At 62.4% G+C, this 109,171-nt stretch carries 116 protein-coding genes, 2 tRNA genes, 1 pseudogene and 1 riboswitch (2 of these 120 only partly in view); of the genes and pseudogenes, 66 read left to right on the forward strand and 53 right to left on the reverse strand.

Features of this window, described 5'->3' with window-relative positions; genetic code table 11:
* The 5 genes from ccmA to ILFOPFJJ_RS00945 all read left to right on the forward strand — a co-directional run.
* A protein-coding gene (gene ccmA, locus ILFOPFJJ_RS00925; RefSeq protein ID WP_173508715.1) for a heme ABC exporter ATP-binding protein CcmA crosses the window boundary here: on the forward strand, window positions 1-587 show its 3' portion. 37 nt of this gene lie to the left of the window's left edge; only the last 587 of its 624 coding nucleotides appear in the window; its start codon lies beyond the left edge, outside the window; its stop codon occupies window positions 585-587.
* On the forward strand, window positions 584-1,243 hold the full coding sequence (ccmB, locus tag ILFOPFJJ_RS00930; protein ID WP_173508716.1) for a heme exporter protein CcmB: 660 nt from the start codon (window positions 584-586) through the stop codon (window positions 1,241-1,243). The genes ccmA and ccmB overlap by 4 nt, the downstream gene beginning before the upstream one ends.
* Before the next feature lie 159 nt (window positions 1,244-1,402).
* Window positions 1,403-2,173 (forward strand): heme ABC transporter permease, encoded by a 771-nt coding sequence (locus tag ILFOPFJJ_RS00935; protein ID WP_173508717.1) that lies wholly within the window; start codon window positions 1,403-1,405, stop codon window positions 2,171-2,173.
* Window positions 2,170-2,346, forward strand: a complete 177-nt coding sequence (gene ccmD / locus ILFOPFJJ_RS00940; RefSeq protein WP_173508718.1) for a heme exporter protein CcmD — start codon at window positions 2,170-2,172, stop codon at window positions 2,344-2,346. The genes ILFOPFJJ_RS00935 and ccmD overlap by 4 nt, the downstream gene beginning before the upstream one ends.
* On the forward strand, window positions 2,343-2,951 hold the full coding sequence (locus ILFOPFJJ_RS00945) for a DsbE family thiol:disulfide interchange protein (RefSeq protein ID WP_173508719.1): 609 nt from the start codon (window positions 2,343-2,345) through the stop codon (window positions 2,949-2,951). Before ccmD ends, ILFOPFJJ_RS00945 begins: the two co-directional genes overlap by 4 nt.
* Window positions 2,952-2,969: 18 nt before the next feature.
* Here ILFOPFJJ_RS00945 and ILFOPFJJ_RS00950 read toward each other — a convergent pair whose 3' ends face one another.
* The 6 genes from ILFOPFJJ_RS00950 to ILFOPFJJ_RS00975 all read right to left on the reverse strand — a co-directional run bounded on the left by ILFOPFJJ_RS00950 (window position 2,970) and on the right by ILFOPFJJ_RS00975 (window position 9,551).
* The gene (locus ILFOPFJJ_RS00950; protein WP_173508720.1) at window positions 2,970-3,560 is read right to left on the reverse strand and encodes a DUF2585 domain-containing protein; all 591 of its coding nucleotides are present in this window, start codon (window positions 3,558-3,560) and stop codon (window positions 2,970-2,972) included.
* Window positions 3,557-4,189 (reverse strand): septation protein A, encoded by a 633-nt coding sequence (locus ILFOPFJJ_RS00955; protein WP_173508721.1) that lies wholly within the window; start codon window positions 4,187-4,189, stop codon window positions 3,557-3,559. Before ILFOPFJJ_RS00955 ends, ILFOPFJJ_RS00950 begins: the two co-directional genes overlap by 4 nt.
* A gap of 272 nt (window positions 4,190-4,461) precedes the next feature.
* Window positions 4,462-6,249, reverse strand: coding sequence for a signal recognition particle-docking protein FtsY (ftsY, locus tag ILFOPFJJ_RS00960; RefSeq protein WP_173508722.1), 1,788 nt, complete (start codon window positions 6,247-6,249; stop codon window positions 4,462-4,464).
* A 15-nt stretch (window positions 6,250-6,264) separates the two neighbouring features.
* Entirely contained in the window at window positions 6,265-7,539 is a 1,275-nt protein-coding gene (gene mtaB / locus ILFOPFJJ_RS00965) for a tRNA (N(6)-L-threonylcarbamoyladenosine(37)-C(2))-methylthiotransferase MtaB (protein ID WP_173508723.1), read from the reverse strand.
* Entirely contained in the window at window positions 7,536-8,441 is a 906-nt protein-coding gene (dapF, locus tag ILFOPFJJ_RS00970; protein ID WP_173510115.1) for a diaminopimelate epimerase, read from the reverse strand. Before dapF ends, mtaB begins: the two co-directional genes overlap by 4 nt.
* A gap of 93 nt (window positions 8,442-8,534) precedes the next feature.
* Window positions 8,535-9,551 (reverse strand): MBL fold metallo-hydrolase, encoded by a 1,017-nt coding sequence (locus tag ILFOPFJJ_RS00975; protein ID WP_173508724.1) that lies wholly within the window; start codon window positions 9,549-9,551, stop codon window positions 8,535-8,537.
* Window positions 9,552-9,766: 215 nt separating this feature from the next.
* On the opposite strand from ILFOPFJJ_RS00975, the gene ILFOPFJJ_RS00980 reads away from it, so the two are divergent.
* From ILFOPFJJ_RS00980 to trmD, 7 genes are all read left to right on the forward strand, one after another.
* Window positions 9,767-10,147: a MarR family winged helix-turn-helix transcriptional regulator gene (locus ILFOPFJJ_RS00980; RefSeq protein ID WP_246299435.1), complete on the forward strand. Its 381-nt coding sequence runs from the start codon at window positions 9,767-9,769 to the stop codon at window positions 10,145-10,147.
* Window positions 10,144-10,791, forward strand: a complete 648-nt coding sequence (locus ILFOPFJJ_RS00985) for a cysteine hydrolase family protein (RefSeq protein WP_173508726.1) — start codon at window positions 10,144-10,146, stop codon at window positions 10,789-10,791. The genes ILFOPFJJ_RS00980 and ILFOPFJJ_RS00985 overlap by 4 nt, the downstream gene beginning before the upstream one ends.
* 258 nt (window positions 10,792-11,049) lie before the next feature.
* On the forward strand, window positions 11,050-12,627 hold the full coding sequence (gene ffh / locus ILFOPFJJ_RS00990) for a signal recognition particle protein (RefSeq protein WP_173508727.1): 1,578 nt from the start codon (window positions 11,050-11,052) through the stop codon (window positions 12,625-12,627).
* A 14-nt stretch (window positions 12,628-12,641) separates the two neighbouring features.
* A complete protein-coding gene (locus tag ILFOPFJJ_RS00995) occupies window positions 12,642-12,977 on the forward strand; it encodes a chorismate mutase (RefSeq protein WP_173508728.1) in 336 nt (111 codons plus the stop codon).
* Window positions 12,978-13,015: 38 nt separating this feature from the next.
* Window positions 13,016-13,390: a 30S ribosomal protein S16 gene (rpsP, locus tag ILFOPFJJ_RS01000; RefSeq protein WP_173508729.1), complete on the forward strand. Its 375-nt coding sequence runs from the start codon at window positions 13,016-13,018 to the stop codon at window positions 13,388-13,390.
* Window positions 13,391-13,499: 109 nt separating this feature from the next.
* A complete protein-coding gene (rimM, locus tag ILFOPFJJ_RS01005) occupies window positions 13,500-14,063 on the forward strand; it encodes a ribosome maturation factor RimM (protein ID WP_173508730.1) in 564 nt (187 codons plus the stop codon).
* Window positions 14,064-14,074: 11 nt separating this feature from the next.
* Window positions 14,075-14,776 carry a tRNA (guanosine(37)-N1)-methyltransferase TrmD gene (gene trmD / locus ILFOPFJJ_RS01010; protein WP_173508731.1) on the forward strand — a complete coding sequence of 234 codons (702 nt, stop codon included), beginning with the start codon at window positions 14,075-14,077 and terminating at the stop codon, window positions 14,774-14,776.
* A gap of 26 nt (window positions 14,777-14,802) precedes the next feature.
* Here the strand turns inward: trmD and ILFOPFJJ_RS01015 are convergent, their stop codons facing one another.
* Entirely contained in the window at window positions 14,803-15,549 is a 747-nt protein-coding gene (locus ILFOPFJJ_RS01015) for a sulfite exporter TauE/SafE family protein (RefSeq protein WP_173508732.1), read from the reverse strand.
* A gap of 331 nt (window positions 15,550-15,880) precedes the next feature.
* Between ILFOPFJJ_RS01015 and rplS the strand changes: the two genes are divergently transcribed.
* From rplS to ILFOPFJJ_RS01040, 5 genes are all read left to right on the forward strand, one after another.
* The gene (gene rplS / locus ILFOPFJJ_RS01020; RefSeq protein ID WP_173508733.1) at window positions 15,881-16,423 is read left to right on the forward strand and encodes a 50S ribosomal protein L19; all 543 of its coding nucleotides are present in this window, start codon (window positions 15,881-15,883) and stop codon (window positions 16,421-16,423) included.
* A gap of 262 nt (window positions 16,424-16,685) precedes the next feature.
* Entirely contained in the window at window positions 16,686-17,495 is an 810-nt protein-coding gene (locus tag ILFOPFJJ_RS01025) for a basic amino acid ABC transporter substrate-binding protein (RefSeq protein ID WP_173508734.1), read from the forward strand.
* Between the two features lie 74 nt (window positions 17,496-17,569).
* Entirely contained in the window at window positions 17,570-18,394 is an 825-nt protein-coding gene (locus ILFOPFJJ_RS01030) for an amino acid ABC transporter permease (protein WP_173508735.1), read from the forward strand.
* A gap of 282 nt (window positions 18,395-18,676) precedes the next feature.
* Entirely contained in the window at window positions 18,677-20,086 is a 1,410-nt protein-coding gene (gene leuC / locus ILFOPFJJ_RS01035; RefSeq protein WP_173508736.1) for a 3-isopropylmalate dehydratase large subunit, read from the forward strand.
* A 107-nt stretch (window positions 20,087-20,193) separates the two neighbouring features.
* Window positions 20,194-20,739, forward strand: coding sequence for a SixA phosphatase family protein (locus tag ILFOPFJJ_RS01040; protein ID WP_173508737.1), 546 nt, complete (start codon window positions 20,194-20,196; stop codon window positions 20,737-20,739).
* A 57-nt stretch (window positions 20,740-20,796) separates the two neighbouring features.
* Here ILFOPFJJ_RS01040 and ILFOPFJJ_RS01045 read toward each other — a convergent pair whose 3' ends face one another.
* Window positions 20,797-21,345: a L,D-transpeptidase family protein gene (locus ILFOPFJJ_RS01045; protein ID WP_173508738.1), complete on the reverse strand. Its 549-nt coding sequence runs from the start codon at window positions 21,343-21,345 to the stop codon at window positions 20,797-20,799.
* A 145-nt stretch (window positions 21,346-21,490) separates the two neighbouring features.
* Here ILFOPFJJ_RS01045 and ILFOPFJJ_RS01050 point away from each other — a divergent pair, with 145 nt between their 5' ends.
* On the forward strand, window positions 21,491-22,174 hold the full coding sequence (locus ILFOPFJJ_RS01050; RefSeq protein ID WP_173508739.1) for a response regulator transcription factor: 684 nt from the start codon (window positions 21,491-21,493) through the stop codon (window positions 22,172-22,174).
* 174 nt (window positions 22,175-22,348) lie between these two features.
* The gene (locus tag ILFOPFJJ_RS01055) at window positions 22,349-22,804 is read left to right on the forward strand and encodes a cyclic nucleotide-binding domain-containing protein (RefSeq protein ID WP_173508740.1); all 456 of its coding nucleotides are present in this window, start codon (window positions 22,349-22,351) and stop codon (window positions 22,802-22,804) included.
* A 12-nt stretch (window positions 22,805-22,816) separates the two neighbouring features.
* Here the strand turns inward: ILFOPFJJ_RS01055 and ILFOPFJJ_RS01060 are convergent, their stop codons facing one another.
* From ILFOPFJJ_RS01060 to tesB, 6 genes are all read right to left on the reverse strand, one after another.
* Entirely contained in the window at window positions 22,817-23,623 is an 807-nt protein-coding gene (locus tag ILFOPFJJ_RS01060; RefSeq protein WP_173508741.1) for an exodeoxyribonuclease III, read from the reverse strand.
* 146 nt (window positions 23,624-23,769) lie between these two features.
* Window positions 23,770-24,435, reverse strand: coding sequence for an outer membrane lipoprotein carrier protein LolA (locus ILFOPFJJ_RS01065; RefSeq protein ID WP_173508742.1), 666 nt, complete (start codon window positions 24,433-24,435; stop codon window positions 23,770-23,772).
* A 136-nt stretch (window positions 24,436-24,571) separates the two neighbouring features.
* Window positions 24,572-27,238 carry an FtsK/SpoIIIE family DNA translocase gene (locus ILFOPFJJ_RS01070; protein WP_173508743.1) on the reverse strand — a complete coding sequence of 889 codons (2,667 nt, stop codon included), beginning with the start codon at window positions 27,236-27,238 and terminating at the stop codon, window positions 24,572-24,574.
* A gap of 363 nt (window positions 27,239-27,601) precedes the next feature.
* Entirely contained in the window at window positions 27,602-29,029 is a 1,428-nt protein-coding gene (locus ILFOPFJJ_RS01075; protein WP_173508744.1) for an ammonium transporter, read from the reverse strand.
* Window positions 29,030-29,057: 28 nt separating this feature from the next.
* Window positions 29,058-29,408 (reverse strand): P-II family nitrogen regulator, encoded by a 351-nt coding sequence (locus ILFOPFJJ_RS01080; protein WP_167528132.1) that lies wholly within the window; start codon window positions 29,406-29,408, stop codon window positions 29,058-29,060.
* 225 nt (window positions 29,409-29,633) lie between these two features.
* A complete protein-coding gene (gene tesB, locus ILFOPFJJ_RS01085; RefSeq protein ID WP_173508745.1) occupies window positions 29,634-30,518 on the reverse strand; it encodes an acyl-CoA thioesterase II in 885 nt (294 codons plus the stop codon).
* Window positions 30,519-30,603: 85 nt separating this feature from the next.
* Between tesB and ILFOPFJJ_RS01090 the strand changes: the two genes are divergently transcribed.
* Window positions 30,604-31,818 (forward strand): ubiquinone biosynthesis hydroxylase, encoded by a 1,215-nt coding sequence (locus ILFOPFJJ_RS01090; protein ID WP_246299436.1) that lies wholly within the window; start codon window positions 30,604-30,606, stop codon window positions 31,816-31,818.
* 30 nt (window positions 31,819-31,848) lie between these two features.
* Here ILFOPFJJ_RS01090 and ILFOPFJJ_RS01095 read toward each other — a convergent pair whose 3' ends face one another.
* Entirely contained in the window at window positions 31,849-32,055 is a 207-nt protein-coding gene (locus ILFOPFJJ_RS01095) for a DUF1737 domain-containing protein (RefSeq protein ID WP_173508747.1), read from the reverse strand.
* A complete protein-coding gene (locus tag ILFOPFJJ_RS01100) occupies window positions 32,052-32,954 on the reverse strand; it encodes an HpcH/HpaI aldolase/citrate lyase family protein (protein ID WP_173508748.1) in 903 nt (300 codons plus the stop codon). The genes ILFOPFJJ_RS01095 and ILFOPFJJ_RS01100 overlap by 4 nt, the downstream gene beginning before the upstream one ends.
* A gap of 160 nt (window positions 32,955-33,114) precedes the next feature.
* Between ILFOPFJJ_RS01100 and ILFOPFJJ_RS01105 the strand changes: the two genes are divergently transcribed.
* The 7 genes from ILFOPFJJ_RS01105 to ILFOPFJJ_RS01135 all read left to right on the forward strand — a co-directional run bounded on the left by ILFOPFJJ_RS01105 (window position 33,115) and on the right by ILFOPFJJ_RS01135 (window position 39,059).
* A complete protein-coding gene (locus tag ILFOPFJJ_RS01105) occupies window positions 33,115-33,360 on the forward strand; it encodes a hypothetical protein (protein ID WP_173508749.1) in 246 nt (81 codons plus the stop codon).
* A gap of 136 nt (window positions 33,361-33,496) precedes the next feature.
* Window positions 33,497-34,102 carry a 3-isopropylmalate dehydratase small subunit gene (leuD, locus tag ILFOPFJJ_RS01110; protein ID WP_173508750.1) on the forward strand — a complete coding sequence of 202 codons (606 nt, stop codon included), beginning with the start codon at window positions 33,497-33,499 and terminating at the stop codon, window positions 34,100-34,102.
* 12 nt (window positions 34,103-34,114) lie between these two features.
* On the forward strand, window positions 34,115-34,495 hold the full coding sequence (locus tag ILFOPFJJ_RS01115) for a RidA family protein (protein WP_173508751.1): 381 nt from the start codon (window positions 34,115-34,117) through the stop codon (window positions 34,493-34,495).
* A gap of 47 nt (window positions 34,496-34,542) precedes the next feature.
* Window positions 34,543-35,382, forward strand: a complete 840-nt coding sequence (locus ILFOPFJJ_RS01120) for an AAA family ATPase (RefSeq protein ID WP_173508752.1) — start codon at window positions 34,543-34,545, stop codon at window positions 35,380-35,382.
* Between the two features lie 77 nt (window positions 35,383-35,459).
* Window positions 35,460-35,537, forward strand: a riboswitch (SAM riboswitch).
* 59 nt (window positions 35,538-35,596) lie between these two features.
* Window positions 35,597-36,520: a homoserine O-acetyltransferase MetA gene (metA, locus tag ILFOPFJJ_RS01125; protein ID WP_173508753.1), complete on the forward strand. Its 924-nt coding sequence runs from the start codon at window positions 35,597-35,599 to the stop codon at window positions 36,518-36,520.
* A gap of 6 nt (window positions 36,521-36,526) precedes the next feature.
* A complete protein-coding gene (locus ILFOPFJJ_RS01130) occupies window positions 36,527-37,711 on the forward strand; it encodes a vWA domain-containing protein (protein WP_173508754.1) in 1,185 nt (394 codons plus the stop codon).
* 331 nt (window positions 37,712-38,042) lie between these two features.
* Window positions 38,043-39,059 carry an aldose epimerase family protein gene (locus tag ILFOPFJJ_RS01135; protein WP_173510116.1) on the forward strand — a complete coding sequence of 339 codons (1,017 nt, stop codon included), beginning with the start codon at window positions 38,043-38,045 and terminating at the stop codon, window positions 39,057-39,059.
* Between the two features lie 113 nt (window positions 39,060-39,172).
* Here the strand turns inward: ILFOPFJJ_RS01135 and ILFOPFJJ_RS01140 are convergent.
* Window positions 39,173-39,247: transfer RNA gene (locus tag ILFOPFJJ_RS01140), tRNA-Gly, on the reverse strand.
* 254 nt (window positions 39,248-39,501) lie between these two features.
* On the opposite strand from ILFOPFJJ_RS01140, the gene ILFOPFJJ_RS01145 reads away from it, so the two are divergent.
* From ILFOPFJJ_RS01145 to ILFOPFJJ_RS01160, 4 genes are all read left to right on the forward strand, one after another.
* On the forward strand, window positions 39,502-40,011 hold the full coding sequence (locus ILFOPFJJ_RS01145; protein ID WP_173508755.1) for a prolyl-tRNA synthetase associated domain-containing protein: 510 nt from the start codon (window positions 39,502-39,504) through the stop codon (window positions 40,009-40,011).
* Between the two features lie 58 nt (window positions 40,012-40,069).
* Window positions 40,070-41,047, forward strand: a complete 978-nt coding sequence (gene trxA, locus ILFOPFJJ_RS01150) for a thioredoxin (RefSeq protein WP_173508756.1) — start codon at window positions 40,070-40,072, stop codon at window positions 41,045-41,047.
* Window positions 41,048-41,166: 119 nt separating this feature from the next.
* The gene (locus tag ILFOPFJJ_RS01155) at window positions 41,167-41,847 is read left to right on the forward strand and encodes an LON peptidase substrate-binding domain-containing protein (protein ID WP_173508757.1); all 681 of its coding nucleotides are present in this window, start codon (window positions 41,167-41,169) and stop codon (window positions 41,845-41,847) included.
* A gap of 10 nt (window positions 41,848-41,857) precedes the next feature.
* Complete coding sequence (locus tag ILFOPFJJ_RS01160) at window positions 41,858-42,046, forward strand: Trm112 family protein (protein ID WP_136505413.1); 189 nt, start codon at window positions 41,858-41,860, stop codon at window positions 42,044-42,046.
* Window positions 42,047-42,158: 112 nt separating this feature from the next.
* On the opposite strand, the gene ILFOPFJJ_RS01165 is transcribed toward ILFOPFJJ_RS01160, so the two are convergent.
* Window positions 42,159-42,593: a metallopeptidase family protein gene (locus ILFOPFJJ_RS01165; RefSeq protein ID WP_173508758.1), complete on the reverse strand. Its 435-nt coding sequence runs from the start codon at window positions 42,591-42,593 to the stop codon at window positions 42,159-42,161.
* A 167-nt stretch (window positions 42,594-42,760) separates the two neighbouring features.
* Between ILFOPFJJ_RS01165 and ILFOPFJJ_RS34895 the strand changes: the two genes are divergently transcribed.
* From ILFOPFJJ_RS34895 to bfr, 5 genes are all read left to right on the forward strand, one after another.
* Window positions 42,761-43,714 (forward strand): ImuA family protein, encoded by a 954-nt coding sequence (locus ILFOPFJJ_RS34895; protein ID WP_246299437.1) that lies wholly within the window; start codon window positions 42,761-42,763, stop codon window positions 43,712-43,714.
* Window positions 43,665-45,170, forward strand: coding sequence for a DUF6504 family protein (locus ILFOPFJJ_RS01170; protein ID WP_312032676.1), 1,506 nt, complete (start codon window positions 43,665-43,667; stop codon window positions 45,168-45,170). The genes ILFOPFJJ_RS34895 and ILFOPFJJ_RS01170 overlap by 50 nt, the downstream gene beginning before the upstream one ends.
* Window positions 45,167-48,520 (forward strand): error-prone DNA polymerase, encoded by a 3,354-nt coding sequence (locus ILFOPFJJ_RS01175; RefSeq protein WP_173508760.1) that lies wholly within the window; start codon window positions 45,167-45,169, stop codon window positions 48,518-48,520. Before ILFOPFJJ_RS01170 ends, ILFOPFJJ_RS01175 begins: the two co-directional genes overlap by 4 nt.
* Before the next feature lie 289 nt (window positions 48,521-48,809).
* Window positions 48,810-49,121: a (2Fe-2S)-binding protein gene (locus ILFOPFJJ_RS01180; protein ID WP_173510117.1), complete on the forward strand. Its 312-nt coding sequence runs from the start codon at window positions 48,810-48,812 to the stop codon at window positions 49,119-49,121.
* Entirely contained in the window at window positions 49,087-49,572 is a 486-nt protein-coding gene (bfr, locus tag ILFOPFJJ_RS01185) for a bacterioferritin (protein WP_173508761.1), read from the forward strand. Before ILFOPFJJ_RS01180 ends, bfr begins: the two co-directional genes overlap by 35 nt.
* Window positions 49,573-49,741: 169 nt before the next feature.
* On the opposite strand, the gene ILFOPFJJ_RS01190 is transcribed toward bfr, so the two are convergent.
* From ILFOPFJJ_RS01190 to obgE, 10 genes are all read right to left on the reverse strand, one after another.
* Window positions 49,742-50,269: an RNA pyrophosphohydrolase gene (locus tag ILFOPFJJ_RS01190; RefSeq protein ID WP_173508762.1), complete on the reverse strand. Its 528-nt coding sequence runs from the start codon at window positions 50,267-50,269 to the stop codon at window positions 49,742-49,744.
* Between the two features lie 220 nt (window positions 50,270-50,489).
* On the reverse strand, window positions 50,490-51,707 hold the full coding sequence (locus ILFOPFJJ_RS01195; protein WP_173508763.1) for a divergent polysaccharide deacetylase family protein: 1,218 nt from the start codon (window positions 51,705-51,707) through the stop codon (window positions 50,490-50,492).
* 248 nt (window positions 51,708-51,955) lie between these two features.
* The gene (locus ILFOPFJJ_RS01200; RefSeq protein WP_173508764.1) at window positions 51,956-53,278 is read right to left on the reverse strand and encodes a S41 family peptidase; all 1,323 of its coding nucleotides are present in this window, start codon (window positions 53,276-53,278) and stop codon (window positions 51,956-51,958) included.
* Window positions 53,268-54,701 (reverse strand): murein hydrolase activator EnvC family protein, encoded by a 1,434-nt coding sequence (locus tag ILFOPFJJ_RS01205; protein WP_173508765.1) that lies wholly within the window; start codon window positions 54,699-54,701, stop codon window positions 53,268-53,270. The genes ILFOPFJJ_RS01200 and ILFOPFJJ_RS01205 overlap by 11 nt, the downstream gene beginning before the upstream one ends.
* A gap of 123 nt (window positions 54,702-54,824) precedes the next feature.
* Window positions 54,825-55,307, reverse strand: a complete 483-nt coding sequence (rlmH, locus tag ILFOPFJJ_RS01210) for a 23S rRNA (pseudouridine(1915)-N(3))-methyltransferase RlmH (RefSeq protein ID WP_173508766.1) — start codon at window positions 55,305-55,307, stop codon at window positions 54,825-54,827.
* 161 nt (window positions 55,308-55,468) lie between these two features.
* Window positions 55,469-55,882 (reverse strand): ribosome silencing factor, encoded by a 414-nt coding sequence (gene rsfS / locus ILFOPFJJ_RS01215; protein ID WP_173510118.1) that lies wholly within the window; start codon window positions 55,880-55,882, stop codon window positions 55,469-55,471.
* 193 nt (window positions 55,883-56,075) lie between these two features.
* Window positions 56,076-56,690, reverse strand: a complete 615-nt coding sequence (locus tag ILFOPFJJ_RS01220) for a nicotinate-nucleotide adenylyltransferase (RefSeq protein WP_173510119.1) — start codon at window positions 56,688-56,690, stop codon at window positions 56,076-56,078.
* Between the two features lie 37 nt (window positions 56,691-56,727).
* Complete coding sequence (locus ILFOPFJJ_RS01225) at window positions 56,728-58,011, reverse strand: glutamate-5-semialdehyde dehydrogenase (protein WP_173508767.1); 1,284 nt, start codon at window positions 58,009-58,011, stop codon at window positions 56,728-56,730.
* Complete coding sequence (proB, locus tag ILFOPFJJ_RS01230) at window positions 58,004-59,185, reverse strand: glutamate 5-kinase (RefSeq protein ID WP_173508768.1); 1,182 nt, start codon at window positions 59,183-59,185, stop codon at window positions 58,004-58,006. Before proB ends, ILFOPFJJ_RS01225 begins: the two co-directional genes overlap by 8 nt.
* 1 nt (window position 59,186) lies before the next feature.
* The gene (obgE, locus tag ILFOPFJJ_RS01235) at window positions 59,187-60,197 is read right to left on the reverse strand and encodes a GTPase ObgE (protein ID WP_173508769.1); all 1,011 of its coding nucleotides are present in this window, start codon (window positions 60,195-60,197) and stop codon (window positions 59,187-59,189) included.
* 104 nt (window positions 60,198-60,301) lie between these two features.
* On the opposite strand from obgE, the pseudogene ILFOPFJJ_RS36430 reads away from it, so the two are divergent.
* A pseudogene (locus ILFOPFJJ_RS36430) lies at window positions 60,302-60,412 on the forward strand (endonuclease/exonuclease/phosphatase family protein); the annotation flags it as partial.
* Window positions 60,413-60,517: 105 nt separating this feature from the next.
* On the opposite strand, the gene ILFOPFJJ_RS01240 reads toward ILFOPFJJ_RS36430, so the two are convergent.
* From ILFOPFJJ_RS01240 to rplU, 4 genes are all read right to left on the reverse strand, one after another.
* The gene (locus ILFOPFJJ_RS01240) at window positions 60,518-61,102 is read right to left on the reverse strand and encodes a GNAT family N-acetyltransferase (protein ID WP_173508770.1); all 585 of its coding nucleotides are present in this window, start codon (window positions 61,100-61,102) and stop codon (window positions 60,518-60,520) included.
* Complete coding sequence (locus tag ILFOPFJJ_RS01245) at window positions 61,099-61,731, reverse strand: GNAT family N-acetyltransferase (RefSeq protein WP_173508771.1); 633 nt, start codon at window positions 61,729-61,731, stop codon at window positions 61,099-61,101. The genes ILFOPFJJ_RS01240 and ILFOPFJJ_RS01245 overlap by 4 nt, the downstream gene beginning before the upstream one ends.
* A gap of 131 nt (window positions 61,732-61,862) precedes the next feature.
* On the reverse strand, window positions 61,863-62,132 hold the full coding sequence (rpmA, locus tag ILFOPFJJ_RS01250; RefSeq protein ID WP_097539554.1) for a 50S ribosomal protein L27: 270 nt from the start codon (window positions 62,130-62,132) through the stop codon (window positions 61,863-61,865).
* A 32-nt stretch (window positions 62,133-62,164) separates the two neighbouring features.
* Window positions 62,165-62,539 (reverse strand): 50S ribosomal protein L21, encoded by a 375-nt coding sequence (rplU, locus tag ILFOPFJJ_RS01255; RefSeq protein ID WP_173508772.1) that lies wholly within the window; start codon window positions 62,537-62,539, stop codon window positions 62,165-62,167.
* Between the two features lie 304 nt (window positions 62,540-62,843).
* On the opposite strand from rplU, the gene ILFOPFJJ_RS01260 reads away from it, so the two are divergent.
* The 3 genes from ILFOPFJJ_RS01260 (at window position 62,844) to ILFOPFJJ_RS01275 (ending at window position 67,185) form a co-directional block, all read left to right on the forward strand.
* Window positions 62,844-62,933, forward strand: a tRNA-Ser gene (locus ILFOPFJJ_RS01260).
* Between the two features lie 1,705 nt (window positions 62,934-64,638).
* Window positions 64,639-66,336 carry a hypothetical protein gene (locus ILFOPFJJ_RS34645; RefSeq protein ID WP_210267303.1) on the forward strand — a complete coding sequence of 566 codons (1,698 nt, stop codon included), beginning with the start codon at window positions 64,639-64,641 and terminating at the stop codon, window positions 66,334-66,336.
* A gap of 54 nt (window positions 66,337-66,390) precedes the next feature.
* Complete coding sequence (locus tag ILFOPFJJ_RS01275) at window positions 66,391-67,185, forward strand: helicase (protein ID WP_173508775.1); 795 nt, start codon at window positions 66,391-66,393, stop codon at window positions 67,183-67,185.
* A gap of 641 nt (window positions 67,186-67,826) precedes the next feature.
* Here the strand turns inward: ILFOPFJJ_RS01275 and ILFOPFJJ_RS01285 are convergent.
* Complete coding sequence (locus tag ILFOPFJJ_RS01285; RefSeq protein ID WP_173508776.1) at window positions 67,827-68,126, reverse strand: P-loop nucleotide/nucleoside kinase family protein; 300 nt, start codon at window positions 68,124-68,126, stop codon at window positions 67,827-67,829.
* A 120-nt stretch (window positions 68,127-68,246) separates the two neighbouring features.
* On the opposite strand from ILFOPFJJ_RS01285, the gene ILFOPFJJ_RS35925 reads away from it, so the two are divergent.
* The gene (locus ILFOPFJJ_RS35925) at window positions 68,247-68,381 is read left to right on the forward strand and encodes a hypothetical protein (protein ID WP_282438522.1); all 135 of its coding nucleotides are present in this window, start codon (window positions 68,247-68,249) and stop codon (window positions 68,379-68,381) included.
* A 1,111-nt stretch (window positions 68,382-69,492) separates the two neighbouring features.
* Here the strand turns inward: ILFOPFJJ_RS35925 and ILFOPFJJ_RS36435 are convergent.
* The 4 genes from ILFOPFJJ_RS36435 to ILFOPFJJ_RS01310 form a co-directional block, all read right to left on the reverse strand.
* Entirely contained in the window at window positions 69,493-69,726 is a 234-nt protein-coding gene (locus ILFOPFJJ_RS36435; RefSeq protein WP_173508778.1) for a hypothetical protein, read from the reverse strand.
* On the reverse strand, window positions 69,683-70,291 hold the full coding sequence (locus tag ILFOPFJJ_RS34650) for a putative quinol monooxygenase (RefSeq protein ID WP_210267304.1): 609 nt from the start codon (window positions 70,289-70,291) through the stop codon (window positions 69,683-69,685). The genes ILFOPFJJ_RS36435 and ILFOPFJJ_RS34650 overlap by 44 nt, the downstream gene beginning before the upstream one ends.
* Window positions 70,292-70,385: 94 nt before the next feature.
* Entirely contained in the window at window positions 70,386-71,027 is a 642-nt protein-coding gene (locus ILFOPFJJ_RS01305) for a hydrolase (protein WP_173508779.1), read from the reverse strand.
* A gap of 138 nt (window positions 71,028-71,165) precedes the next feature.
* On the reverse strand, window positions 71,166-72,032 hold the full coding sequence (locus ILFOPFJJ_RS01310) for a pirin family protein (protein ID WP_173508780.1): 867 nt from the start codon (window positions 72,030-72,032) through the stop codon (window positions 71,166-71,168).
* A 113-nt stretch (window positions 72,033-72,145) separates the two neighbouring features.
* Between ILFOPFJJ_RS01310 and ILFOPFJJ_RS01315 the strand changes: the two genes are divergently transcribed.
* Window positions 72,146-73,057, forward strand: coding sequence for a LysR substrate-binding domain-containing protein (locus ILFOPFJJ_RS01315; RefSeq protein WP_173508781.1), 912 nt, complete (start codon window positions 72,146-72,148; stop codon window positions 73,055-73,057).
* 321 nt (window positions 73,058-73,378) lie between these two features.
* Here ILFOPFJJ_RS01315 and ILFOPFJJ_RS01320 read toward each other — a convergent pair whose 3' ends face one another.
* The 4 genes from ILFOPFJJ_RS01320 to ILFOPFJJ_RS01335 form a co-directional block, all read right to left on the reverse strand.
* A complete protein-coding gene (locus ILFOPFJJ_RS01320) occupies window positions 73,379-73,858 on the reverse strand; it encodes a DUF302 domain-containing protein (RefSeq protein WP_173508782.1) in 480 nt (159 codons plus the stop codon).
* A 36-nt stretch (window positions 73,859-73,894) separates the two neighbouring features.
* On the reverse strand, window positions 73,895-75,157 hold the full coding sequence (locus ILFOPFJJ_RS01325; RefSeq protein ID WP_173508783.1) for an MFS transporter: 1,263 nt from the start codon (window positions 75,155-75,157) through the stop codon (window positions 73,895-73,897).
* Between the two features lie 80 nt (window positions 75,158-75,237).
* A complete protein-coding gene (locus tag ILFOPFJJ_RS01330) occupies window positions 75,238-75,732 on the reverse strand; it encodes a cupin domain-containing protein (RefSeq protein ID WP_173508784.1) in 495 nt (164 codons plus the stop codon).
* A 112-nt stretch (window positions 75,733-75,844) separates the two neighbouring features.
* Window positions 75,845-76,777: a LysR family transcriptional regulator gene (locus ILFOPFJJ_RS01335; protein WP_173508785.1), complete on the reverse strand. Its 933-nt coding sequence runs from the start codon at window positions 76,775-76,777 to the stop codon at window positions 75,845-75,847.
* A gap of 175 nt (window positions 76,778-76,952) precedes the next feature.
* Between ILFOPFJJ_RS01335 and ILFOPFJJ_RS01340 the strand changes: the two genes are divergently transcribed.
* The 9 genes from ILFOPFJJ_RS01340 (at window position 76,953) to ILFOPFJJ_RS01380 (ending at window position 85,369) form a co-directional block, all read left to right on the forward strand.
* Complete coding sequence (locus tag ILFOPFJJ_RS01340) at window positions 76,953-77,783, forward strand: 3-hydroxybutyrate dehydrogenase (protein WP_173508786.1); 831 nt, start codon at window positions 76,953-76,955, stop codon at window positions 77,781-77,783.
* A gap of 17 nt (window positions 77,784-77,800) precedes the next feature.
* On the forward strand, window positions 77,801-78,886 hold the full coding sequence (locus tag ILFOPFJJ_RS01345) for a patatin-like phospholipase family protein (RefSeq protein ID WP_173508787.1): 1,086 nt from the start codon (window positions 77,801-77,803) through the stop codon (window positions 78,884-78,886).
* A gap of 330 nt (window positions 78,887-79,216) precedes the next feature.
* Entirely contained in the window at window positions 79,217-79,486 is a 270-nt protein-coding gene (locus tag ILFOPFJJ_RS01350; RefSeq protein WP_173508788.1) for a BufA1 family periplasmic bufferin-type metallophore, read from the forward strand.
* 36 nt (window positions 79,487-79,522) lie between these two features.
* Window positions 79,523-80,554, forward strand: a complete 1,032-nt coding sequence (gene bufB / locus ILFOPFJJ_RS01355) for an MNIO family bufferin maturase (protein ID WP_173508789.1) — start codon at window positions 79,523-79,525, stop codon at window positions 80,552-80,554.
* Complete coding sequence (locus ILFOPFJJ_RS01360) at window positions 80,541-81,341, forward strand: HvfC/BufC family peptide modification chaperone (RefSeq protein ID WP_173508790.1); 801 nt, start codon at window positions 80,541-80,543, stop codon at window positions 81,339-81,341. The genes bufB and ILFOPFJJ_RS01360 overlap by 14 nt, the downstream gene beginning before the upstream one ends.
* The gene (locus ILFOPFJJ_RS01365) at window positions 81,338-81,811 is read left to right on the forward strand and encodes a DoxX family protein (protein ID WP_173508791.1); all 474 of its coding nucleotides are present in this window, start codon (window positions 81,338-81,340) and stop codon (window positions 81,809-81,811) included. Before ILFOPFJJ_RS01360 ends, ILFOPFJJ_RS01365 begins: the two co-directional genes overlap by 4 nt.
* Window positions 81,812-81,814: 3 nt before the next feature.
* Window positions 81,815-83,131, forward strand: a complete 1,317-nt coding sequence (locus ILFOPFJJ_RS01370; protein ID WP_173508792.1) for an NAD(P)/FAD-dependent oxidoreductase — start codon at window positions 81,815-81,817, stop codon at window positions 83,129-83,131.
* A 2-nt stretch (window positions 83,132-83,133) separates the two neighbouring features.
* Window positions 83,134-85,056, forward strand: a complete 1,923-nt coding sequence (locus ILFOPFJJ_RS01375) for an adenylate/guanylate cyclase domain-containing protein (RefSeq protein ID WP_173508793.1) — start codon at window positions 83,134-83,136, stop codon at window positions 85,054-85,056.
* Window positions 84,992-85,369: a DUF3307 domain-containing protein gene (locus ILFOPFJJ_RS01380; protein ID WP_173508794.1), complete on the forward strand. Its 378-nt coding sequence runs from the start codon at window positions 84,992-84,994 to the stop codon at window positions 85,367-85,369. Before ILFOPFJJ_RS01375 ends, ILFOPFJJ_RS01380 begins: the two co-directional genes overlap by 65 nt.
* Before the next feature lie 181 nt (window positions 85,370-85,550).
* Here the strand turns inward: ILFOPFJJ_RS01380 and ILFOPFJJ_RS01385 are convergent, their stop codons facing one another.
* Window positions 85,551-86,333: a DUF429 domain-containing protein gene (locus tag ILFOPFJJ_RS01385; protein WP_173510120.1), complete on the reverse strand. Its 783-nt coding sequence runs from the start codon at window positions 86,331-86,333 to the stop codon at window positions 85,551-85,553.
* A gap of 82 nt (window positions 86,334-86,415) precedes the next feature.
* Window positions 86,416-86,925, reverse strand: a complete 510-nt coding sequence (locus ILFOPFJJ_RS01390; protein WP_173508795.1) for a hypothetical protein — start codon at window positions 86,923-86,925, stop codon at window positions 86,416-86,418.
* Window positions 86,926-87,124: 199 nt separating this feature from the next.
* On the opposite strand from ILFOPFJJ_RS01390, the gene ILFOPFJJ_RS01395 reads away from it, so the two are divergent.
* The gene (locus ILFOPFJJ_RS01395; RefSeq protein WP_173508796.1) at window positions 87,125-87,286 is read left to right on the forward strand and encodes a hypothetical protein; all 162 of its coding nucleotides are present in this window, start codon (window positions 87,125-87,127) and stop codon (window positions 87,284-87,286) included.
* 119 nt (window positions 87,287-87,405) lie between these two features.
* Here ILFOPFJJ_RS01395 and ILFOPFJJ_RS01400 read toward each other — a convergent pair whose 3' ends face one another.
* On the reverse strand, window positions 87,406-88,713 hold the full coding sequence (locus ILFOPFJJ_RS01400) for an amidase (RefSeq protein ID WP_173508797.1): 1,308 nt from the start codon (window positions 88,711-88,713) through the stop codon (window positions 87,406-87,408).
* A 208-nt stretch (window positions 88,714-88,921) separates the two neighbouring features.
* On the opposite strand from ILFOPFJJ_RS01400, the gene ILFOPFJJ_RS01405 reads away from it, so the two are divergent.
* The 5 genes from ILFOPFJJ_RS01405 (at window position 88,922) to ppa (ending at window position 94,630) form a co-directional block, all read left to right on the forward strand.
* On the forward strand, window positions 88,922-89,143 hold the full coding sequence (locus ILFOPFJJ_RS01405) for a KTSC domain-containing protein (RefSeq protein WP_173508798.1): 222 nt from the start codon (window positions 88,922-88,924) through the stop codon (window positions 89,141-89,143).
* Window positions 89,144-89,449: 306 nt separating this feature from the next.
* Window positions 89,450-91,012, forward strand: coding sequence for an alkaline phosphatase D family protein (locus ILFOPFJJ_RS01410; RefSeq protein WP_173508799.1), 1,563 nt, complete (start codon window positions 89,450-89,452; stop codon window positions 91,010-91,012).
* A gap of 136 nt (window positions 91,013-91,148) precedes the next feature.
* Window positions 91,149-92,975: a translational GTPase TypA gene (typA, locus tag ILFOPFJJ_RS01415; RefSeq protein ID WP_173508800.1), complete on the forward strand. Its 1,827-nt coding sequence runs from the start codon at window positions 91,149-91,151 to the stop codon at window positions 92,973-92,975.
* Between the two features lie 199 nt (window positions 92,976-93,174).
* A complete protein-coding gene (locus tag ILFOPFJJ_RS01420) occupies window positions 93,175-93,681 on the forward strand; it encodes a GNAT family N-acetyltransferase (protein WP_173508801.1) in 507 nt (168 codons plus the stop codon).
* A gap of 415 nt (window positions 93,682-94,096) precedes the next feature.
* Window positions 94,097-94,630, forward strand: coding sequence for an inorganic diphosphatase (ppa, locus tag ILFOPFJJ_RS01425; protein ID WP_173508802.1), 534 nt, complete (start codon window positions 94,097-94,099; stop codon window positions 94,628-94,630).
* A gap of 9 nt (window positions 94,631-94,639) precedes the next feature.
* Here ppa and ILFOPFJJ_RS01430 read toward each other — a convergent pair whose 3' ends face one another.
* Together ILFOPFJJ_RS01430 and ILFOPFJJ_RS01435 are read right to left on the reverse strand one after the other, a co-directional pair.
* A complete protein-coding gene (locus ILFOPFJJ_RS01430; RefSeq protein WP_173508803.1) occupies window positions 94,640-94,960 on the reverse strand; it encodes a DUF167 domain-containing protein in 321 nt (106 codons plus the stop codon).
* Window positions 94,961-95,257 (reverse strand): YggT family protein, encoded by a 297-nt coding sequence (locus ILFOPFJJ_RS01435; protein WP_136505441.1) that lies wholly within the window; start codon window positions 95,255-95,257, stop codon window positions 94,961-94,963.
* Between the two features lie 234 nt (window positions 95,258-95,491).
* On the opposite strand from ILFOPFJJ_RS01435, the gene ILFOPFJJ_RS01440 reads away from it, so the two are divergent.
* Entirely contained in the window at window positions 95,492-96,736 is a 1,245-nt protein-coding gene (locus ILFOPFJJ_RS01440) for an MFS transporter (RefSeq protein WP_173508804.1), read from the forward strand.
* A 36-nt stretch (window positions 96,737-96,772) separates the two neighbouring features.
* Here ILFOPFJJ_RS01440 and ILFOPFJJ_RS01445 read toward each other — a convergent pair whose 3' ends face one another.
* The 6 genes from ILFOPFJJ_RS01445 to hemC all read right to left on the reverse strand — a co-directional run bounded on the left by ILFOPFJJ_RS01445 (window position 96,773) and on the right by hemC (window position 102,776).
* Window positions 96,773-97,519: a glutamine amidotransferase gene (locus ILFOPFJJ_RS01445; RefSeq protein ID WP_173508805.1), complete on the reverse strand. Its 747-nt coding sequence runs from the start codon at window positions 97,517-97,519 to the stop codon at window positions 96,773-96,775.
* A gap of 1 nt (window position 97,520) precedes the next feature.
* Window positions 97,521-98,003: a tellurite resistance TerB family protein gene (locus tag ILFOPFJJ_RS01450; protein WP_173508806.1), complete on the reverse strand. Its 483-nt coding sequence runs from the start codon at window positions 98,001-98,003 to the stop codon at window positions 97,521-97,523.
* A gap of 24 nt (window positions 98,004-98,027) precedes the next feature.
* The gene (locus tag ILFOPFJJ_RS01455; RefSeq protein WP_173508807.1) at window positions 98,028-99,641 is read right to left on the reverse strand and encodes a heme biosynthesis protein HemY; all 1,614 of its coding nucleotides are present in this window, start codon (window positions 99,639-99,641) and stop codon (window positions 98,028-98,030) included.
* 19 nt (window positions 99,642-99,660) lie between these two features.
* Window positions 99,661-100,911, reverse strand: a complete 1,251-nt coding sequence (locus ILFOPFJJ_RS01460; RefSeq protein WP_173508808.1) for a COG4223 family protein — start codon at window positions 100,909-100,911, stop codon at window positions 99,661-99,663.
* Window positions 100,912-101,129: 218 nt separating this feature from the next.
* Window positions 101,130-101,843: a uroporphyrinogen-III synthase gene (locus ILFOPFJJ_RS01465; protein ID WP_173508809.1), complete on the reverse strand. Its 714-nt coding sequence runs from the start codon at window positions 101,841-101,843 to the stop codon at window positions 101,130-101,132.
* 3 nt (window positions 101,844-101,846) lie between these two features.
* The gene (gene hemC, locus ILFOPFJJ_RS01470; RefSeq protein WP_173508810.1) at window positions 101,847-102,776 is read right to left on the reverse strand and encodes a hydroxymethylbilane synthase; all 930 of its coding nucleotides are present in this window, start codon (window positions 102,774-102,776) and stop codon (window positions 101,847-101,849) included.
* A gap of 176 nt (window positions 102,777-102,952) precedes the next feature.
* On the opposite strand from hemC, the gene tsaD reads away from it, so the two are divergent.
* The 5 genes from tsaD to ILFOPFJJ_RS01495 all read left to right on the forward strand — a co-directional run bounded on the left by tsaD (window position 102,953) and on the right by ILFOPFJJ_RS01495 (window position 106,532).
* Window positions 102,953-104,047 (forward strand): tRNA (adenosine(37)-N6)-threonylcarbamoyltransferase complex transferase subunit TsaD, encoded by a 1,095-nt coding sequence (gene tsaD, locus ILFOPFJJ_RS01475; protein ID WP_173508811.1) that lies wholly within the window; start codon window positions 102,953-102,955, stop codon window positions 104,045-104,047.
* Window positions 104,048-104,055: 8 nt separating this feature from the next.
* Window positions 104,056-105,045 carry an NAD(P)H-dependent glycerol-3-phosphate dehydrogenase gene (locus ILFOPFJJ_RS01480; protein WP_173508812.1) on the forward strand — a complete coding sequence of 330 codons (990 nt, stop codon included), beginning with the start codon at window positions 104,056-104,058 and terminating at the stop codon, window positions 105,043-105,045.
* Window positions 105,046-105,123: 78 nt separating this feature from the next.
* Entirely contained in the window at window positions 105,124-105,417 is a 294-nt protein-coding gene (locus tag ILFOPFJJ_RS01485; protein ID WP_173508813.1) for a YciI-like protein, read from the forward strand.
* A gap of 6 nt (window positions 105,418-105,423) precedes the next feature.
* Window positions 105,424-105,855: an EVE domain-containing protein gene (locus ILFOPFJJ_RS01490; RefSeq protein ID WP_173508814.1), complete on the forward strand. Its 432-nt coding sequence runs from the start codon at window positions 105,424-105,426 to the stop codon at window positions 105,853-105,855.
* Window positions 105,856-105,866: 11 nt separating this feature from the next.
* On the forward strand, window positions 105,867-106,532 hold the full coding sequence (locus tag ILFOPFJJ_RS01495) for a class I SAM-dependent methyltransferase (RefSeq protein ID WP_173508815.1): 666 nt from the start codon (window positions 105,867-105,869) through the stop codon (window positions 106,530-106,532).
* Between the two features lie 85 nt (window positions 106,533-106,617).
* On the opposite strand, the gene ILFOPFJJ_RS01500 is transcribed toward ILFOPFJJ_RS01495, so the two are convergent.
* Window positions 106,618-107,265 carry a hypothetical protein gene (locus tag ILFOPFJJ_RS01500; RefSeq protein ID WP_173508816.1) on the reverse strand — a complete coding sequence of 216 codons (648 nt, stop codon included), beginning with the start codon at window positions 107,263-107,265 and terminating at the stop codon, window positions 106,618-106,620.
* 303 nt (window positions 107,266-107,568) lie between these two features.
* Here ILFOPFJJ_RS01500 and sdhC point away from each other — a divergent pair, with 303 nt between their 5' ends.
* The 3 genes in view from sdhC to sdhA are tightly spaced (at most 12 nt apart) and all read left to right on the forward strand, a layout consistent with a single transcriptional unit that may run on beyond the window.
* Window positions 107,569-107,964 (forward strand): succinate dehydrogenase, cytochrome b556 subunit, encoded by a 396-nt coding sequence (sdhC, locus tag ILFOPFJJ_RS01505; protein WP_173508817.1) that lies wholly within the window; start codon window positions 107,569-107,571, stop codon window positions 107,962-107,964.
* A 12-nt stretch (window positions 107,965-107,976) separates the two neighbouring features.
* Window positions 107,977-108,357 (forward strand): succinate dehydrogenase, hydrophobic membrane anchor protein, encoded by a 381-nt coding sequence (sdhD, locus tag ILFOPFJJ_RS01510; protein WP_173508818.1) that lies wholly within the window; start codon window positions 107,977-107,979, stop codon window positions 108,355-108,357.
* Between the two features lie 7 nt (window positions 108,358-108,364).
* Window positions 108,365-109,171, forward strand: partial view of a succinate dehydrogenase flavoprotein subunit gene (gene sdhA / locus ILFOPFJJ_RS01515; protein WP_173508819.1) — the start only. 1,035 nt of this gene lie beyond the right edge of the window; only the first 807 of its 1,842 coding nucleotides appear in the window; it begins with the start codon at window positions 108,365-108,367; its stop codon lies beyond the right edge, outside the window.

Below are 109,171 nucleotides of genomic sequence, written 5' to 3' on the forward strand. Positions count from 1 at the left end.
GCGAGGACCTGATTTTTAACGATATTTCCTTTTCCCTCGGAGAGGGAGAGGCTCTTGTGGTGACGGGTCCGAACGGCTCCGGCAAGTCGACCCTGCTCAGGGTTCTGGCCGGTCTCTTGCAGGCCGAATCGGGCCGGCTCGGGATCGAGGAAGGACCGGCGGAATTCGACCACCCACGCGAGCTCAGCCACTATCTCGGCCACCGCAACGCGATGAAGCGCGAGCTGACCGTCCGGGAAAATCTTTCCTTCTGGCAGCGATTCATGGGTGATTCGCCGGGAGGCTCCGGCGTCGATATCGCCGCTGCGGCCGAAGCCGTAGGCCTTGCCGACATCACGCACCTGCCCTTCGGCTACCTTTCGGCCGGCCAGCAGCGGCGCATGGCCATGGCCAAGCTTCTCGTCGCCCATAGGCCGATCTGGCTGCTCGACGAGCCGACCGCAGCGCTCGATGCGGGGGCGGACAGGCTGTTCGCCGGGCTTGTGACGGGGCATCTCGAACGCGGCGGCATCGTCATCGCCGCGACGCATCAGCCTCTGGGGCTCGGGTCGACGCAGGGCCTGCAGATGAAGGGGTTCACCCTTTGATTGCCCTCTTCTTTCGCGACCTCAAGCTCTCGGTGCGCGCAGGCGGCGGCGCCATGATCGGCGTGCTGTTCTTCATGACGGTCGTTGCCGTCGTTCCATTCGGAGTCGGACCGGATCTCAACCTGCTCGCGCGCATCGGCCCGGCGATGCTCTGGATCGGCGCGCTGCTCGCCTCGCTTCTCGGTCTCGACCGTCTTTTCCAGGCAGAACGCGAAGACGGGTCGCTCGATCTCCTGCTGATGCAGGAGACGCCGCTGCTCATGACGGTGTTCGTCAAATGCGCCGCCCACTGGGCCGCGACCGGCCTGCCGCTTGTCATCGCCTCGCCGCTGCTCGGCCTCTTCATGAACATGAACGAGCTCGCGATCGGCGCGACGATGCTCACGCTTCTTGCCGGAACGCCCGCGATCACCTTCATCGGCGCGGTCGGTGCTGCGGTTGCGGTCGCCCTGCCGCGTGGCGGGCTGCTCGTCTCGATCCTCGTTCTGCCGCTCGCCGTTCCCGTGCTGATCTTCGGCGTCAGCGCGGTTTATGCGGCGATCGAGGAGCCCGCCCCGTTTCTGCCGCCTTTCATGATATTGATGGCGATAACCTTGTTCTTCGCAGTCATCGGTCCGGTCGCCGCAGCCGCCGCGCTCAGGCATTCGGCCGATTGAGGCGCGTTACGGTCAATGAACCGATGCGGTGCGCTTTGCGTTTTGGTTGTGTATGTTTTTGTCCCAAGACCGCTGCGCGTTTTTGGCGACATGCATTAACGCAATCGTGATTGACCGGGGTCAATTGCGGAAGGGATGCTTCCGCGTTAAAGAGCCGATATGAGCGAAAACAGCTTGGCCATACGCAAATTCAGCGATCTCGCCAATCCGACCCGGTTTCTGGCGTTGGCGGACCGTGTGCTGCCCTGGTTTGCCGCCGCCACTGTCCTGTTCTTCGCCGTTGGCCTCTGGCTTTCCTTCACGACCGAGGGCGATTATCAGCAGGGCGAGACGGTGCGCATCATGTATGTGCACGTGCCGGCGGCATGGCTGTCGATGATGTGCTACACGGTGATGGCGATTTCCGCGCTCGGCACGCTCGTCTGGCGCCATCCGCTGGCCGACGTTTCCGCCAAGGCCGCCGCACCGATCGGCGCCTGCTTCACCTTTCTCGCGCTCGTCACCGGTTCGCTCTGGGGCAAGCCGATGTGGGGGGCATGGTGGGTCTGGGATGCGCGGCTGACTTCGGTCTTCGTGCTCTTCCTCATGTATCTCGGGCTGATCGCGCTCAATCGTGCCATGGACGACCCCACCCGCTCGGCGCGCGTCTCCGCCGTTCTCGTGCTGGTCGGCTTCGTCAACATCCCGATCATCAAGTTCTCCGTCGAGTGGTGGAACACGCTGCATCAGCCCGCAAGCGTGTTGCGCCTCGACGGGCCGACCATCGATCCCGAGTTCTTGTGGCCGCTTCTGATCATGGCGGTCGCCTTCACGCTTCTGTTCTTCACGCTGCACATCGCCGCAATGCGCAACGAGATATGGCGCCGCCGGGTAACGTCGCTCCGCCGTCAGGCAGTGCGCAATGCCGGCCGGGAGGCACAGGGACTATGATGAGCCATGCCGCCTATGTCCTTGCGAGCTATGCCGTCGCCGCCGTCACGGTGGCGGGGCTCGTGTTCTGGGTCGTCGGCGATGGCCGCGCCCGTCGGCGTGAATTGAGAGAGCTCGAAGCGGCAGGCATTCGACGCCGCTCGGCGGACGCCTCGGGCGGGGCCGGACGATGAGCAGCACCCACGCGCCCCAGCCGGACGAGCGCAAGCCCGGCGCCTTGCGTTTCCTGTTTGCAGCACTGCCGCTCATCATCTTCGCGGCGCTAGCGCTTATCTTCTGGAGCCAGCTGAACTCCGGCAAGAATGTCAGCGAAATCCCCTCGGCGCTGATCGGAACCAAGGCGCCGAAGCTTGATCTGCCGCCGCTTGAAGGCGCGACGCTTGCGGGCCAGCCGATGCCGGCGCTCAACGATGCGGCGATCAAGGGCAAGCTGACGCTCGTCAATATCTGGGCCTCCTGGTGCGTGCCCTGCCGGCAGGAGCACCCGATCATCCTGCAGCTCTCCAAGGACCCGCGTCTCGCCGTTGTCGGCATCAATTACAAGGACCAGAACGAAAACGCTTTGCGTTTCCTGGGCGAGCTCGGCAATCCGTTTTCGGCGATCGGTGTCGACCCGCGCGGCAAGGCCGCGATCGACTGGGGCGTCTACGGCATCCCGGAATCCTACCTCGTCAGTGCCGACGGTACGATCCTCTACAAGCGTGTCGGTCCTTTTGACGAACGCAGCCTCAAGGAAGGGCTGATGCCGGCGATCGAGAAGGCGCTCGCCGGCTCGTGAGCGGCGAAATCACTGAGGTCAAAGGCCAGCCTGCCAGCCCTTCACCGCGTCGAGCGGCCAGACGAGCATCAGCACGTTGAGGGTGAGATTGTCGCGCACCGTCCAGGCGGTGAAGAGTTCGAGGACGATCGCGATTGCAACTGTTGCAGCGACCGGCAGCCGTGAGGCGAGCAGGAAGCCTGTGGCCATGGCCAGCGTGTCCATGGTGGAATTCAGGATGCTGTCGCCGAAATAGTCGAGCGAGATCGTCGCCGAACGGTAGCGGTTGATCACCATCGGCGTGTTCTCGGCAATTTCCCAGGCGGATTCGATCACGGTCGCGAGAAGCAGGCGCGCGCTCAGCGGCTTGCCGCGCAGAGCCAAGTGTCCGAGGCCGTAGAAGAGGAAGCCGTGGATGATGTGGGACGGCGTGTACCAGTCGGTAATGTGCTGCGAGTTTCCGCTGGACTTGACCACGCCCTCCCAGAACTTGACGTAGCCGCATTCGCAGATCCACACCCGGCCCATGAGATACTGCGTCAGCATCTGGACCACCACGACGCCAAGGCAGGCGATCAGCCAGAACCGGGCCCAGCGTTGTCTGTCGTCGGTCCCGGCTGCGATCGTCACTCGGCGCTATCCTGTTCGAGCGAATGCTTCATGATCAGAGGCATCTGGGCGAGGGTGAAGAGAATGGTGATCGGCATCGTTCCCCAGACCTTGAAGGCGACCCAGAAATCGGTCGAGAAGGAGCGCCAGACGATCTCGTTCAAAACCGCGAGGAACAGGAAGAAGAGGCCCCAGCGGATCGTCAGCTTCCGCCAGCCGTCGTCGTCCAGCTTGAAGGCGGCGTGAAAGACATAGCCGAGCAGCGACTTGCCAAAGAGAAGGCCGCCGAGCAGGATCGCGCCGAAGAGCGTGTTGACGATCGTCGGCTTCATCTTGATGAACGTGTCATTCTGCAGCCAGAGCGTCAGCGCGCCGAACACGAAGACGACGATCCCGGAAACGAGCGGCATCATCGGCAGCGTTCGGGTCAGCATCCAGGAAGCGACGAGCGCTGTCGCCGTTGCCGCCATGAACAGGCCGGTGGCAATGAAGATCGGGCCGCCGAGTTGCGAAAGGGCGGGGAATTCCCGCGACAGCCAGTCGCCGCGCGAATTGGCGAAGAAGAAGACCATGAGAGGTCCGAGCTCCAGCACCAGTTTCAGGAGCGGACCTACTTCTCTCCGCGGCTTGGCGGCCTCGAATGTCGACATTTGCGGATCCTGTTCGTGCATCTCTCGTCTTGCTACTGCATGTTTCCTTAAATCGTAGCCGATTTAACGATAAAAACATGCAGCAATTCAAAGTGCTACAGCGTCCCTTGCGCGTCTGACAAGATGCGCGGGGCTGTAGAGTGGGGCGCGGGCGGAAAACCGCTTCACGCTTCCTCGCCCCGCTCTGACTGCTCATAACACCAGCATTGCGGCAAAACCATATCAGCGCGGCCGCCGGCGTCCAAACGTTCCTTATAGGGCTGCCGCCGTCCTCAGGCAGCGACGCCGGCGATTGCTTCGGCGAAATCCTTCGCCTCGAAGGGCTCGAGATCGTCGACGCCTTCGCCGACACCGATGAAATAGACCGGTAACTTGTGTTTTGCGGAAATCGCGACGAGGATGCCGCCGCGCGCGGTGCCGTCGAGCTTGGTCATGATGAGACCGCTGACGCCTGCGACGTTGCGGAAGATCTCCACCTGCTGGAGGGCATTCTGGCCGGTCGTCGCGTCGAGTGTCTGCAGGACCGTATGCGGCGCGTCGGGATCGAGCTTGCCGAGAACGCGGACGATCTTTTCGAGTTCCGCCATCAGCTCGGTCTTGTTCTGCAGTCGCCCGGCCGTGTCGATGATCAGCACATCCGACTTCTTTTCGCGCGCGAGCTGGAACGCCTCATAGGCAAGCCCGGCGGCGTCGGCGCCAAGCTTCGACGAGACGATGTCGGATTTCGTCCGTTCGGCCCAGATCTTCAATTGCTCGATGGCTGCGGCGCGGAACGTGTCGCCGGCCGCAAGCATCACCTTCAGGCCCGCGCCGGAGAGCTTTGCTGCGAGCTTGCCGATTGTCGTGGTCTTCCCGGTGCCGTTGACGCCGACGACGAGAATCACGTGCGGCTTGTGGCTGAGATCGAGCTCGAGCGGTTTGGCGACCGGCGCCAGCACCTTGGTGATCTCGCCGGCCATGATGCGCGACACGTCCTCGCCGGAGACGTCCTTGCCGTAGCGCTCGGAGGCGAGCGTGTCGGTAATGCGCATCGCCGTCTCGACGCCGAGGTCGGCCTGGATCAGCAGGTCCTCGAGATCCTGCAGCGTCGCCTCGTCGAGCTTCCTCTTGGTGAAGAGGCTGGCGATCTGGCCGGTCAGCTGCGACGAGGTGCGCGCAAGGCCGCGGCGCAGGCGCTGGTACCAGTTAAGCTTCGGCTGGAGCGCGGGTGCTCCTTCCTTCGGACGCTGGTCGAAGATTGCGAAGCCTTTCGGCAGAGCCGGTGCGGCTGAGAGCATCGGTTCGGCTGCCTCACCCCTCTCTGCCCTGCCGGGCATCTCCCCCAGAAGGGGGGAGATTGGAGGCGCGGCGCGCTCTTCGCCAACCGTGGCGTTTTCGTCGACTGTGGCGCCTTCGCGTGTGGAGTCTTCTTTGGTTAGGCCGGGCAATGCGCCGACGTCATCTGTGATGTCGGTCTCTCGTGCGGTTAATTCGGGCGAGGTGGCAAGATCGTCTGTGCCGGCCTTTGTCTCCCCGATGGCAGTTCGGTCGTCCTCGGCGGTTGCCCCGGCCACCTTCCGCTCTCCCCCCTTGTGGGGGAGATGTCCCGAAGGGACAGAGGGGGGTATCGCCGCCATGTCGGTAGCGAGGTCGGTTTCGCTATCAGACACTTCGGCGTGGCCGGAATCGGAGCCACCTCCCTCTGCCCTGCCGGGCATCTCCCCCACAGGGGGGGAGATCGGAGGAGGCGCGCTCTCGCCTTCTATCGCAACGCTCTCGTCGGCAGCGGTCTCGGTGTTTGACTCGACGTTTTCGCTACGGGCATCGACCTCATCCGCGGCGCTCTCGGCCGAGGGCGTAATCTCCGCTGCGCCGGCTTCGGCGTCCTCGATCGCGCCACGGTCGTCCGCTGCGGCAGACTCGACCGCCCGCGGCTCATCGGGAAGATCTTCTGAGGGGACAGAGGGGGGTGTCACCGCCTCAGCGATAGCCGCCTCCGGCGCCTCCTGCGGCGGGGCAGGTTTCTCCTCGACGGCGCCCTTGCCGAAGGAGAAGATCTTCTTGATGAAACCGATTGCCATGGGAATATCCGCGTGTCAGGCCGCAGCCAGCTGTTTTCGCTGCATCGTCAGGTGCTTGCCATTGTGCCCGGTGATCGTGACGTTAATGAGCGACCGCGGCTCGAGGCCGGCTGCATCGACGAGCGTGAAGTTTTCCGTGTGCGCGAGCCCGTTCATCTCGACCAGGATCGACTGCTCGCTGCCAACCATTCGGTCAAGGTGCGCAGCGTGAAGCTCGGTGCCCTTCGCGCGGAGACGGGCGGCGCGTTCCTTGACGAGCGCCCGATCGAGCTGCGGCATGCGTGCGGCCGGCGTGCCGGGACGGGCGCTGTAAGGAAAAACATGCAGGTGGGCTATGCCGCAGTCCTCCGCGAGGCGCGCGGCATTCTCGAACATCGCTTCTGTTTCGGTCGGAAAGCCGGCGATCATGTCGGCGCCGAAGCTGATCTCGGGTCTTAGGCGCCGCACCTGGTCGCAGAAGGCGCGGGCATCGGCGCTCGAATGCCGCCGCTTCATGCGCTTCAGAATGAGGTCATCGCCGTGCTGGAGCGAAAGATGCAGATGCGGCATGAAGCGCGGCTCGTCAGCGATCAGGTCGAGGAGATGCCGATCCGCCTCGATGCTGTCGATCGAGGAGAGCCGCAGGCGCAGAATTTCCGGCACCTGTTTCAACAGCGTCTTGGCGAGCAGCCCGAGCGTCGGCGTTCCCGGAAGGTCGGCGCCATAGCTCGTCGCGTCGACGCCGGTCAGCACGATTTCGCGGTAGCCGCTTTCGACGAGCCGGCGCGCCTGTTCGACGACGGCGCCCATCGGCACGGAGCGGGAATTGCCGCGGCCATAGGGGATGATGCAGAAGGTGCAGCGGTGGTCGCAGCCGTTCTGCACCTGGATGAAGGCGCGCACGTGCCCGTCGATGTGTTTGATCATCTGCGGCGCGGTGGCGCGCACGCTCATGATGTCGTTGACGCGGAGTTTTTCCTCTGCCGAAACGCCGAAATCCGGCAGCGAGCGGTACGAGGCGCTCTTCAGCTTCTCCTCGTTGCCGAGCACTGCGTCCACCTCGGCCATTTCGGCAAAGGTTTCCTTCTCCGTCTGGGCGGCGCAGCCGGTAACGATGATGCGGGCGTGCGGGTTGTCGCGCCGTGCGCGGCGGATCGCCTGGCGTGCCTGGCGCACGGCCTCGCCGGTCACCGCGCAGGTGTTGACGAGAATGGCGTTGTTCAGCCCCGCCTTCTCGGCCTCGGCCCGCATCACTTCCGATTCATAGGTGTTGAGGCGGCAGCCGAAGGTTATGACCTCGACGCCGCTCAAAGCGCCCGCGCTCCGCTGTCGCCAGCCGCTGCGCCGTCGCGCTGAAAGGCGCCCGTCACGGGATCGACGGTACCCGACCATTCCCACTGGGCCGGTCCGGTCATGATGACGTGGTCGTCGCGCTCGCGCCATTCGATGAGGAGCGGGCCGCCCGGAACGTTCACCGTCACTGTCCGCTCCGTCCGGCCCGTCCGGGCACCGCTGACGGCGGCGGCGCAAGCCGCCGAGCCGCAGGCAAGCGTCAGCCCTGCGCCGCGCTCCCAGGTCCTCAGATCCATTTCCTGAGGCGAACGGACGCGGGCGATCGAGATGTTGGCGCGTTCCGGGAACATCGGATGATTTTCGAGCAGCGGCCCGAAGCGATCGAGTTCATAGGACCAGACGTCGTTCTCGACCCAGAAGATCGCATGCGGGTTGCCCATCGAGGCAACGGAAGGCGAATGCAGCACCGGATCGTCGATCGGCCCGATCTGCAGTTCGATCCGGCGGGTGTCGTGGAATTCCTCCGAGAGCGGGATTTCGTTCCAGCCGAAACGTGGGCTTCCCATGTCGACCGAGATCGTGCCGTCGTCATGCTCCTTCGCTTCGAGCAGGCCGGCGACCGTATGGAAGAGGAAGGCCTTCTTGCCGGTTTCGGCCGCGAGCGCCTGGACGACGCAACGGGTGCCGTTGCCGCAAGCCTGCGCCATCGATCCGTCGGAATTGATGATCTCGATCCAGGCATCGGTACCGGCGGCCTTCGGATCGTGGATCGCCATGATCTGATCGAATTCCGTGGCCGGATCGGCATTGAGCGCAATGGCGGCTTCAGGCGTCACGCGATCCTTCCGGCCGCGCATGTCAACGACCAGGATCTTGTTTCCAAGCCCGTTCATCCTGGCAAATTGTACGCTGTCGGCCATGTCGCGATTGTCCAACTGGCCTCCAATTCCGGGGAGGCGTCCTTCATTTGCGCTGTATATGGCGGAAAAGCCCGGAAATTACCAGTGCCCGCTTTATTCGGCGCTCCTTGCGGAGGCGGGAACGTCGAAGACCTCGCCGGGACGCAATGCCCTGAACCGCGTTCGTTCTATGCCGCCTTTTTCGAGCGCCGCCTCAAGGGCTTTCAGCGGCTCCTCGATCCCCTCGTTGGTCAGCCGGAACGTGCCCCAGTGGTGCCCGGCGACGTGCTCGGCGCCGCAGGCGATCATGCCCATGACCGCCTCCTCCGGGTTCTGGTGCTGGGATGCCATGAACCAGCGCGGCTCGTAGGAGCCGAACGGCAGATTGGCGAGGCGGAATGGACCGTGCTTGGCGCGGGCGGCACGATAGTTGATGCCATCGTGAAAGCCGGTGTCGCCGACATGATAGATCTTGCCGGCCGTCGTCTCGATCACGAAGGCGGCCCATAGCGCCATGCGCCGGTCGCCGGAGCGGCGGGCCGACCAGTGGTGGCAGGGCTCGGCGTGGATGATGATCCCGTCTTCCACCTCGACCCGGTCGCCCCAATCGACAACGGACATTTCCGCGTTCGGGACCGAACGCCGGATGATCGTGTCGTTGCCGAGCGGTGTCACGATGCGCGGCGCGTGTTCCGCGTTCAATGCGGTGAGCGTGGCGAGGTCGAGGTGGTCGTAGTGATTGTGCGTGACGAGCACGATATCGATCGGCGGCAGGTCGTCCATGAGAATGCCGGGCGCGTTGCGCCGGTGCGGACCGGCAAAGGTGAGGGGGCTTGCGCGATGCGACCAGACCGGGTCGGTCAGGATGTTCAACCCGCCGACCTGGATCAAGAGCGTCGCGTGCCCGACCATGGTTACCCTTAGACCGTCGCCGTCGACATTGAGGTCGGGTCTCGCCTGACGGAACGGACTGACATAGTGGCTCGGCCATCTTGTCCGGCGGCCGCCGAGCTGCCAGCGCAGCAGATCGCCGAAGCCACGCGGCGCGGTGCCGCCGGGATTGAAGAAGCGAACGCCGTCGAAATGATCCGAAACGGGACCGCTGTAATAGGGATTGCCACCTTTCTTCATTGCCGTCCTCGGCTGCCGTTGCAATGGAACAAGATAGGCGCGCCGGGCGCCTCATCACAGGGTCGAGGCACGGGCCCTTAACAAATTCTTGAAGATGACAACTCGATTGCTATTATGCGCCGATGCTTGTTCGCTTCGATAAACAGGAACGCCTTTACAAGGCTATCAGACTTCTTCGCCCCATCCATCTCAACGTCAACAGGACGGTGGAGAGAATGCTTGAGGGGGCAGGAATTACGGTCGCCGAGCGTGCTGTGCTGGAATTGCTCTGCGGCGAGCCGCTGACGGTGCCGGAAGCAGCAAGGCGGCTATCGATGAAGAGGCAGTTCGTCCAGCGCATGGCCGCCAGCCTCCTGGCGAAAGCCCTGATCGAGAAAAAGCCCAATCCAGAGCATCGCAGAGCCTATTTCTGCGCTCCAACCCCCGCCGGCCGCGAGTTGTTCAACGCGATCCACCAGCGTGAACTCGAACTGCTGCATGCCGCTCTCGGCGACATCAACCAGACGGAGGTGGTGGTGGCTCTCCGGGTGATGACTCGCGTCGATGCGGCGTTCGAGGAACTGGCACGCCAATGGGGTGCGGAGGAACGCGGATGATACCGGTTCTCACGGTGGTCGGGGCGATCGTCTTTGCTGTCGCCCTCTTTGCTATCCGCTTGAGGTATGAGTTGTGGAGGGCGAATACGCCGACCACCGGCGAGCGCATCGACATTTCCATGCGGCCGAACCTGGCGCTGCTCGTCATCGACGTGCAGAAGGATTTCACCTCCGTCGGCGGGAAGTTCGGCTGGGACGAGGCCTATCTGAAGGCGCGCCTTGCCACGATCAGCACGGCCGTCGTCAAGGCGAGCGAAGCCGAAATACCGGTGATCGCCGTCCGTCATGTCTATCGCGCTCCGCTCATCCGGCTGATGATCTGGCTGTTTGGCGAGGGACGGGGAATTCCGGGGTCGCAGGGGCTCGGTCTTTCGTTGCCGCTGACGCGGGATTTCGAGGTGGTGAAATCGTTGAGCGACAGCTTCTCGTCGCCGGAGCTCGAGGGCTACCTCGCCGCCAACAGGGTCGGCACGTTGCTGCTGACAGGACTCGATGGTTGCTATTGCGTCCAGAACACGGCCAACGGTGCGCTCAACCGCGGCTACCGAGTGGAGATCCTCGAAAACGCCGTATTGAGCCGTGACGAGGGTGAATGGCGCAAGCATTCCGAGGCGCTCGAAGGGCGGGGTGCCGTCCTCACCTGAAGCGGCCTCCAGCGAATTTGCCGCCAATCCTTGACTTTTCGCCCGCTTTCCTGTTTATCGCGGCCAATTCCTTCGCAAGTGAAGACTTCGAAGCCGCCGACCGGGCCCCGCAAAGGTATAAAGAGAGCCCGGAGGTCAACATCCGACAGCGCGTTGCGCCCTCGGGTGGTTTTTGGCTTTGCGCCTTGTTTTCCGGGCGAGGGAACCCACGTTTCCGGCTGAACCATTGGTAAAACCGGAAACCAGAAGGAAGAGAGAATGTTCGAGAGCCTCCAGGACCGTCTTGGTTCCATATTGAATGGACTGACCGGCCGCGGCGCCCTGTCGGAAGCTGATGTTTCCGCGGCGCTCCGGGAGGTTCGCCGTGCGCTGCTCGAGGCCGACGTCGCGCTCGATGTCGTGCGGACCTTCACGGAAAAGATTCGTGAGAAGGCGGTCGGCGCCGAAATCCTGAAGTCGATCAAGCCCGGCCAGATGGTCGTCAAGATCGTCCATGACGAGCTTGTCGCAATGCTCGGCTCCGAGGGCGTGACGATCGACCTCAACGCGCCCGCTCCGGTCGTCATCATGATGGTCGGCCTGCAGGGCTCGGGCAAGACGACGACGACCGGCAAGATCGCCAAGCGGCTGACGGCACGGGACAAGAAGAAGGTCCTGATGGCTTCGCTCGATACGCGTCGTCCGGCCGCGCAGGAGCAGTTGCGCCAGCTTGGCGTCCAGACGGGCGTCGATACGCTGCCGATCATCGCCGGCCAGTCGCCGACCGACATCGCTGCGCGCGCCGTCCAGGCGGCCAAGCTCGGCGGCCATGACATCGTCATCCTCGATACGGCCGGCCGTACCCATATCGACGAGCCGCTGATGATCGAGATGGCGGAGATCAAGCGGAAGTCCAATCCGCACGAGATCCTGCTCGTTGCCGATGCGCTGACGGGTCAGGACGCGGTCAATCTCGCACGCAATTTTGACGACCGCGTCGGCATCACCGGTCTCGTGCTGACCCGCATGGACGGCGACGGCCGCGGCGGTGCCGCGCTGTCGATGCGCGCCGTCACCGGCAAGCCGATCAAGCTCATCGGTGTCGGCGAGAAGATGGATGAGCTCGAGGAGTTCCATCCCCGCCGCGTCGCCGACCGTATCCTCGGCATGGGCGATATCGTTTCGCTGGTCGAAAAGGCGGCGGAGAACATCGACGCCGAGAAGGCGGCCGCCATGGCCGCCAAGATGGCCAAGGGCAAGTTCGACCTGAACGACCTCGCCGATCAGCTCCGCCAGATGCAGAAGATGGGCGGCATGGGCGGTATCATGGGGTTGATGCCGGGCATGGCCGGCATGAAGGACAAGATGGCCGCCGCCGGCCTCGACGACAAGCTTTTCAAGCGCCAGCTTGCCATCATCTCGTCGATGACCAAGGCCGAGCGCGCCAATCCGGATATGCTCAAGCATTCGCGCAAGAAGCGCATCGCCAGCGGCTCCGGCACCGATGCCGCTGACATCAACAAGCTTCTGAAGATGCACCGCCAGATGGCGGACATGATGAAGATGATGGGTGGCAAGGGCAAAGGCGGCATGATGAAGCAGATGATGGGCGGCCTTGCCAGCAAGATGGGGCTTGGGGGCCTCGGCGGCGGCATGCCGGATCTCTCGAAGCTCGACCCGAAGCAGCTCGAAGCCCTGCAGAAGCAGGCGGAAGCTGCCGGCCTCGGAAAGCCTGGCGGCGGTCTGCCTGGCGTCGGTGGTGGCGGATTGCCCGGCCAAGGACTACCAGGCTTGGGCGGCGCAAAGCTTCCGGGTCTCGGTTTCCCCGGCCTTCCCGGCTTGCCTAAGAAGAAGTGAGGATCGCGAGACAAATGGTTGATCCCGAGATCAGAGAGGAATTGGCGGGCTACCGGCAGTCGATCGACAATATCGATGCCGCGCTCGTCCACATGCTGGCCGAACGTTTCCGCTGCACCAAGGCGGTCGGCGTTCTCAAGGCCAAGCATCAATTGCCGCCGGCGGATCCGGCGCGCGAGGAATACCAGATCGAACGCCTCCGCCGTCTGGCGAAGGATGCCAATCTGGACCCGGATTTCGCCGAGAAGTTCCTGAACTTCATCATCAAGGAAGTCATCCGGCATCATGAAGCCATCGCCGCCGATCGCTCGCAGCCCGCGAGCAACGCCGGCGCAACCCATTCCGCTTGAAAGAAGCGGTCAAAAGAAGCCTGCAAGGAGTAATTGAAATGGCACTGAAAATTCGTCTCGCCCGTGGTGGTTCCAAGAAGCGCCCCTACTACCAGATCGTCGTCGCCGATGCGCGCAGCCCGCGTGACGGCCGCTTCCTCGAGAAGCTCGGTTCCTGGAACCCGATGCTCGGCAAGGATGACGAAAAGCGCGTCGAGCTCGACGCTGAGCGCGTGAACCACTGGATCGCCCAGGGCGCGCAGCCGACCGACCGCGTCCTGCGCTTCCTCGACCAGGCTGGTCTTGCCAAGCGCCCGGCCCGTAACAACCCGAACAAGGCACAGCCCGGCAAGAAGGCACAGGAGCGTGCCGCCGAAGCCAAGCAGCGTGCCGAAGAAGCAGCCGCAGCCGCTGCCGAAGCAGCCGCGGAATAATATCCGTCAAAACGGTGTGGCAAACGGGTGGCATTTTCATGCCGCCCGTTTTGCTTTATGTGCACACGGAATCCGGACCGCGCCCCGAAATCGGAAATGGATGCAGACCATGAGTAAACTTGAAAATCCAGTCCTGGTGGCGACGATCGGTGCGGCCCAGGGCCTGCGCGGCGAAGTGCGTGCGAAATCCTATACCGCTGATCCGATCGCGCTCGGCGACTACGGCAACCTGCACAGCGCAGACGGGCGCGTCTTCGAGGTGCTCGAGATCCGCGAGGCCAAGAACATGGTCGTGGTGCGCTTTCGCGGCATCAACGACCGGACCGCCGCCGAAGCCCTCAACGGGCTCGAACTCTTCATCGAGCGCGACAATCTTCCCGACGACGATCTCGACGAGGACGAGTTCTTCTACGCCGATCTCGAAGGCTTGGAAGCGGTTGACGGAACCGGCCGGAGCTACGGCTCGGTAACCGGTGTCTTCGACTTCGGTGCCGGTGACCTCTTGGAACTGAAGGGGCCGGGCCGGCGGCCGGTGCTGATCCCCTTTACCGAATGGTCGGTGCTCGAAATCGATCTCGAGGCGGGCAGACTGCTGGTCGATCCAGTTGCGGCCGGCCTTCTCGACGCCAAGGACGACGGCGCCGGCAATCCGTTCCCAAAAAAGAACAAGTGAGCAGTTCGGCGATGTCCTTTCGCGCGACGGTTCTGACGCTCTATCCGGAAATGTTTCCCGGACATCTTGGCGTTTCGCTCGCCGGCAAAGCACTGGAACGCGGGCAGTGGTCGATCGAGCCCGTGCAGATTCGTGATTTCGCCGAGGACAAGCACCGGACCGTCGACGACACGCCGGCCGGCGGCGGCGCCGGCATGGTGCTGAAGCCCGACGTGCTGGCACGCGCGATCGATGGAGTTTCCGCTGACGATGGTCGTCCGCGATTACTGATGAGCCCGCGTGGTCGGCCGTTGACGCAGGATCGCGTGCGGGAACTCGCTGGCGGTCCCGGCGTCGTCATTGTCTGCGGGCGTTTCGAGGGGGTCGATCAGCGGGTCATCGACACCCGCAATCTCGAGGAAGTGTCGCTCGGCGACTACATTCTCTCCGGCGGCGAGCCTGCGGCGCTCGTGCTGCTCGATGCCGTCGTGCGCATCCTTCCCGGCGTGATGGGCAACGAACTATCGGGCCTGCACGAAAGCTTCGAAGACGGGCTTCTCGAGCATCCGCATTACACGCGGCCGCAGGTCTTTGAAGGCCACGAAATTCCAGCCGTGCTCACCTCCGGAAACCACGGCGCCATCGCCAAGTGGCGCGAGGCCGAGGCCCGGAAATTGACGGCGGAGCGCCGGCCGGATCTTCTACAGCGCCGCGCGTCTGACAAGGCGCGCTAGGACGCTGCAGCAGTGCGCGCTGTCGGTCAGCCGGTGAAGAAATAATAGGCGGCGAGCAGCAACCCGACCGCGACGACGAGCGCCCGAATGATCGCCTGGGGAACGCGGCGCGCCGCCCAGACGCCCGAATAGCCGCCAAGGGCCGCACCCGGAACCATGATCGCCGCGTGCAGCCAGGAGACGACCCCGCCTGCGGTAAAGACAGCGATTGCGATTGCGGCAATGACGATCGAGATGAAGTTCTTCAGCGCATTCAGCCGATGGTAGCCGCCGCCGGTCGCGAGCCCCAGCACCGCCAGCATCATGATGCCCATGCCGGCGCCGAAGAAACCGCCATAGACGGAGGTCACCATCTGGCTGGCGACACCGAGGGGACCGATTCGGTGTTCGTCGCTGCGCGCCTTGGGTTTCAGCAGAGGGCCGGCCGCGAAGATCACCGTCGCGGCGATCAGCAACCAGGGAACCATCGCTCGGAAGGACGGGTTGGAGAGCGAAAGCAGGAGCAGCGCGCCCGCAAGTCCGCCGATCGCCGAAATGATGCCAAGGACGATTGCGTTCCGCCGGTCCGCGCGGATTTCCTTGGCATAGGCTAGCGCCGAGGTGATGTAGCCGGGAAACTGGATGATCGACGAGGTGGCGTTGGCAACGATCGGCGGCAGGCCGCCAAGTGTCATGGCGCCGAAGGTCAGAAAGGTGCCGCCGCCTGCGATGGCGTTGACGACACCGGAAAGGAAACCCGAAACAAAAAGCAGAAGAGCTTGGACGATCGTCATGGCTATCCCCGAACCGCGTGGACACCGGGATAGCCGCTGGCGAAATCGACCGCAAGCCCGTCGCCGAAAGTGTGTCCAATGCCTGGAATTTCAGGCAATTCTGATAAAATGCCGTTTCTGAGGCGGCAAGCGCCCGGAAAATCCGCTTTCGGGGATGACAAGGCAGATCGTTTGGTGTATGTGCCGCCCCGGTTCGGGTTCTTTGCCCGTCGACCACCAACAAAGAATGGCGAATCCGCTCCTGCCATAAGTACGGCAAAGCTTGAAGGGAAATCCAACGGGCTGATCGAGAGCGCTCTGGCTGTTTCAGAAGAACGCAAAGGTTAGACCGATGAACATCATCCAGCAGCTGGAAGCCGAACAGGCCGCCAAGATCGCCGCAAAGCGCACCCTTCCCGATTTCTCCGCCGGCGACACCGTCCGCGTCAACGTCCGTGTTGTCGAAGGCAACCGTACCCGCGTCCAGGCCTATGAAGGCGTCTGCATCGCCCGTTCCGGCGGCGGCATCAACGAGAGCTTCACCGTTCGCAAGATCTCCTACGGCGAAGGCGTCGAGCGCGTATTCCCGGTTTATTCTCCGCTCGTAGAGAGCGTCGAAGTGGTCCGCCGCGGTAAGGTTCGTCGCGCCAAGCTCTACTATCTGCGTGATCGTCGCGGCAAGTCGGCCCGTATCGTCGAGAACACCGGCACGCGCGCCCGCAAGCTGAACGAAGCCGAGCGCCAGGCCGTTGCCGACGAAAAGGCACGCATCGAGGCTGAAAAGGTTGCGGCCGCCCAGGCGCTTGCCGCCGAGAAGGCAGCAGCGGAAGCCGCCGAAGCAAAGGCAGCAGCCGAAGCTGCCGAGGCAAAGGCAGCGGAAAACGCCGCAGAATAAGATTTCAAATCCTAGGATTTGCAGAAAGGCGGCCTCGGGGCCGCCTTTCTTTTTTGTCGCCAGAGCGTCCTTGGCGCGTTCATGCACGCGCGGCGCTCTGAAGCGGGATCCCGGAAAAGCGGCTTTCAACCCGCACCCCTCGATCTTCAAAATCGGATGGCAATGATTTTGCGTCGATCCCAAATCATTGTGATCTATCTGCTTGTCTTCCCGGTGAAATTTGTGACATTTTCTGTCGCCACAATTTTCGGGAGCTTCTCCAATGACATGCCGTCGCCATGTGCTTGCGGGTATCGCCGCAGCCCTCGCCGTTCCATTCGCATTCTCCGCGCCCGCCGTCGCGAGCGATCTGCCGGATCTCGGCGGCAAGACGGTTGTCGTCGTCACCGAGAATGCCTATCCGCCGCTGCAATTCGTCGATCCGAAGACCGGCCAGGCCGTCGGATGGGAGTATGATGCGATGAACGAGATCGCCAAGCGGCTGAACTTCAAGGTCGAATACCAGAACACCAGTTGGGACGCGATGATTCAGGCAGTCTCCGATGGCCAGTACCAGATCGGCATGACCGGCATCACCATCAAGGACGACCGCAAGGAAAAGGTCGACTTCTCCGACCCTTATATGCGCTCGCAGCAGTTCATGCTGGTGCGTGGCGACGAAACCCGCTTCAAGGACGCCAAGAGCTTCGCCGCAGTCGAGGATGCACTGATCGGCGCCCAGCCCGGCACTTCGCCGTTCTACACGGCGGTCTATGAGATCCTTGACGGCAACGAGCAGAACCCGCGCATCAAGCTGTTCGAGACCTTTGGCGCGACGGTGCAGGCCTTGAAGGCCGGCGACGTCGACCTTGTGCTGACCGACAGCGTGGCCGCGAAGGGCTATGTCGATTCTTCGGAAGGCAAGCTCAAGGTCGTCGGCGAGCCGCTCGGCACCGAGGATTTCGGCTTCATCTTCCCGAAGGGCTCCGATCTCGTCGCCCCGATCAATGCTGCCATCAAGGCGCTGAAGGAGGACGGCACTCTCGATGCGCTGAACAAGAAGTGGTTCCTCGACTACAAGATGGGCGGCTGATCGCCTGAGCAGGGATGAGGAAAAGTGTGTGCGGTTTTCCGCCCGCATCCCCGCTCGAACTTATGGGAATTACTATGGCGCCCTTGCAGCCGTCCGACAGGTCCCAGAAGGGCGACTATCCCTGGTGGCTGGTCGCCCTTCTCGTCATCGCCGTGGCGCTCGCCACGGTTATTGCAACCAACGACATCTTTTCCCAGGTTTTCAACGTCGTCCTCAAAGGCATCGGCGTCACCGTTTTCGTGACGCTGATGGGTTTTGCGCTGGCGACGGTGCTTGGCCTCGGAGTGGCATTGATGGTGCTTTCGGAACATGTCGCGCTGCGCCAGACCGCGCGCTTCTATACCGAGGTGATCCGTGGCGTGCCGATCCTCGTTCTGCTCTTCTACATCGCCTTCGTCGGCGCGCCGGCGCTGGTGGTCGTCGCGAACTTCGCGGCTGCGCCCTTCATCTCGGCCGGCTGGATGGAGCCGGTCGTCGTTCGCGACATCTCGCTGATGTGGCGGGCGATCATCGCCTTGATGATCGGCTATTCGGCCTTCATCGCCGAGGTCTTTCGCGCCGGCATCCAGTCGGTCGACAAGGGACAGGTGGAGGCGGCGAAGGCGCTTGGGCTTTCGCGCTACCAGCGCTTTCGCCTCGTCGTCTTCCCGCAGGCGATCCGCATCATCCTGCCGCCGCTCGGTAACGACTTCGTGGCGATGGTCAAGGATTCCTCGCTGGTCTCGGTGCTCGGCGTCGCCGATATCACCCAGATGGGCAAGATCTATGCCTCGGGCTCTTTCCGCTTCTTCGAGACCTATTCCATCGTCGCCTATGTCTATCTCATCCTGACGATTGGCCTGTCGCTGGCGCTCCGGGCGCTCGAGCGGCGGCTGCGGCGGGCGGAGGCACCGCGATAGGTTGTCGTCTTCGTTGGAATGGGTGGTTTGCGGAGTCGCTCCGCATCTCGCCAATTGCCGAACAGTCAAAAAATTGATATGAGCACGGCCATGGAATCCAAATTCGGATGTCGCGAACAGAAAATCGTCGTGCTGCAGGACCACAAGCGTCTGCCGGCACGCTTTTTCGCGCGGGTTTCCGGCGCGCTCACCAGCCGCCTATCCTGATCGTTCGATCAGTTTTTCCGGCCGCGCTGCTGCCGGCCTTTCCCATATTCTGAAAATTCAAATGGACATACTGCCATGAGCGCACCGCGTACCCTCTATGACAAGATCTGGGACGATCACCTGGTCAACAGCCAGGAGGACGGCACCTGTCTTCTCTACATCGATCGTCACCTCGTCCACGAGGTGACGAGCCCGCAGGCCTTCGAGGGCCTGCGCATGGCCGGCCGCAAGGTCCGCGCGCCGGAAAAGACGCTCGCTGTCGTCGACCATAACGTCCCGACGTCGCCCGATCGGCACCTCGGCATCAAGAACGAGGAAAGCCGCATCCAGGTCGAGGCGCTCGCCAGGAACGCCGCTGATTTCGGCGTCGAATATTATTCCGAGAACGACAAGCGCCAGGGCATCGTCCATATCGTCGGTCCTGAACAGGGCTTCACCCTGCCGGGCATGACGATCGTCTGCGGCGACAGCCATACCTCGACACACGGCGCCTTCGGCGCGCTGGCGCACGGTATCGGCACCTCTGAGGTCGAGCATGTCCTGGCGACGCAGACGCTGATCCAGAAGAAGGCCAAGAATATGCTGGTGCGCGTCGACGGCCAACTGCCGCCGGGCGTCACCGCCAAGGACATCATCCTCGCGATCATCGGCGAAATCGGCACGGCCGGCGGCACCGGCCATGTCATCGAGTTCGCCGGGGAAGCCATCCGTTCGCTCTCGATGGAAGGCCGCATGACGATCTGCAACATGACGATCGAAGGCGGCGCACGCGCCGGCCTGATCGCGCCGGACGAAACGACCTTCGCCTATATCAAGGACCGGCCGCGCGCACCGAAGGGCAGGGCCTGGGACATGGCGCTCGAATACTGGAAGACGCTGCATACGGACGAGGGCGCCCACTATGACCGCGTCGTCGTGCTCGACGCTGCCAACCTGCCGCCGATCGTTTCCTGGGGTTCCTCGCCGGAAGACGTGGTCTCGGTGCAGGGCATCGTTCCGAACCCGGATGAAATCCAGGACGAGACGAAGCGCGCTTCGAAATGGCGTGCGCTCGACTATATGGGCCTGAAGCCGGGCACGAAGATCACCGACATCGCGATCGACCGGGTCTTCATCGGCTCGTGCACCAACGGCCGCATCGAGGACCTGCGCGCTGTCGCGAAGGTCGTCGAAGGGCGGAAGGTCGCCCCGACCGTTTCCGCGATGATCGTGCCGGGCTCCGGTCTCGTCAAGGAACAGGCGGAAGCCGAGGGGCTCGACAGGATCTTCAAGGAAGCGGGCTTCGACTGGCGCGAACCCGGCTGCTCCATGTGCCTTGCGATGAACGACGACCGGTTGAAGCCGGGCGAGCGTTGCGCCTCGACATCGAACCGCAACTTCGAAGGCCGCCAAGGCTTCAAGGGGCGCACGCATCTGGTCTCCCCGGCCATGGCCGCGGCCGCGGCGGTTGCTGGGCACTTCATCGATATTCGCGAGTGGAAGTAAGCCGGTTCGAGCTTTCCGGCGTCTATGGCCGCCCCTCGGGGCGGCCTTTTTTTTTGCGCGCGACGGTGCGAGAATGAAACGATTGGCCGACAGATGAGGAACGCCCCATGCCTGACGACGCCAGACCCCCGACACGCCGTCTCATGTTGCTCCGCCACGGCAAATCCGCCTGGCCGGGGGGAGTTGCCGACCATCGCCGCCCGCTTGCCGGCCGCGGTCGGAAGGCGGCGCCGGCAATCGGCGCATTCATGGCGCTGCAGGAGTTGATCCCGGATCTCGCGCTCGTTTCGACCGCCCGACGCGCCCAGGAGACCTGGGAGCTCGTCGCCGAGGCGTTTCCGCACAAGGTTGACGCCCGCGACGCTGTCGCCATCTATGACGTCGCCGCCAAGGCCATGATCGATGTGATCCGCAAGGTAGAACCGGCGGTCGAGAAGCTTATGCTCGTCGGGCACAATCCGGGCATGGCGGAGCTTGCACTCCTCCTCGCCGGCGGCGGAGACGAGGCGGCGTTGGCGCGCCTGCACGAGAAGTTTCCGACGGCCGGGCTCGCCGTCATCGACTTCACCGTCGAGCAATGGTCGGAGATAGCGCCCGGCACGGGCCGGCTCGTTCAGTTCGTGACACCGCGCATACTGGACGACGGAACGTGATGAGCCGTCTCTGCAGCGATCTTCACGCGTCCGATTGGGCGCGCGGCGCTGTGATTTCTACACCACCTTCACGACCGTTCCCCGGCGCATGTGCCGGATCAGCCGCTTCATCGCCGGCAGGCTGACGGCGACGCAGCCCTGCGTCGGCTCGTAGCCGGGGCGGATCAGATGGAAGAAGATCGCGGAGCCGGCGTTGCGCCGCCTGGAGAAAATGTTCCAGTCCATGACCAGGCAGACATCATAGAGGCCGTCGTCGCGCAACATCGTCTCGTGGCTGGCCGTAAGCGGGGCTCTGGCCGGGCGGTTATAGGAGGCGTGCCTCGGATCGTCGCACCAGAGCATGTCGCGGCGGATCGCGCGCATCGGCAGACAAGTCGGTGGCAGCGAGATGCGGTCGCGACGCATGTAGCCGCCGATCAGTTTCATCGATGCACGCGGCGTTGCGCCGTCGCCCTCGCGCTTCACCGCCGTCACGCCGCCACGGCCGATCGCCGCCTGCTCTGTTCTGCCGTCGAAACTGACAAGCGCGCGCCGGCGGTCGCGGGGTGCCGTTCTGACGATGATCGTGGATTTCGGCGATCTTACTCCCGACGTTTTCTTGCGCATTATTCTCACAAAATTTTGCCTTGTCCGTGACTTAGTGACAACCATAGGCATGGTTGCATTTATGACGACGCTCAACGGCGGCCGGCTTGCCAAGCGCGGCATTTGAGCTAGTTTTGATTCAGGAAGCAAACAGGAATTGTCCCCCATGGCGACACGCACCATTCTCCTTGTCGATGACGACAATGACCTGCGCGAAACATTGGTAGAACAGCTTTCTCTCTACGAAGAGTTCGACCTTCTGCAAGAGGCGACCGCCGGCAAGGGGATCCAGGCGGCTCGCGCGCATCAGGTCGACCTCCTGATCATGGATGTCGGCCTGCCCGACATGGATGGCCGCGAGGCGGTCAAGCTCCTGCGCAAGGGCGGCTTCAAGGCGCCGATCATCATGCTGACGGGCCATGACACCGATTCGGACACCATCCTCGGGCTTGAAGCAGGCGCCAACGATTACGTTACGAAGCCCTTTCGTTTTGCCGTTCTGCTCGCGCGCATTCGCGCTCAGCTTCGCCAGCACGAGCAGAGCGAGGACGCCACCTTCAGCGTCGGTCCCTACACGTTCAAGCCGAGCCAGAAACTGCTGACGATGGAGAACGGCCAGAAGATCCGCCTGACGGAGAAGGAAGCGGCGATCATCCGCTATCTCTACCGCGCCGACCAGAAAGTGGTCACGCGCGACGTCCTGCTCGAAGAGGTCTGGGGCTACAATTCCGGCGTGACCACGCACACACTGGAAACGCATGTCTACCGGCTCCGTCAGAAAATCGAACGCGACCCTTCCAATGCGGAGATTTTGGTGACAGAGAACGGCGGCTACAAGATCGTTCCTTAAGCGGGATTGCGGCAAGGCGTGAAGTGGTTTTCCTTTCCGCATCCCGCTTCTTTCTGCATGTTGTCTTAAATCGCAACCGATCAAAGGAAACATGCAGTCATTCAAAGTGCTACAGCGATCCTTGCGTCTGACGAGACGCGCGGCGCTGCAATGTGAGCCAGGAGATTTGCCGCTTTGGCACTCAATGACGACATCGCGCTTTTGTCCAATGTCGCGCTATTCGCCGATATCAGCGAGGACAAGCTGAGGCTGATTGCCTTCGGTGCCGAGCGCCGCCGCTTGTCGAAAGGCCAGGAACTCTTTCGCGAAGGGGCGCCGGCCGACTGTGCCTTTGCCGTCGCCACCGGCAGCTTCACGCTTTCCAAGGCGGACGGCGAGGGTCGACCGCAGCACGTGACCACGGTCGAGCGCGGCGCGCTACTGTCCGAACTGGCGCTGATTTCGATGGTCGAACGCAAATTCACCGCGACCGCCGACGAAGACAGCGAAGTGATCCGCATCAACCGCCCGCTTTTTCGCCGAATGCTGGAAGAGTACCCGGAGGTGACGGCGCTCGTCGAAGCCCGCATCCGCGAGAACCTGCAGGCAATGATCCGGCGCGCCGAGGCGCTCGCCGGCCGTTTTGCTTAGGGCAGCACCGGTTCAAAGATCGAAATGCGCGATCACCGGCACGTGGTCGGAAGGGCGATCCCAGCCGCGTGCCTCGCGCAGGATGTCGATGCGGCTCAGTTTCGGCGCGAGGTCGGCCGAGGACCAGATGTGATCGAGGCGGCGGCCGCGATCGGCCAACGCCCAATCCTTCGCACGATAACTCCACCAGGTGTAGAGCTTTTCCGGCGGCGGAACGTGCTGGCGCATCAGGTCCACCCAGGCGCCGCCGGTCATCACCGATATCAGGCCTTCGGTCTCGATCGGGGTATGGCTGACGATCTTCAAGAGCTGCCTGTGCGACCAGACGTCGTCCTCGAGCGGCGCGATGTTGAGATCGCCGACGAGAATGGACGAGACGCCGGCTTCGGCTTCGGCGTGCAGGAGCTTCATTTCATCGACGAAGTCGAGCTTGTGACCGAACTTCGGGTTGATCGTCCGGTCGGGCTCGTCGCCACCGGCCGGCACATAGAAGTTGTGCAGCCGTATCGTCTTGCCGGCGGCGGCGAAGACCACCGAAAGATGGCGTGCGTCGCCAACGCCGCAATAGTCGCGGCGGTCGGAGAGTTCATGCAGCGGCAGGCGCGAGACGGTCGCCACGCCGTGATAGCCTTTCTGGCCGTGCATCTCGATATATTTGTAGCCGAGACTTTTGAGCGGCGACGACGGAAACTGGTCGTTCGGGCATTTGGTTTCCTGCAGGCACAGGATGTCGGGCTGCCATGTCTTCAGAAAGTGCTCGACCAGCGGCATCCGCAGACGAATTGAGTTGATGTTCCACGTGGCGATGGAAAGGGCCATTCCTCATTCCTTTGGAATTTTGCCGACGGCGGGAGAGCAAGTGTCCGGCAACACGCGGCGTTTTAAGCAGTTCTAGGGCCAATCGACAAGTCAAGAAAAAGGCCGCCCGAGGGCGGCCATTTCTCACCGTTTTCCGTGTTGCCTGATCAGCCGCCGCGTCCTTTGTTGCGCACCTCGTCATAGGGAATGCGGAAAACCTTGTCGTCCAGTTGCATTCCGGTCCGCACGTTGAAGATCATCACCGAAGTGTCCTTCTTCTGGGGATCGGTGATCGTCCACTGCCGGAGATCGTAGGTCTTGGGATCGAACATCATCGTGATGGTCGAATCACCGAAGATAGAGCGGTCTCCGAGTACGATGGTGATGAGGTCGGACTCCTCCCGGACGGCACGCACCATCCTGCCGGTCAGGTCGATCCTTTCGCTCAGCAACAGATTGAGCGGCGTCTTCGAAAGCGGGTAGATGTCCCAGGTCTTCAGCTTCATGTTGCCGATGACGACCGACTTGCCGTCGGCGATCACCCGCATCGGGGAGGGTGCCTCGTAATTGAAGCGGATGCGTCCGGGACGGCGGATGTAGAATTTGCCGCCCGTCTGCTCGCCGCGCGGCCCGAACTGCACGAACTCGCCCGCCATCGTCTTCACTGACGAAAAATGGTCGGCGATCCTCTGGGCGACACCAGAGGCCTGTGCCGAGGCGTGCTTCGCATCGAGCGTCGTTCCGGCCATGCCCGCGAGAGCCGCCAGGCCGCAAACGAAGACGCGCCGCGAGATTGCCCGATTGCGGTCCTGGCCGGTTTTTGTCTCTGTCATCGCAGTCTCCTTCATTTCAAGATCATTTGAAGAGCAAGTGGGGCGCCTTCAAGGCGCTGCCCGATGCCGCAAGAGGCGTCGTTTTCAAATGACCGTTACCGGCCGCGCCTCATGGCGGCCGGCGATGAGGGCCGGATTACCGGCCGGTGATTTCCGCCTCGGTCGGCACCAGGATCTCGCGCTTGCCGGCGTGGTTTGCCGGTCCGATGATGCCTTCCTGCTCCATCCGCTCGATCAGCGAGGCGGCACGATTATAACCGATACCGAGGCGTCGCTGCACATAGGAGGTCGAGGCCTTGCCGTCGCGCAGCACGATCGCCACCGCCTGGTCGTAGGGATCGTCGGAATCGGCGAGGTTGGAGGTGCCGGCCGGTCCGCCGCCGTCCTCGTCGTCGCCATCGTCTTCGGTGATCGCATCGAGATATTGTGGCACGCCCTGGGTTTTCAAGTAGGCGACCACCTCTTCCACTTCCGTGTCGGAGACGAAGGGACCGTGCACGCGCTGGATGCGCCCGCCACCGGCCATGTAGAGCATGTCGCCCATGCCGAGCAATTGTTCGGCGCCCTGCTCGCCGAGGATCGTGCGGCTGTCGATCTTGGAGGTGACCTGGAAGGAGATGCGCGTCGGGAAGTTCGCCTTGATCGTACCCGTGATGACGTCGACCGAAGGGCGCTGGGTCGCCATGATGACGTGAATGCCTGCCGCGCGTGCCATCTGGGCGAGCCGCTGGACGGCGCCTTCGATGTCCTTGCCCGCGACCATCATCAGGTCGGCCATCTCGTCGATGATCACGACGATATAAGGCAGCGGCGTGAGATCGAATTCCTCCGTCTCGTAGATCGCTTCGCCCGTCTGGCGGTCGAACCCTGTCTGAACCGTGCGGGTGATCGCGTCGCCCTTGGCGAGCGCCTGTTCGACGCGGGTGTTGAAGCCGTCGATGTTGCGGACACCGATCTTGGACATTTTCTTGTAGCGCTCTTCCATCTCGCGCACGGTCCATTTCAGCGCGACGACGGCCTTCTTCGGATCGGTCACAACAGGCGAGAGCAGGTGCGGGATGCCGTCATAGACGGAGAGTTCCAGCATCTTCGGGTCAATCATGATCAGGCGGCACTGATCTGGCCTGAGCCGATAGAGCAGCGACAGGATCATGGTGTTGATCGCCACCGACTTGCCCGAACCGGTGGTGCCGGCGACGAGCAGGTGCGGCATCTTGGCGAGATCGGCGATGACGGGTTCGCCCCCGATCGTCTTGCCGAGCGCCATGGCGAGCTTGGTCTTGGTCGTCTCGAAGTCGCGCGAGCCGATCAACTCGCGCAGGTAGACGGTTTCGCGGCGTTGGTTCGGCAGCTCGATGCCGATGGCATTGCGGCCCGGAACGACGGCGACACGGGCGGCGATCGCGCTCATCGAGCGGGCGATGTCGTCGGCAAGGCCGATGACGCGGGAGGATTTGATGCCCGGTGCCGGCTCGAGTTCGTAAAGCGTGACCACGGGGCCGGGGCGAACGTGGATGATCTCGCCCTTGACGCCGAAATCCTCGAGCACGCCTTCGAGCATGCGGGCGTTCTGTTCGAGCGCGTCGGACGAAAGCGAGGGATCGCGGGCAATGTTCTTCGGTTCGGCGAGGAATTGCATCGGCGGCAGCACGAAGTCACCGTCGTCGTCGACAAACGAGCGCTGCGCCTCGCGTTCGATGCGCTGGCCCGATTTGGGGCGTGGCGCGGGCGACGCGACGCGGGATCCGGCCTTGGCGAGCGCTGCTGCCTTCGGCGGAGCGGCTTTCGGCGCCCAGTCGGCGGCCACGTCGTCGTAGTCGTCGTCCGGCAGGATGCCGGCGGGGCGCTGGTCGTCGAGATCGAAGGGCGAATCGTCATCGTCGTCGGCCATGATCGGCGGCGGCGTGACGATGCGGCGTTCCGAGCGGTCGAGCGAAGGCTCGATACGGTCGGTGGAGGCCAGCGGCTTCGGCCGCACCGGTTCGTTCAACGTGCCGAATTCGTCGTTGTTGAAATCATAGGGTTCGTCATATTGGCGTTTAGCGCTTCGCGTGCCGCTCATGCCGAAGGCGCGGCGCAGGCGGGCCTCAAGCGTAAAGCGCATATGGGCAAGCGAGCCCATGAGCAGCGTGAAGGGGCCACCCGCGTCCTCATCCTCGATTTCCTCGCCGACGGTGCGGGCCTTGCTCGGCGCGGCTTCCTCCGCCTGGGCTTCCTCTTGCTCCTCGCTGACACCGATGAGGCCGGCGCTATAGATCAGGCACCAGGCAGCCGGGGCGGCGAAAAGGCAGGCGAGAACGGTAGCAAACGTGCCGGTCGGGAAGGCGCCGGTGAAAAGGGCCGGGAAGCGCAGGATCATGTCGCCGAAAACACCGCCGAGGCCGTTCGGAAGCGGCCAGGTAATCGGCGCCGGAACACAGCTCAGCGCCGCGCCCGCAAGCGCGGAGCCGATGAACCAGAAGCCGAGACGTTTGAATACCTTGTCGAACGGTTTGCCGCCGATGAGGACGAGCGCCCAGGCGACGGCGGGCAGCAGCGCGACGACGCTCGCCAGTCCGAAGAACTGCATGAAGATGTCGGCGAAGGCGGCGCCGGCATAGCCGAGCACATTGGTCGGCTCGTCCGAGGTTGCGTAGGAGAAGCTCGGATCGGACACGTTCCATGTCGAGAGCGCCGCGACGGCGAGCGCCAGTGCGCCGAACAGGGCAAAGCCTGCCAGCGAGGCGACCTGTCGCCAAACGAAGGTGGCCAGCACGAACCGGTTGGAACGGCTGTCAAGCGTTGCGGGATTGCTTCTGCTCATGTTGCCTGTTGCCCGTGTCGATCCTTCGGAGCGCCGCGCGTTCATGGGTAGACCATGGGGACGTTCCAGTACTTTGATTCCGGAGCACCACGCCCAGCTTCGAAGGTTGCTGCGTGCGAGCGGGATGCTTCGGGCACATTGCGTGCCATGGAATCAACCTACGCGGAGTAGGGTTAATGCGACATTAACCATGAGCGTGTGCCGGTAAAATACCGATTGGCGCGGCCGCCAGACAAAGGGGGAGCATCGGACAAAAAAGGCCCGGATCTCGGGGATCCGGGCCAGGGGCGGTCCGCAATAACCAGACGGACCGCGACGGGACTGTCGGCGGCGCCGCCTGCATGCAGGCGGCGGCGCAATCGCTTAGCTCGTGTGGTAGGCGGCTTCGCCGTGCGAGGAGAGGTCGAGACCCTCACGCTCTGCCTCGACCGAGACGCGCAGACCGACGAGCGCGTCGACTATCTTGAAGAGGATAGCCGAGCCGATGCCGGACCAGACGACGGTGACGAGGACGCCCTTGAGCTGCGCCCAGACCTGCGTTGCCGTGCCGGCATAACCAGCGGCGAAGTCGGCGGTCGAATAGTCGACGATGCCTGCGCCGCCCAGCGCCGGGTTGACGAGGATACCGGTTCCGATCGCGCCGAGGATGCCGCCGACGCCATGGATGCCGAACACGTCGAGGCTGTCGTCATAGTTGAACTTGTTCTTCACCACGTCGACGAAGAAGTAGCAGACCGGCGAGACGGCGAGGCCGAGCACGATCGCGCCCATCGGGCCGGCGAAACCGGCAGCCGGCGTGACGGCGACGAGACCGGCAACGGCACCCGATGCAGCGCCGAGCATCGAAGCCTTGCCGCGGACGAGCGTTTCAACCACGGCCCAGGAGATGATTGCGGCGGCCGTTGCGAGGAAGGTGTTGATCATGGCGAGCGCCGCATAGGCGTTGGCTTCGAGGTTGGAGCCGGCATTGAAGCCGAACCAGCCGACCCACAGCAGCGAGGCGCCGACCATCGTGAGCGTCATGGAATGCGGTGCCATGATCTCTTTCTTGTAGCCCGTGCGCTTGCCGAGCAGGATCGCACCGACGAGACCTGCGATACCGGCATTGATGTGGACGACGGTGCCTCCGGCAAAGTCGATGGCGCCGAAGGAGAAGATCAGGCCGGTCGGGGCCGTGTAGGCGCTCGGGCCGCCCCAGAACCACACCATGTGGGCGATCGGGAAGTAGACGAAGGTGACCCAGAGGACGACGAACAGCACGACGGCCGAGAAACGGATGCGCTCGGCGAAAGCGCCGACGATCAGCGCCGGCGTGATACAGGCGAAGGTCATCTGGAATACTACGAAGACGTATTCGGGAATGAAGACGCCTTTCGAGAAGCTTTCCGCGAGCGTCGTCGTGTCGACGCCGGCAAGGAACATCTTGGAGAAGCCGCCGATGAAGGAATTCAGCGAGCCGCCGTCGGTGAAAGCCAGCGAATAGCCGTAGGTCACCCAGATAATCATGACGATGGCGGTGATCATCAGAACCTGCATCAGCACCGAGAGCATGTTCTTGGCGCGCACGAGACCGCCGTAGAAGAGCGCCAGCCCCGGAACGGTCATGAGCAGAACGAGGATGGTCGACAGCAGCATCCAGGTGGTGTCGCCCTTGTCCGGAACAGGGGTTGCCGCAACGGCCTCGGCGGCGGCAGGGGCCGCCTCCTGGGCGAAGGCGACGACCGGCGCAAGCAGGGCGGCAGCTGTTGCGCCCAAGCGTCCGAGAGAGGTGGAAAGTTTGAACGATGACATTTGAGAAATGCTCCCTGAACGGCGTGGTTTACAACGCTTCTGAATCGGTTTCGCCGGTGCGGATGCGAACGGCATGGTCGATCGCATAGACAAAGATCTTGCCGTCGCCGATCTGCCCGGTCTTGGCGGCAGAGGCGATTGCGTCGACGGCCTTGTCGACGATCTCCGACGGCACGGCGATCTCGACCTTGAGCTTCGGCAGGAAGCTCACGGCGTATTCGGTGCCGCGGTAAATTTCGGTGTGCCCCTTCTGGCGGCCGTAGCCCTTCACTTCGGTTACGGTCAGCCCCTGGATGCCAACTTGAGTGAGGGCTTCACGAACCTCATCGAGCTTGAACGGCTTGATAATGGCCATCACAATTTTCATCTGGTTTCCCATCCTATTCCGCCTCCGCCGGAGGCCGTTCTCCTTGCTGCTTAAGCGCGCGAAGCGCCGGGCAACCGAAGAGACACATTCAAGGGGCGTGCCAGATTCGATGGATGGGCTTAAATCTTTGAAAAAAGGCGCAGAAATCGCATTCCGTGGAGATTACTCCACGGAATGCTAAAAAATCACCAGATCTTCAGCGTAAAAAATAGGCAGAAATTGAAAAATGCTCAATTATTATTCAGTTGCCTTTTTGCGGATCAATCCTTCCTGCGCCACGGAGGCAATCAGCACCCCTGAGCGGTCGAACAGGCTGCCGCGGGTCATGCCGCGGGCGCCATGTGCACTCGGGCTGTCCTGGGTATAAAGCAGCCAGTCATCCATCTTCGAGGGGCGGTGGAACCACATGGCATGGTCGAGACTCGCGACCTGCAGGTTGCGGTCGAAGACCGAGGTGCCGTGGGCATAAAGAGAGGTGTCGAGCAGGGTCATGTCCGAGAGATAGGCAAGCACGGCCGCCTGCAGATGACGCTCGTCCGGCACGGTGCCGACAGCCTTCACCCAGACATCCTGTGTCGGCTGCAGCTTGTCGCGCGAGAAATAATGCTCAAGCGAGACCGGGCGGATCTCGATCGGTCGCGGCCGCTCCCAGTACCGGCGGATCGCCTCGGGTGCATGGACGAGAAATTTCTCCCTGAACTCCCGCTCGCCCGGCAACGTTTCCGGCATGGCCACTTTCGGCATCTCGAACTGATGATCGAAACCGTCTTCGTCATATTGGAACGAGGCCGACATGGAGAAGATCGCCTTGCCATGCTGGATCGCCACGACCCACCGCGTGGCAAAGCTGGAACCGTCGCGGATGCGATCGACTTCGTAGATGATCGGGACCGATGGATCGCCCGGTCGCATGAAATAGGCGTGCAGCGAGTGCACATAGCGGCCCTCGTCGACGGTCCGCTGCGCCGCCACCAGCGCCTGGCCGATCACCTGTCCACCGAAGACCCGCTGCCAGCCTACCTGGGGGCTTCGGCCGCGGAACAGGTTTTCCTCAAGCTTTTCGAGGTCGAGTATCGCAAGAAGCGCATCCATGGGCGTGGCAGTTTCGGCTGGGCGCGACATTTCGGCTGTCTCCGATGGTAGGAACGGCGATGGCATTGATCTATATAGCCATAGGACAAATGCTCAAGTGCGACGGGAGAAGCGGATGATCGACGTGTTGATTGCCGGAGGCGGCTATGTCGGCCTGTCGCTTGCCGTGTCGCTGAAGAAAGCAGCACCCCATCTCGCCGTCACGGTCGTCGACGGCGCGCCGGAAGGCGCCTGGAAGAAGGACGAGCGGGCGTCCGCCGTCGCCTCGGCGGCCGAGCGGATGCTGGACGTTCTCGGCGTCTGGGATGCGATCGTGCCCGAAGCCGAACCGATCCTCAGGATGGTGATCACCGATTCCAAAGCGGCCGATCCGGTGCGCCCGGTTTTCCTCACCTTCGAGGGCGACGGTGGCGACGGACGTCCCTTCGCCCATATGGTGCCGAACACTGCGATGGTCGGCGCGCTGCGCACCGCCTGCAGCGATCTTGGCGTTTCCATCCGACAATCGACGATGGTCGAGAGCTTCAAGAGCGGCGAGCACGCGGTCGTGGTCACGCTCGGCGGTGGTGAAACAATCGAGACGCGGCTTCTGGTCGCCTGCGACGGCGTTCGCTCCAAGCTGCGCGAGGCTGCCGGCATCAAGGTGGTCGAGTTCGATTACGGCCAGTCGGGGATCGTGACCACCGTCGAGCACGAGCGTCCGCACGAGGGCACGGCCGAGGAGCATTTCCTGCCCGCCGGTCCCTTCGCCACGCTGCCGCTCAAGAACAACCGTTCGTCGCTTGTCTGGACCGAGAGCACCTTCGACGCCGAACGCCTCGTCAAGGCCGACGATTTCCTCTTCGAGGAGGAACTCGAGCGCCGTTTCGGTCACAAGCTCGGCCACCTCAAGGTCGTCGGCGGCCGCAGGGCGTTTCCGCTTGGGCTGACGCTCGCCCGCGATTTCGTGGCCCCACGCTTCGCGCTTGCGGGCGACGCTGCCCACGGTATCCATCCGATTTCCGGGCAGGGACTCAATCTCGGCTTCAAGGATGTGGCGGCGCTCGCGGAAACGATTGTCGAGGCGGACCGTCTGGGCCTCGATATCGGGTCGCTCGCGGTTCTCGAGCGCTACCAGAGCTGGCGACGTTTCGATACCTTCCGCATGGGGGTGACGACGGATGTCCTGAACCGGCTGTTCTCGAACGACATCACGCCGATCAGGATCGCGCGCGATGTCGGCCTCGGCATCGTCGATCGTCTCCCGTCGCTCAAGAATTTCTTCATTCGCCAAGCGGCCGGGGTCGCGAGTGAAGGGGACCCGCGCCTGCTTTCGGGTCAGCCGATCTGAGGGCTGACGCCATTCACGCGACGATTGCTCTTACTGCTCCGACAGCTTCATGTCCGGGTGATAGTCCTTGCCTGCCACTTCCTTGACCACCGCTTGGCCGCACTGCATGTGCTGGGTGTCGGCATTGAAGGCATAGGTCGGGGGACCGTGCAGGGCCCATCCCTGATTCAATGCCGCCGTCACCTTGTGGCAGAAGGAGGCGTCGTCGGGGCCTGTGAGAAAGCGGTAGAGTTTCAAGGTTTCGCCTTTCGTTTCTCGATCATGTCCGCCTTGGCGGCGAGTTTCAGAGCCTGGTCGAGATGCAGCCGTTCGACCATGCGGCCGTGGAGATTGATCACGCCCTTGTCGGCGTTTTCCGGAAGATCGAATGCCGCGATGATCGCGCGCGCCTCGTCGACCGCCGCCTGATCGACACCGAAGTGCTCGTTCGCCGGACCGATCTGCGCCGGGTGGATGAGCATCTTGCCGTCGTAGCCCATGTCACGCCCCTGGCGGCATTCGGCCTCGAAACCGTCGGCGTCGCGGAAATCGTTGAAGACCGCGTCGATGGCGTCAAGCCCGCTGCTGCGCGCCGTGAGCAGGACCTGCATAAGCCAGGGCACGAGATAGGTGCGGCCGGCATGCGCGGGAACGCGCGTCTCCTTTCTCAGATCGTTCAGCCCGACGACGAAGCAATCGAGCCGGCCGCCGAAGGTACGGCCGGTCTCGGCGATCGCCGCGACATTGAGCAGGCCGCGCGGCGTTTCGATCATCGCCCAGAGCCGCAGACTTTCAGGCGCATCGTTCTCCGCCAGCCAGTCAACGGCCACCTGGATATCGGCGGGGCTTTCGACCTTCGGTAAAAGGATCGCGTCGGGGCTGGCGGCAAGCGCGGCGGTGAGGTCCATCTGGCCGAAGCCGGATCCCAGTGCATTGACGCGAATGACCACTTCGCAGTCCGGTCTATTCTTCGAAAGATGCCGGACAAGCGCTTCGCGGGCTTCGCCCTTGTGTTCGGGAGCGACAGCATCCTCCAGGTCGAAGATCACGGCATCGGCGGCAAGCTGCCGGACCTTTGCCAGCGCACGGGAATTGTCGGCCGGAACGCAAAGCACGGAGCGGCGCAGGCGGGCCGGATGATGGTCGAGAGTTGTCATGATCCCGTTGTGCCCGCCTTTCGATTTTTGCGCAAGACGAGCGACTACAGCGCCGTGCGTCCAATCGGACGCGCTAAAATTGCTGTAGCATTTGATATAGGGCTTCCCTCTTGCAAGAGGAGCATCCAGCCCCCACATCGCTGGTAGAAAGGTGACCATCATGCAAAGCATCCGCTCTGTTCTCCTGACGGCCGCCGCCATTGCGATCACGCTGGCAGCCCTCGTCTTCACCGCCTCGCTTGCCGTGGCTCTTGCCGGCATCGCCGCCGTTGTCGCGATCGGCAGCGCCATCGCCGCCAGGCTCAATGGCAAGCCTCAGCATGCGCGCGCCCGAGCGAACCCGACCGGCGAAAGACGCGAAATGCGGATCTGGAACGACGGACGCGGCACGATCATCGATCTGTGACGTGCAGCAATTCAAAGCGCTACATCGATCTTTGCGCGTCCGATTGGACGCGCGGCGCTGCAGATTTCCCTTCATTTCGGCGCAAAACTGATCTAAACGCTCTTCAACATTTCCGCTGAAACCGAAGGCCAAAGTCATGGAAAAGTTCGTCAAGCTCACCGGCGTCGCTGCGCCCCTGCCCGTTGTCAACATCGACACGGACATGATCATTCCGAAGGATTACCTGAAGACGATCAAGCGCACCGGTCTCGGCAAGGGACTTTTCGCCGAAGCCCGTTACAATGAGGACGGCACGCCGAACCCGGATTTCGTGCTCAACAAGCCGGCCTATCAGAATGCCAAGATCCTGGTTGCCGGCGACAATTTCGGCTGTGGCTCCTCGCGCGAACATGCGCCTTGGGCGCTCCTCGATTTCGGCATCCGCTGCGTGATTTCGACGTCGTTCGCCGACATCTTCTATAACAACTGTTTCAAGAACGGCATTCTGCCGATCGTCGTCAGCCAGGCCGACCTCGACAAGCTGATGGATGACGCCAACCGCGGTTCGAATGCCGTGCTGTCGATCGATCTGGAAGCGCAGGAAATCACAGGTCCGGACGGCGGCTCAGTCAAGTTCGAGGTCGATGCCTTCAAGCGCCACTGCCTGTTGAACGGTCTCGACGACATCGGCCTGACGCTGGAGAAGGCGAGCGCCATCGACAGCTTCGAGCAGAAAAACACCGTAGCGCGCCCCTGGGCCTGAGCGCCAGCGCCCATGACGCGCAAGCTCATCTCTTCCGGTTCCCCTTTCGAGAAGACGGCAGGCTACTCGCGTGCCGTCGTCAAAGGGGACTGGTGCTTCGTCTCCGGGACGACCGGCTACGACTATGCCACCATGGCCATGCCGGAGACGGTGGAGGAACAGGCGCGCAATTGCCTGAGGACGATCGAGGGCGCCTTGAAGGAGGCCGGGTTCTCGCTTTCGGACGTTGTGCGCAACCACTACTATGTCACCGACGCCGGCTTCGCCGACCGGGTCTTCCCGATCTTCGGCGAGGTGTTCGGCGACATCCGCCCGGCGGCGACGATGATCGTCTGCGATCTCATCCGCCCGGAAATGCTGATCGAGATCGAGGTCACGGCGTTTCGCGGGTAGGGTCGGTCCTCTCCAGCCGCCGTTCAGCGTAGACCGAAGAGAAGCTCATGCAGTTCGAAGGCACCGCCGACTACATCGCCGACAAGGACCTGATGATCGCCGTCAATGCGGCAATCCGGCTGGAGCGTCCGCTACTCGTCAAGGGCGAGCCAGGCACCGGCAAGACCGAACTCGCCCGCCAGATCGCCGCCGCCCTCGGCCTCGAGCTCATCGAGTGGAACGTCAAGTCGACCACAAAGGCACAGCAGGGGCTTTACGAATATGATGCCGTCTCGCGGCTGCGCGACAGCCAGCTCGGCGATGCCCGCGTCAACGACGTGAAGAACTACATCCGCAAAGGCAAGCTCTGGCAGGCCTTCGAGGCGCCGCGGAAGACCGTGCTCCTGATCGACGAGATCGACAAGGCGGATATCGAGTTCCCGAACGACCTCTTGCAGGAACTCGACCGGATGGAGTTCCATGTCTACGAGACCGGCGAGACCATCCACGCGCGGCACCGGCCGATCGTCATCATCACCTCCAACAACGAGAAGGAACTGCCGGACGCCTTTTTGCGCCGCTGCTTCTTCCATTATATTCGCTTCCCCGACGCCGAAACGCTCGCCCGCATCGTCGAGGTGCACTATCCGGGTATCCGCAAGACGCTGCTTTCGGCGGCGCTCAACGCCTTCTACGGCATCCGCGAGGTGCCGGGGCTGAAGAAGAAACCCTCGACATCCGAAGCGCTCGACTGGATCAGGCTGCTCGTCGCCGACGAGATCGATCCGGCGGACCTGCGTGCCGATCCGAAATCGATGCTGCCGAAACTGCACGGAGCGCTTTTGAAGAACGAGCAGGACGCGCATCTCTTCGAGCGGCTGGCCTTCATGACGCGACGCGACGGGTGAGGCCTGCATCGGCTACGATTTAAGGAAACATGCAGTAGAATCGTTTTTCGTTGACCGGGCGCCACGCGTCGCGTTATCAAACGATCCGTGGTGATTTGGCCGGCCGGCTTGCAGCCACGTTAAAGAAATCGCTAAAGGGCCGAGGAGAACGGATTTCCGAGGACCGGTCGCGATGATTTCGCCGCCGGTTTTTTTGTATTGATCGAGTGGACCCATGCCCATCAAGATTCCCGATACGCTACCCGCCTTCGAAACCCTCGTGCATGAGGGCGTGCGGGTGATGACCGAGACCGTGGCGATCCGTCAGGACATCCGCCCGCTTCAGATCGGGCTCCTGAATCTCATGCCGAACAAGGTCAAGACCGAGATCCAGATGGCGCGGCTGATCGGCGCCTCGCCGCTGCAGGTGGAATTGTCGCTGGTCCGGGTCGGCGGCCACCGGGCGAAGAACACCTCCGAGGATCACTTGCTCGCCTTTTACGAGACCTGGGAAGAGGTGAAGGGGCGCAAGTTCGACGGCTTCATTATCACCGGCGCGCCGGTCGAGACGCTCGAATACGAGGACGTGACCTATTGGGAGGAGCTGAAGCGCATCTTCGACTGGACGGAGACGAACGTGCATTCGACGCTGAACGTCTGCTGGGGCGCGATGGCAGCGATCTACCATTTCCACGGCGTTCCGAAACATCCGCTCAAGGAAAAAGCATTCGGCGTCTACCGTCACCAGAACCTGAAACCGTCCTCGGTCTACCTGAACGGTTTTTCAGATGATTTTGCCGTTCCGGTTTCGCGCTGGACCGAGGTGCGCCGAGCTGACATCGACCGCGTGCAGGAGCTGGAGATCCTGATGGAATCGAAGGAGATGGGCGTCTGCCTCGTGCACGAAAAGAAAGGCAACCGGCTCTACATGTTCAACCACGTGGAGTATGATTCGACCTCCTTGTCGGACGAATATTTCCGCGACGTAGATGCCGGCGTGCCGATCAAGTTGCCGCACGATTATTTCCCGCACAACGACTCGAGCCTGCCGCCGCAGAACCGCTGGCGCAGCCACGCGCATCTCTTCTTCGGCAACTGGATCAACGAGATGTATCAGACGACTCCCTACGAGTTGGAGAAGATCGGCACGGGAGACTGAAGCCGGATGTTCATCCCCTTCTTCCTCGAATTGAAGGCCGCGAAAATCCCGGTGACGCTCCGGGAATTCCTGTCGCTGATCGAAGGAATGGAGACGGGGATCGCGATCTTCGACGTCGAGGCCTTCTATTTCCTCGCCCGTGCTGCGCTCGTGAAAGACGAGCGCCATATCGACCGGTTCGACAGGGTGTTCCGGCATTGTTTTGCCGGGCTCGATGCGGTTTCCCCGTCGGAAACATTTGGCGAAGCGACCATTCCCGAGGAATGGTTGAAAAAGCTCGCCGAGAAATACCTGACCGAGGAGGAGAAGAAGCTTGTCGAGGCGCTCGGTGGTTTCGACAAGCTGATCGAAACGCTGCGCCAGCGGCTTGCTGAGCAGAGCGGCCGTCACCAGGGCGGCTCGAAATGGATCGGTACCTCCGGCACCTCGCCTTTCGGCGCCTATGGCTACAATCCGGAAGGGGTGAGGATCGGCCAGGAGGGCTCGCGCCATCGACGCGCGGTCAAGGTCTGGGACCGGCGCGAATTCAAGGACTATGACGACACGGTCGAGCTTGGCACGCGCAACATCAAGGTGGCGCTGAAGCGGCTCCGTCGCTGGGTGCGTGAGGGCGCTGCAGAGGAGCTCGACCTTTCGGGCACGATCCGCTCCACCGCCGAGCACGGCTATCTCGATGTGGTGACGCGGCCGGAGCGGCGCAACGCGGTCAAGCTCTTGATGTTCTTCGATGTCGGCGGATCGATGGACGACCATATTCGCGTCGTCGAGGAACTCTTCTCGGCCGTCCGCAGCGAATTCCGGCACATGGATTATTTCTACTTCCACAATTGCGTCTACGAAGGGCTGTGGAAGGACAATCGCCGCCGCCGCGCCGATATCACCCGCACGGCCGAACTGCTGCGCACCTTCGGCGGTGATTACCGCGCCATCTTCGTCGGCGATGCCTCGATGAGCCCCTACGAGATCAGCCATCCGGGCGGCTCGGTCGAACACTGGAACGACGAGGCCGGCGCGCTCTGGCTTGAGCGGATCACCGCGCATTTCCCGCGCTCCGTCTGGCTCAATCCCGTTCCCGAGGAGCATTGGCGCCACACCCAATCGATCGCCATGATCCGCGCGCTTTTCGGCGAGCGGATGTTCCCGATGACGCTTGCCGGGCTGCAGGCGGCGACGAAGGAATTGTCGCGTTGAATCGCCCACGGCTCGGTGCGCACTTTCGAACATGCATGCTTGCCGTGTCTGAAGGAAAGGGGACATGCTGCAATTTCAAAGTGCTACGGCGCCTTTGCGCGTCTGACGCGCGGCGCTGAAGGTCGCTGGAGCACTCGATTTCTGCGTGATTTTGTTCCTGGATCCAAAGGAATCCTGCGGCGGAAAAGTATGACTTTACGGGTTGCCGCGCCGCCGGAAATGACGCAGGTTGTCGCCGGCTTGGAGCGGGGCCGAAGAAAAGGTATGCGGTTTGCCAATCAGAATCGATCGCCGCTATTTTGGTTGATCAAGAGGGGAGAATAAGATGGGAATGCCTGCGAGCACGGAAATCTTCGGGCATCTCGCCTCCGGTGAACCGGTCCACCGCGTGACTCTCGCCGGCGGCGGCCTGACGGCGAAGGTGATTACCTGGGGCGCGGTCATCCAGGACCTGCGGCTCGAAGGGCATCAGCCGCCTCTGGTTTTGGGTTTCGAGGATTTCGACAGCTATCCTGCGCATTCGTCCTATTTCGGCGCTACCCCCGGGCGCAACGCCAACCGCATCGGCGGCGGACGCTTCACGCTCGACGGCAAGGCCTATCAACTCGAGCTCAACGAAAAGGGCGTGACCCACCTCCATGGCGGCAGCGACAATATCGCCAAGCGCAACTGGACGATCGTCGACGTCGCAGAGGACCGAGTGACGCTCAGGATCACTGATCCGGAGGGGCGGGCCGGCTATCCCGGAAACTGCACGGTCACCTGCACCTACGCGCTGCGGCCGGGCGGCATATTGAACGTCGTCTACGAAACCGAGGCCGACGCGCCGACTCTCGCCAATGTCTGCCAGCACAGCTACTTCAATCTCGACGGCGGCGACGACGCGCTCGACCATGACATCATGATCGCCGCCGACCACTATCTGCCGACGGACGAGCGGCAGGTGCCGACGGGCGAGATCCGGCCCGTCGCCGGCACCGCCTTCGACCTGACCGAAATGACCCCGATGCGGCGGCAGATGGAAGGCGAGAACAGCCCTTTCGACCACAATTTCTGCCTCTCGCCGGAACGGATGCAGAAACGCTCCGTGGCGCTGGTGCGCAGCATCAATTCCGGCGTCTCACTGGAAGTGCTGACCACCGAACCCGGCATACAGCTCTATACCGGAGTCAAGCTGAACGTGCCGGTGCCGGGACTGGAAGGCCGCCACTACGGCCCCTACGCGGGCTTCTGCCTCGAAACCCAGATCTGGCCCGACGCCATCAACCACGAGGGTTTCCCGAACGCGGTGCTCAGGCCGGGCGAAACGCTACGCCAGGAAACGGACTATGTTTTCATGAAGAGCTGAGGGAAGCGGGTGCCCAAAATCGGAGAACCGAGCAGCGTGCATTTGCAGGTTGCGCGAGCATGACCCAGCGATAGCAGGTCGAAAATCAAAAAGGAATGAAGTGGTTGGGAAACTGGAGCGGGTGAGGCGATTCGAACGCCCGACCCCAACCTTGGCAAGGTTGTGCTCTACCCCTGAGCTACACCCGCTCATCAACCGCGGTCCGGGGGTAGTCGGTGGACCGTGGTGCCGCCCCGTCTTGCGGCGACGGGCGCTATATGGCCTAAGCCTTTTTCAAATGCAACAGGGAAATGACGCAAATGCGAAGAATTTTTTCGGCATCATGCCAAAAGCCCGGAAATGCCGCGTTTTCCTTTGCTCGCCGCCGCCCTTGAGATTGCGGAGCGCGCCTCTTCTCCGTAAAGCAGGGCGAAAAATCGCCACGACAGGAAGGATCTGGAGCATGAGCGAGGCGCAGCCGAAAACCGCGGAAGACCTGTTCCGCTTTCTCGACGAGCTTGGTATCGAACACAGGACGAAGCGACACGCACCGGTATTCACCGTCGCCGAATCGGTGGCGCTGCGCGATGAAATTCCCGGCGGACATACAAAGAACCTGTTCGTGAAGGATAAGAAGGACAATTATTTCCTGCTGACCGTCGAGGAGCACGCGACGGTGGACCTGAAGACCGTCCATCAGACCATCGGCGCGGCGAGCAAGGTCTCCTTCGGCAAGCCGGAAAAGCTGATGGAATATCTGGGCGTCATCCCCGGCGCAGTGACCGCCTTCGGGGCGATCAACGACACCGGCGGCCATGTGAAGATCATTCTCGACGAAGCGCTGATGGCGTTCGACTCGATCAATTGCCATCCGCTTTCGAATGACCAGACGACCTCGATCGCGTCGAAGGACATGCTGCGCTTCATGGAAGCGACCGGACATGAGCCGCTTGTCTTGAAAGTGACGACCTGACATACGATCTTTGGCGCGAATGCATGAAGTCGGACGACAAGTCCGCGAGGAGAGAAGAATGAGCGGTAGCGACAATCCCTATGCCGGATCCTTCGGCAACCAGATGACGGCTTCGGCTTCGTTCGGCGGCCAGCCGGCGCCGAAAGTGGCAGCCGCGGGCGATCTGATCAAGGAGACGACCACCGCTACCTTCTCCCGTGACGTGCTCGAAGCTTCGCGCCAGCAGCCGGTTCTCGTCGACTTCTGGGCTCCCTGGTGCGGTCCCTGCAAGCAGCTGACCCCGGTGATCGAAAAGGTCGTGACCGAGGCTGCCGGCCGGGTGAAACTCGTCAAGATGAACATCGACGACCATCCCTCGATCGCCGGCCAACTCGGCATCCAGTCGATCCCCGCCGTCATTGCCTTTGTCGGCGGACGCCCGGTCGATGGCTTCATGGGCGCCGTTCCCGAAAGCCAGATCCGGCAGTTCATCGACCGCATCGCTGGGCCGGCCGTGAGCGACGGCAAGGCTGAGATCGAAGCCGCGCTTACCGATGCCAAGGCACTGCTCGATGCCGGTGAGGCGGAAAACGCGGCCGGCCTCTACGGCGCCGTGCTGCAGGCGGAGCCGGAAAATGCCACCGCCATTGCCGGCATGGTCGAATGCATGATCGCGCTCGGACAGCTTGCCGAGGCGCGCCAGGCGCTTTCGGAACTGCCGGAGGAGCTCGCAAAGGACGCGGCCGTCGGCGCCGTGTCGAAGAAGCTCGACCAGATCGAAGAGGCACGCAAGCTCGGCGACCCGACGGCGCTCGAGCATCAGCTGGCGCTCAATCCGGATGACCACGCGGCGCGGCTGAAGCTTGCCAAGATCCGCAATGTCGAAGGCGACAGGGACGCCGCGGCTGAACACCTGCTGTTGATCATGAAGCGCGACCGCAGCTTCGAAGACGACGGCGCACGGCGCGAACTCCTGGGCTTCTTCGAAGTCTGGGGACCCAAGGATCCGGCGACAGTCGCCGCGCGGCGCAAGCTTTCATCGATTCTTTTCTCTTAAGCGGCAAGACTGCAGCAGGATCCGTGTGTTTCTCCCTTGAGATTTTCGAGGGACGCACCATTTCTTGAGCGGTGGCCCGCGCCTGGCGCGGCAAGCCGGTATCTGCAAGGTCCAACGGAATGCATGTCGGAAATGCGCGCTATCTCGGTCCTAAGGACTTGCCGGAGATTATTCCGGTATTTCCGCTGACGGGCGCCCTCCTGCTTCCCGGCGCGCAGCTCCCGCTCAATATTTTCGAACCGCGCTATCTTGCGATGTTCGATGACGCGCTCGCCGGCAATCGCCTGATCGGCATTGTCCAGCCTTCCTTCTCCGAGGGGCGGAACGATATCGACTCCTCGCCCGTGCCGGCGCTCTGTCAGGTCGGCTGCATCGGGCGGATCACGTCCTTCGCGGAAACGGGCGACGGGCGCTACATCACGTCGCTCACCGGCGTCTGCCGCTATCGGCTCTTCGCCGAGGTCGCCGGTTGTCGCGGCTACCGCCGCTTCCGCATCGGTCCCTTCGCAACCGACCTCGAAAACCCGGACGACGAGAGCCTTGTCGACCGCGAGGCGCTGCTTGCCGCCTTCAGGGCCTATCTCGATGCCAACAAGCTGGAAGCGGATTGGGAAAGCGTGGAACGGGCGAGCAACCGCACGCTCGTCAATTCCATGGCGATGATGTCGCCTTACGGCCCGGCGGAAAAGCAGGCGCTGCTCGAAGCCCCCGACCTCAAGACGCGCGCCGAAACGCTGATCGCGATCACCGAGATCGTGCTTGCCCGCAATTTCGGCGACCTCGACAACATCCTGCAGTAAGTGGCAAAGCATGGATATCAATGCCAGCAAGGTCGATCCGAAACTCCTCGAACTGCTCGTCTGCCCGCTGACGAAGGGGCGGCTGAGCTATGACGCCGAAGCGCAGGAGCTGATTTCCGAAAAGGCGCGCCTCGCTTATCCGATACGCGACGGGGTTCCGATCATGCTCGTGTCGGAGGCACGCAAGCTCGAAGATTAGCGTGCTTAAGGCAACAGGCGGATCAAGCCATAATGCTCCATCAGCACCTTCTCCCCGCATGCGGGGGAAGGTGGCCGGCAGGCCGGATGATGGGCAGCAGAAGACCGTTGCTCTAACCGCCCACGTGTTCCACGCTTGCCTCGATCCGCTCCATGTCGTCGTCGGAAAGGCCGAAATGGTGGCCGATCTCGTGGATCAGCACATGGGTGATGATGTCGCCCAGCGTTTCCTCGTTTTCCGCCCAATAGTCGAGGATCGGACGGCGATAGAGCGTGATCCGGTTCGGAAACTGGCCGGTCTCCATAGTGAAGCGTTCGCCGATTCCGCGGCCTTCGAACAGCCCAAGCAGGTCGAAAGGCGTTTCAAGCGCCATGTCTTCGAAGACGTCGTCGCTCGGAAAATCGGCGACTTCGATAACGAGGTCGGTCGTCAGCTTGCGGAATTCCTCCGGCAGATGGCTATAGGCTTCAAGCGCAAGCAGTTCGAATGTGCTGAGCGTCGGTGCGTGGCGTTCCCGCCAATCATCGGTCTGGTCAATGCGGGCCATGGGCACTCCTTGTTGCCCTCATATAACGATTTCGCCTTTGTTTTTCGAGTGTTGAATTCGGTTCAGGCAGGGATCAGGAATAAATTCTTAAACTTGGTTGTTGACTCTTGCGGCAGGCTCTGGAATCCATAAGAACATAACATGAACATCTGGTGGAGCCGACCGTCATGGCCGAGAAAGCCGTGCAGCGGGAAACCGTTCTTTCCCTCCGCGAAACCATAGCGCAGATTGAAAACCGCCGGCTGCCGGGAATCGTGCGTGCAGCCAAGGCGGCCGATCCTGCCGGTTTCCGCCGCAAGAGGGGGGAGGCGCCCCGCAACAAGGTCCTGCCCCTTGGCGTCCCTGAGCTTGATGACGTGCTCGACGGCGGACTGCCGCTCGAAGGCATGACGGAAATCCGCAATGCCGAAACGCGCGATGCGGGTGCTGCCGCCGGCTTCGTGACGGCGCTTGCGGTGCTTTGTCAGCGAATGAAGAAGGAGAAGGGGCATCTCGCGCCGATCCTGTGGATCAGCCAGACCCTTGCCTCTCGCGAGGCCGGGCTTCCATACGCACCGGGCCTCAAGTCCTATGGGCTCGACATCGAGCGTTTCCTGTTCGTTTCGGTACGCACGGTCAAGGATGCGCTCTGGATTGCCGAAGCGGCTCTTTCGGTGCCGGTCTTTGCGGCCGTCATTCTGGAAATCCGCGGCAATCCCGACTGTCTCGCCTTGAGCGAGAGCAGGCGCCTGCATGTAAGGGCCCGGACGGGCGGAGTGCCTCTTCTCGTCTTCCGGCAGGCGGGCGAGGAGGAGGCAAGCAGTGCCTTCTTCCGGCTTCAGATCAAACCGGCATTTGCGGGCGAGCGACCGCTTCCGGACGGTTCGATGCTTTGCGGCAGCATCGGCCATCCAGCCTTTCACGTCCTTGTCGAAAAAAGCAGGGCTTACGCTTCTGCTGATATCTTTCTGGAATGGAATGCCCATGACCGCCGCTTCTACCCCATCGAGCAGCACCAGTCCGTCGCTCCTCCGGCAGACGGGCAACCAGCGAATTCTGTCGATCCATTTTCCGCATCTGTCGGCCGATCGAGTGGCGCGGATTCGATGGGGCGCCTCCTGGCTTTCGCACGGGCGTCCTGATCATCCGCCCGTCGTTTTTGCCGCCAAGATCGACAATGCCATGCGGCTCGTCGCGCTGGACACGCTTGCCGAGCGGGTGGGTATGAAGCGGGGCCAGGGGGCGGCGGAGGCCCGCGCTATGTGCCCGTCGCTCGACGTGATCATTGATGACCCGCCGGCGGATCGGGCCTTTCTGGAGGGGCTTGCCGACTGGTGCGATCGCTATACGCCGCTGGTCGCGCTCGATGGAACGGATGGCTTGTTCCTCGACATCACCGGCTGCGCCCATCTTCACGGCGGCGAGAAGGCGCTTGTCGACGATGTGCTTTCGCGCCTCTTCCTGCTCGGCATCGAGGCGCGGGCGGTGATCTCCTCCTCTGCCGGTCTTTCCTGGGCGGTTGCCCGCTATGGCGATGCTGCCGTCATCCGGCCCGAGGATGCCGAAAGGGTTCTCGCGCCCTTGCCGGTCGCCGCGTTGCGCCTGCCGGCGGAAACCACCGCCCTGCTCGAGCGGGTCGGGCTGAAGCAAGTCGGTGATCTTCTTCAGGCGCCGCGCGCGCCTCTGGCCCGCCGCTTCGGCCCTTCTCTTCTCCTGCGGCTCGATCAGGCGAGAGGCCACGAGGACGAGCCTCTCTCACCTCGTCTCCCCGTGCCGAGTTTTTCCGCCGAACGCCGGCTTGCCGAGCCGCTTCAGGAAGAAGAGCACATTCTTGAACTGGCACGCCATCTTTCCAACGATGTCCGCCTCTCCCTGGAGCGACATGGCGAAGGCGGGCGGCTGTTTGAGCTTCTCCTCATTCGCATCGATGGCCGGGTATTCCGCGTTCAGGCGCATGCAGCCGTCCCCTTGAACGATGCCGATCGGATCGCGGCTCTCTTTCGCGAGCGATTGCAGGCGGTTCATGATGACCTTGATGCCGGATATGGTTTCGAGATCCTCCGGCTTTCGGTCCTTAGAAGCGAAAGGCTCGATCCTGCCCAAGAGGATTTTTCCGGAATTCCCGATGAAAGCCAGCCGCTGGCCGCCTTCGCCGACAAGCTATGTGCGCGCTTCGGGCCGGATTGCCTGACGTTTGCGACCCTTGCCGAAAGCCATCTGCCGGAACGCTCCGGCGGATTTGCTCCCTTGACGGATGTCGCGGCGGTCATGGAACCTCGACCGGTCGATGAAAAAGCCTGTCCCGAAAACCGCCCGCTCCGGATTTTCACGCATCCTGAACTTGTCGAAGCGACGGCCGAAGTACCCGAGGGCGCGCCGCGCAGCTTCAACTGGCGCAAGACCCAGTATCGCGTCGCCCGCGCCGAGGGGCCGGAGCGGATCGCCGCCGAATGGTGGATCGATGGGGAGGACCATCCCACGCGCGATTACTTCCGGGTCGAGGATCAGGAAGGCCGCCGTTTCTGGCTGTTCCGCGAGGGCCTTTACGGACGGGAGACCTCCTCGCCCCGCTGGTTCATGCACGGAGTTTTCGCATGAGCGCGGATCCTGTCTTCTACGAGCTTGGCGCGCGCACGAATTTCTCCTTTCTTGAAGGAGCCGCGCCGGCGGAGGAAATGATCGTCTTCGCCAAGAAGGTCGGGCTTGCCGGCCTCGGCATCGCCGATCGCAACAGCGTCGCGGGGGTCGTTCGGGCCCATGCCAAGGCAAAGGTGGAGGGCTATCCTTTCCAGCCGGGCGCCCGTCTGGTTTTTGCCGACGGCACGCCGGATATCCTTGCCTATCCGAGAAACCGGAGGGGGTGGGGGCATCTGTGCCGCCTGCTCAGCACCGGAAACCTGCGCTCGAAGAAGGGTGACTGCACGCTTTATCTCGCGGATCTTTTGGAGTGGCAGGAGGATCTTTCGCTCATCGTCATGCAAGGCGAGGGACGACCGGCGCCCGAAACTATAGAAGCGCTCCTGGAGAAATTGCAGCAGCATGCGGGCAACAGGCTCTATCTCGGAATGACGCCGCGTTACGACGGCTTCGACCGGCATGATTTCGCCGTTCTTGCCACACTCGCCCGGAAGAGCGGTGTCCGGCTTCTGGCCACCAATGACGCGCTCTATCACGATCCGCAGTACAGGCCGCTGGCGGATGTCGTCACCGCCATTCGGGAACATGTGACGATCGAGAGCGCCGGCTTCCTTCTTCAGAAGAATGCCGAGAGGCACCTGAAGGGACCGAAGGAAATGGCCCGGCTCTTCAGCGATTATCCCGAGGCGATCGACAATGCGCGCAAATTCTTCAAGCAACTCGCCTTCAATCTCGACGAGCTCAGCCACCAATATCCGGACGAAAACACCAAAGGCGAGACGCCGGCGCAAACCTTGAGGCGGCTTGTCGACGAAGGCGCGGAAGAACGTTATCCCGCCGGCGTGCCGGAAAAGGTGAAGCGGCAGATCGAATACGAGCTGGAACTCATCAACGACAAGAAATACGAGCCTTATTTTCTGACCGTCCATAAGCTGGTGAAGTTTGCCCGCAGTGAGAAAATTCTTTGTCAGGGGCGGGGGTCCGCGGCCAATTCGTCGGTCTGTTTCTGTCTCGGCATCACCGAGGTCGACCCGCAAAAGTTCACGCTCCTATTCGACCGGTTCCTGTCGCGCGATCGCGACGAGCCGCCCGATATCGATGTCGACTTCGAGCACGAGCGTCGCGAAGAGGTCATCCAATATATCTATAGAACCTACGGCAGGGAGCATGCCGGTCTGACTGCCGCGGTCATCAGCTATAGGTCGCGCTCCGCCGGGCGCGAAGTCGCCAAGGCGTTCGGTCTTTCGGAGGATGTCCAGTCCGCTCTCGTCAGTTCGATCTGGGGCTGGGGAGCCTCGCCCTTCACGGAGCAGCAGGCGAAGGGTGCGGGTCTCGATGCGTCGGAGCCGCTCACCAAGCGCGTTCTTGGCTACGCCAGCCTGCTCATGAACTTTCCGCGGCACCTGTCGCAGCATGTCGGCGGCTTCGTGATCACCCGCGACAGGCTCGACGAGGTGGTGCCGATCATGAACACGGCCATGCCCGACCGCTACATGATCGAATGGGACAAGGACGATCTCGACCAGCTGAAGATCCTCAAGGTCGACGTGTTGGCACTCGGCATGCTGACCTGCCTCGCCAAGGCCTTCAAGCTGCTGGAGGGGCATTACAGAGAGCCGAAAACGCTCGCCGAAATCTACGAGGATCATCAGGACCGCGTTTACGACATGATCTGCCGGGCCGATACGATCGGCGTCTTCCAGATCGAAAGCCGCGCGCAGATGAGCATGCTGCCCCGCCTCCAGCCGCGCGAAATGTATGATCTGGTGATCGAGGTCGCGATCGTTCGCCCGGGCCCTATCCAGGGCAACATGGTGCATCCCTATCTGAAACGACGCGAAGCACAGCGGGAAAGACAGGAGCCGGTCGAATATCCGAAACCGGAATTGAAGGCGGTCCTGGAAAGGACGCTCGGCGTGCCGTTGTTTCAGGAGCAGGCGATGCAGATCGCGATCACGGCCGCCGGTTTTTCACCCAGTGAAGCCGATCTCCTGCGCCGCGCCATGGCGACCTTCAAGCGGACCGGCACCATCCATACGTTCAAGCAGAAAATGATCGATGGCATGGTCAGGAATGGTTACGAGAAGGATTTTGCCGAGCGCTGCTTCAAGCAGATCGAAGGCTTCGGCGAATACGGTTTTCCCGAAAGCCATGCCGCCTCCTTCGCCTCCCTCGTCTATGCCTCGTCCTGGTTCAAGGCCTATTATCCGGATATCTTCTGCGCAGCACTCCTGAATTCGCAGCCGATGGGCTTCTATGCACCCGCACAGCTCGTGCGCGATGCCCGCGAACACGGGGTCAAGGTGCTGCCGGTCGACATCAATCACTCGAGCTGGGACGCTTTGCTCGAAGGTGGCGGCCCGTTCGACAGGAAGGCGATCCATCCGCGTCATGCCGAAATGAAGAATGTGATCAAGACGCAAAAGGCGGTCCGGCTCGGTTTCAGGCTGGTCAAGGGGCTAAGGCAAAAGGATATGGATGCGCTCGTTGCGCGCCGGGGTAGGGGATACCGCTCCATCCACGATCTCTGGATCCGCTCCGGGCTTACCCGCTCCGTTCTGGAGCGCCTTGCGGATGCGGACGCCTTCCGCTCCATCGGCCTCGACCGGCGCGGAGCTCTCTGGGCCGTGAAGGCCCTGGATGAGGCGTCGGCGGTCGAGCGCCTGCCGCTTTTCGATGGCGAGGGTTCTGCGGATCTGCGGGCCGAACCCGCAGTCACTCTGCCCGACATGCTTCCCGGGGAGCATGTGATCAACGACTACCGCTACCTGACGCTTTCGCTGAAAGCTCACCCTGTTTCCTTCATGCGGGGCGATTTCTCGCGAATGGGCATAGTTCCCAATCGCGATCTGGCTCAGACCGCAACAGGACGAAGGGTCACTGTCGCCGGCCTTGTGCTCGTTCGCCAGCGTCCGGGTTCTGCCAAGGGCGTCATCTTCATGACGATCGAGGACGAGACCGGCGTCGCCAACATCATCGTCTGGGAAAGAATGTTCGAGAAATACCGGGCGCAGGTCATGGGCTCGCGGCTTGTGAAGGTCCGTGGTCGCTTACAGAACGAAAGCGGTGTCATCCATGTGGTCGCGGAGCATGTCGAGGACATAACGCCCATGCTCGGCCTCTTGCGCAAGGAAGCACGGCGTTTCGGAGCCAACGACCGTACGGACGAGGCCTTGCGGCAGACGGCCGACGCCCGCGAAAAGAAAGCGCTTAAACAATTGCGCCTGGCCTTGCCCGCCCGCCCAAATCAGCACGTGGAAGCGACAAACGACGTGGCCGATGTCATGCCGAAAGGGCGCAACTTCCACTGAGCTTCGACGAGGCCGTATCGGTATCTTCTCGGTTTCCGGCAGGTTTGCGCCGTACCGATTACTCCTGTGTAAAAATGTCGCAGGCGGCTCGCCCGAAATTGCAAGTTCTGGAAGAAAAATCGCCTCCTTAGAATCGGCTAATGTAATGAAAATACGATGATTCTTGTCAAGTTTAGAACCAGTCTAATATTCCCTTCAACTTTACGGGGAGGAGTTTTTTCTTGACGGCAAATATCCTCTTTTGCTTTATGCGAGAAATCAGGGCGTTGCGTTTGATAGGCAAGACGAGATGCTGGTTTGCAGCTGCAATTTCATCACTGAAAAAGAGATCGAAGATACGATCATCAGCCTCCTCGACGAAGACTGTTGGCAGCTGATCGTTCCGGCAAAAGTCTATCACGCGATGGAAAAGCGCGGCCGTTGCTGCGGCTGCTTCCCGAACGTCGTCGACATCATCATCCGCACCACCGAGGAATATCACGCCCGTCGCGACTCGACGGAAGCCGAGATATTTGATTTCATGATCCGCCTAAAACAATTCCACGAGGAAAACCGGAGGGCGGATCTTGAAAGGCGACAAAAAGGTCATCGAGCAGCTTAACGAAGCGCTCTTTCTCGAACTCGGTGCCGTCAACCAGTATTGGCTGCATTACCGCCTCCTCGAAGACTGGGGTTACACGCTGCTTGCAAAAAAAGAGCGTGAGGAATCCATCGAGGAAATGCACCATGCCGACAAGCTCATCGACCGCATCATCTTCCTTGAGGGCCATCCAAACCTGCAGACGGTCGCGCCGCTGCGGATCGGGCAGAACGTCAAGGAAGTGCTGAAGGCCGACCTCGCCGGCGAGTATGATGCGCGCAAGGCCTACAAGAATTCCCGCGATGTCTGTCACGCGGCCGGCGACTATGTCTCGATGAAGCTCTTCGAGGAACTGCTCGCAGACGAGGAAGGCCATATCAACTTCCTCGAGTCGCAGCTTCAGCTGCTCGACACGATCGGCGAGGAGAAGTACGGGCAGCTCAACGCCGCCCCCGCCAACGAAGCCGAGTAAGCGTTGATCTTTCTCTGACGCAAGCGCCGCGCGCCCTTCAAAGGCGCGCGGCGCTTTTTCTTTACCGGTCGAACTGCGCCTCCCTCGCCTGGCCCGCCGCCCGCAGGCGGAAAGAAGGTTCCGGCAGCAGGATCAGCGGAGAAACGCGGGCGGAAAATCGCCCATTTCCTCAACGCACCAGATGGGAGAAGGCGGCAACGACTTCCTCATACACCTTGCGTTTGAAGGGCACGATCAAATGCGGCAATTCATGCATCGGCTTCCATTCCCAGGCATCGAATTCCGGATCGTGGCCACCGGGCGGTGGATTGATGGCGATTTCGCTTTCGTCGCCTTCGAAGCGGAAGGCATACCAGCGCTGTGTCTGCCCGCGATATCTGCCTTTAAGGCCGATCCCGATCAATTGCGGCGGCAGATCGTAGTTGATCCAGTTTGGGGCCTCCGCAAGCAGTGAGACAGAGTGAATGCCGGTCTCCTCGTAAAGCTCGCGGTAAGCGGCCTTGAGCGGATCCTCGCCCTCGTCGATCCCGCCCTGGGGCATCTGCCAGCGTTGCGGCGAGCCGTCATATTCCGAATTGCCGACGGCGATCCGGTGGCCCGCCCAGACGAGACCTTCGCGGTTCAGGACCATGACGCCGACGCAGCGCCGGTAGGGCAGGTCCCCCGCCTTGACCACCTTGCTCTTTTCCTTGCTCATACTGACTTCCTTTTTCCGCCCGCAGGGCTTTACCGGCCCGCATACCCGATGCGACGGCCATAGCGATCGCAGCGCCTACAGCGCCGCGCGTCTTATCAGACGCGCAAAGGTCGCTGTAGCTGAAATGCTGCATGTCTTGTCCTTGAATCGAAGTCGATTCAAAGAGACATGCAGTAGCAACCGCTCGAGCGGGAACGCTGCCTCTTTCGCCCCGCTTACCTCAATTTTGTTGCGGATCGTTGACGAGCGCCGAAACGCCGACGAATTCGATGCCGCGTCCGCCGGCTTCCTGCATCCATTCTGCGATCGCAGCCACGCTTTCCTCGAAGGCGGAGGCAACGCCGATCGCCGTGCCGTTGCGCCTCGCGATGCGCTCGAGCTCGTCGAGCTTACGCAGGATCGCGCTCCGGCTGAGTTCGCTGTCGACGATGAGATCGGCAAAACCGTGGGGCACGTCGAAGGCGCCGGCGAGTGTCCCCGAGAGCGATTGCGCCGACGTACCGTCGTCGAGAAAGAGCAGTCCGCGCTTGCCGATGTCGCGCATCACCGGCTCAAGCGCGTCGGCGTCGGAAAGGAAACGTCCGCCGAGATAGTTCATGATACCGGTGTAGTTGGTAATCTGGCCCATGCTCCGGTGCAGTTCGGCGAGGTTCTTCGTGGCGCTGAGAGAAACGCGCAGCGCACGCGGACCCGGATCATTGTCCGGATAGTCGAACGGCTCCATCGGTATCTGCAGCAGGATCTCGTGGCCGTCGCGTCTCGCGTCCTGCATCCAGCGCTGCAGGCTGTTGCCGGCGGCCGCGAGGCCGAGCGTCACCTCCGGCGGAAGACCTTGGATCGCCCGCTGCGTTCCGGTCTGGCTGAGGCCGAGGCCGCCGACGACGAGCGCGATGCGGGTGCCGCGTGCGCCGGACCAGGGGCGCGCGTATTGATCCATCGGTTTCAGCCCATCAGGACCGACGACAGGCAGCCGGCCCTGCGGGCCATCCTCCAGCAGGTCCTCGTTCGGCAGCGCCGCCATGCGCGGATCCTGGCCGCGAACAGCTCCGACATTGATAAATGCCGGGCCGTAGCTCTCGCGCGATCGCGGCGTGTACTTCGTCACTGTCGCCCCATCATTGGTCAGCACCTCTTCCACGTGAGCACCGGAAAGTGCAGCGTCCGGGCGAAGAGGGCTTTTTCGTCTTCCTGCGGCCTCAGTCCTTCCGGCCGTTGCGGATGTCTCTCCGGCGGAGACCGCGCCTTTCCCGGCGAGTTCCGGTGCCTCGGGCGCACGGGCGAGGTCGTCGGGAAACAAGGCGCTCCATGCGGAAAGCCCGACGACGGTGACGGCACAGAGGCTCACGAATGAATAGCCGAGGAGGATGCGGAGGTCGCGCCGACGCGCAGGCCTGACCTTCCGGTTCTGGCCAAGTGGGGCATTGAGATCGGTTCCCAAACGGAGCCTCGGTCGACGTGAAGGAAATTGCCTGTGAAGAATGCCGCTCACGAAGAATCATCGGATCCTCGCTGCTTTACCGCTGCATAATATAAAGGCGCCGGGTTGAACAGCCCGGCGCCCATGTTCACGAATTTCCTACAGCGCCATGCGTCTTTTCAGACGCACAAAAGGTCGCTGTAGCACCGTGAGCCACTGCATGTTCTCATCCTTAAATCGGCTCTGATTTAAGGAAACATGCAGCAGCCTTACTTCTTGAGCTCGGCCTGCTCCGGATTGGCCGGGAAGGTCGGATCCGTCTTCTTGCCACGCAGGAGATCGAGCGCGTAGTTGAGCTGAATATCGTCCTTGGCTTCCGGCGGGACGAAGGCGACAGAGCCCGAGCCCTCATCCGTCTCGTTCTGCCCCGGGATATGGCCGCGCAGGTCGGATTCGCCCTGTGCTTCCACCTTGCCCAGGAGTTCCGGCGGCAACGGCTGCTCGACCTTGATGTCCGGCGTGATGCCAGTGCCCTGGATCGACTTGCCGGAAGGCGTGTAATAGAGCGCTGTCGTCAGACGCAGCGCGCCGGCATCGCCGAGCGGAATGATCGTCTGAACCGACCCCTTGCCGAAGGAGCGGGTGCCGAGGACGGTGGCGCGCTTCAGATCCTGAAGGGCACCGGCAACGATTTCCGATGCTGATGCCGAACCGCCGTTGACGAGCACGATGACCGGCTTGCCGTCGGCGAGATCGCCCGGTGTCGCATTGAAGCGACGGGTCTCGTCGGGGTTGCGGCCGCGGGTCGAGACGACCTCGCCGCGCTCGAGGAAGGCGTCCGAAACATTGATCGCCTGGTCGAGCAGCCCGCCCGGATTGAGGCGCAAGTCGAGCACGAAGCCCTTCAGCTTGTCTGCCGGAACTTCCGACTTGATCTTCTCGATACCCTTCTTCAGGTCGTCGAAGGTCTTCTCGGTGAAGGAGATGACACGCAGGTAGCCAACGTCGCCTTCGGTGCGGAATTTCACCGCGCGAACGGCGATCACGTCGCGCACGATCGTCAGTTCGATCGGCTTTTCGGCGCCCTTGCGCAGAATGGTCAGCTTGATCGGCGTGCCGACGGCGCCGCGCATCTTGTCGACCGCTTCCTCGAGCTTCAGACCGCGAACGTCCTGACCGTCGATCTTCGAGATGAAGTCGCCGGCAAGCACGCCGGCGCGCGCAGCAGGCGTATCGTCGATCGGGCTCGTCACCTTGACGAGATCGTCTTCCATCGTGACTTCGATACCGAGACCGCCGAATTCACCGCGCGTCTGAGTGCGCATATCCTCGGCGTCTGTCGAGTTCATGTAACTCGAATGCGGATCGAGAGAGGAGAGCATGCCATTGATGGCATTCTCGATCAGTTTGTCGTCCTGCGGGGGCGTCACATATTGCGCCCGCACGCGCTCGAAAACATCGCCGAAGATCGCCAGTTCGCGGTACGTCGACGAATTGGCAGCCACGGCCGGAATGGTCGCCGAATAGACGACGCCCATCGCCGTCGCACCCATCAGCGCCCCGACCAGAACAAGTGAAGCTCTACGTATCATTTCGCGCCTTTCCAACCTCTGCTGCGGACCACCACGGTCGGGAATCAACCGGTTTTCCGTCTTTCCGGAATTCAATGTAAAGCGTTGGCCTGTCTGTTTCCAGCGCCAAGGCCGCTGCACTCGCCACTCTTTTTGCACCCATTGTAGCCAGCGGCTCCCCTGCCACGACGAACTGTCCCGGCCGGACACTGACGTTTTCCATTCCCGACAGAACGATATGGTACCCATCGCCGGGATTGAGAATGATCATCTGCCCGTAGCTGCGGAAACTTCCGGCGTAGACGATCCACCCGTCCGCCGGCGTGGTAACCAGTGCGCCTGCATTGGTTTCCAGCATGATGCCTTGCAGCGAATGCCCGGTGCCGTCGGCATCGCCAAACTGCCGCAGGAGCGCCCCCGCGACGGGATAGGCAAGCCTTTCCCGCAACTCCGAAAATACGTATGCGGGCGCAATGCGGTTTTTGTCGGGCACCGCGCTGCGGGCGAGTTCACGTGCGGCCTCCCGTTCTGCCTCGTTCATCCGCCGGCGCTCCTCTTCTTGCGCACGGGCCGCCTCGGCGGCTTCGCGTACGGAGGAGATCTCGTTCTCGAGCGACGAGATCAAGCCCTCGAGGTTGGTCGCCTGCGAGGCCAGCTCGCCTGCCTTGCGCTGCTCGGCCGCAAGTTCGTTCGCGTTCTGCTGTCGCAACTTTTCCTTTTCGGCCACCAGCATCGACATGCGACGCTCTTCCTCGACATTGGCCGTCATTGCCGCCGTCAATTCCTCTCGCTGCTTTCCGATGCCGCTGCGAATGTCCGCAAGCGCCTTCAGGTCGGCGACGAGACTATCGGTCTGTTCGCGTATCTCCGGCACGACGGCGCCGAGGAGGATTGCACTGCGAACGGAGGCCAGCGCGTCCTCCGGCGTGACCAGGATGGCCGGCGGCGGATTTCGCCCCATGCGCTGCAGGGCGGCCAGCACTTCGGCAAGCAAGCCGCGCCGGGCGCGAAGAGACAGCCGCACCACGTCCTCTTTCACGCGCAGGTCATTAAGCTTTTTTTCGCCGTCGGCAATCTGCTGCTCGAGTCCTCGCCGCTTGCTCGCTGAATCGACGATTGCCGCGCGCAGCGTTTCGTTGCTCTTGTCGATCTCGGCGATCGTTTGTTCGAGCGCCTCGGCGCGCTCGCGCGACAGCGTGATCGTCCTCGAGAGCGCTTCGAGCTCGCTGCGCGTGCTATCGCGCCGGAGCGCCAGACCGGCGGCGGGGTCCGGCGGTCCCTGTTCTTTCGAGGTCTCGGCGGGAGGCGCCTCGACGGCTGCATCCTGGGCAGTGGCCGGCGCGATCACGCCAAGCAGAAGGGTCAATGCCGCGACACCGCGTCCGACCCGCCGTGCGTCACGCACGGTCCACCCCAAATCGGCTCGTTTCTCTCGGCGCGTCATCCGGCCCGATACTTCCCTGCAAAAATAAGTGCGGAAACCCTAATCTGATTTGGCTGGAGCGACCAACACATAATCATGTTATCGCATGCCTGCGGACCTGCCCGGCAGCTCAAGCCAATTCAGTCAAGCGCGGTGATAGGGGTGGCCCGACAGGATCGTGACGGCGCGGTAGAGCTGTTCGGCGATGAGAATGCGCACGAGCTGGTGCGGCCAGGTCATCTTGCCAAGGCAAAGGATCGCGTCGGCGCGCGCATGCAGCGCCGGATCAAGGCCATCGGCGCCGCCGATCGCGATCGTCAGATCGCGTTTTCCGCTATCCCTGAAGGAGCCGAGCAGCGAAGCGAAAGCTTCCGAATCGATCGCCTTTCCGCGTTCATCTAGCAGCACAAGCAGGCTGCCGTCGGCGAGTACCTTTTCGAGCTGAGCAGCTTCCTCGCGCTTGCGCGTCTCCGCGTTCGCGGCCCGGCTTTCGCCCACTTCCACGACCCGGGCGAGCTCCAGGCCAACCGCCGGCCCCGCCTTGGCGAAGCGGTCGAGATAACGGCCCGCGAGGTCCTTTTCCGGGCCCGTCTTGAGACGGCCGACTGCGAAGAGCCCGATACGCACGACCCGACCATCCCCACCGGTGCCAGATCGATCCTGCGATCCGACTGGCAAAACCACTCTCGCCGCCATCAGCCCCGTCGGGCGATGACAGCCGCATTTTCATTCGACACCGGCGCTGCCGCTCCGCCCTGAGGTGACGGGTCAGGCTCGGGCGGCGCGTCTCAGTGCAGGGTACCGTCCTCGATTTCCGGGGCAGCCCACATCTTTTCGATGTTGTAGAACTCCCGGATTTCCGGCCGGAAAATGTGAACGATCACATCGCCGGTGTCGATCAGCACCCAGTCGCCACCTTCAAGACCTTCGACGCGGGAATTGCCAAACCCTTCGTCCTTCAGGTCCGTGATCAGGTGGTCGGCAATCGCCATCACATGCCTGTTCGATCGCCCGGAGACAACGACCATGAAGTCTCCCAGCGCCGATTTTCCGGCAATGTTGATGGTGACGATATTTTCTGCTTTCGAGTCCTCTAGGCTTTCGAGGACCAGGTTAAGCGCACGGATAGCGGCTTCGTCGCTTGATCCCGTGCTGCGCGGGTATGCGGTTGCCGCATAACCCTTGGCGTGTACTGTTGTCAGGGTTTTTCCTTTCTAAAAGAACAGAACAGGCACTTCCGATTCGATGATCAGGATCGAACCGTCCGTAAATGTAGGCACCAAACCATGTGGGTTTCAAGACGCGAGAAATGAATCATCGGAATTCACGCTGATTTCACCACTGCCTGTTGCCCTAAATCGAAGCCGATTAAGGGAGCAGCAGCAACTCAAGGCGCTACAGCGACCTTTGCGCGTCTGATGAGACGCGCGGCGCTGTCGAGCGAAGCGCCGTGGAACTGAGCGGCGAGCGCGGCCCATGAATGAATGTCCAGGCGGGTGCGGCGTGGAAGGCGAGCGACAGGGCATCGTCCTCGTCGATGCGGGCATAATCGAAGGTCCGGGCCATGCGCGAGGAAAGATAGGCCAGCGTCGAGCCCGGCCGGTCGACAACCGCGATCGGAAAGGTCGAGACGATCTTGCGCCAGTTCTGCCAGCGGTGGAAATTCTTGAGGTTGTCCGCGCCCATGATCCAGACGAAGCGCACGTCACGATTGCGTGCGCGCACGATTTCGAGCGTGCGCGCCGTATAGCTCTGGCCGAGCGCCTGCTCGAAAGCCGTAACCTTGATGCGCGGATTGGGAGCGATTTTCTCGCTAAGCGCGATGCGTTCAGCCAGCGGCGCGAGATCGTTGTGGTTCTTCAACGGATTGCCGGGCGTCACGATCCACCAGAGCTGGTCGAGACCCAGCTTGCGCAGCGCCGTATCGGCGACAAGGGCGTGGCCTTCATGAGGCGGGTTGAACGACCCGCCGAAGAGGCCGACCTTCATCCCGCTTTCGACATGCGGCATGCGCAGGTAGCGCGCGTTCACTTGAGGGTGGATCACGTCAGGACCGCACCTGTCCCGTGCCGCGCACGCGGTATTTGAACGAGGTCAGCTGTTCGACGCCGACGGGACCGCGCGCATGCATCTTGCCGGTGGCGATGCCGATCTCGCCGCCCATGCCGAACTCGCCGCCGTCGGCAAACTGCGTCGAGGCATTGTGCAGGAGGATGGCGGAATCGATCTCCGAGAAGAAGCGTTCCACCGCGGCCGGATCTTGCGCGATGATCGCTTCGGTATGGGCCGATGACCAGGTGTTGATATGGTCGATGGCGCCGGAAATGCCGTCGACCAGCTTCGCCGAAATGATCGCGTCGAGGTATTCGGTCGCCCAATCCTCGTCGGTCGCGGGCTTCAGACCCGGCAGCAGCTGTTCCAGCTCTTTCGAGACCCTGACTTCGCAGCCGGCTCCAACGAGCGCTTGCAGCAGCGGCTTCGCAAAACGATCTGCGGCGTAGCGGTCGATCAGCAGCGTTTCGGCAGCGCCGCAGATGCCGGTGCGGCGCATCTTGGCGTTGACGACGATCTTCTTCGCCATGTCCAGATCGGCTGAGGCATCGACGTAGATGTGGCAGAGGCCTTCGAGATGCGCGAAGACCGGCACCCGCGCCTCGTTCTGGACGCGGGCGACGAGGCTTTTTCCTCCGCGCGGCACGATGACGTCGATCGCGCCGTTGAGCCCGGACAACATGGCGCCGACGGCGGCGCGGTCGGCGACCGGCACCATCTGGATCGCATGCTCCGGAAGACCGGCGGCCTTCAGCCCCTCGACCAGGCAGGCATGGATCGCCCGCGACGAATGAAAACTGTCGGAGCCGCCGCGCAGGATCACCGCATTGCCGGCCTTGAGGCAGAGCGCGCCGGCATCGGCCGTGACGTTGGGCCGGCTTTCGTAGATCACGCCGATCACGCCGAGCGGCGTGCGCACGCGCTCGATATGCAGCCCGTTCGGGCGATCCCATTCGGCGATCACGTCGCCGATCGGATCCTTGAACGCGGCGATGGCGCGGATGCCATCGGCCATATCGCGGATGCGGTCCCGGTTGAGTGTGAGACGATCGATGAAGGCCTTGGCGACGCCGGTTTCCCGGGCGTTTTCAAGATCGACCGCGTTGGCCGCGAGGATTTCGTCGGTCCTGGCGACGATGGCGTCTGCCATGGCAAACAGCGCCGCGTGCTTGCGCTCGGCGCTGGCAATGGCGAGCGGGCGGCTTGCCGCCTTGGCCCGGCGGCCGATTTCCAGCATGACGCTGTTGACGTCCTCGCCGTTCTTGGCCGCGTCAGGCATGAACCTCGCCTTTCCTCTCGTCGTTTCCATCATCGAGTCGCGCCCCGGCGGGACCCGTCAGCACCAGATCGTCGCGGTGCACCATCGCAGTGCGGCCGGCATAGCCGAGGATCGCGGCGATCTCGGCCGACTTCTTGCCGGCGATCTGGCGCGCCTCGTCGGCATCGTAGCCGGCGAGGCCACGAGCGATTTCGCGGCCGGACATGCCGAGGATCGCAATCGTGTCGCCACGGCTGAAGCTGCCCGTCACCTGCCGGACACCGGCCGGCAGCAGGCTCTTGCCGGAGCGTAAAGCGGTTTCGGCGCCAGCGTCGATTGCAAGCGAGCCGGCCGGCAGCAGCTGCCCGGCAATCCAGGTCTTGCGCGCCGTGACCGGCGAGCCGGCCGGCGCGAACCAGGAGGAACGGGCGCCGGACTCGATCGCGTTCAGCGGATGCTCCGGCTTGCCCGAGGCGATGATCATCGCACAACCAGCCGTCGTTGCGATCTTGCCGGCGTCGATCTTGGTACGCATGCCGCCGCGCGAAAGCTCGGAAGCCGCACCCCCGGCCATCGCCTCGATCTCCGGCGTGATTTCGGCGATCGTGTCGAGAAAGCGTGCGTTGGGGTCGAGATGCGGCGGGGCGGTGTAAAGGCCGTTGATATCCGAGAGCAGCACGAGCAGATCGGCGCCGACCATCGTTGCCACCCGGGCGGCAAGCCGGTCGTTGTCGCCATAACGGATTTCGGTGGTCGCAACCGTGTCGTTTTCGTTGATGATTGGCACCGCGCCGAGCTTCAGCAACTGGCTGATGGTTGCTCGGGCATTAAGGTAGCGGCGGCGCTCTTCCGTATCGCCTAGCGTCAGCAGGATCTGTCCTGCGATGATCTGATCGGTCGAGAGGCTTTCCGACCAGGCGCGCGCCAATGCGATCTGGCCGACGGCGGCGGCCGCCTGGCTTTCCTCGAGCTTCAAGGCGCCCGCAGGAAGGTCCAGCACCGTTCGCCCGAGCGCAATGGCACCCGAAGAGACGACGAGCACCTCCACGCCCTTCGCCTTCAGTCCGGCAATGTCGGCGCACATGGCGTCGAGCCAAGCCTTTTTCAGCCCGGATTTGCGATCGACCAGCAGCGCCGACCCGATCTTGATGACGACCCGGCGGTATTTTTGCAGCGGCTTGCGGGTCTTTGTCATTCTAGGCGCTCTCTTCTCCGGCCTTGGCTGCGGAAATGACGCTGCGAAGCGCCCGGAGCGCTTCGGTCATGCCCTTGCCGGTGACCGCCGAAATCAAAAGCGGCGGCGACCCGCAGGCCTTGGCGAGCGCCTTGGCCTTGACCTTCAACTCGTCCTCATCCAGCACGTCGATCTGCGATAGCGCGACGATTTCCGGCTTTTCCTCCAATCCGCCGCCATAGGCCTCGAGCTCATGCTTCACGGTCTTATAGGCCTTGGCGACATCCTCTTCCTGCGCCGAGACGAGATGCAAGAGCACGCGCGTACGCTCGACATGGCCGAGGAAGCGGTCGCCGATACCGACACCTTCATGGGCGCCCTCGATGAGGCCGGGAATGTCGGCCAGGATGAACTCCTGGCCATCGATCGTGGCCACGCCGAGATTGGGGTGGAGCGTCGTAAAGGGATAGTTCGCGATTTTCGGCCGGGCACGGGTGCAGGCGGCGAGAAAGGTCGATTTACCGGCATTCGGCAGGCCGACGAGGCCGGCATCCGCGATCAGCTTCAGCCGGAGCCAGATCGTCTTTTCCTCGCCTTCAAGGCCTGGATTGGCCCAGTTCGGCGCCTGGTTGGTGGAGGATTTGAAATGGGCGTTGCCGAAACCGCCATTGCCGCCGGCGGCCAGCCGATAGCGCTGGCCCTCCGCCACCATGTCGACGATCAGCGTCTCGTTGTCTTCCTCGAAAATCTGCGTGCCGACCGGCACTTTCAGCGTCACGTCGGCGCCGCCGGCGCCGGTGCGATTGCGGCCCATGCCGTGCATGCCCGTCTTCGCCTTGAAGTGCTGCTGGTAGCGGAAGTCGATCAGGGTGTTGAGACCATTGACGGCCTCGACCCAGACGTCGCCGCCGCGGCCGCCGTCTCCGCCGTCCGGCCCGCCGAATTCGATGAATTTCTCGCGGCGGAACGAGACCGCGCCTGCGCCGCCGTCCCCCGACCGGATATAGACTTTCGCTTCGTCGAGAAATTTCATGTGGCTGCCATCTGTTCGGTAATATTCGCCGCCATCGATATAGGTGCTTCCTCGGGAGGTCAAAGATTATCGTGCGGTTTCTTGGCTATCACAATCAATAGAGCATCGGTCTCGATGGGCGCTTCGACCCGGCGCGCATCGCCGCCTCTCTCGATCATGCCGACATCATCGCGCCGCAGGAAAAGACGCGCATCTTTCGCTGCCACGGCGATGCCGTGTCTTCGGAAAATCCGCGAAGGCTACAGCGCCGTGCGTCTTTTCAGACGCACAAAGGTCGCTGTAGCACTTTGAATTGTGCAGTACCTTCGCGGGTCTCTCCTTCAGTTCGGCCGGCGCAGATCCGCCGCCGTCAGCCGTGTCTCGATATGCGCCACCATGGCATTGCGGGCGAGCGCATAGATCTGGCTGCAGCCGGTGATCCTGAAGCCGAGCTTCTCCTGCACCCGCAAGGAGCCGGGATTGTCGGCAAAGACGCCCGAGTGGAGCACCGTCTCCGGCATGCGCCGGAAGAAGCGCTCGATGGCCGCATGGACCGCCTCGCTCGCGAGACCCTTGCCCCAATAGAACCGGTTCAGCCAGTAGCCGACATGCCACTGACCGTGCCGGAGCTCGATGCCGACGCAGCCGATATGGACGTCATCGCCCGTGGTGATGGCGAGCGTCCAGTCGGCCAGGACATTGGCCGCCTGGCGGTTCAGCCAGTCGAGCGCGTCCTGGTGGTCATAGGGCGCCGGGACGCGCGCCAGCGTGCGCGCGACCTGGAAATCGCCGAGCGACTGGGCGATCGCTTCGGCATCGGCAAGTCGGTGCGGCCTGAGCCGCAACCGCTCCGTCTCGATGACGGGGCAAGGGCCGGGATCAGGGCGGACGATGATCCGCGACCGTTCGGAAACGAGCGCGTTCATCGCATGCCTCCCCAGCTTCTCAGCGAAACCCAGGTCTTGCGGTCGAGCCGGTACCATTCGACGGACATCATGCCGCCCAGCGCCAGGCTGTCGACCATGCCGGAGCCCTGGAACTGGAAGCCGCACTTCTGTATGACGCGGCGCGAGGCGATGTTCATGACCCGGCAGCGCGCATCGATCTGGTCGATGTCGCGGGTGCGGAAGGCCATGTCCGTCAGCGCCTGTGCCGCCTCGGTGGCGTAGCCCTGGTTCCAATAGGGTTCACCCAGCCAGTAGCCGAGCTCCGCCGTCTTGCCGTCGGGATGCGGCTCTATACCGCAGCAACCCAGGAATGCGCCATTGTCCGCCTTGGTAATCGCGTAGACGCACTTGCCAATCGTGCCGGCTTTTGCGCGTCGCACGAAATCGGCCGCATCCGCCGTGGTGTAGGGATGCGGCATGCGCGAGACCATGGTGGCGATATTGGCGTTGTTGGCAAGATGGGCAAGGGCGTCGATATCGTCTTCATGGGGAGCGCGCAAAACGAGCCGTGGTGATAACAATATCGGGCAATCGGTCCTTGACCGCTGAGGCCTCAGCCTTTGTTCGGGAGACCGGGATTGGTCTTCCCTCAAGAGCTCGGTTTGCATGGTTCTTCCTCCAGACATGCGAAAAGGGGAGTTGGGTATTGCCCCATCTCCCCTTTGAAGTCTGGCTTTTGAACCTTGCGGGTGCATCAGCCGGGTCGATGAGACGCCGGCTGTTTTAGAGCGCTACCGGCTTATTCCGCTGCTTCCGCTTTCGGCATTACAGACACGTACACGCGGCCATTGGCCTTCGTACGGAAGTCCACGTTGCCTGCCGTAAGCGCAAAAATCGTATGGTCCTTGCCGAGGCCGACATTGGCGCCCGGATGCCACTTCGTGCCGCGCTGGCGCACGATGATGTTGCCTGCAATGACGGTTTCGCCGCCGAACTTCTTCACGCCAAGGCGCTTGGACTCAGAATCGCGACCATTGCGCGACGAACCGCCAGCTTTCTTGTGTGCCATTGGTGTTCTCCTTTAAACCTTCGATCCCAAACTCAGTTTGCAGCAGCTTCAGCGGCGGCTTCGGTCTTCTTCGAAGACTTCTTCGCCTTGCCGCCGGCAGCAGCGATGTCCAGGATGCGGACGGTCGTCTGATGCTGGCGATGGCCGCGCGAGCGCTTGGAGTTCTGGCGGCGGCGCTTCTTGAAGGCGATGACCTTCTTGGCGCGGCCCTGTTCCACAACTTCGGCGCTGACAACGGCACCTTCGACAAACGGAGCACCGATGGTGGCATCGGCGCCGGCGCCGACCATCAGGATCTCGGTGAATTCAATCTTGTCGCCTTGAACGCCTTCCAGCTTTTCGATGGTGATGACGTCGTTGGCCGCCACGCGGTACTGCTTACCGCCGGTCTTGATGACTGCGAACATTCTTTATCCTTTCATGTTCGGTCCGGCTCATTACCTCAAAAGGCAAGGCCGTCTTTTTATCAGTCGCTACATTGAGCGGAGCGCCTCGGAAAACCCTTGACCTCCACCAGTGGGTGGGCACAAACTCTTACCCTTCGCGGTGCGGGCAGACCACACCACTTCATTGCGCGGATTACGGGAATCGCTCTTCCCTGTCAAGGCGAAAGGCGCGGCCAAGCAAGATATTCTTTCCACGGCCCCTTGTCAGGGCGTAAATCTGCCGCTATGAACCCGACCGCGCCGACAAAGCGCCAACCGGCCCCGCGGAGAGGTGGCAGAGTGGTTGAATGCACCGCACTCGAAATGCGGCATGGGTGCAAGCCCATCGGGGGTTCGAATCCCCCCCTCTCCGCCATCTATCGCCATGTTTTTTCGGCTAGCGTATTCGGCCCATCAGTAAAACGTTGGCCGGCGCGTGGTCGGCACCTGTGAATCTATATTGCCAGCTGAGCTTTCATGAGCCTCCATGAACATACACGCGGACATCCAGTTCCGGATCCGTGATACCTGCCAAAGCGCATGAGTGCTTTCAACCCCGCCTGACAGGCGGAGAGAGGAAGACGCATGTCTCGCGATAGCGAAGGTTCATTGTTTCCAGCAAATTCCCAATCAGCAAGAACTCGATGCAATCGCGTCGGGCGCAACTGATCCTCATCCGCCGAAGGAAAAATGACCCTCGACGCGTCTGCGTCTCTCGCAACCACCCTGGCCAATTGGATCAAGTACGGTCTGCGGTCCATAGAGGCAGATCAGCGGCTCCTCCGTGGCGAAGACGTGAACGGCTTCCATCACAAGCGTCGTACCGGGGCAAAGCGTGCGTGCCGTCTCGATGAGGTGTACTGCGTCTCATGCAAGAACAAGCACTCCATGATCGACGAGGACATTGCCGCCAGCCTGGGCGCCGTGGCAGCTTCGTGTGTCGATGGAATGGCCCTAGGGCAAAGGGCGGGCACACAAATGGCCAATCTCGGAAGAATGGGATGTCATTCAAAGGCTGCGCTCCACCAATCCCAGACGCGAGACTCCCGGCTAATGTGTTCCGGTTCTCTCTACAGGGATTGGGCAGAATCCCACATTCGCATCCGTAAGCTCGCCGACCTTGCGCGCGGAAAAGGGCAAGCCGCCTAAGCCAAAGGAGCTATCCTGAGCTAGGTTACGAGGCCGATTTAATGAATTTGGGGGATGCCCTAATCCCTTTTTGAAGCTCGCTGCTGCCAACCGGCTTTGCTACCCTAAGCAAGGTGTTTGCGGATCATCAGTGCCGTGCGCATGGCCTTCGTGCCAGCCGCGCATGGACGGAAGGATCAGAAATGGATCTTGTTCAGAGATCCAAGGCCGCGTGCGACCGCCCTGCATTCCTCTGTAGGAGCCGAACCTTGGGAATTCCAAGGCCCCGGACCCGGCAGGCGCCGGTTGGTGCCGCCCTGAGCCTCATCCCGTTCTGCCTTATTATGTTGCTTGGATCGCCCGCAAGAGCGACTGACGACAGGCTATCCCTGCAAGACACAGTCGAGATGCCAGCGGTCGGTCTGCGTGCGAGTGAACTGACGGAACCGATAGCCAAGCGCCTGCACGCCGAACGCGGCAGCCAGGGAACTCCGGCCACGACGGTACTGCGACGAACGCCGGCGCCTGAAGAGCCGTCATCGCGCGCCGCCACCGCTGTCGGGCGGCACCCGACGGGGGAGCAACCGCGCATCGAGGAGCCGTCGGCGACGGAACTATCGCAAGCTCTCGCGCAAGAACGCTCAAGGGTCAAAGCTTTGCTTCGCGATCTGGCGGCCGCTCGCGCGGAACTCGAAACGGTTCGCGGAGAAGCGCGGGCTGCCCGTCGGGCCGACGAGAAAGACGCGTTCCTGCACAAACAGGGCCTCGCTGTGGAGCGTCAACTTGTTGCCACCTTGACACAGGAACTCAGTGCCGCATGGGCCGATCTCAAAGCTATGAGCGTTCAACTCGAGCAGTCAGCGAACGCGGCGGTCAGAGCACGGGAGGCTGCGGAAGCAGCGGTCAACAAGGCTCATGAGGTGGCTGAGAGCGAACGTGTTAAGAATGACGCATTGGAGCAAGAGCTGCTCGCCGTCCGCAAGGAAGTCGCCGCCATAAAGGACGCCGCGCCAACGGCTCGTGGTGAGCGTGAGGAAATTCTCCGGCGGGACCTGGCGGCGGCCAGAAGGGAGCTGGATGCACTACGGCGCGCCGCCGCCACCGCTGACGCTCAGGCACAAAGTGCGGCCGAAAGGGCGGCCGAAGACCGTCAAGCCGCTGAAGAACAGCGCCAACGAGCCGACGGGCTCTCACACGATCTGGTGGCGGCCGGAAGGGAGCTTGATGCACTACGGCGCGCCGCCGCCGCCGCTGACACTCAGGCACAAAGAGCGGCCGACAGTGCGGCCAAAGATCGTCAAACCGCTGAAGAACAACGCCGACGAGCCGAGGGGCTCTCACACGATCTGGCGGAGGCCAGAAGCGAGCTTGATGCAATACTGCGCGCCGCCGCCGCTGACGCTCAGGCACAAAGAGCGGCCAACAGGGCGGCCGAAGACCGTCAAACCGCTGAAGAACAGCGCCGACGAGCCGAGGGGCTCTCACACGATCTGGCGGAGGCCAGAAGCGAGCTTGATGCAATACTGCGCGCCGCCGCCGCTGACGCTCAGGCACAAAGAGCGGCCAACAGGGCGGCCGAAGACCGTCAAACCGCTGAAGAACAGCGCCGACGAGCCGAGGGGCTCTCACACGATCTGGCGGAGGCCAGAAGCGAGCTTGATGCACTACGTCGCGTCGCCGCTGCCGCTGACGCTCAGGCAAAAAGAGCGGCCGATAGTGCGGCCGAAGATGGTCAAACCGCTGAAGAACAGCGCCGACGAGCCGAGAGGCTCTCACACGATCTGATGGCGGCCAGAAGCGAGCTTGATGCAACACGGCGCGCCGCCGCCGCCGCTGACGCTCAGGCAAAACGAGCGGCCGAGAGTGCGGCCGAAGACCGTCGAACCGCTGAAGAACAGCGCCAACGAGCCGAGGGGCTCTCACACGATTTGGTGGCGGCGCTGCACGAGATGCAGGATTTACAGGCCAAAGCCGCTGGGGCAATCCGATCAAAGGCTGCCGCGCTCAGAGCGCGACACGCGGCGGAGGCATCTCTGGCCGCCGCGAGGCGAGCGCTCGACGACGAGCGGCAGAAGCTTGAAGCCTATGAGCACGATATTGCCTTGACCCGCCAGTCGACCGGTTCGCTGAAGGCTCTCGTCGATCAGGGCGCGGCAGAGCGGGATGCCGCCGTCGAGGCTCGGAAGTTTGCCGAGGCTGCGGCAAAGCAGGCTGGCGCAGCGCTCGCGTTGGAGCGTGAGAAGCGAAGATCGCTCGCGCGCGATCTGGACACTGCCCGTCAGGAACGCGACTCGGCAAAGGAAGAATTGAGTCGGGTCTCAGCGGCACAGCGCAAGGCGCTCGGAGACGAGCGCGAGCGGGCCAACGGCCGAAAACTTCGGGCCGCTAAAGAAAATGACAGCCCCAACGCCCGAACGGAGCGCCGCATTTTGGATGTTGAACAGGTAGCAAAGTCGCGGGCCGGCGGTCGCGCAAGTGAACGTGCAAGGAAGCACTCCGTAAAGACGAGCGCTCGATCGGCCCGTGAACCAGCGTTGCGGGAAGTCCGCCGGATGAAGGTCCGCAAGCCGACGCCACCCGCTCGACCTCTGACGATCGTGCTCCCCTACGCACTGCTCCCCAAAGAGCGGCTCGTGAATGGCCTTTGGTAAACCACTGGAAGACGGTTTTCGAGGGTGGATTTGCCGAATATGAGGAAAATCGCGATGCGCAAGTACCTCGCTGCCACCTTGTTGATCACGGTTGCGATCGGGCCCGCCTGGGGTCTCGGCCTCGGTGTCTCGGCCGGCGGTGTCGGGCTCGGCGCTGGTGTGAGCGTCGGCAAGAATGGCGTCTCGGTGGGGATTAGTGCGGGCGGAGCAAAGGTGGGAGCCTCGGTCGGCAAGAATGCGGGATCAAGCAGTAGGTCCCGCAGCAAGGCCGGCGGGAAAAGTGGCGGCATATCGAAGGGCTCCCATTCGGGAGTCGGATCATCGAGAGGTGGCGGAAAGGGCGCCAGTCAGGGAGGTGCCTCAGGTGGTGCGGCTAAAGGTTTCGATCTGGGGGGCAGGTCGGTGAGTGGAGCGATATCGGATAACAATCCGACGAATGCTTCAGGCAATCCGGTTAACACGAAAGCTGGCGTTGCTCCCGCGACCGCGACAAGGCAATCCGCTGTCTTGCCTCGCATGCTTTTGCCGTTAAAACAGAAGCGCGCCGTCACCGAGCGAGGCGAATGGGGTTACCTGTTACGGGTGCCGGCGCCAGTTGCAGCGATTCCGGCTACCCCGGGCACCGTAGTTCGCACCTGCCTTCACGCGATCGCGTCGGCGGCCTCCCCCCTTGGAGCCGTGCGGGTGCGCGCGGCAAGCGCCGGCCCCTTGAACCGGGGTCGCGGCGGCGATCTCACCGCCCCGCTGACGGTTCGCATAGACTATGCCGGTCCGAACGACGTCGAGGTCCGTCAGGCGCGCATCAGCTGTCGCCTCGATTCCTCCGGCAGAGTTATCGCGGTGATTTAGACGAGGCCGCAGCGTTACTGTGCGGGCGAAGCTGTCTCCCGGCAGCGTTCAGAGATTCCTGTGGCGAGATACGTGCGGTGGCCGCTGCGGAACGTCTGGCCGACGACCGTGCCCCGGGCGCCGCGCGGTGCCCGGAACGGAGATGATCATCGAAGGCGATGACTTCTACCGCGGGGTCAACAACAGAGATGGGCTAATCGGCTTCGTGCCCCATCTTCTCCGACCGGAGGGGAAGGTGTGCAACCCGAACTGATGCTATAAAGTGGTCGGTCTGTAACAGCCACAACCATCAGAAAGAGGAAGCGTAGCGCGAAAAGACGTTGAACGCTGCACAATTTGGAAGGGGCCGGTTGCTAAGAAGAACTTCTGCTCCTGTAGAGCAGCGATTTCGGCTGGAATGCGGACATTCCTTGTCGTGGTTCAGACGTCCCCCATTTGCATAAGCACGTCCTGAACCAGAGCCTCCGGAGATTTCTTTGCCGTATCAATCGTTATGCGATCCATGGACCACGGCTCGTATTCGGCGCGACGTTCTTCCACGCGCTCCCACGGTATGTCAGGCATGCCTGTAATGCCGCGCACCCGGTTTTCAATTCTCTTGCGATGAACACCCTCATCGGAACAGTGGGCTTCTACGAAAATCAGCTTGCTCTTTTGACGCTCCGATAATCGACCCATGTCGCTCTCGCAACTTCCACAGGGTTCACGGCATCCACAATGACGGTCAATCCGAGCTTCAGGTTCTCTTCCGCCACAGCTGCCGCAACTTCATAGGCAGCTATTCCCGTCATATACTTGGGAATATCAGATCGCCACATTGCAGCCTCTATCGGATCAACAGAGAGAACGGGCGCGCCAATCGCCCTGGCAAGCCCTTCAGCGATGATGCTTTTCCCTGAACCTGGCAGTCCTGCTGTAACAATCAGTCGAATTTGGCGCACAGTTCTCTCCCATGGAATTCATCCAAGATATGCGACGTATTTGAACGTTGTATATGGCTGCTTAGGGCCGACTGCTGACGATGAGTGTCATCTCCTCCCAGCAAGGGGAAAGCGCGAAAGGTGCTTGACCTCGACAAACGCATCGACCCGGCGGTTTCCCGCCTGGTCCGTATCCGTTCCGATCAGGCGCTCGGGGCGATCCGCGAAGCTGGCCCGAATCGTGAGAAAGTGATTGAGTGTCTGCAGCGGAAGTGAATGGGGGCAGGTCCCAGAGCGGGCGGTATTGGGGGCATTGGGACGTCGCTCTGGGACCTCATGGCCCACGGCGGTTGCCACCGACGGTTTCGTCGGAATCAGCCGCCATGGATAGCAGGAGCCATATCCAAGAAAGATACCGCGACTGGCGGCGCGGCGCATCGGACCTTTGGCCCTGCATTAGCCTCTGGAAATCGGACCAAAGTCGGAAAAGTTCGGCCGGGTCAAAGCATTCGGCAAAGGGCTAGGACTTTTGGCGGATCAAATCGGACTAAGGTCCCATGGATCAAGGTTGATGCCCCCCTAGCTCTCTAGGGGTTCGCTGCGGCGGGCACTCACAAGAACCTAATCATTTCAGCAAAAATTTAGAGTGGGGCCTGTGCCTTTGTCGCGGGTCCCGCTTGTGTTGGCTCTATCGGTTCTGACATCCATGATGTCGTGGAGGGGCGTGGTTGGAGCAGAACGTGCCGGTTGAGGTTCTATCGATTGGTCTTTGGGCAAGGAAAGAAGGTCCCAGAACGCCAGAAGGGACTATTGCCATCGCTCTGGGACCCCAGCGCGCCGCCGGCGGCGTTGGAGAAGCCGTCGCTGGCGCCCAACCCAGGATATGTGTCGCCAGGAACATTCCACAACGGGTCTAAGACCTCTGGCGATGCCGTATCGGACTAAGGTCCCAACGGGATCACCCTCCCGCGCGAGCATCGCGGAGCGGGGCTGCCATCGTCGTCCAGCGATTACGGCTGGCTGGCCGGGAGCTGCGGTCCTTGAGGCCGGTCTCGCCCTCCCGTCGATAGCGTCCCACCATTTGTGGACGTCTTTACACAGAACCCGAAAGCCGCGGCGACGGCCATCGGCCGCTGTCCTTCGGCCACCACGTGCGCAATTAGGGCTCCACCCTCAGAAAATCGCTGAAGCTTCGACAACCTCAGCCTTCCGGCTGGGACCGGACGGGCAACCTGTTGAAAGCTCGCATCTACAGCGCCGCGCGTCTTATCAGACGCGCAAAGGACGCTGTAGCACTTTGAATTTCTGCATGTCTTTCTCCTTGAATCGAGGTCGATTCAAGGAGACATGCAGTAGCTCGCTTGATTGAATCAATATGCCATAATTTTTACGGTCGGGACTTTGATTTCCCTTTTCCACCCTTTCCAGCGTTGCCTTTTTTAGGCCCGCCACCGCCACCGCCACCGCCGGATTTTGCGATCGCATCGGATGTGAGACTGGTTGAGAGTAGCATCGTCACCAGCGGAGGAGTTACCGCTGCGAAGCGCCCGCAACTTTTCAGAAACTCACGCCGATCTTCATCGCTCCGCGAGGTCTGTAGATCTGATTTTTCCTGATCCATAGCGCTCTCCTCTTGCTGGGCATTCTACAGCACGGGCTAATATGTCGCCATATATCCGTAAGCATAGGACTTCAGCAGTTCGATGATCCTGGTCTGCACCAAGGCATCGAGCCCCGACAGGACGTCGTTGCAAATCAGGAGTTGAGACCGGCGCCGGCGTGCATGCAGCAAGCGTGGAGCGGTCTTTGGCCATAACTGGGGTCGGCACCTGTAGCTGACCGCAGTTCATCGGCGCAGCCACGCGCCGCGCCTCGCCAGCAGGCCCAATGCGCTCAGGCGATGCGTTTGAGAAAGTGAACGGCTTCGCGCCGCTCGACGTTATTTTCGCCGTGCGCATGAAAATGGGCGATGTGCTCCGGTTGTGATGTTTGCCTTGCGCCCCGGCATCGCGCCAGTGTTCGACCAACACAAACCGCCGGCCATCATTCGCATCGGCAAAGAGTTCGTAGCGCAGATTGCCTTCCTCTGCCGCTGATTTCTGGGTGACCGTCATCAGGTCGGCACGCAGGGCATCCTCGCGTCCTTCCCTGGCATAAAGAATCGCCACGACATGAATGTCACTCATAACTTACCTCCCGCTGGAAAAGTGCTGTGCCAACTGCCGCTTCAACCGGCGGCAACCAGCCACAGCCGGTTGCCGTCATATTCTTCGTTAGATCCTATTCGCTACGGTCGTAGGAGAACTGGATGCCGGGAGTACCGCCCGTTTCGATGAACAGGTTCATGAAAGCGGGGACGGTCTCGCTGCGTTTCCAGTCCCGCTGCAGTTCGCAGAAGAGCTGGACTGTCGAAATCAGCTTGGCGCCGGCCTGTTCGATACGACGCAGCGCGGCCTCGTGCGCGGCGACCGACGTGCCGCCTACCGCATCCACCGGCACATAGACCTCGTAGCCTTCCGCCAGTGCATCGAGTGCCGGGAACGTCAGGCACGCCTCGGTCCAGAGCGCGGTCATGATCAGCTTCTTACGGCCGGTCTCCTCGACGGCCTTGCGAAACTCGACATCCTCCCAGCTGTTGATGCTGGTGCGGTCATAGGTTGGATAGCCGTCCAGGGCCTTCCGGATGTGAGGAACGGGCGGCTTGTTGAGCCCGGTCTGCACATTGACTGTGGAATGCACGATCGGCAGGCCGTAGGCGACGGCCGCCTTCGAACAGCCGACGATGTTGTTCAGCAGCAACTGCCGGTCCATCGAGGCGATCGAGTTCACCTGCACCGGCTGATAGTCGATGATGATGAAGGCCGCATTCTGCGGTGTCAGCAGTTGATCCGATTTCGGATCTCGAATGGGTTCGCTGGCCATGAGTTCGTCCTTTCTGGTTTGCGGGCGCCCGCCATCGTGCCGGCGCGGAAGAGCGTCTCCCGGCAGGTAGGGACGGCGCGGGCGCGTCAACCGTCCCGATTCTAAAGAAGAGTTCGGCCTCCTAGAATGGCCGAGATGTCAGCTCGCCGGTGCGAACCGGCCGCTCTTTAAGTCGTCGAACGCCTGGCGGATTTCCGCCTCGGTGTTCATCACGAAGGGGCCATGGCCGACGATCGGTTCGTCGATAGGCTCGCCCGTCAAGACGAGCAGCATGGCATCTCCATTTGCATGGACGAAGACATCGCGGCCCTCGCGGCTCAAGAGCATCATCTCGGCCTCGCCGGCCTCCTGACTGGCGTTGACCGTGATCCGGCCGGAGAGAACCACCAGCATGGCGGTATGGTTCTCGGGCAGGTCGAGCTTCAGCTCGGCGTTGCCCTTCAGACGAAGATCCCACATGTTGACGGGCGTGAATGTCTTCGCCGGCCCTCTGACGCCGAGCAGTTCGCCCGCGATGACCCGCGCCTTGCCGCTTCCGTCGGGCAGATCCAGCACGGGAATGTCGGCCGAGGCGATGCCCTGATATCCGCCAGGCGCCATCTTGTCCTTGGCCGGGAGGTTGATCCACAGCTGAACCATCCGGAACGGACCGCCGGTCCTGGCGAATGCAGGCGCATGATACTCCTCATGCAGTATGCCGCCGCCCGCCGTCATCCACTGCACGTCGCCGGGGCCGATGATCCCGCCGTTGCCGGCCGAGTCCTTGTGTTCGACCTGACCGTCGTAGACGACGGTCACCGTTTCAAAGCCGCGATGCGGATGCTGGCCAATACCGCGACGCTGCTTGGTCGGCTCGAAATAGTGGGGTCCCGCATAATCGAGCAACAGAAATGGGCTGACGTGCTGCCCGAGACTGCTGTACGAAAAGAGTGAGCGGACCGGAAAACCGTCGCCCACCCAGTGGCTGCGATTGTTGCCGTAACGGCCGAGAATTGTCTTGCTCATCATCTATCTCCAGTGGAGGCAGTGTTCGAAGCGTCTGTTGCCATTGAAGATATCACTGCAATGAAGTCCGTATAAGATTGCGATTTTCGACGCAGCGTTCTAAGAATAGGACGATGCAAGACCTCAATGATCTCTACTACTTCGTCCAGGTGGTGGACCATGGCGGCTTCGCCGCGGCGGCCCGCGCCACCGGCATGCAGAAGTCCAAGCTCAGCCGACGCATTCAGCAGCTGGAGGAGCGCGTCGGCGTGCGGTTGCTTAACCGGTCCTCCCGTCGCTTTTCCGTGACGGAGATTGGCCGCGAATACTACGATCGCTGCATCGCCATGCTGGTGGAGGCCGAGGCTGCCGACCAGGTCATCGCCCGAGTGCGGGCAGAGCCGCGAGGCGTCATACGGGTGAGTTGTCCGGTGGCGCTGATCAATTTCCAGTTCGGGGCGCTGTTTTCGCGCTTCTTGACCGCTTACCCCGCTGTCGAAATCCATCTGGAAAGCTCCAACCGGCGCGTCGACGTGATCGCGGAGGGCTTCGACGTCGCCATTCGCGTTCGCTTCCCGCCGCTGGAGCCGACCGATCTGGTCATGCGCTGGCTCGACACCAGCACCCAATGCCTGGTCGCGAGTCCCGCGCTTCTGGCCGGCCGAACGATCGGCTCGCCGGCCGACCTGCACAACTTGCCGAGCGTTACGCTCGGACCGCCGCTACGGGACTATCAGTGGCAGCTCGAACATGCCGACGGCCAGACGGCGAATGTTCCGCACGTCCCACGGCTGGTTACCGATGACATGGCAGCACTGTGCGAAGCGGCCCTTGCCGGCGTGGGGATAGTGTCGCTGCCAACGATGATGGTCTGGCGGCAGGTCGAAGCGGGCCGTCTCGTTCACGTGCTGCCCGACTGGCGCCCGCGCGCCGGCATTGTCCATGCCGTTTTCCCTTCCCGGCGCGGCCTTCTTCCTTCCGTTCGAACGCTGCTTGATTTCCTCGCGGCGGAATGCGCCGAGGCGAGGAAGCGAGCAACCGTGTAGCCGATCCAAAGGCTCGGCGGATGACGATCAAGCAGACGGGAGTAGGCGCTGGTTGCCCCCAAAAGCTTGAAGGCAACCGTCTGCAACTCCCACATCCGCTTTTGCGAGAGTGGGCGGGCGATCGTTGAGTTAGCGATGCCGTGACGAGGTCTACTCTTGTGCAAGGGTGAGTTTTCATCGGGGGGCTCGAGCCGGTTCAAGGCGAGCACGCAATGGTCGAGGCGCTCCTATTGAGTGCCTTCAAGGCCGTCGCCATAGAGAAGTGCAGAAGCGCTCGCCGGCTCCCGGATAAGGAACAGGACGAGCGCTTTGGCCGCGCCTCTACTCTTTGACGGTTGCTGTGACCGCTTCGATCACCTGCGACGCCATGGCGAATTCGCGGTCTCGGCTCGAAATTCGATGGCGCTTTGCAATCCAGCCGAAGTCGGTGTAGGCGGCGTATACGGATCCGTCTTTCGCCTGATAGACGAGGACCCGGACGGGCCAGTCGAGTCCGGCGAGGGGATTGGCGGTGATGAAAGTCGTGCCGAGTGCCGGATTGCCGAACATCACCAGGCGCGACGGACGCACCTCGTTGCCGGCGGCGTTGCCGAGATTGGCCTGATCGATGATGCCGAAGAGGGTGATGCCCTTTTCCTCGACGCTGCCCTTGATGCGGTTCACCGTCTCGCTGACCGAATAGCGGCTCTTGACCGTGACGATGCCGTTGCTATCTGCGGCCTCTGCTGTCGACACTTGACCCAACACCGTGGTTGCGGTGATCAAGGCCGCCGACAGCATTGCATTGTTGATCTTCGTCATTTCAAAGCTCCTCTCTCTAGCCCCGAATGGGCTTATTCAAGGATGCGGCTGGCCGCTGCCATTTGATAATGCCGTCTCTTGTCCATTTCGATAACTGGACTTCATGGCGCGCAGCGGTACGGCAAAGAGCATGGCGAAAACAAGCATCGCGACGAGCACCAGGACTGAAGTGTTCCATCCGAAACGATCGTAGATCTGGCCGATCACCAGGCTGCCCAAGAGCCCACCCGTGTAGTAAGAGGCGAGATAGGCGCCGCTTGCTGCCGCCTTCTCCGTGTCGGCGATGCGGCCGACCTGACTGGTCGCGAGCGCTTGCGCGAGAAAGGTGCCGACCGCGACCACGGCGAGGCCCGCGAGCACAATGGCGAGGCTGCTGCTCAAAAGAGCGATGAGCCCCAGCGCAGCGCAAAAGAGCGTGAGCACAATGCCGGCTCCGGCGCCGAGACGACGCGAGATATACCCGCCGAGCGGCGTCGTGAACAAAGATGGCAGGAATACGAAATAGACCAGGCCGAGCTGCATCGGCGATAGCCCGAGCTCGACGAGCCGGAAGTTGACATAGGTGTATGTCCCTATGAAGACGAAGAGGATCAGGAAGCCGATGGCGAGCACGCTCTGCAGGCGTCGATTGCCGAGCACCAAGCGCCAGTTCCCGCTCCTGCGTCGCCTCAGTCGGTCCGGCATCATGCGTTCCGTCCGTTTCAACGTCGTCCAGACGAGGGCCGCTCCCGCCAGATTGAGTAGCGCGAAAGTCTGGAAGTTGATGGACAATCCGCCGAGGTCGGCAACGGCCGCCGAGAGAATGCGGCCGAAGAGGTTGCTCGCGACGTTGCCGGTCACATAGGCCGCAAGCGCGCCCGTCGCCCGCTCGGCCGGGAAATGCTCCGCCAGATAGGCCATGGTGAGTGTGAAGGCGGTCGCCATGCACAGGCCCTGCGCCACGCGCAGGCCGGTGAAGATCGCGATGTCCCGGGTCGTCGAGAGCAACACGGTCGGCACGGCGAGCACTGCGAGACTGATCCAGATGCCGCTTCGCCGGTCCAGGTTGCGCCCGAAGATGCCGACGGCAAGCCCAGCGGCCGCCATGCCGAAGGTGCTGGCATTGACCGCGAAGCCCATTGTAGCGCGGCTGACCCCGAACTCCCGCTGCAGCGATGGCAGGATCGCCTGGGCGGCGAAGAGATCGACGAGGGTCAGGAATGCGATGAGCGCAATGATTCCGAAATGCCAGCGATCGGCTGCGGGGTTTGCCAGAACGGACGCGGACGCCGGCAGCGAGGCACGATCGAGGTTAGCCATCGCGTATCCTCCCAAAATATGGACGTTTCCCGCCAGCGGCCGGAAACGTCCGTGATGTTACGGTGCTATCGCTTTGCGGCTCACATGGCGTGGTCGTCAGCCTGCATCGGCGGCAGGATATCGGCCGAGTAGAGCACAGCCGGCTTTGAGCCGTTGTTCTTCCACCAATGGGCGAGCTCGCCGAATTCCGCAGTGACTTCGCCCGCCTTGTGCTCGATCGGGACCTTGCAGCTGCTGCGGTATTCCGTGATCGTGCCTTCCACTACCAGAATGTTGGCGGGACGCGCGTCGTGCGAATGCCACGGCACGATGCCGCCTGGCTGGACGACCAGCTTGCGCAGCCGCAGCGCATTCCCTTCCCACGCGCTTCCCTTCGAGGAAAGATCGATCGACGCGAGGACTTCATCGGTCACGCCTTCAGGCGCCGTGGCGCCGGGCGCCATGGCATTTGCTGCGATCTGGTCCTTGGGGCATTCCCCGGCCATAGCCAATGGCGCGGCGAGTGTGCTTGCGAAGAGTCCGAGCGCCGCAGCGGCGGCCAACGATAGACGGCCTGCGATGGGTTTCTGAATCATGTCCGGTTCTCCTTGGTCGGTCCGGCCGGAGATATTCCGGCGGCACAAGGAGATTGCGGGACATTCGGCCGACAAAGAAATGCCGCCTGCTTTTGAATTCCATAGCTCAGAGCTATTGCGGGAGAGGAGTAGCGTCGGCCGATCGGCGCATGTCTATACCGGAATGTGGTGCGGCCCAGCCGTAGGATTTGACTGCTCCAACGAAGGTGGCGACAGCCGGCGAGAACCGCCGGCCCGCGACAGTCACGAGGCAAACCTCCCGCGTGACCTCCGGTTCGACCACAGGCCGGACCTGCAAGCCTGGAATGACGGCGCTGTATTCGGGAATGAAGCAGATGCCGAGCCCGCCCGCCACCATGTTTTGTATCCAGTCCTCCCGCTCGCTGGAATAGGAGATCTGGGTCTTCACGCCAGAGGACTCGCACAACTCCGTCAGATAATCCCAGTATTCGCAGTTCACGCGTCTGAGATAGATCTCGCCATCGATGGCGGTAATGGGAACCGCGTCGTATTGACAGAGACGGTGACCCGGAGGAAAGGCGAGCATGAACCTTTCACGAAACAGCGGGGTCACGTCGAAGCGTTCGGGGAAGCGGTCGCTGCTCGCCATGATGGCGACATCTATCTCTCCTTCCCCAAGCAGTTCTGAAAGCTTGGACGGCACACCTTCGACGAGCTGAAGTTGAACGCCGCGATGGCGCATGTTGAAGTCGGTGAGCAGGCCGGTAAACCGACGCGGTCCGATCGTGCACATGATGCCGACCTTCACATGCGCATCTTCCAGGCAGAGAAAGCGTGACGCTTCCTGTCTGACGCCCGAGAGCTCGTCGAGAATCGACTGAAACCGCGGTCTCAGCAGGTTTCCGAGATCCGTGATGTGGGTCAGGTTCCGTTCCCGCCGAAACAGGAGCCCGCCGACTTCATCTTCGAGTTGCTGGACGGCACGGCTCAACGCCGGCTGGGTGACGTTGCACTTTTCGGCCGCACGCGTGAAATTTCGCGTCTCGCAAACGGCCAGGAAATACCGAACGTGGTGAATGTCCATAACCGCCCCCGCAGGGTTTTCGTGTCCAGGCGGCCACTCTCCAATGCAGGCGCCGCTTTCACCAATGCAATTCACCTATCGAATTCATAGCACAGTGGCATTTCAGTTGAAATGAATACAGCGCCATTCTCGTCCCGGAAGAGGCCCTCCGGCCCAAACGTGAGGAGACGCGGACATGTTCAAAAGTACCGAGGCTGAAATCGACGCGATGTTCGGGCGCAGGGCGCTCGAGGGGCGCAGCGCCATCGTCACCGGTTCCACCAGCGGCATTGGTCTCGGCATCGCCCAGGCGCTTGCCAAAGCGGGCGCGGCAGTGATGCTCAACGGCTTTGGCGATCCGGCGGAAATCGAGCGGCAGCGGGCCGAGATGACGGAGGAGAACGACGTCGATGTCGCCTATGACAGCGCCGATATGTCGAGTCCGGAGGCGATCCGAATGATGGTCGAGCGCGCCGGCGCCCGCTTCGGGCAGGTCGACATCGTCGTCAACAATGCCGGCATACAGCATGTTGCACCGATCTCTGAGTTCCCGACGGCGAAATGGGACGCGATCCTTGGGATCAATCTTTCTGCTGCGTTTCACCTCGTTCAGGCGACCTACGGGCAGATGTGCGCTCGCGGCTACGGACGCGTCATCAACGTCGCCTCAGCTCATGGTCTCGTCGCCTCGCCCTACAAGTCCGCTTACGTGGCCGCCAAGCATGGGCTCGTCGGACTCACCAAGGTTGTGGCGCTCGAAGGCGCGGAATTCGGCATTACGGCCAATGCGATCTGCCCGGGCTATGTCTGGACGCCGCTGGTGGAGGCGCAGATCGACGGACAGGCAAAGTCGCACGGGATCGCGCGCGACGCGGTTATCCGCGACGTGTTCCTGAAGAACCAGCCGACCAAGCGCTTCGCGACAGTCGAGGAAATGGGGGCGCTCAGCGTCTTCCTGTGCAGCAGCGCGGCCGCTTCGATCACCGGCGCGGCCATTCCCGTGGATGGCGGGTGGACAGCCCATTGATCGAGAGGAGCAGAGCCATGAACAAGCACATCCAAGTGGGCCCGCCGGAATCCGAACACGCGGTGCGGCGCTCCGAGCCCGACATGCGCCCGCCGCGAACGATAAACCTCGCGCTTCAGGGCGGGGGTGCGCACGGCGCATTCACCTGGGGCGTGCTCGACCGGCTGCTCGACGAGGTGAACCTCTCCTTCGACGGCATCGTTGCGACCAGTGCCGGCGCGATGAACGCCGCGGTCCTGGCCTATGGGCTTGCGGAAGGCGGCCGCAGCGGCGCGCAGAAGGCGCTCGCCAATTTCTGGCGCCGCATCAGCCATGCGGCAGCCTTCAGTCCGCTGCAGCCGAGTGTGCTTGACCGTGTAACGGGGTCGAAATCATTGGAGTTTTCGCCGGCCTTCGTCATTTTCGACATGGTGACACGGCTGCTCTCGCCCTATCAGTTCAACCCGTTGAACTACAATCCGCTGCGCCAGGTTCTGGAGCAATCGATCGACCTCGATGCGATCCGCATGTCCCGCTGTCCCGTGAAGCTCAACATCTGCGCGACCAACGTGCGCTCCGGCAAGGTCAAGGTGTTTTCCAATGACGAGATCTCGATCGACGCCGTAATGGCCTCGGCCTGCCTGCCGTTCCTGTTTCAAGCCGTCGAGATCGACGGCGAGGCCTATTGGGACGGAGGCTACATGGGAAACCCTGCCATTTTCCCGCTGATCTACGGCTGCGACACGCCGGACGTGCTGGTGGTACACATCAATCCGCTGGAGCGAACGGAACTGCCGCGCACTGCGGCGGAAATCCTGAACAGGATCAACGAAATAAGCTTCAACTCGTCATTGTTGAGGGAGATGCGGGCAATCGCCTTCGTGACGCACCTGATCGATTCCGAGGCCGGCAATTCACTTGGCCTCAAACGTGTCTTCGTACACGGCATCTCCGACGATGAGACGATGAGAAACCTCAGCGTCTCAAGCAAACTCAATGCCGAGTGGGGAGCCCTCGTAGACCTCCGTGACCGCGGTCGACAGTGCGCGGAGGACTGGCTGATGGCGAACTACGACGCGATAGGGAAGCGTTCGAGCGTCGATATCAGTACGCGTTATCTCTAGAGCGGGATGAGGAAAAATGTGAAGCGGTTTTCCGCCCACATCCCGCTCTAAACCAAATCATCGTGATGTAGGGCGTTCGACGCTTCCCGACCAATCGCAGCGCGTCGCCACGGAGTGCGCGCAAGCCCTCGTTGCCATCTTCCCTCCCGATGGCAGTCTTGCCCCCTCCCGGGGGCTTTTTTTCGTCCTGGGTGCGCCCATCGCTGACGGATAGTTCGGCCTATCGAAACCATGCCTGAACAGCATTTCAAACAGCGCGAGCGGTCTGCGAAGCTTCTCAGCATCAGGCCGATGTGCGGTCTGAACAATGTCAGATCCAGGAGATGTTCAATGATCAACACTCGTACGCTCATCAGTTCCGCGCTTGCGGCGATCGCCTCCGTCTCGGCTTCCACGGCTTCGGCGGGGCCGGCCGCCCAGCCCGACTTCTCGTTCGAGAAGTGCTACGGCATCGTCAAGGCCGGGCAGAACGACTGCCAGACGGCAACCCATTCCTGCGCGGGCACGTCAACGATGGACGACCAGGTCGACGCCTGGATCTACGTGCCTGCCGGCACCTGCGGAAAGATCGCCGGCGGCAGCAACGCCCCGAAGGCCTGACGGCCCCGCGACAGCAAGCAAAAAGGGAGTAGACCGATGCCCAAGACGTTTCCAACCCACCCGATGCCGTGCGCTGCGGGCATCGGCCTCCGTTCCATACACATTGCCGAGATGCTTTCCCGCAGGCCTGCTGCGGGTTGGCTCGAAGTCCATGCCGAAAACTACATGGGCCAATCAGCGGCCGTGGATGCGCTCGAGAAGCTGCGCGAGGTTTATCCGCTTTCGGTGCACGGCGTCGGACTGTCGCTCGGCAGCGCCTCAGGTCTCGACCGAGCGCATCTGGAGCGGCTGCGCCTCGTCTGCCAACGCTTTCAGCCAGCGATCGTCTCCGAACACCTTGCGTGGAGCGTCGCCGATGGCGCCTACCTCAACGACCTTCTGCCGCTCCGTTATGACGATGAGGCACTTGCCATCGTTTCCGCGAACGTCGGCCGGCTGCAGGACACGCTCAAGCGCCAGGTGTTCATCGAAAACCTCTCCGCCTATCTCGCCTTCGCTGAATCGAGCATGACCGAGGCCGAATTCCTGAGCGAGCTCGTCAACCGGACCGGTTGCGGCTTGTTGCTGGACGTCAACAACGTCCATGTCTCAGCAAGCAACCTCGATTTCGATGCACTGGCCTTCATCGACGCCCTGCCTGCCGACGCGATCGGTGAAATTCACCTTGCCGGCCACGCGGTCAATGAAATCGACGGCGACGTCATTCTCATCGACGACCATGGGTCTCGTGTGCCGCCGGCCGTCTGGTCGCTCTATGCCCACGCGCTCCGCAGGATCGGCCCTCGGCCGACACTCATCGAATGGGACACGGATGTGCCGCCGCTCGAGGTCCTGTTGGGCGAAGCGATGTGGGCCGACATGCTCGCCCGTCGGATCGCCTTCGACGAACGCCTCGAGGAGCCGCCGGTTACTGTGCCAGACGGCCGTTTCGAGACCATGAGGTTGCCCGGCCGCGACGGCACAACTGGCATCCTTTTCCCGGCGCTCGCCGCAACAGCGGCAGTCAAAGCCGCTTGCGGCAAGTGCGCATCGGATCATTGCAGGAGGAACGGCCATGTCTTCCATTGAAACGCTGCAGAGTGTCGTCGCGCGTGCGGTTCTGACGACCGGGCCGGCAGATATCCTGCCGCTTCTGGCACGGGGTCGTTTCGATCCCGCAAGGCGGTTCAACATCTACCGCAACAATACACTGGTCTCGCTCACCACGACCTTGAAGGCCGTCTTTCCCGTGACGGTGCGGCTGCTCGATGAACGCTACTTCAGTTATGTCGCCGGCCGCTTCACCCGGAGCAGCCCGCCACGAGAGCCGCGCCTTTCGCGGTACGGTGCAGGATTTGCGCCATTTCTCGCGAACTTCGAGGGAACCGCCGATATGCCCTTCGTCTCTGAGGTCGCGCGCCTCGAGTGGAAGATCGCCGAAGCGCTCGACGCCCCGTTGGAGCGGCCAAGTACACTCATCGAACTCTATGAGCGGCTTTCGAGTGGGTCCTTCGTGCTTTTCTTGCAGCCTTCGCTGCGACTTGTTCTTTGCCGTTGGCCCGCCCTCAGCATATGGGCGGCGCATCAGCATGGAGGCGAACCCGACAGACTCGCGGACCTCAACCGCGAACCGGAGCGCATCGCGCTCTGGAGACATGATGACACCGTTCGCTTCCTGCGCCTCGACGCCGCGGAGTTTGCGTTTTGGCATGTGTTGAGGCGGGGCAAGGGACTCGAGGCTGCGGTTGCCCGCGCCTGCCGCCACTCGCCTGAGTTCGATATCGCACGAGCGGTGACAGGCCTTTTCGTCAGCGAGCTCGTCACCGGCATCCATCGCACGAAGGAGTCTTCCAACCAGCAGGAGAGAGTGTCATGACCACAATGCGCGCAACACCGATCAGCATTTCCAGAACGATATACAGGCTTCACGACACTGTCGTGGAGTGGACGACCGCCCTGCCGCTATCGATCGTGCAGTTTGCATCGCGCGTGGCGGTCGCAGAGGTATTCTGGCAGTCCGCCCAGACGAAGCTCGCCTCATGGCCGGTCACGCTCCAGCTGTTCGCCTTCGAATATCGCTTGCCGCTGCTCGATCCCGGGCTGGCCGCCCTCATGGCGACGGCGGCGGAACTCAGTGGCGCGGCGATGCTCGGATTGGGACTGCTCGCGCGGCTCGCCTCGCTGATGCTGCTCGGCGTCGTCGCGACCATCCAGATCTTCGTCTACCCGGATCATTGGGTCGAGCATCTGATGTGGACGAGCCTGCTCATGCTCATTCTTTCGCGAGGCGCCGGCGTGTTTTCAGTCGATCATCTGGTCGCCCGACGCATCCGTGCCGGAGGCTGAGTGATGTCAGTGACGCCTGTTCAGAGCGGCTCCGTGCCGGGCGAAATTGCGACCGGCACGGACCAGGCAAAGCACCGGCCGCGTGTGGTCATTCTCGGTGCGGGCTTCGGCGGCCTGAACGCGGCGATGACGCTTCGCCGCGCGCCGGTCGAAGTCACCGTCATCGACCGGCGAAACTATCACCTGTTCCAGCCTCTCCTTTACCAGGTAGCGACCGCGGGGCTCTCGCCGGCGCAGATCGCCATGCCGATCCGCCGCATTCTTTCGCGGCAGTCGAATGCCACGGTCCTGATGGACAAGGTCGAGGCGGTCGATACCGCCGCTGGATGCGTCGTGACTGGCAGCCGGCGCATCCCATATGATTATCTGATCGTCGCGACCGGCGCCCGCCACACTTATTTCGGCAACGACATCTGGGCGGACCACGCCCCGGGCCTCAAGACAATCACGGATGCGACGGCGATCCGCGCCCGCATCCTCTCCGCCTTCGAACGGGCGGAGGTGACCGATGATCCCCGTTTGCGTCAGAGGCTGTTGACCTTCGTCGTTGTCGGCGGCGGGCCGACCGGCGTCGAGCTCGCCGGCGCGATCGCCGAGCTCTCCCGAAGGACGATCGTTCACGATTTCCGGCGCATCGATTCATCCTCCGCCCGGGTCGTGCTCGTCGAGGCGGGTGAGCGGATATTGCCGGCGATGCCGCCTTGCCTTTCGAGAAAGGCCCAGAGACAACTCGAAAAGCTTGGCGTCGAGGTCGTGCTCGGCAATGCCGTCGCCGGCTGTGATGACAGCGGTGTACGGCTGGTCGACGGAACTGAAATCGGCTCCGCCTGCATTCTCTGGGCCGCGGGCGTCATGGCTTCGCGCGCCGCCAAGTGGATCGGTGCGGCGGCCGACCGCGCCGGACGAGTCATCGTCGACGAGCGCCTCAATCCACCAGGGCACGACGAAATATTCGTCATCGGTGACACGGCCTCGGTCACCGATGCGGCCGGACGTCCTGTACCGGGCGTGGCGCCGGCAGCCAAGCAGATGGGGCGTTATGCAGCCTACGCCATTCTCGGCGACATGGCGGGACGGCACCCGGCGCCGTTCCGCTATCGTGACTACGGCAATCTCGCGACTATCGGCCGCAAGGCAGCGGTCGCGGATTTCGGCAAGACCAGGCTCTCCGGCTATCCGGCATGGCTCGTCTGGAACTTCGCCCATCTCTGGTTCCTCGTCGGCTTCCGCAACCGCCTCGTCGTCTTTCTCGACTGGGCCGTCGCATATGCCCGCAACGATCGCGCCGCGCGGCTGATTACCGGTCACCATGAGGCCTAGCGATGTATCGCCCGAAGCTCGCCCAGGTCATCATCGTTATCCTCATGCTAGCGGTGCTCTCCACTGCCGCGCTGATCCATCTCATCTGGCAGCGTGCAGCCGGCGAGAACATCGAGGAGATCGTCGCGAGTCTCGATGCCCAGACGGCGGGATCCGTCAGGAACGACCTATCCCGGACGTTGTCGCTCGTGACGAGCACCGCCGAAGTTGTCCGCTCCATCTTCTTCCAAGGTGCGATCAGCGCCAATGACGAGGTCAAGCGCGAGTTCCTGTTCCTGTCGCTGCTGCGCGAGCAGCCGGCGATCGACTGGATCGGCTTCGGTTTTCCGGATGGGCGCTTTTTCGGATCGCATGCGACCGCCGACGGCCGCATCGAGATGGTCGAGATCGGCGCCGCTGAAGCTGGCGAACTCCGTCCGTTGCGGCGCGATCTGTACAGACCGATCCCGGGCGACATCTTTTTCGAGGAGCGCATCAAGGCGGAGAGCGCCTATGTGGCACTCGGCGCCCCGTGGTATCGATTGGGCAAGGAAACCGGAGAGCCTGTCTGGGTGGTCACCAATGTGCTGCCGAACGGTTTCGAGCCCGCCATGGTGCTATCGAAGCGCGTCGTGAGCTTCGGAAAGTTTACCGGCGTGGTGATGGTGGCCGTGAGCCTCCGGCGCCTCTCTGAGGCGTTGCAGGCGCTTGAACTGCCGGCGCTCGGCAAAGCATTCGTTCTCGACAGCCGCGGGCGCGTCCTTGCGACATCGCAACCCTCCGACGGCGTTATGGCGGCGCATTTTTCCGACTTTCCGGCCGCCGATGCCGTGGCGACGGCCGCCGCCGAGGCTGTCGCGGCCAATAAGGTCGATGCCTTCCGCGTCGTCGTGCCAAACGCTTTGCTCGGGCCCGTCTTCGTGTCGTCGTCGCGCCTGCCGTTCGAGAACTGGCGTCTTGTCACCGCCACCCCCCGCTCAACCTTTGCAAGCGGCATCGACAAGAATATCCAGCGTATAGCGGCAGTCGTGGTCGCCATCGCCGCGCTTGCCGCAGCAACTGCCGTCGGCTTTGCAAATTTTCTCTTCGCCCGTCCGCTCGCCCGACTGGCAGAGCAATTGCGTGCGGTCGAGCGCTTCTCGCTGGAGAGCATCCGCCATCATCCGACCTTCCTCGCCGAGCTCAATGATTTGTCGCAGGCGTTGAAGCGGATGGCGGCCGGACTTTCAGCCTTCGCCCGCTACATGCCGCTCGACGTCGTGCGACCGCTGGTCGAAGGTGGCATCGAGCCGAAACCCGGTGGCGAGCTCTGCGAAGTGACGGTGATGTTCGCCGACCTGCCCGGTTTCACCGAGCTGACCGAGAGGCTCGGACCCGGCGTGGAGCCGCATCTGACGCGCTTCCTGACGATTGCGGTTGCCGCTGTCCATGCGGAGGGCGGCACGGTCGACAAGTTCATCGGGGATGCCGTTATGGCGATCTGGAACGCGCCGGGCAAGCAGGCGGATCATGCCGCCCGCGCCTGCCGCACGGCTGTCGCGATCCGGACGGCAATGCATGACGACCCGCCAATCGCGGCCGGCGAGAATGCGATCCGCGTACGCATCGGCATCAACAGCGGCACGGCGCTGATTGGCAATATCGGTTCCGCCGAGCGGCTGAGCTACACCGCCATCGGCGACACGGTCAATCTCGCGAGCCGACTGGTGAATGTGGCCAAGGAGCGCGGCGTCGAAATCGTGCTCAGCGACGCGACCATGCGCGAGCTCGGGACAGAGCCGGCAACGAGACCGCTCGGGCTTGCGACGGTGCGCGGCAAGGCCAGGCCCGTTGGCGTACATACGATTGACCAGCCAAAAGTTCGGTCCGCGGGAGGAAGCGATGGAAATGGCGATTACGACGGTGGCGATGCTCGCTTGCCTGCAACTCAAGCACTTTGTCGTTGACTATGTGCTGCAGCCAGCCTGGATCCTGCGCGGCAAGGGCAATTTCCGCATGATCGGCGGCTATGTGCATGCGGGCGGGCACGCGCTCGGAACCGTGCCGGCGCTGATGCTCGCCAGCGCTGGCATGACGCGCGTCGCGATTCTCGTGCTCGCGGAATTCCTGGCTCATTATCTCATAGACTACGGCAAGGCATTGCTGTCGCGGCATAGCCGCGCCGATGCGACGACCCGGGCCTACTGGGCCATGCACGGCGCCGACCAATTGATGCACCAGCTCACCTATGCGGCGCTGATCCTTGCCGCGCTGACCTAAGAGCCCGACGATGATCGTAGTTTGTTTCCGTTCTGGAAAATCGAGTCCAGATGCAACACGGACGTGTGGAGAGCAGGGCATTACCCGCATCCGCGCAAATGCGCCATAAAGACCTCGGCGGCCGTGCGATAGCCGAGACACTTGCGCGGGGACTTGATGGCAGACCCTCTCCGCCAGTAAATCACACCTCGCCAGTGATCGCGCCACCCGCCGACATCGCCGCCCTATTCTCCGCCAAAGCCTGCCTTGCCCAACACGCCCAGAGCTCGGGAGGCGGTAGCCAGAACCAGCCTCCTTTGTCATCCCCAACGACTTCCGATTTGCCGACTAAGGCGCATGCCGCCGTCAGGAGGCAGATCCACGCTGCGCGCTTTTCGTGATCCCGCTCGGCTGTGACCTTCCGAAGCAGAACCTCGTTGCTCCAGCCGATGGACCGAAGGAGGTTTTCGAGGACGCCGCATTCTACGGCGTGGTCGTACAGCCAGTCGAATTTCTTGCGCTTCGCCGCCCTGGACATGGCAAAACGCTGATCCTCGAGAAGAACGCCGAGAAAGGCGTTGGGAAAAGCCTCGATGATCGCGGTGCCGGGAACGACGGATTTGCCGAGCATGCGCGCAGCTGCAAGATGCCTGATCTGCGCGGCTGTCTCTGCGGCAGCTTTTCGAAGGTTTCGACCATAGCCGTGGTGGCTGAGCCCCGGCTTGCAACGCGCATGGAAGGCGCCGCGGATAAAGAGCCGCTCGCACAAGCGGTCGAGATCATCGGGAGCGTCGGGCGGCGTCAAGGGTCCGTCGATCGCGATAACGGCGAATGTCGTCGACGCGGGAATGTGACTCTTTCGGCGTTCCCAGTCGGTGTACGTCCTCGCAGCACCGAGATCCTCGCCGACGCTCCACGCGATTCCGGTGGTCGGTCGCGACAGCGAGTATCCGACGTCAATGCCAAGCAGGTTTTCGAAGCTCATTTCTTTCAACACTCAGCTCCCAACCCGTCAAATCTCCGAGGAGAAAGCCACTCCTTCGTCCGAAAGATCAAGCCTGCAGCCCTTACCCTCGTGCGTTCGCGCGCAGCCATATCTCCAACGCCGCGATCATCGTCAATCTGAGGCTTGCGCCACGGGCAAGCGCATGGGCGAGGGAGCGGTCGTGGGGTGGGAACCCGATTTCGTGCATCACGTCGTCCAGCTTCAACCGGCGTCGGAACATGATCGCTTCGATCTCGGCGATTGTGGAGGGGAGCAGATAGCGGCCGCTTGCGATAGGAGCCTCCGCGGCACGCGCAGACGGCGTGGGAGTGAAGGCCAGTGCCGCCGTTGCCGATGGGGCGCCGGTAGCCGCGAGCCAGGTCAGAAAGGCATCGCGCTCGGTGCCAGTCGCCTTCCTCCAGGAGTTCTTGAGCTTGTCCAGCCGGGTGCGCTCCGGTTTTATCCCGGCGATCGCGAGGGCTTTGCGCAAGGATGGGATCTTGCCGGCAACAAAAGCGCCATGGACGTCAGGGAATTCGGACCTGAGCCGCTGCAGATAGTGTGCATTGTCCAGCTTCGTCTTCTTCGCCATTCTCACATCCGGCATCGAACTTCGGTGATCCTCTATCGTGCTTGGAAGGTAAGCGCGAGCGAAAAGGCTGGCTGGGAGATCGCCGTCGCGCTGTTGAAAGACCGCGGCCGGCGATTTTGCCTCAAGCTCTGCACAAGTCGGCGCGCCTAACCATCGCATCAACTGCCGGAATGTAACGCGGCGAAGAAAGGACGATGCGATGTCCAACGATATCGAGCACTATAGCGACCCTGAGGATGCGACCGTGGCCCTGTTCCTTATGAGCAATGACGGTGACGAACTCACTGATATCCTGGTTGCCGCGCTCGAAGATGCATTTAGGATCCTCGACGAGGGTTGGATGTCCCAGACGATGCATTGAGGCTAGAACATCCCGCTTTCAGGTGGGATCACCGAAAGCGGATAAGATGCTCCAGGACCAAAGTGCTAGAGCGTCCTTTGTGCGTTCATTTGAACGCACGGCGCTCTAGGCCGCGTCGTTCAGCCGTCTTGCAGCAACCCTTCGACCGACGCGCTCGCGGCCAGGAGCATTCCGTCCGTCCCGCTCCGCCCCACCAGCATCAAACCCGCCGGCAGCCTTGTGCCTGCCATCGGCAGCGTGATTGCCGTGAGATCGAACTGGTTGGCCACTTGCGTGTTGCGCAACAGCAGATCCTCGACGCGACGGTACTCCATTTTGTCCTGGTCGACCGAGGCGATGGCGACGGCGGGAATCGGCGTAGTCGGCAGCAGGATGAGATCGTAGGGCGTCAGCCGCTCGTCCATGGCGCGAACGAGATCTTGCCGCGTCCGCAGCAGCTTTTCGTGCGCCGCGTCGGAGACCGCAAGGCGGCGGCGCAGCGTCGCTTTTACCCGGCTATCGACCGGCGCATCCTCGTCCTCGAGCCAGCCCCGGTGGATCCGGCTGCCTTCTATCCCCGCGATCGAGCCGATCGAAGTCGCTTCGGCAAAGCGGTTGAGGAGATCGTCGATCACGCAGTCGACGAGTGTTACGCCGGCACGCGAGAGGATTTGCAGGCTTCCCTCGAAGGCCTCCGCAATCTCGGGCGTCAGATTTTCGAGGAGCGCTCCCTTCGGAATGCCGAGCGTCAGGCCATCGAGCGGCAGCGGCGCGAGTGGCTTCGGTGTCTCGCCGGCCATGATCGCGTCGGCAAGCGCGCAGTTGGCGACGGTTCGTGCGAGCGGGCCGATCGAATCGAGGCTTGGGGAGAGCGGAAATGCGCCATTTAGGGGCACGCGCCGGGCCGTCGGCTTGAAGCCGACGAGGCCGTTCAGCGCCGCCGGAATGCGAACCGATCCGCCGGTGTCGGAGCCGATGGCGATGTCGCTGGTGCCCTCCGCCGCCGAGACGGCCGCGCCGGACGATGAACCGCCGGGAACGAGGCTCGCGTCGATCGCATTGCCGGGCGCAGGATAGTGCGGGTTGAGGCCGACAGCGGTGAAAGCGAACTCAGTCATGTGAGTCTTGCCGATGATGACGGCACCGGCCGTGCGCAGCCGCTGTACGATCATTGCATCTGCCGTGGCCGGTTCTGCCGCCCGGCGAATGACCGAGCCGGCAAGCGTCGGCTCGCCGGCGACGTCGAAGAGGTCCTTGATCGAGACGATCCGGCCGTCGAGCGGACCGAGGCTCTTTCCATCGCTCAGCCTTCGGTCGGCGGCGTCGGCTTCGGCGCGGGCGGCGTCCGCATAGAGTTTCATGAAGACGCGTTCTTCGTCCCGGCGTGCATACAGGCGGGCAAGGATTGTTTCGAGCCGGTCGCGAGAGGGGGTATTTGATCGGAGCAAGGCGAAAGACCTCGTGAATGGGATAGCCGTTGCTGCATGATTCCTTAAATCGGAACCGATTTATGGGCGAAATCGTGCAGCAATTCAAAGTGCTGCAGCCGTCCCTTGGGCGTTCATCGCGTGCGGCCGGCCGTCGTTTATAAGTCCGGGTATTTGATATATAATAGGAGTTTACCAGCGACTTCTGGAATTCGATCGGGAGGCGCCAATGCCAATGCTGAAATCGTCCGCGATCCTGGACTCTTCCGCAATCCAGCGCGTCAATTACGACGCACGCCACCGAACCTTGAGCGTTTGGTTCGTCGGCAATCGCAGGCCTTACCATTACCTCGATGTCTCGGAGAGCGTTTACGAGGAACTTGTGCACGCAGATTCCGCCGGCAGCTACTTCAACAACCACGTCCGGGATCACTACGATTTCACACATTGAAGCGGAATGAGGAGAGGCGACACCCCCAGCCCCTTCCCAAGGCTAGGGAGCTTACAGTGCCCGCCGCGACCGGCTGCCATTCCCGAAAATTCGATCCACTGCAACATTCAGATAAGGCGAAGCGTGCGAAGGGGCGAGCCGCGGTGACGGAGGCTCTAGCCCCGCTCGCTCATCGCCGCTCCTTCACAGAACTGTCGCCAAACCGTTCAAATAGTTTCATCTCCCTGTAAAGCCGCTGACATGCGGCTCGCCAAAGGTCCCTCGCAAACTCGATGATTCGTGAAGCACGGAACCGGAGGCGGATATTTGGCCGACATTCGAAGCACGCTGACCAGGCGCTCTTTTCTCTTCTCCGCCGGCGCCGCCGGTTTCGCCGCTTCTTCTGGCGTTGCCACTCCCTTCTACGCCCGTGGTTATGGGCGGCCGGAATTCCCGCACGGCGTGCAGTCCGGCGATGTCGATACGCAGTCGGGGATGATCTGGACGCGCGTCGATCGGCCGGCGCGCGTGGCGGTCGAGTATTCGACCACGGAAGGCTTCTCGAACGCCGTTCGGCTTCCTGATATCGATGCGACGCCGCGGAGCGATTGCGCGGTCAAATGCCGGCTCGACAGCCTGCTGCCGGACCAGGACATCTTTTACCGCTTCACCGCAACCGATCTCTACGATGGCAATCGTGTTTCGGAACCGGTCGTCGGGCGGTTCCGTACGGCGCCCTTGCGCAGACGGTCGGTGCGTTTCGTCTGGTCCGGCGATACGGCCGGTCAGGGCTGGGGCATCGACGAGGTCGGGATGAAGACCTATTCGACCATCTGTCTGCACGAGCCGGATTTCCTCATCCATTCGGGCGACACGATCTATGCCGACAATCCTATACCGGATGAGATCAAGCTCCGGGACGGCGGTATGTGGAAAAACCGGATCGTGACGCCCGAGAAGCGCGATGTCGCCCGCACACTGGAGGAATATCGCGGCCAGTGGAAATACAATCTGCTCGACGAACACGTGCGCGGGCTGAACGCCGTCTGCCCGACCTTCTATCAATGGGACGACCACGAAGTGCTCAACAACTGGTCGGCCTCGACCAACCTTCGCGACGATCCGCGCTATCCGGAGAAGGACGTGACGGTCTATGCGGCCCGGGCCGCGCGCGCCTTTCACGAGATGACACCGATCCGCACCTTGCCGACGCAGCCCGGACGCATCTTCCGTAAGGTCGCCTATGGGCCGCTGTTGGACGTGTTCTTCGTCGATCTGCGCTCCTATCGCGGCCCCAACCAGGGGGAGGGCGATGCCGGCCTCTTCGGCTGGCGGCAGGCGGACTGGCTGAAGCGGGAGCTCGCGGCATCTCGTGCCACCTGGAAGGTCATCGCCTGTGACATGCCGATCGGCCTTGTCGTCTGGGATGATTATTCGCAGAGGCGCGGGTCGGATGCGATCGCCAATGGCGACAGCGGCGCGCCGATGGGCAGGGAGACGGAATTCGCCGACCTGCTCCGGTTCATCCGCGACAACGCGATCGAGAACATCGTCTGGCTGACGGCGGACGTGCATTACACGGCGGCCCACCACTACGATCCGTCCCGCGCGGCCTTCAAGGAATTCCTGCCCTTCTGGGAATTCGTTTCCGGCCCCCTGCACTCCGGCACCTACGGTCCGAAGGAGCTCGACATGACCTTCGGCCCGGAGGTTCGCTTCATCAAGGCGTCTGGCGGCGGCATCGACAGCAACCTGCCGCCGTCCGCTGGCTTGCAATTCTTCGGCATCGTCGACATCAGCGGCCGGACGCAACAGATGACCGTGCGGCTGATGGATCGGCAGGACAAGGAACTCTGGCGCGTGACGCTCGATCCGGCGGCAGCAGCGTGAGCCCGCAGAGCTCTGTGCAGAGCTGGTCTGCGTCCCGGCCCCCTTTCGCTCCTGCAAAAAAACCTGTATGAGCGCGGCAACTGAAAAAGCGGTACCCGCCTTGTCGCGCGTGCCCTCGAACTTTCCGAGACAAAAAATGAGCATTCGTAACATCGCGATCATCGCGCACGTCGACCATGGGAAGACCACGCTCGTCGACGAACTTCTGAAGCAATCCGGCTCTTTCCGCGAGAACCAGCGCGTCGCCGAGCGCATGATGGATTCCAACGAGCTGGAAAAAGAACGCGGCATCACCATCCTTGCCAAGGCGACATCGGTTGAATGGAAGGGCGTTCGCATCAACATCGTCGACACGCCCGGTCACGCCGATTTCGGCGGTGAAGTCGAACGCATTCTGTCGATGGTGGACGGTGCCATCGTTCTGGTCGACGCTGCCGAAGGCCCCATGCCGCAGACGAAATTCGTCGTCGGCAAGGCACTCAAGGTCGGGCTTCGTCCGATCGTCGCGATCAACAAGATCGATCGTCCCGACGCCCGCCACGAGGAGGTCATCAACGAAGTGTTCGATCTTTTCGCGGCGCTCGATGCCACCGATGAGCAGCTCGATTTCCCGATTCTTTACGGCTCGGGACGCAACGGTTGGATGAACGTCGCGCCGGAAGGTCCCCAGGATCAGGGTCTGGCGCCGCTGCTCGACCTCGTGCTTGAGCACGTGCCCGAGCCAACGGTTGGCGAAGGGCCGTTCCGGATGATCGGCACGATTCTCGAAGCCAACCCCTTCCTCGGCCGCATCATCACCGGCCGCATCCACTCGGGCTCGATCAAGCCGAACCAGGCTGTCAAGGTCCTCGGCCAGGACGGCAAGCTGCTCGAGTCGGGCCGCATTTCCAAGATCCTCGCCTTCCGTGGCATCGAGCGCCAGCCGATCGAGGAAGCCCATGCGGGTGACATCGTCGCGATCGCCGGCCTTTCCAAGGGCACAGTCGCCGATACATTCTGTGACCCGGCCGTCGCCGAGCCGCTGAAGGCGCAGCCGATCGATCCGCCGACCGTCACCATGTCCTTCCTCGTCAACGATTCGCCGCTTGCCGGCACCGAGGGCGACAAGGTCACGTCGCGCGTGATCCGCGACCGTCTGTTCAAGGAAGCCGAAGGCAACGTCGCGCTGAAGATCGAGGAATCCTCCGAGAAGGATTCGTTCTTTGTGTCCGGCCGCGGCGAACTGCAGCTTGCGGTGTTGATCGAGACCATGCGCCGTGAAGGCTTTGAGCTTGCCGTATCGCGTCCGCGCGTCGTCATGCACAAGGATGAAAGCGGCCAGCTTCTCGAACCGATCGAAGAAGTGGTCATCGATGTCGATGAAGAGCATTCCGGCGTCGTCGTCCAGAAGATGTCGGAGCGCAAGGCCGAAATGGCCGAGCTCCGTCCGTCCGGCGGCAACCGCGTGCGTCTCGTGTTCTTCGCGCCGACCCGCGGCCTCATCGGGTACCAGTCCGAGCTTCTGACCGACACGCGCGGCACCGCGATCATGAACCGCCTGTTCCACGACTACCAGCCTTACAAGGGTGAGATCGGTGGCCGGGTAAATGGTGTTTTGCTTTCCAACGATGCCGGCGAATCCGTGGCTTACGCGATGTTCAATCTCGAAGACCGCGGCCCGATGATCATCGAGGCGGGCGAGAAGGTCTATGCCGGCATGATCATCGGCATTCATACCCGTGATAACGATCTGGAAGTGAACGTGCTGAAGGGCAAGAAGCTCACCAACATGCGCGCATCCGGCAAAGACGAGGCGGTGAAGCTGACGCCCCCGATCCGCATGACGCTCGACCGGGCGCTGTCGTGGATCCAGGACGATGAACTGGTCGAGGTCACCCCGAAGTCGATCCGGCTTCGCAAGATGTATCTCGATCCGAACGAGCGCAAGCGCTTCGAAAAGGCCCGTACCGCCGGCGCGGCGTAAGCCACGAAAAGACCGACGCAATTGGAACCCCGGAGCGATCCGGGGTTTTTGCTGTGCGTGCCGATCGCGGGCGGCTTGCGGATAAAGTTAAAAAGGCGTTAACCTTCACTTGGATGCCGTTAAAGTTGCCTGTGGGTTAACGCCGCCCGGCAGCACGGCGGGATTCCGGTTCGCCATGTCGTGTGTTTAGAGTCAAGTCATGAAGACTGTTTCGATCGAGGTCAGGCCCGGGGAGCCGCATGAGGCGGCGGCGATTGCGGAGGTGCATCGCGTTTCCTGGCTTCAGGCCTATGGCGGCATCATTCCGCATCGCCCGCTGATCCAGATGGTCAACCGCCGCGACGAAATTTGGTGGCGCAAGGCAACGCGTGGACCGGCAACCTTACTGGTGGTCGATGTCGCCGGAACGATCGCCGGCTATGCCACGCTGGGCTTGAGCCGCGCGAGAGCCCTGCCGCAAGAGGGCGAGATCTACGAGATCTATCTGCGGCCGGAATATCAGGGCATCGGCCTCGGACGCGTTCTCTTCCGCGAGGCGAAGAGCCTCTTGAGGTCGCTTGGCTGCAAAGGCCTTGTCGTCTGGTGTCTCGAGGACAGCGAACACGCCTACAGCTTCTTCCAGACCGCCGGGGGCAGCGACATCGCCGAAGGAATGGAAGATTTCGGCGACAAATACCTGAAAAAGGTTGGTTTCGTCTGGAACTGACTGCTTAGCCGTCCCTCCGCTTCGGCAGGTAATGGGTGGGTTCGCCGGCCTTTTTCGCCGCGCTGCCGCGGTAGGCGGCTGGCATCGGTATAGATGCTGTTGTTGGCGAAAGTCGGTGCCGGAAAAAGCGCGGCAATGGCAAACTAACGAAGCGTCTTCGCCATCGTTGCTTCCTTGCGCTGAAAAACATTCACCTGCCTATTTTTGGCCGTGTCGCCCGCCTAATGCATGTTTCCCTAAATCGTAACCGATTTAAGGATAAGTGCGGCAATTCAAAGTGCTACTGTCCTTGCGCGTCTGATGACGCGCGGCGCCGTAGAGCAATTCCGCCCGTCCCGGACGAAAGTTATGTTGCATCGCGGCATGTTTCGCTTTATCCGACGGGGCGAATTTTAACCGACCCCTGGAGGTACTCATGCGGATCGACGCGATTTCCATCGGAAAGAATCCACCGGAAGATGTCAATGTAATCGTGGAAGTTCCGGTCGGCGGGCATCCGATCAAGTACGAGATGGACAAGGAAGCCGGCACGCTGGTCGTCGACCGCTTCCTCTATACGCCGATGACCTATCCGGGCAACTACGGCTTCGTCCCGCACACGCTGTCCGACGACGGCGATCCGATCGACGTTTTGATCTGCAACACCCGCCCGCTCGTGCCGGGCTGCGTCATCAATGTTCGCCCGATCGGCGTGATGATGATGGAAGACAATTCCGGTCAGGACGAAAAGATCATCGCCGTGCCGTCGGGCCATCTCACCCAGCGCTACGATAAGGTCCATGACTATACCGACCTGCCGGAAATCACGCTCAAGCAGATCGAGCATTTCTTCGAGCACTACAAGGACCTGGAGCCCGGCAAGTGGGTGAAGATCTTCGGCTGGAAGGACGTGAGCGTCGCCAAGCAACTGATCAAGGAGGCGGTCGAGCGCGCGAAGCCGAAGAAGTAATCTATTAGTCTATTCTGCCTGGCTGACGATTGCAGCCAGGCGCTTGATGACATCCTCCGGATCGGCGTCGATCCGGAGGATTTTTTTACGCTGCGTGTCGCCGGAGACGAACGAGATCCTGGTCTTCGCGATGCCGAATTGCTTCGCCAGCAACGCGATCAGCGCCTGGTTCGCTTTGCCCTTTTCCGGCACGGCGCGGACGCGAACCCTGAGGTATTCCTCGCCGTCGGCAGCGCTTTCGAAGCCGTCGATCGCATCGCGACCGCCGTTCGGCGTCAGCCGAACAGTCAGGCGGACATGGTCGTCAAGGCTCGTCAGCGCCGCGTGCACTTATATGCCGATCACCGCCGACGCGACCGTCGTGTTGAGGAAGTACCAGATGAAATAGAGGATCACCAGGACGACGAGCGGCGAGAGATCGACGCCGCCCATGTCCGGCAGGAAGCGGCGGATGGGCCGGTAGAGCGGCTCGGTCAGCTGATAGAGCGAACGGCCGATCATGTTGATCGCGTGGTTGTTCACGTTGATCACGTTGAAGGCGTAGAGCCAGGAGAAGATGGCCGACGCTATGATCAGGAACCAGGCTATGTTGATAATGAAGTTCAAGGTTGCGATGACAGCAATCATGCCAGTCTCCAGTTCGTTGTTGACAGACATGTAGACATTGGAAACTAAACGGGCAAGTACGACGCTTCGTCGTGCGCGATCATGTTTAATGGCATCGCACCTGTGCTTTGCCGCTCCTACAGCGCCGCGCGTGTGATCAGACGCGCAACGGTTGCTGTGGAGCTTTAAGTTTCCGCATGATTTTGTCCTTAATCGATTCCGATTTAAGGAATCATGCAGTAGGAGCCTCCCCATATGTCCGCCGTTCACGCCGCGCATCGTTTCGCCGCCTTCGGGCATGTCGGCTATCGGCGCTACTTTTTCTCGCGCTTCCTCGCCTATTTCGCCATCCAGATCATGTCCGTCGCCGTCGGCTGGCAGATCTACGATCTGACGCGTGATCCGTTCGATCTCGGCCTCATCGGCCTCTTTCAGTTCCTGCCATCGCTGGTCCTGATTCTGGTTACGGGGGCCGTCGCGGACCGCTACAACCGCCGCGCCATCATGGGCATCTGCATGACGGTGAGCACGCTCTGCGCGGCCGCGCTGCTCCTGTTGACGGTGACGGGTCTGTTTTCGCCCTGGCCCGTCTATCTGATCCTCATCGTCTTCGGGATCGAGCGGGCGTTTCTCGCTCCGGCCGCGCAGTCGCTCGCACCCAATCTGGTGCCAGCCGAGCACCTGCCCAATGCGATCGCCTGGAACTCGACCTCCTGGCAGACGGCGACGATCGTCGGGCCGGTCGCCGGCGGCCTGATCTATGGCTTCGGTCCAGTTGTGCCGTACGCAGTCAGTCTCTGCTTCTTTGCAGCAGCGGCCCTGATGGTCTTTGCCGTGCCGAAGCCCGCGGTGCGTTCGCCCGCCCTAGGAGAAAGCTGGCAGACGATCACAGCCGGCTTCCGCTACATCACGGCCGAGAAGGTGGTGCTGGGGGCGATCTCGCTCGATCTCTTCGCCGTGCTGCTCGGCGGCGCGGTTGCACTCATGCCGGTCTTTGCGCGCGATATACTGACACTTGGGCCATGGGGGCTTGGTCTTCTGCGCGCCGCACCGGGCGTCGGTGCCGTCGGCATGGCGGTCTGGCTTACCGCTCACCCGATCCGCAACCGGGCAGGGCTCTATATGTTTATCGGTGTTGCACTTTTCGGCCTCGCGACGATCGTCTTCGGCCTGTCGGCAACACCCTGGATCTCGATTGCCGCCCTTGTCGTCATGGGCGCGGCGGACATGATCTCGGTCTATGTCCGCGAAATCCTGATCACGCTCTGGACCCCGGACGAACTGCGAGGTCGCGTGAACGCGGTCAACATGGTGTTCGTGGGCGCGTCGAACGAACTCGGTGAATTCCGCGCCGGCATGATGGCTTCGGGCTTCGGTGCTGTCTTCGCAGTCGCCTTTGGCGGTGTCGGCACACTTCTGGTGTCGCTGCTCTGGGCGGTCGGTTTCCCGCAATTGCGCAAGATCGATACGCTCGATGTCCCGGAGCACCAACGGGTCTGATTGCACATGCGGCGTAGGGCGGGTGGCAGGGCCGTGTTACGCGCGATCTTGCCTTTTCGGCGCGGCAGCCTCCCCGCCGCGCAAAAAAATCAATTCGAGGAAATTCTCCATCCAGGTCCGCAAAGGGTGATCGTGAATCATTCGCCCTTCGAGGTGCGCCTTGCCGATCTGGGCGCCGGGCAGCTCGAAGCGGTGCGCGCCATGGACCACCCAGCGGTGCATCATCGCGCGCGTCAGCTCGCCGTGAAACTGAATGCCCCAGGCGTTCTCGCCATAACGGAAGGCCTGGTTCGGATAGGTATCGCCGGTCGCCAGCAATTCGGCGCCACTAGGCAGATCAAACCCTTCCCGGTGGAAGTGATAGACCATGGCCGGCCAATCCATCAGCGCCTTGCCGGCGTCGGTGGCCTTTAGGGGATACCAGCCGATTTCCGTCATGCCCTCATGATGTGGCGCGACCTTGCCGCCAAGGTTGCGTGCCAGCATCTGCGCCCCCAGGCAGATGCCGAGATAAGGCTTGTTCTCGAGGAGTGGCACCGAAAGCCAGTCGATCTCGCGGCGGACGAACTCTTCCTCGTCGTTGGCGCTCATCGGGCCGCCGAAGACGATGGTTCCCGAATGGGCCTCCAGCGTCGGCGGCAGCGTGTCGCCCAAAGCCGGGCGCCGGATGTCGAGTGTAAAGCCCTTCTGCTGGAGAATCTGCCCCACGCGCCCGGCACTCGATCGCTCCTGATGCAGAATTATGAGGATCGGTCTTTTGAAGTCGTCGGCCTCTGCGGGCATTTCAGTTTTCCTGCTGCGGGTCGGTTTCCTCCTCCACGTCGATCTTGGCGGCAACTTCCTTCCGCTTCAAGACCCGATCGCGCCCGGAGACGCCGAGGAGATCGGCGATCCGCCAGATCACGTGATCTTCCATCTCGTTGCGGACGCCATCGGCATAGACGATCTCCCACAGCGTGCCGACGAGCTCGATCCGCTGCTCCTCGGACAGATGACGCTTGATCTCTGCGGTGAACTTGTAAAAGTCGATCGCCTCGCTTTCGGCGCTCTCGCCCGCCTCGATGAGCGCATCGAGGCCCTCGTCGTCGAGTTGATATTGCTCCTCGATAATCTCGCGCATCTTGCGGCGCTCGGCAGCCAGCACCGTGCCATCGGCCTCCATGACCTGAACGCAGAGTGCGATCACGGCAACGCGCGGGTCGCCCTTTTCAATTGGCGCCGTGGAGCCCGCCAAACTTTCGAGGAACGCTCGAAACCGTTCTAACATGTCCTTGTCCGCAGCGTTCGAAGTTCAAAACAGCCGGAGGCCGGCCTTGTCCGTTGCCTTTTCGCCGGCGGAGGCGTCGCGAACGCCGGGATCGTCCGGCGGGCGGCCGAAGAAGGGTGCCGGCTCTTCTTCCGCGACCTCCTCGTTGTCCTTGGCAGCAGGGGGAGCAGGTTCTTTCCTCTCCGGAATCTTGATCACCTCACGCTCCGCTTCCAGAACGGCCGGCGTTGCTTTCGCCGGTGCCGGCTCCGGCGCCGTCCGCGCTGCGACGTGCTGCACGGTCGCGACTGGTGGGAGGTTGCGGATCGCCTCGTCGGCGCTCGGACGGCCATTTTCGAGCTTGTCCGAAAGCTGCAAGGCCGGTGCCTTCCATTCGAAAGCGTCGAGCCGGCCGCTGACCGGCGAGACCGGCAGCCAGGACGGCGAGGTCACCCCATCGGCCGTCCAGGCCGGATCGCGCGGACTGCGCAGCGCCTGTGCCATCCAATGGCGGATACGGCCCTCGTCGCCGGTGTCCGCTTCCTCGATATCGGCGAGCAGCAGGAAGACGCTTTCCGTCGGCTCGAGCCGTGCAGCGGCTTCAGCCTTGGCTCGCGCCAGCGGCAGTTCGCGCGCCTCGAGTGCGGCTTCGGCAACGGTTGCCAATGCAACCGCATTGTTGCTGCGGAGTGATTCGAGCTTCTTCGCACGCTTCAAACGGTCGAGGGCGGAATCGCCTCCGCGCGCTCTGACGTAGAGCCTGGCCACGTCCGGATGCGGTTGCTGCTTCCAGATCTTTTCGAGAATTCCCGCGCCCTTGCGCAGATTGTCTTCGCGGAACAGGGCCTTGGCCGTTACCAGCGCCGCCGGCACCAGGCTCTCGTCGAGTTTCAGCGCGGCGAGGCCGTCGTCGCGCGCCGCTTTCGGGTCAGCGTCGAGCTTCGCCATCGCACGGGCGGTCAGCAGCACGGCCTTTTTTTGGTCGGCATCCTTGCGGTCGAGGATATTGGCGGCGCGACTCTGGTCGAGAAGGCGGATCGCCTCGTCCCATTGTCCTGCCTGGCTGCGGTGATCCAGCGTTGCCAGCGTCGCCCACGGCAGGTGCGGCGCCTTCTCCGCGGCGCGTTCGGCATATTGCCGGGCAGCCTCGTTGGCGCCGAGCCGCTTGGCTTCGAGGAACAGGCCGCGCAGGCCGAGCTCCCGCGTTTCGGCATCGTCGGCCATCAGTTCGAACTTCTTGCGCGCGTCGTCGTATTTGCCTTCGATCAGCGCGGTCTGCGCCTCGAGCAGGTGGATGAGCGGCTCCTGGTCGGCGCTGATCAGGCCGCGGCTTCGCGCCGACATCTTGCGGGCAAGATTGGCGTCGCCGGCACCAGCGGCGATCAGCCCCGTCGAAAGCGCCTGGTAGCCGCGATCGCGCTTGCGGGAGCGGAAATAGCGCGTGACGGTATGGGGCGACATCCAGATCGTGCGGAGCAGCCAGATCACGATCAGGACGGCGGCAAAGAGCGAGATCAGAATGGATGCGGCGCGCATCAGCGTCATTTCGATGCGCTGCCCCTGCCAGATCAGCGACAGTTCCCCCGGCCGATCGGCGAGCCACGCAAAGCCGAGACCAAGGCACAGGACGAAAAGGATGAAGAACAATATACGGATCATCTCTTCTTCTTTCCTTCCGCTAGCCGGCCGTGCCGGTACGCGTCATGCTCTGTGCCACGGCGGCGTCGATGGTGGTCTCGACGCGCAGGCGCTGGTCGAGTTTCGCCTTGAAGTCCGCGCCAGTCGATTTCGCCGGTTCGGGAAGAGCGCCCCATTCCAACGATGCGCCCTTCAGGTCGCCATTGTTGAGCTTGTCCTCGATGCGCGCGATGACGGCTTCCGGCGTGTCGCCCTCGACGCTGCCGACCGGCCGGATGCGGATGCCGGACATGGCGCTTGAGACGAGGCGAGCGAAAATGCCCTCGTTCGGATCGGGCTGGTTGAGCGCATCGAGCATCGCGTCCGCCGTTTGCGGAAAGGCGGCGCGGAGGTCCGTTCGCGTCGCGACACCCGTTGCGGCGTCCTCAGTCAGATCTTTCACGGTCACGTCGTCGGGCGCAATGCTGCGCAAGGCATCAAGCTCGGCCAGAAACGGGCCGCCGCGATCGATCGCTGTCTTCAGCGCCGTTACGGCGACCGCCTTCGCCATCTGGATGTCGTTAGCCGGCTCGTTGAGTTTTTGTTCCGCCTGGTCGATGCGCCCGGCAAGTTCAGCCTTGGCGGCCGCCGCCGATTGTTCCGCATCGGCGAGGCTGGCTTTCAGCGTGGCGACTTCCTTGGTCAGATTGGCGACTTCCGCTTCGAGGGCGGTGATCTGCGGCGCGCTCGCGCCATCTGCCCCGGGCTGTTTGGCCGCCTGTTCCAGCGCCGCAAGACGGCTCTCCAGCGGACCGATGTCGGCCGCGGGGGCCGATTGAGATGCGATCTGTGTCTTGATCGCCTGGATTTCGCTGGCAAGGCCCTGCTCGAAGGCAGCACTGCCGCGATCCGGTCCGAGCGCTGGAATATAGCCGGCATATTGCAGCACGCCGGCGCCGAGCAGCGTCACGAGACCCCCGAGAATACCGGCCGCGAACGCGCCTGCGCTCGTCGCCTGTCTCTGCGCCGGCTGCGGCGGCATCGCGCCGTTGCTCAAGTGCGGGGGCTCTTCGTCGAAAGCGGCCGCGGCGGCATCCGCGCGCTCATCCTCCGTTTCCTCCGTCTTCTCCGTCGTATCGGTCGCGTTTTCGCTCTCTGCCTCGCTCGCCGAAATCTCGGCGGGCTCGTCGGTGACCGATTCCTTGTTCGCGACAGATTCGGCCTCGTCGGTCGCCGTCTTTTCCGCCTTGAGGTCGATCGTCAGCGGTTCCTTCTCGGATTTCGAGCGGCGCGGCGGGTTTTCCGATACCATGGTGACCTCTTACCGTTACAGTGCCAGTCGGCTTGTCAAGACAAACCTAGTCAGGCGAACTCGCGAGGGAAAGCCCCCAACTCCGTTTTTGCCGGAAATGCCATCAGTTCACCCGATTGGAGGGCGGCACATGCGCGGAAAACCGGTGCCGGCTTTGCTGTTCGCGCCTCGAGCATCCGGCGTTGGATAATTTGCTGAGATATCACCGCTGCGCGGGATCAAAGGAGTTGCAGAAGGTGCTCCTCGTCCGGCATTGCAGCGACTTCCGCGGCCGCGTCAGGCGGCAAGGCGTCCTTCATCGATGCGCTCAGGCAGAGATAGCGTTTGGAAAGTGCCGCTGCGCTGAGATTGCTTTCCGAGAGAAGGGCGGCAAGCTGCCGCACGTTTTCACGCGAATAGAGCAGTACGGCGTCAAACTGCCCCGCGCCGAGAAGATCGGAGAGCACGTCCGGGTGATGCGCAATCGGTTTCATCCGGTAGCATTCCACGGTCCTGTGATCGATGCTGCGCCGCCGCAGCGTCCGTTCGAGGCCATCGGAGCGCGGCGAACCGGCGAGATAGAGCAGCGGTTCGGGTGGGTCCGTGCCGAACACGGTCGCGATCGTGTCCGCGAGACCTTCGCCCGTGCCCGGTCCGACGTGAATATCGGTGAATCCGAGGGCAACTGCGGCGCGGCCGCTTGCCTCGCCGACGCAGAAGAGCGGTGTTGCAAGATGCGGTTCAAGCGCGCGGCCCAGCGCCGCCAGCACGCGGGTTGCTTCCGCGCTCGTCAGCGCGATGGCGCCATGCCTTTGCTTCAATGCGCTCGCGAGAGCTGTTACCAGGTGCTCCGCCTGCATCAGAGGCAGGAGGATCGCTTCATGGCCCATCGCCTCGAGCTTCAGCGCCGTCCTTTCGGCGGTCGGTCGCGGCCGAGTGACGAGCACGCGCATCGCTCACGTCCAACTCGAAAAGAATCCCGGTCCGGCCTTGGCGCGGATTTCCTCGCCGGCCCTGCGTCCGAGGTCGGCGGCCTCCGCTGCCTTGCCGTCGACGGCGATGCGATGGCAGGTCGCGCCGTCCGGCGTCAGGATCATGCCGGAAAAGCGGATGTGCGTGCCGTCGGACACGGCGTGCCCGGCGATCGGCGTGCGGCAGGAGCCGTCAAGCGTCGCGAGGAAGCCGCGCTCGCAGGAGACGGCCTCGTGCGTGCGCCGATCGTCGATGGCCGCAAGCAGCATATTGACCCGGGTGTCGCCGATGCGGCTCTCGATGCAGATCGCCCCTTGCGCCGGCGCCGGCGGAAATTCCGCCGGATCGAGCAGTTCGGTCGGCACGTCGGTCATGCCGAGCCGCTTCAAGCCGGCATAGGCGAGAAGCGTGCCGTCAACCTGGCCATCGGCGAGCTTGCGCAGTCGTGTTTCCACCTGGCCGCGATAGGTGATCACGTTGATGTCGGGCCGGAGGCGCCGAATGAGCGCCTGGCGACGCAGCGACGACGAGCCGACGGTGGCGCCCTGTGGCAGGTCCACAAGTCTCGGCGCCGTGCGTCCGACGAAGGCGTCGCGAACGTCTTCGCGTGGCAGGAAGGCGGAGAGGAAGAGCCCGTCTGGCAGCTTCGTCGGCATGTCCTTCGACGAATGCACGGCGAAATCGAGGTCTCCCGACAAGAGCTGTTGTTCGAGCTCCTCGGTGAACAGGCCCTTGCCGCCGATCTCCGCAAGCGACCGGTCGGTGATCCGGTCTCCCTTCGTGGACAGGATCACGACCTCGAACATTTCCTGCGGCAGACCATGGGCAGCGGCCAGCCGGTCGCGCGTTTCATGCGTCTGGGCGAGCGCCAGCGGACTGCCCCGCGTTCCGATGCGGAAAGGTTTCGTTTGCATCCTCGGTCATCCATTGTTACTGCATGGTTCCTTAAATCGGGACCGATTTGAGGATAAAACCATGCAGCAGTTCAAAGCGTTACAGCGTCCTTTGTGCTTCTGAAAGACGCACGGCGCTGACACAAGTTCCGTGTACCCACCTTTCCGTGCGACCGCAATCTTTGAGTAGACCACATATGTCCGCGCCCCTGCGTATCCTCGGCATCGAAACAAGCTGCGACGAAACGGCGGCGTCCGTCGTGCTGCGGGAAAAGGACGGCAGCGGCCGGATCCTTGGCGATGTCGTGCTCAGCCAGCTGGAAGAGCATAGCGCCTACGGCGGCGTCGTTCCGGAGATTGCCGCCCGCGCCCATGTCGAGGCGCTCGACACGCTGATCGAGGAAGCGCTGCTGCGCGCCGGCGTCAAACTTGAAGACATCGACGCGATCGCTGCGACAAGTGGTCCCGGACTGATCGGCGGCCTGATCGTCGGGCTGATGACCGGCAAGGCGATCGCACGGGCGACGGGCAAGCCGCTTTACGCCGTCAATCATCTCGAGGGCCACGCACTGACGGCGCGACTGACGGATGGCCTGACGTTTCCATATCTGATGCTGCTTGTCTCGGGCGGCCACACGCAGCTGATCCTGGTGAAAGGCGTCAGCGATTACGAGCGCTGGGGCACGACGATCGACGATGCGCTCGGCGAAGCCTTCGACAAGACCGCAAAGCTTCTCGGCCTTCCCTATCCGGGCGGTCCGGCGGTCGAGCGCGCGGCCAGGACGGGCGATCCCAGGCGCTTCGACTTTCCGCGCCCCCTCGTTGGCGACGCGCGGCTCGATTTTTCCTTCTCCGGCCTGAAGACGGCCGTTCGCCAGGCGGCGCAGTCGCTGGAGCCCGTGACGGAGCAGGATGTCGCCGACATTTGCGCCTCGTTCCAGCGCGCCATCTCGCGCACCCTCAAGGACCGTGTCGGGCGTGGACTGAAGCGGTTCAAGGCCGAGTTCGCCACTGTCCCGGAACCGGCTCTGGTCGTCGCCGGCGGGGTTGCCGCCAATCAGGAGTTGCGGGCGACGCTTCAGGATCTTTGCGACGCGAACGGCTTCCGCTTCGTGGCGCCGCCGCTTCAGCTTTGCACCGACAATGCGGCGATGATCGCCTGGGCCGGTGCCGAACGGCTTGCGGCGGGACTGGAGGCGGATGGCCTCGATGTCGCGCCGCGCTCGCGCTGGCCGCTCGATAGCCAAGCGCAGACATTGATTGGCTCCGGCAAGCGTGGCGCCAAGGCATGATGCACAAGATGAGTGAGAAGCCGAAGATCGTCGTCGTTGGAGCCGGAGCATTCGGGACCGCACTTGCCGCCGTAGCCGCAGCGACCGACAATGCCAAGGTGACATTGCTTGCCCGGCGACAGGAGACAGTCGAGGAGTGTCGCCGCACGCGCCGGAACGAGGCGTTCCTGCCAGGCATTCCGCTTCCGGCGGGACTTGCTTTTTCCGCCGATACGACTGTGCTGATGGACGCCGATGTCGTCCTCTTCGCCATGCCCTCGCAGGAGCATCGGGCCGCCGCCCGCAGCTATGGCGGCTGGATCGGCACCGATGCGACGATCGTCACCTGTGCCAAGGGGATGGAGCAAGCGACCGGCCGGCTCCTGACCGACGTGCTCGACGAGGAGTTGCCGGCCCGCAAGATCGGTGTACTTTCCGGTCCGGGCTTTGCCGCCGATATCGCCAAGGGCTTGCCGACGGCAATGGTGATCGCGGCGCGCGACAGCGAGACAGCGACGGAACTCGCCGAGACGCTTTCCGGCCGGACGTTTCGGCTCTACCCCTCGGCCGACCGGGTCGGCGTGCAACTCGGCGGCGCGCTGAAGAACGTGCTGGCGATTGCCTGTGGCATCGTCGAGGGCGCAGGTCTTGGCGATTCGGCCCGCGCAGCGCTGATTTCCCGCGGTCTTGCGGAAATGTCGCGCTTCGTCGTTGCCCAGGGCGGCGAGGCCGATACGGTCCGCGGTCTTTCCGGGCTCGGCGACCTCGTGCTGACTGCGACGAGCCACCAGTCGCGCAACCTGCGCTTCGGCATCGCGCTCGGCAAGGACGGACGCGCGACTGGACAGGGCGGCGAACTGGTCGAGGGCGCCTTCGCCGCGTCGGTCGCAGCCCGCGTCGCACTCGACCTCGGCGTCGACATGCCGATTACCGAGGCGGTCGCCGCCATCATCGACGGAAGGCGCGATGTCCGCACTGCTCTGGAGCAGCTGATGTCGCGCCCGATAACTCAGGAATGACTTGGCAGCGGAATGAGGAAAGGTGCAGAGCGGTTGTCCGCCCGCATTCCGCGCCAAGCGATAACGTCAGGAGGAACCATGCTCTTCGCACTTCTATGCACGGACAAGCCCGGCGGGCTGCAGTTGAGGCTGGATACGCGTCCGGCCCACGTCGCCTACCTCAATGACCTCAACGCCAAGGGCATCCTCAAGATCGCCGGTCCCTTTCTCGGCGCGGACGCCAAGCCGACGGGAAGTCTGGTGATCGTCAAGGCCGAAACGCTTGAGGAGGCGAAGGCAATCGCCGAGGCTGACCCCTATGCCAAGGCGGGTCTCTTTTCGAATGTCGAGATCAAGGCCTACAACTGGGTCTTCAATAATCCGGAGGCTTAAGCGGCGATGGCGTTCTGGCTTTACAAATCCGAACCGGCCAAATGGTCCTGGCAGATGCAGAAGGACGCGGGCGAGAAGGGCACGGAATGGACCGGCGTGCGCAACTATCAGGCGCGCAACAACATGCGGGCGATGAAGATCGGCGATAAAGGCTTCTTCTATCACTCCAACGAGGGGCTGGAGATCGTCGGCATTGCCGAGGTCTGTGCTCTCTCGCACCCGGATTCGACCGCTGAAGGCGATGCCCGCTGGGATTGCGTCGATATCCGCGCCGTCATGGACGTGCCGCGTCCGGTCTCCTTGAAGGAGATCAAGGAGAACCCGAAGCTCGCCAAGATGTCGCTGGTGACCTCGATGCGGCTGTCGGTGCAGCCGGTTACGGAGGACGAGTGGATCGAGGTCTGCCGCATGGGCGGCCTCGACAATCCGCCGCGCTGAGATCCCTTTCCTTGAAGACCGATCCCGAAAGTTTCATCCGAGCGAATACCGGCGTCCTTTCGCCGCCGCATGTGCCGGAGATCCGGTTGCATCTTGCAAGCGAGGCGCATGATCTCTGGCTGAAGACGGAAGAGGAACTGGAGGAGATCGGTCTGCCGCCGCCGTTCTGGGCTTTCGCCTGGGCGGGCGGGCAGGGGCTTGCGCGCCATATCCTCGATCATCCGGAAACCGTGCGCGGCCGCCGCGTCATCGATTTCGCCTCCGGCTCCGGCCTGGTCGCGATCGCGGCCATGAAGGCGGGTGCCTCTTCCGTGCTTGCCGTCGACATCGATCCCTGGGCGGAAACGGCAGTACGGCTGAATGCGGAACTGAACGGGGTGGAAATCGGGTTCAGCAACCGGAACATCATCGGCGAGCCGAAGGTCGCCGATGTCTATCTCGCCGGAGACGTCTTTTACGACAAGGGTTTTTCGGATCTGCTCCGCCCCTGGTTCGCCGGATTGGCGAGGGCGGGAGCGGCGGTGCTCGTCGGAGATCCCGGACGCGCCTATTGCCCGCGACAGATGATGACGGCGCTCGCGACGTATGAGGTGCCGGTCACGCGGGCGCTCGAAGACAGTGAGATAAAGCGCACGACCGTCTGGCGCTTCGAGCCGGCCGAAACCGTCGGCGGCTGAGCGGGATCGCGGCCTAATGCCTGTTGTCCAAAACTACGCAGCGGTTTTGGACAACGAATGCAAAAGGCAAAGAGGCAAAGCGCGCTTATGGCCGGATGACGCAGACGCCGTGTTCCCAGGAGCAGACGCGGTCGTTCGGTTGCGGCGAGACGACGATGATCTTCGCACGCTTCAGCGGCGGGGCGGCGTCGATCGCATCCTCGCCGAAATAGCCGGAATTGCCGTACTGGCGGAAATAGATGCCGTTGCCCTCCTGGCGGAAGGCGGAAATGCCGCCGGCATAGGTTCCGATGCCAGGGGTGACCGAAGGAAAGTCGTCGCCGCCGTACGAACTGAGGCCATCATAGGAGCTGAAACCATAGCCCCCGCCGATCACGACTACGCCATGGTCGCGGCGCCAATCACGCTTGGCGTGGTGCCGTAGACGGTGCTTCATCCGTACGTGCCGGGTGCGGGTCTTCACGTCCTGCAGGTCCCGATTGAACAAAGAAAAGTCGTCAAAGCCGGACACGACGGAGCGGTGCCTTCTGCGGTCGCCAAATTTGCGATGGCCGTGATGCCAATCGCGCCATGCGTGATGCGGCTTTCGGTGCAGTCTTATATGCCGGACGCGGGTCTCGACCTCAGATAAACCCTGCCGGTCGCCCGCCATCGCAGGCATTTCTGCGGTCATCACCAGAGCGCAGACCAGCGCTAGAACTTTGGTCGCATGGACCGCTCGCAACAGATTCATTCTGCCGTGCCCTCCGGATCATCCTTAACAAATTCTTAACGCCATCCTGGGCCAAGCGAGGGCAAATGTCACGGATTTGCTTATGTTTTCTGCGCTTATCGTTAATTCGACCGATGTCTTGGCAAGGCCGAAAAATGCCGCTTTTCGTCTAATCGATTTTATTTATTTTGCACGCAAACACACTTGTCGTTAAGCCTTATGGTGATTAAAGGTCCGGAAGACTGAATTGCGCACAATCGTGTGCGATACCGGACGAATGCGATCCAGTTTGGGCGTCGAATCCGGTCATTCCGTGAGGTTCCGATGACGAATGTCACAAGAAGCCGGCCGCTTTCGCCGCATCTTCAAATCTACAAACCCATCCCCACCATGGTGATGTCGATTGTGCACCGCATTACCGGCGGCGCGCTTTATTTCGGCACGATCCTAGTCGCGTGGTGGCTGATCGCCGCGGCTTCCGGTGCGGCCTATTACGATTGGGTCAGCTGGCTCTTTGGCACGTTGATCGGCAAGCTCGTGCTCTTCGGCTACACCTGGACGCTGGTTCATCACATGCTCGGCGGTATTCGCCACTTCGTTTGGGACCTCGGCTACGGCTACGAGAAGCATTTCGCAACGAAGATGGCCAAGGCGACGATCGTCGGATCGGTGGCTCTGACGCTGCTGATCTGGATGATCGGCTATCTGGTCCGCTACTGAGGGGGAATGAGGATGGACATGCGCACACCTCTCGGCAAGGTTCGCGGCCTCGGCTCCGCCAAGGAGGGGACCGATCATTTCTGGCGCCAGCGCCTGACGGCCGTTTCCAACGTTCCGCTGCTGATCTTTTTCGTGTTCTTCGTTGCCCGCTACGCCGGCGCCCCGCATGCGGAGGTCGTCGCGGCGCTCTCCAATCCGTTTGTGGCGGTGATCATGGGCCTCGTGCTCGTTTCGGCTCTCACACACATGAGAATCGGCATGCAGGTGATCATCGAAGACTACGTGCATGGCGAAGGCGCCAAGGTCGCTCTTCTCATGCTCAACACATTTTTCGCGATCGCGATCGGCGGGCTCTGTCTTTTCGCCATCCTGAAGATCGCTTTTGCAGGGTAATTTCGTCATGGCATCGATCAGTTCACCCGCTGCAAACGGCAAGGCCTACCAATATGTCGACCACGCCTTCGACGTCGTCGTCGTAGGTGCTGGCGGCGCTGGCTTGCGCGCCACGCTCGGCATGGCCGAACAAGGCCTGAAGACAGCCTGCATCACCAAGGTCTTTCCGACGCGCTCGCACACCGTCGCCGCCCAGGGCGGCATCGCCGCGTCGCTGCAGAACATGACGCCGGATAGCTGGCAGTGGCATCTGTACGACACCGTCAAGGGCTCCGACTGGCTCGGCGATGTTGATGCCATGCAGTATCTCACCATGGAAGCGCCGAAGGCGGTTTACGAGCTCGAGCACTATGGCGTGCCGTTCTCGCGCAACGAGGAAGGCAAGATCTACCAGCGGCCGTTCGGCGGTCATATGCAGAATTTTGGCGAAGGCCCGCCGGTGCAGCGCACCTGCGCCGTTGCCGACCGCACCGGCCATGCGATCCTGCACACGCTCTACGGCCAATCGCTCCGGAACAACGCCGAATTCTTCATCGAATATTTCGCCATCGATCTGATCATGTCGGACGACGGGCGCTGCACCGGCGTCGTTGCCTGGAACCTCGACGACGGCACGATCCACCGCTTCTCGGCGAAGATGGTGGTGCTGGCGACCGGCGGTTACGGCCGCGCCTATTTCTCGGCGACCTCGGCGCATACATGCACCGGCGACGGCGGCGGCATGATCGCCCGCGCCGGCCTGCCGCTCCAGGACATGGAGTTCGTGCAGTTCCACCCGACCGGCATTTACGGCTCGGGCTGTCTGATCACCGAA

It is taken from the genome of Sinorhizobium psoraleae (assembly GCF_013283645.1).
In the GTDB taxonomy this organism is placed as follows: domain Bacteria; phylum Pseudomonadota; class Alphaproteobacteria; order Rhizobiales; family Rhizobiaceae; genus Sinorhizobium; species Sinorhizobium psoraleae.

Coding starts and splice junctions, on each gene's coding strand:
- ILFOPFJJ_RS00935 (WP_173508717.1), top strand. CDS start 1,403: ATGAGCGAAAACAGCTTGGCCATACGCAAATTCAGCGATCTCGCCAAT.
- ccmD (WP_173508718.1), top strand. CDS start 2,170: ATGATGAGCCATGCCGCCTATGTCCTTGCGAGCTATGCCGTCGCCGCC.
- ILFOPFJJ_RS00945 (WP_173508719.1), top strand. CDS start 2,343: ATGAGCAGCACCCACGCGCCCCAGCCGGACGAGCGCAAGCCCGGCGCC.
- ILFOPFJJ_RS00955 (WP_173508721.1), bottom strand. CDS start 4,189: ATGTCGACATTCGAGGCCGCCAAGCCGCGGAGAGAAGTAGGTCCGCTC.
- ftsY (WP_173508722.1), bottom strand. CDS start 6,249: ATGGCAATCGGTTTCATCAAGAAGATCTTCTCCTTCGGCAAGGGCGCC.
- dapF (WP_173510115.1), bottom strand. CDS start 8,441: ATGGCCGACAGCGTACAATTTGCCAGGATGAACGGGCTTGGAAACAAG.
- ILFOPFJJ_RS00975 (WP_173508724.1), bottom strand. CDS start 9,551: ATGAAGAAAGGTGGCAATCCCTATTACAGCGGTCCCGTTTCGGATCAT.
- ILFOPFJJ_RS00980 (WP_246299435.1), top strand. CDS start 9,767: ATGCTTGAGGGGGCAGGAATTACGGTCGCCGAGCGTGCTGTGCTGGAA.
- ILFOPFJJ_RS00985 (WP_173508726.1), top strand. CDS start 10,144: ATGATACCGGTTCTCACGGTGGTCGGGGCGATCGTCTTTGCTGTCGCC.
- ffh (WP_173508727.1), top strand. CDS start 11,050: ATGTTCGAGAGCCTCCAGGACCGTCTTGGTTCCATATTGAATGGACTG.
- ILFOPFJJ_RS00995 (WP_173508728.1), top strand. CDS start 12,642: ATGGTTGATCCCGAGATCAGAGAGGAATTGGCGGGCTACCGGCAGTCG.
- rpsP (WP_173508729.1), top strand. CDS start 13,016: ATGGCACTGAAAATTCGTCTCGCCCGTGGTGGTTCCAAGAAGCGCCCC.
- rimM (WP_173508730.1), top strand. CDS start 13,500: ATGAGTAAACTTGAAAATCCAGTCCTGGTGGCGACGATCGGTGCGGCC.
- trmD (WP_173508731.1), top strand. CDS start 14,075: ATGTCCTTTCGCGCGACGGTTCTGACGCTCTATCCGGAAATGTTTCCC.
- ILFOPFJJ_RS01015 (WP_173508732.1), bottom strand. CDS start 15,549: ATGACGATCGTCCAAGCTCTTCTGCTTTTTGTTTCGGGTTTCCTTTCC.
- rplS (WP_173508733.1), top strand. CDS start 15,881: ATGAACATCATCCAGCAGCTGGAAGCCGAACAGGCCGCCAAGATCGCC.
- ILFOPFJJ_RS01025 (WP_173508734.1), top strand. CDS start 16,686: ATGACATGCCGTCGCCATGTGCTTGCGGGTATCGCCGCAGCCCTCGCC.
- ILFOPFJJ_RS01030 (WP_173508735.1), top strand. CDS start 17,570: ATGGCGCCCTTGCAGCCGTCCGACAGGTCCCAGAAGGGCGACTATCCC.
- leuC (WP_173508736.1), top strand. CDS start 18,677: ATGAGCGCACCGCGTACCCTCTATGACAAGATCTGGGACGATCACCTG.
- ILFOPFJJ_RS01040 (WP_173508737.1), top strand. CDS start 20,194: ATGCCTGACGACGCCAGACCCCCGACACGCCGTCTCATGTTGCTCCGC.
- ILFOPFJJ_RS01045 (WP_173508738.1), bottom strand. CDS start 21,345: ATGCGCAAGAAAACGTCGGGAGTAAGATCGCCGAAATCCACGATCATC.
- ILFOPFJJ_RS01050 (WP_173508739.1), top strand. CDS start 21,491: ATGGCGACACGCACCATTCTCCTTGTCGATGACGACAATGACCTGCGC.
- ILFOPFJJ_RS01060 (WP_173508741.1), bottom strand. CDS start 23,623: ATGGCCCTTTCCATCGCCACGTGGAACATCAACTCAATTCGTCTGCGG.
- ILFOPFJJ_RS01065 (WP_173508742.1), bottom strand. CDS start 24,435: ATGACAGAGACAAAAACCGGCCAGGACCGCAATCGGGCAATCTCGCGG.
- ILFOPFJJ_RS01070 (WP_173508743.1), bottom strand. CDS start 27,238: ATGAGCAGAAGCAATCCCGCAACGCTTGACAGCCGTTCCAACCGGTTC.
- ILFOPFJJ_RS01075 (WP_173508744.1), bottom strand. CDS start 29,029: ATGTCATCGTTCAAACTTTCCACCTCTCTCGGACGCTTGGGCGCAACA.
- ILFOPFJJ_RS01080 (WP_167528132.1), bottom strand. CDS start 29,408: ATGGGAAACCAGATGAAAATTGTGATGGCCATTATCAAGCCGTTCAAG.
- tesB (WP_173508745.1), bottom strand. CDS start 30,518: ATGTCGCGCCCAGCCGAAACTGCCACGCCCATGGATGCGCTTCTTGCG.
- ILFOPFJJ_RS01090 (WP_246299436.1), top strand. CDS start 30,604: ATGATCGACGTGTTGATTGCCGGAGGCGGCTATGTCGGCCTGTCGCTT.
- ILFOPFJJ_RS01100 (WP_173508748.1), bottom strand. CDS start 32,954: ATGACAACTCTCGACCATCATCCGGCCCGCCTGCGCCGCTCCGTGCTT.
- ILFOPFJJ_RS01105 (WP_173508749.1), top strand. CDS start 33,115: ATGCAAAGCATCCGCTCTGTTCTCCTGACGGCCGCCGCCATTGCGATC.
- leuD (WP_173508750.1), top strand. CDS start 33,497: ATGGAAAAGTTCGTCAAGCTCACCGGCGTCGCTGCGCCCCTGCCCGTT.
- ILFOPFJJ_RS01115 (WP_173508751.1), top strand. CDS start 34,115: ATGACGCGCAAGCTCATCTCTTCCGGTTCCCCTTTCGAGAAGACGGCA.
- ILFOPFJJ_RS01120 (WP_173508752.1), top strand. CDS start 34,543: ATGCAGTTCGAAGGCACCGCCGACTACATCGCCGACAAGGACCTGATG.
- metA (WP_173508753.1), top strand. CDS start 35,597: ATGCCCATCAAGATTCCCGATACGCTACCCGCCTTCGAAACCCTCGTG.
- ILFOPFJJ_RS01130 (WP_173508754.1), top strand. CDS start 36,527: ATGTTCATCCCCTTCTTCCTCGAATTGAAGGCCGCGAAAATCCCGGTG.
- ILFOPFJJ_RS01135 (WP_173510116.1), top strand. CDS start 38,043: ATGCCTGCGAGCACGGAAATCTTCGGGCATCTCGCCTCCGGTGAACCG.
- ILFOPFJJ_RS01145 (WP_173508755.1), top strand. CDS start 39,502: ATGAGCGAGGCGCAGCCGAAAACCGCGGAAGACCTGTTCCGCTTTCTC.
- trxA (WP_173508756.1), top strand. CDS start 40,070: ATGAGCGGTAGCGACAATCCCTATGCCGGATCCTTCGGCAACCAGATG.
- ILFOPFJJ_RS01155 (WP_173508757.1), top strand. CDS start 41,167: ATGCATGTCGGAAATGCGCGCTATCTCGGTCCTAAGGACTTGCCGGAG.
- ILFOPFJJ_RS01160 (WP_136505413.1), top strand. CDS start 41,858: ATGGATATCAATGCCAGCAAGGTCGATCCGAAACTCCTCGAACTGCTC.
- ILFOPFJJ_RS01165 (WP_173508758.1), bottom strand. CDS start 42,593: ATGGCCCGCATTGACCAGACCGATGATTGGCGGGAACGCCACGCACCG.
- ILFOPFJJ_RS34895 (WP_246299437.1), top strand. CDS start 42,761: ATGGCCGAGAAAGCCGTGCAGCGGGAAACCGTTCTTTCCCTCCGCGAA.
- ILFOPFJJ_RS01175 (WP_173508760.1), top strand. CDS start 45,167: ATGAGCGCGGATCCTGTCTTCTACGAGCTTGGCGCGCGCACGAATTTC.
- ILFOPFJJ_RS01180 (WP_173510117.1), top strand. CDS start 48,810: ATGCTGGTTTGCAGCTGCAATTTCATCACTGAAAAAGAGATCGAAGAT.
- ILFOPFJJ_RS01190 (WP_173508762.1), bottom strand. CDS start 50,269: ATGAGCAAGGAAAAGAGCAAGGTGGTCAAGGCGGGGGACCTGCCCTAC.
- ILFOPFJJ_RS01200 (WP_173508764.1), bottom strand. CDS start 53,278: ATGATACGTAGAGCTTCACTTGTTCTGGTCGGGGCGCTGATGGGTGCG.
- ILFOPFJJ_RS01205 (WP_173508765.1), bottom strand. CDS start 54,701: ATGACGCGCCGAGAGAAACGAGCCGATTTGGGGTGGACCGTGCGTGAC.
- ILFOPFJJ_RS01220 (WP_173510119.1), bottom strand. CDS start 56,690: ATGCCGCATGTCGAAAGCGGGATGAAGGTCGGCCTCTTCGGCGGGTCG.
- ILFOPFJJ_RS01225 (WP_173508767.1), bottom strand. CDS start 58,011: ATGCCTGACGCGGCCAAGAACGGCGAGGACGTCAACAGCGTCATGCTG.
- proB (WP_173508768.1), bottom strand. CDS start 59,185: ATGACAAAGACCCGCAAGCCGCTGCAAAAATACCGCCGGGTCGTCATC.
- obgE (WP_173508769.1), bottom strand. CDS start 60,197: ATGAAATTTCTCGACGAAGCGAAAGTCTATATCCGGTCGGGGGACGGC.
- ILFOPFJJ_RS01240 (WP_173508770.1), bottom strand. CDS start 61,102: ATGAACGCGCTCGTTTCCGAACGGTCGCGGATCATCGTCCGCCCTGAT.
- ILFOPFJJ_RS01245 (WP_173508771.1), bottom strand. CDS start 61,731: ATGCAAACCGAGCTCTTGAGGGAAGACCAATCCCGGTCTCCCGAACAA.
- rpmA (WP_097539554.1), bottom strand. CDS start 62,132: ATGGCACACAAGAAAGCTGGCGGTTCGTCGCGCAATGGTCGCGATTCT.
- rplU (WP_173508772.1), bottom strand. CDS start 62,539: ATGTTCGCAGTCATCAAGACCGGCGGTAAGCAGTACCGCGTGGCGGCC.
- ILFOPFJJ_RS01275 (WP_173508775.1), top strand. CDS start 66,391: ATGCGCAAGTACCTCGCTGCCACCTTGTTGATCACGGTTGCGATCGGG.
- ILFOPFJJ_RS36435 (WP_173508778.1), bottom strand. CDS start 69,726: ATGGATCAGGAAAAATCAGATCTACAGACCTCGCGGAGCGATGAAGAT.
- ILFOPFJJ_RS34650 (WP_210267304.1), bottom strand. CDS start 70,291: ATGAGTGACATTCATGTCGTGGCGATTCTTTATGCCAGGGAAGGACGC.
- ILFOPFJJ_RS01305 (WP_173508779.1), bottom strand. CDS start 71,027: ATGGCCAGCGAACCCATTCGAGATCCGAAATCGGATCAACTGCTGACA.
- ILFOPFJJ_RS01310 (WP_173508780.1), bottom strand. CDS start 72,032: ATGAGCAAGACAATTCTCGGCCGTTACGGCAACAATCGCAGCCACTGG.
- ILFOPFJJ_RS01315 (WP_173508781.1), top strand. CDS start 72,146: ATGCAAGACCTCAATGATCTCTACTACTTCGTCCAGGTGGTGGACCAT.
- ILFOPFJJ_RS01320 (WP_173508782.1), bottom strand. CDS start 73,858: ATGACGAAGATCAACAATGCAATGCTGTCGGCGGCCTTGATCACCGCA.
- ILFOPFJJ_RS01325 (WP_173508783.1), bottom strand. CDS start 75,157: ATGGCTAACCTCGATCGTGCCTCGCTGCCGGCGTCCGCGTCCGTTCTG.
- ILFOPFJJ_RS01330 (WP_173508784.1), bottom strand. CDS start 75,732: ATGATTCAGAAACCCATCGCAGGCCGTCTATCGTTGGCCGCCGCTGCG.
- ILFOPFJJ_RS01335 (WP_173508785.1), bottom strand. CDS start 76,777: ATGGACATTCACCACGTTCGGTATTTCCTGGCCGTTTGCGAGACGCGA.
- ILFOPFJJ_RS01340 (WP_173508786.1), top strand. CDS start 76,953: ATGTTCAAAAGTACCGAGGCTGAAATCGACGCGATGTTCGGGCGCAGG.
- ILFOPFJJ_RS01345 (WP_173508787.1), top strand. CDS start 77,801: ATGAACAAGCACATCCAAGTGGGCCCGCCGGAATCCGAACACGCGGTG.
- ILFOPFJJ_RS01350 (WP_173508788.1), top strand. CDS start 79,217: ATGATCAACACTCGTACGCTCATCAGTTCCGCGCTTGCGGCGATCGCC.
- bufB (WP_173508789.1), top strand. CDS start 79,523: ATGCCCAAGACGTTTCCAACCCACCCGATGCCGTGCGCTGCGGGCATC.
- ILFOPFJJ_RS01360 (WP_173508790.1), top strand. CDS start 80,541: ATGTCTTCCATTGAAACGCTGCAGAGTGTCGTCGCGCGTGCGGTTCTG.
- ILFOPFJJ_RS01365 (WP_173508791.1), top strand. CDS start 81,338: ATGACCACAATGCGCGCAACACCGATCAGCATTTCCAGAACGATATAC.
- ILFOPFJJ_RS01370 (WP_173508792.1), top strand. CDS start 81,815: ATGTCAGTGACGCCTGTTCAGAGCGGCTCCGTGCCGGGCGAAATTGCG.
- ILFOPFJJ_RS01375 (WP_173508793.1), top strand. CDS start 83,134: ATGTATCGCCCGAAGCTCGCCCAGGTCATCATCGTTATCCTCATGCTA.
- ILFOPFJJ_RS01380 (WP_173508794.1), top strand. CDS start 84,992: ATGGAAATGGCGATTACGACGGTGGCGATGCTCGCTTGCCTGCAACTC.
- ILFOPFJJ_RS01385 (WP_173510120.1), bottom strand. CDS start 86,333: ATGAGCTTCGAAAACCTGCTTGGCATTGACGTCGGATACTCGCTGTCG.
- ILFOPFJJ_RS01390 (WP_173508795.1), bottom strand. CDS start 86,925: ATGGCGAAGAAGACGAAGCTGGACAATGCACACTATCTGCAGCGGCTC.
- ILFOPFJJ_RS01395 (WP_173508796.1), top strand. CDS start 87,125: ATGTCCAACGATATCGAGCACTATAGCGACCCTGAGGATGCGACCGTG.
- ILFOPFJJ_RS01405 (WP_173508798.1), top strand. CDS start 88,922: ATGCCAATGCTGAAATCGTCCGCGATCCTGGACTCTTCCGCAATCCAG.
- typA (WP_173508800.1), top strand. CDS start 91,149: ATGAGCATTCGTAACATCGCGATCATCGCGCACGTCGACCATGGGAAG.
- ILFOPFJJ_RS01420 (WP_173508801.1), top strand. CDS start 93,175: ATGAAGACTGTTTCGATCGAGGTCAGGCCCGGGGAGCCGCATGAGGCG.
- ppa (WP_173508802.1), top strand. CDS start 94,097: ATGCGGATCGACGCGATTTCCATCGGAAAGAATCCACCGGAAGATGTC.
- ILFOPFJJ_RS01435 (WP_136505441.1), bottom strand. CDS start 95,257: ATGATTGCTGTCATCGCAACCTTGAACTTCATTATCAACATAGCCTGG.
- ILFOPFJJ_RS01440 (WP_173508804.1), top strand. CDS start 95,492: ATGTCCGCCGTTCACGCCGCGCATCGTTTCGCCGCCTTCGGGCATGTC.
- ILFOPFJJ_RS01445 (WP_173508805.1), bottom strand. CDS start 97,519: ATGCCCGCAGAGGCCGACGACTTCAAAAGACCGATCCTCATAATTCTG.
- ILFOPFJJ_RS01450 (WP_173508806.1), bottom strand. CDS start 98,003: ATGTTAGAACGGTTTCGAGCGTTCCTCGAAAGTTTGGCGGGCTCCACG.
- ILFOPFJJ_RS01455 (WP_173508807.1), bottom strand. CDS start 99,641: ATGATCCGTATATTGTTCTTCATCCTTTTCGTCCTGTGCCTTGGTCTC.
- ILFOPFJJ_RS01460 (WP_173508808.1), bottom strand. CDS start 100,911: ATGGTATCGGAAAACCCGCCGCGCCGCTCGAAATCCGAGAAGGAACCG.
- ILFOPFJJ_RS01465 (WP_173508809.1), bottom strand. CDS start 101,843: ATGCGCGTGCTCGTCACTCGGCCGCGACCGACCGCCGAAAGGACGGCG.
- hemC (WP_173508810.1), bottom strand. CDS start 102,776: ATGCAAACGAAACCTTTCCGCATCGGAACGCGGGGCAGTCCGCTGGCG.
- tsaD (WP_173508811.1), top strand. CDS start 102,953: ATGTCCGCGCCCCTGCGTATCCTCGGCATCGAAACAAGCTGCGACGAA.
- ILFOPFJJ_RS01480 (WP_173508812.1), top strand. CDS start 104,056: ATGAGTGAGAAGCCGAAGATCGTCGTCGTTGGAGCCGGAGCATTCGGG.
- ILFOPFJJ_RS01485 (WP_173508813.1), top strand. CDS start 105,124: ATGCTCTTCGCACTTCTATGCACGGACAAGCCCGGCGGGCTGCAGTTG.
- ILFOPFJJ_RS01490 (WP_173508814.1), top strand. CDS start 105,424: ATGGCGTTCTGGCTTTACAAATCCGAACCGGCCAAATGGTCCTGGCAG.
- ILFOPFJJ_RS01500 (WP_173508816.1), bottom strand. CDS start 107,265: ATGAATCTGTTGCGAGCGGTCCATGCGACCAAAGTTCTAGCGCTGGTC.
- sdhC (WP_173508817.1), top strand. CDS start 107,569: ATGACGAATGTCACAAGAAGCCGGCCGCTTTCGCCGCATCTTCAAATC.
- sdhD (WP_173508818.1), top strand. CDS start 107,977: ATGGACATGCGCACACCTCTCGGCAAGGTTCGCGGCCTCGGCTCCGCC.